This window comes from Janthinobacterium sp. OK676 (genome assembly GCF_900103595.1).
GTDB lineage: Bacteria > Pseudomonadota > Gammaproteobacteria > Burkholderiales > Burkholderiaceae_D > Janthinobacterium.
Genome location: NZ_FNHA01000003.1, coordinates 456,312 through 570,026, shown reverse-complemented (window position 1 = coordinate 570,026; position 113,715 = coordinate 456,312). Strand labels below are relative to the sequence as shown.

The 113,715-nt window shown below is 62.8% G+C and carries 96 protein-coding genes and 1 rRNA gene (1 of these 97 cut by a window edge); 62 read left to right on the top strand and 35 right to left on the bottom strand.

Translation table 11 applies throughout. The features are described from left to right. Window positions 1-12 precede the first annotated feature (12 nt). A 5S ribosomal RNA gene (gene rrf, locus BLU39_RS09400) occupies window positions 13-125 on the top strand. Window positions 126-361: 236 nt separating this feature from the next. On the opposite strand, the gene BLU39_RS09395 is transcribed toward rrf, so the two are convergent. Beyond that, window positions 362-922, bottom strand: a complete 561-nt coding sequence (locus tag BLU39_RS09395) for an acyloxyacyl hydrolase (protein WP_092712177.1) — start codon at window positions 920-922, stop codon at window positions 362-364. Window positions 923-1,041: 119 nt separating this feature from the next. Between BLU39_RS09395 and BLU39_RS09390 the strand changes: the two genes are divergently transcribed. Continuing rightward, window positions 1,042-1,926: an NAD(P)-dependent oxidoreductase gene (locus BLU39_RS09390; RefSeq protein ID WP_302848396.1), complete on the top strand. Its 885-nt coding sequence runs from the start codon at window positions 1,042-1,044 to the stop codon at window positions 1,924-1,926. Between the two features lies 1 nt (window position 1,927). Here BLU39_RS09390 and BLU39_RS09385 read toward each other — a convergent pair whose 3' ends face one another. Further along, window positions 1,928-3,121, bottom strand: a complete 1,194-nt coding sequence (locus BLU39_RS09385; protein ID WP_092712172.1) for a M20 aminoacylase family protein — start codon at window positions 3,119-3,121, stop codon at window positions 1,928-1,930. 206 nt (window positions 3,122-3,327) lie between these two features. Between BLU39_RS09385 and BLU39_RS09380 the strand changes: the two genes are divergently transcribed. From BLU39_RS09380 to BLU39_RS09365, 4 genes are all read left to right on the top strand, one after another. Then, complete coding sequence (locus tag BLU39_RS09380) at window positions 3,328-5,403, top strand: molybdopterin-containing oxidoreductase family protein (protein WP_092712170.1); 2,076 nt, start codon at window positions 3,328-3,330, stop codon at window positions 5,401-5,403. Window positions 5,404-5,405: 2 nt separating this feature from the next. After that, window positions 5,406-6,455: an aminopeptidase gene (locus BLU39_RS09375; RefSeq protein ID WP_092712168.1), complete on the top strand. Its 1,050-nt coding sequence runs from the start codon at window positions 5,406-5,408 to the stop codon at window positions 6,453-6,455. Between the two features lie 276 nt (window positions 6,456-6,731). Then, the gene (locus tag BLU39_RS09370) at window positions 6,732-8,414 is read left to right on the top strand and encodes a long-chain fatty acid--CoA ligase (protein WP_092712166.1); all 1,683 of its coding nucleotides are present in this window, start codon (window positions 6,732-6,734) and stop codon (window positions 8,412-8,414) included. A gap of 60 nt (window positions 8,415-8,474) precedes the next feature. After that, window positions 8,475-10,157, top strand: a complete 1,683-nt coding sequence (locus BLU39_RS09365; protein WP_092712165.1) for a long-chain-fatty-acid--CoA ligase — start codon at window positions 8,475-8,477, stop codon at window positions 10,155-10,157. On the opposite strand, the gene BLU39_RS09360 is transcribed toward BLU39_RS09365, so the two are convergent. Continuing rightward, on the bottom strand, window positions 10,154-11,326 hold the full coding sequence (locus BLU39_RS09360; RefSeq protein WP_092712162.1) for an acyltransferase family protein: 1,173 nt from the start codon (window positions 11,324-11,326) through the stop codon (window positions 10,154-10,156). The genes BLU39_RS09365 and BLU39_RS09360 overlap by 4 nt on opposite strands. A 154-nt stretch (window positions 11,327-11,480) precedes the next feature. Between BLU39_RS09360 and BLU39_RS09355 the strand changes: the two genes are divergently transcribed. After that, entirely contained in the window at window positions 11,481-12,347 is an 867-nt protein-coding gene (locus tag BLU39_RS09355; RefSeq protein WP_092712160.1) for a LytTR family DNA-binding domain-containing protein, read from the top strand. Here BLU39_RS09355 and BLU39_RS09350 read toward each other — a convergent pair. Both BLU39_RS09350 and BLU39_RS09345 read right to left on the bottom strand, forming a co-directional pair. Continuing rightward, window positions 12,344-13,936: an alkaline phosphatase D family protein gene (locus BLU39_RS09350; RefSeq protein ID WP_092712158.1), complete on the bottom strand. Its 1,593-nt coding sequence runs from the start codon at window positions 13,934-13,936 to the stop codon at window positions 12,344-12,346. The two genes, BLU39_RS09355 and BLU39_RS09350, sit on opposite strands and share 4 nt — an antisense overlap. 21 nt (window positions 13,937-13,957) lie before the next feature. After that, window positions 13,958-14,398 carry an acyl-CoA thioesterase gene (locus tag BLU39_RS09345; RefSeq protein ID WP_092712156.1) on the bottom strand — a complete coding sequence of 147 codons (441 nt, stop codon included), beginning with the start codon at window positions 14,396-14,398 and terminating at the stop codon, window positions 13,958-13,960. Window positions 14,399-14,459: 61 nt separating this feature from the next. Between BLU39_RS09345 and BLU39_RS09340 the strand changes: the two genes are divergently transcribed. The 12 genes from BLU39_RS09340 (at window position 14,460) to BLU39_RS09290 (ending at window position 26,407) form a co-directional block, all read left to right on the top strand. Continuing rightward, complete coding sequence (locus BLU39_RS09340) at window positions 14,460-16,310, top strand: ABCB family ABC transporter ATP-binding protein/permease (protein ID WP_092712273.1); 1,851 nt, start codon at window positions 14,460-14,462, stop codon at window positions 16,308-16,310. A 195-nt stretch (window positions 16,311-16,505) separates the two neighbouring features. Then, window positions 16,506-17,462: an amino acid ABC transporter substrate-binding protein gene (locus tag BLU39_RS09335; RefSeq protein WP_092712154.1), complete on the top strand. Its 957-nt coding sequence runs from the start codon at window positions 16,506-16,508 to the stop codon at window positions 17,460-17,462. 98 nt (window positions 17,463-17,560) lie between these two features. Continuing rightward, window positions 17,561-18,310 (top strand): amino acid ABC transporter permease, encoded by a 750-nt coding sequence (locus tag BLU39_RS09330; protein ID WP_092712271.1) that lies wholly within the window; start codon window positions 17,561-17,563, stop codon window positions 18,308-18,310. Between the two features lies 1 nt (window position 18,311). Beyond that, the gene (locus BLU39_RS09325; protein WP_092712152.1) at window positions 18,312-19,004 is read left to right on the top strand and encodes an amino acid ABC transporter permease; all 693 of its coding nucleotides are present in this window, start codon (window positions 18,312-18,314) and stop codon (window positions 19,002-19,004) included. A gap of 19 nt (window positions 19,005-19,023) precedes the next feature. After that, window positions 19,024-19,749, top strand: coding sequence for an amino acid ABC transporter ATP-binding protein (locus BLU39_RS09320; RefSeq protein ID WP_092712150.1), 726 nt, complete (start codon window positions 19,024-19,026; stop codon window positions 19,747-19,749). 37 nt (window positions 19,750-19,786) lie between these two features. After that, window positions 19,787-21,235, top strand: a complete 1,449-nt coding sequence (locus BLU39_RS09315) for an amidohydrolase family protein (RefSeq protein ID WP_254788937.1) — start codon at window positions 19,787-19,789, stop codon at window positions 21,233-21,235. Between the two features lie 151 nt (window positions 21,236-21,386). Then, window positions 21,387-22,451, top strand: a complete 1,065-nt coding sequence (pyrC, locus tag BLU39_RS09310; protein ID WP_035822857.1) for a dihydroorotase — start codon at window positions 21,387-21,389, stop codon at window positions 22,449-22,451. Between the two features lie 6 nt (window positions 22,452-22,457). Further along, window positions 22,458-23,276 carry a DUF3025 domain-containing protein gene (locus BLU39_RS09305; RefSeq protein WP_092712143.1) on the top strand — a complete coding sequence of 273 codons (819 nt, stop codon included), beginning with the start codon at window positions 22,458-22,460 and terminating at the stop codon, window positions 23,274-23,276. Between the two features lies 1 nt (window position 23,277). After that, entirely contained in the window at window positions 23,278-24,267 is a 990-nt protein-coding gene (locus BLU39_RS09300) for a Gfo/Idh/MocA family protein (RefSeq protein WP_092712141.1), read from the top strand. Between the two features lie 11 nt (window positions 24,268-24,278). After that, entirely contained in the window at window positions 24,279-25,493 is a 1,215-nt protein-coding gene (locus BLU39_RS09295; protein ID WP_092712139.1) for an MFS transporter, read from the top strand. Beyond that, window positions 25,493-25,618, top strand: coding sequence for a hypothetical protein (locus BLU39_RS29155; protein WP_257620246.1), 126 nt, complete (start codon window positions 25,493-25,495; stop codon window positions 25,616-25,618). The genes BLU39_RS09295 and BLU39_RS29155 overlap by 1 nt, the downstream gene beginning before the upstream one ends. Before the next feature lie 297 nt (window positions 25,619-25,915). Continuing rightward, a complete protein-coding gene (locus tag BLU39_RS09290; protein ID WP_092712137.1) occupies window positions 25,916-26,407 on the top strand; it encodes an REP-associated tyrosine transposase in 492 nt (163 codons plus the stop codon). Between the two features lie 109 nt (window positions 26,408-26,516). Here the strand turns inward: BLU39_RS09290 and recG are convergent, their stop codons facing one another. Continuing rightward, complete coding sequence (recG, locus tag BLU39_RS09285; RefSeq protein WP_092712135.1) at window positions 26,517-28,619, bottom strand: ATP-dependent DNA helicase RecG; 2,103 nt, start codon at window positions 28,617-28,619, stop codon at window positions 26,517-26,519. A gap of 178 nt (window positions 28,620-28,797) precedes the next feature. Here recG and queA point away from each other — a divergent pair, with 178 nt between their 5' ends. The 9 genes from queA (at window position 28,798) to BLU39_RS28560 (ending at window position 37,175) form a co-directional block, all read left to right on the top strand. After that, the gene (gene queA / locus BLU39_RS09280) at window positions 28,798-29,853 is read left to right on the top strand and encodes a tRNA preQ1(34) S-adenosylmethionine ribosyltransferase-isomerase QueA (protein WP_092712133.1); all 1,056 of its coding nucleotides are present in this window, start codon (window positions 28,798-28,800) and stop codon (window positions 29,851-29,853) included. A 2-nt stretch (window positions 29,854-29,855) separates the two neighbouring features. Next, the gene (gene tgt, locus BLU39_RS09275; protein ID WP_034745502.1) at window positions 29,856-30,995 is read left to right on the top strand and encodes a tRNA guanosine(34) transglycosylase Tgt; all 1,140 of its coding nucleotides are present in this window, start codon (window positions 29,856-29,858) and stop codon (window positions 30,993-30,995) included. A gap of 196 nt (window positions 30,996-31,191) precedes the next feature. Continuing rightward, window positions 31,192-31,524 (top strand): preprotein translocase subunit YajC, encoded by a 333-nt coding sequence (yajC, locus tag BLU39_RS09270; RefSeq protein WP_092712131.1) that lies wholly within the window; start codon window positions 31,192-31,194, stop codon window positions 31,522-31,524. A gap of 95 nt (window positions 31,525-31,619) precedes the next feature. Next, window positions 31,620-33,485: a protein translocase subunit SecD gene (secD, locus tag BLU39_RS09265; RefSeq protein WP_092712129.1), complete on the top strand. Its 1,866-nt coding sequence runs from the start codon at window positions 31,620-31,622 to the stop codon at window positions 33,483-33,485. A gap of 90 nt (window positions 33,486-33,575) precedes the next feature. Continuing rightward, a complete protein-coding gene (secF, locus tag BLU39_RS09260) occupies window positions 33,576-34,598 on the top strand; it encodes a protein translocase subunit SecF (RefSeq protein ID WP_092712127.1) in 1,023 nt (340 codons plus the stop codon). Between the two features lie 77 nt (window positions 34,599-34,675). Beyond that, window positions 34,676-35,425 (top strand): hypothetical protein, encoded by a 750-nt coding sequence (locus tag BLU39_RS09255; RefSeq protein ID WP_139178210.1) that lies wholly within the window; start codon window positions 34,676-34,678, stop codon window positions 35,423-35,425. Beyond that, window positions 35,422-36,123 carry a helix-turn-helix transcriptional regulator gene (locus BLU39_RS09250; protein ID WP_175539248.1) on the top strand — a complete coding sequence of 234 codons (702 nt, stop codon included), beginning with the start codon at window positions 35,422-35,424 and terminating at the stop codon, window positions 36,121-36,123. Before BLU39_RS09255 ends, BLU39_RS09250 begins: the two co-directional genes overlap by 4 nt. 74 nt (window positions 36,124-36,197) lie before the next feature. Next, window positions 36,198-36,824, top strand: coding sequence for a glutathione S-transferase family protein (locus BLU39_RS09245; protein ID WP_092712123.1), 627 nt, complete (start codon window positions 36,198-36,200; stop codon window positions 36,822-36,824). 186 nt (window positions 36,825-37,010) lie between these two features. Then, window positions 37,011-37,175 carry a hypothetical protein gene (locus BLU39_RS28560; RefSeq protein ID WP_175539247.1) on the top strand — a complete coding sequence of 55 codons (165 nt, stop codon included), beginning with the start codon at window positions 37,011-37,013 and terminating at the stop codon, window positions 37,173-37,175. Here BLU39_RS28560 and BLU39_RS09240 read toward each other — a convergent pair. From BLU39_RS09240 to BLU39_RS09230, 3 genes are all read right to left on the bottom strand, one after another. Next, window positions 37,172-38,020: an HDOD domain-containing protein gene (locus tag BLU39_RS09240; protein WP_092712120.1), complete on the bottom strand. Its 849-nt coding sequence runs from the start codon at window positions 38,018-38,020 to the stop codon at window positions 37,172-37,174. The two genes, BLU39_RS28560 and BLU39_RS09240, sit on opposite strands and share 4 nt — an antisense overlap. A gap of 273 nt (window positions 38,021-38,293) precedes the next feature. Continuing rightward, window positions 38,294-38,578: a hypothetical protein gene (locus tag BLU39_RS09235; protein ID WP_034778933.1), complete on the bottom strand. Its 285-nt coding sequence runs from the start codon at window positions 38,576-38,578 to the stop codon at window positions 38,294-38,296. A gap of 45 nt (window positions 38,579-38,623) precedes the next feature. After that, complete coding sequence (locus BLU39_RS09230; RefSeq protein ID WP_175539246.1) at window positions 38,624-39,052, bottom strand: MarR family winged helix-turn-helix transcriptional regulator; 429 nt, start codon at window positions 39,050-39,052, stop codon at window positions 38,624-38,626. A gap of 131 nt (window positions 39,053-39,183) precedes the next feature. On the opposite strand from BLU39_RS09230, the gene BLU39_RS09225 reads away from it, so the two are divergent. The 10 genes from BLU39_RS09225 (at window position 39,184) to BLU39_RS09180 (ending at window position 54,172) form a co-directional block, all read left to right on the top strand. After that, window positions 39,184-40,128: a GlxA family transcriptional regulator gene (locus tag BLU39_RS09225; protein ID WP_092712118.1), complete on the top strand. Its 945-nt coding sequence runs from the start codon at window positions 39,184-39,186 to the stop codon at window positions 40,126-40,128. A gap of 140 nt (window positions 40,129-40,268) precedes the next feature. After that, a complete protein-coding gene (gene astC, locus BLU39_RS09220; protein ID WP_092712116.1) occupies window positions 40,269-41,510 on the top strand; it encodes an acetylornithine/succinylornithine family transaminase in 1,242 nt (413 codons plus the stop codon). Window positions 41,511-41,617: 107 nt separating this feature from the next. Next, entirely contained in the window at window positions 41,618-42,649 is a 1,032-nt protein-coding gene (locus BLU39_RS09215) for an arginine N-succinyltransferase (RefSeq protein WP_092712113.1), read from the top strand. Between the two features lie 13 nt (window positions 42,650-42,662). Then, window positions 42,663-43,727 carry an arginine N-succinyltransferase gene (gene astA / locus BLU39_RS09210; RefSeq protein ID WP_092712111.1) on the top strand — a complete coding sequence of 355 codons (1,065 nt, stop codon included), beginning with the start codon at window positions 42,663-42,665 and terminating at the stop codon, window positions 43,725-43,727. After that, entirely contained in the window at window positions 43,720-45,210 is a 1,491-nt protein-coding gene (gene astD / locus BLU39_RS09205; RefSeq protein WP_092712109.1) for a succinylglutamate-semialdehyde dehydrogenase, read from the top strand. The genes astA and astD overlap by 8 nt, the downstream gene beginning before the upstream one ends. Window positions 45,211-45,232: 22 nt before the next feature. Further along, window positions 45,233-46,573: an N-succinylarginine dihydrolase gene (astB, locus tag BLU39_RS09200; protein WP_092712107.1), complete on the top strand. Its 1,341-nt coding sequence runs from the start codon at window positions 45,233-45,235 to the stop codon at window positions 46,571-46,573. A gap of 153 nt (window positions 46,574-46,726) precedes the next feature. Next, entirely contained in the window at window positions 46,727-51,454 is a 4,728-nt protein-coding gene (locus BLU39_RS09195; protein ID WP_092712105.1) for an NAD-glutamate dehydrogenase domain-containing protein, read from the top strand. Beyond that, the gene (locus BLU39_RS09190; RefSeq protein WP_092712103.1) at window positions 51,454-52,449 is read left to right on the top strand and encodes a succinylglutamate desuccinylase; all 996 of its coding nucleotides are present in this window, start codon (window positions 51,454-51,456) and stop codon (window positions 52,447-52,449) included. Before BLU39_RS09195 ends, BLU39_RS09190 begins: the two co-directional genes overlap by 1 nt. Before the next feature lie 145 nt (window positions 52,450-52,594). Beyond that, complete coding sequence (locus tag BLU39_RS09185; RefSeq protein WP_092712101.1) at window positions 52,595-53,563, top strand: DUF2167 domain-containing protein; 969 nt, start codon at window positions 52,595-52,597, stop codon at window positions 53,561-53,563. A gap of 99 nt (window positions 53,564-53,662) precedes the next feature. After that, on the top strand, window positions 53,663-54,172 hold the full coding sequence (locus BLU39_RS09180; protein WP_175539245.1) for a DUF1993 domain-containing protein: 510 nt from the start codon (window positions 53,663-53,665) through the stop codon (window positions 54,170-54,172). Here the strand turns inward: BLU39_RS09180 and BLU39_RS09175 are convergent. Continuing rightward, complete coding sequence (locus tag BLU39_RS09175; protein ID WP_092712099.1) at window positions 54,169-54,726, bottom strand: glycine zipper 2TM domain-containing protein; 558 nt, start codon at window positions 54,724-54,726, stop codon at window positions 54,169-54,171. The genes BLU39_RS09180 and BLU39_RS09175 overlap by 4 nt on opposite strands. A 161-nt stretch (window positions 54,727-54,887) precedes the next feature. On the opposite strand from BLU39_RS09175, the gene BLU39_RS09170 reads away from it, so the two are divergent. The 6 genes from BLU39_RS09170 (at window position 54,888) to BLU39_RS09145 (ending at window position 63,785) form a co-directional block, all read left to right on the top strand. Continuing rightward, window positions 54,888-56,000: an NADH:flavin oxidoreductase/NADH oxidase gene (locus BLU39_RS09170; RefSeq protein ID WP_092712097.1), complete on the top strand. Its 1,113-nt coding sequence runs from the start codon at window positions 54,888-54,890 to the stop codon at window positions 55,998-56,000. A gap of 152 nt (window positions 56,001-56,152) precedes the next feature. Further along, window positions 56,153-57,772 (top strand): ABC-F family ATP-binding cassette domain-containing protein, encoded by a 1,620-nt coding sequence (locus BLU39_RS09165; RefSeq protein WP_092712095.1) that lies wholly within the window; start codon window positions 56,153-56,155, stop codon window positions 57,770-57,772. Between the two features lie 218 nt (window positions 57,773-57,990). Further along, window positions 57,991-58,449: a RidA family protein gene (locus tag BLU39_RS09160; RefSeq protein WP_034745569.1), complete on the top strand. Its 459-nt coding sequence runs from the start codon at window positions 57,991-57,993 to the stop codon at window positions 58,447-58,449. A gap of 129 nt (window positions 58,450-58,578) precedes the next feature. Further along, window positions 58,579-60,009: an amino acid permease gene (locus BLU39_RS09155; RefSeq protein WP_092712093.1), complete on the top strand. Its 1,431-nt coding sequence runs from the start codon at window positions 58,579-58,581 to the stop codon at window positions 60,007-60,009. 286 nt (window positions 60,010-60,295) lie between these two features. Beyond that, window positions 60,296-61,768 (top strand): amino acid permease, encoded by a 1,473-nt coding sequence (locus BLU39_RS09150; RefSeq protein WP_034745575.1) that lies wholly within the window; start codon window positions 60,296-60,298, stop codon window positions 61,766-61,768. 67 nt (window positions 61,769-61,835) lie between these two features. Beyond that, window positions 61,836-63,785, top strand: coding sequence for a S9 family peptidase (locus BLU39_RS09145; protein WP_254788935.1), 1,950 nt, complete (start codon window positions 61,836-61,838; stop codon window positions 63,783-63,785). Between the two features lie 5 nt (window positions 63,786-63,790). Here the strand turns inward: BLU39_RS09145 and BLU39_RS09140 are convergent, their stop codons facing one another. The 3 genes from BLU39_RS09140 to BLU39_RS09130 form a co-directional block, all read right to left on the bottom strand. After that, a complete protein-coding gene (locus BLU39_RS09140; protein WP_092712049.1) occupies window positions 63,791-65,743 on the bottom strand; it encodes an acid phosphatase in 1,953 nt (650 codons plus the stop codon). A gap of 95 nt (window positions 65,744-65,838) precedes the next feature. Next, window positions 65,839-67,989, bottom strand: coding sequence for an FUSC family protein (locus BLU39_RS09135; protein WP_092712047.1), 2,151 nt, complete (start codon window positions 67,987-67,989; stop codon window positions 65,839-65,841). A 90-nt stretch (window positions 67,990-68,079) separates the two neighbouring features. Beyond that, on the bottom strand, window positions 68,080-69,768 hold the full coding sequence (locus BLU39_RS09130) for a M14 family zinc carboxypeptidase (protein ID WP_092712045.1): 1,689 nt from the start codon (window positions 69,766-69,768) through the stop codon (window positions 68,080-68,082). Window positions 69,769-69,918: 150 nt separating this feature from the next. On the opposite strand from BLU39_RS09130, the gene BLU39_RS09125 reads away from it, so the two are divergent. Next, window positions 69,919-70,500: a hypothetical protein gene (locus tag BLU39_RS09125; protein ID WP_092712043.1), complete on the top strand. Its 582-nt coding sequence runs from the start codon at window positions 69,919-69,921 to the stop codon at window positions 70,498-70,500. Window positions 70,501-70,568: 68 nt separating this feature from the next. On the opposite strand, the gene BLU39_RS09120 is transcribed toward BLU39_RS09125, so the two are convergent. The 7 genes from BLU39_RS09120 to purB form a co-directional block, all read right to left on the bottom strand. Beyond that, the gene (locus tag BLU39_RS09120; protein ID WP_092712040.1) at window positions 70,569-72,722 is read right to left on the bottom strand and encodes a S46 family peptidase; all 2,154 of its coding nucleotides are present in this window, start codon (window positions 72,720-72,722) and stop codon (window positions 70,569-70,571) included. Window positions 72,723-72,824: 102 nt separating this feature from the next. After that, on the bottom strand, window positions 72,825-72,950 hold the full coding sequence (locus BLU39_RS29150; RefSeq protein ID WP_269800029.1) for a hypothetical protein: 126 nt from the start codon (window positions 72,948-72,950) through the stop codon (window positions 72,825-72,827). Between the two features lie 79 nt (window positions 72,951-73,029). Continuing rightward, the gene (locus BLU39_RS09115) at window positions 73,030-73,299 is read right to left on the bottom strand and encodes a GlsB/YeaQ/YmgE family stress response membrane protein (protein WP_034778894.1); all 270 of its coding nucleotides are present in this window, start codon (window positions 73,297-73,299) and stop codon (window positions 73,030-73,032) included. A gap of 166 nt (window positions 73,300-73,465) precedes the next feature. Beyond that, the gene (locus BLU39_RS09110) at window positions 73,466-74,041 is read right to left on the bottom strand and encodes a YceI family protein (RefSeq protein WP_092712038.1); all 576 of its coding nucleotides are present in this window, start codon (window positions 74,039-74,041) and stop codon (window positions 73,466-73,468) included. 138 nt (window positions 74,042-74,179) lie between these two features. Then, window positions 74,180-74,734, bottom strand: coding sequence for a YceI family protein (locus BLU39_RS09105; protein WP_070290826.1), 555 nt, complete (start codon window positions 74,732-74,734; stop codon window positions 74,180-74,182). A 46-nt stretch (window positions 74,735-74,780) separates the two neighbouring features. Next, entirely contained in the window at window positions 74,781-75,305 is a 525-nt protein-coding gene (locus BLU39_RS09100) for a cytochrome b (protein ID WP_092712036.1), read from the bottom strand. A gap of 185 nt (window positions 75,306-75,490) precedes the next feature. Continuing rightward, entirely contained in the window at window positions 75,491-76,870 is a 1,380-nt protein-coding gene (gene purB, locus BLU39_RS09095; protein WP_092712033.1) for an adenylosuccinate lyase, read from the bottom strand. Window positions 76,871-77,146: 276 nt separating this feature from the next. On the opposite strand from purB, the gene BLU39_RS09090 reads away from it, so the two are divergent. The 5 genes from BLU39_RS09090 (at window position 77,147) to BLU39_RS09070 (ending at window position 84,605) form a co-directional block, all read left to right on the top strand. After that, a complete protein-coding gene (locus BLU39_RS09090; RefSeq protein ID WP_092712031.1) occupies window positions 77,147-77,761 on the top strand; it encodes a glutathione S-transferase N-terminal domain-containing protein in 615 nt (204 codons plus the stop codon). 7 nt (window positions 77,762-77,768) lie between these two features. Continuing rightward, the gene (locus BLU39_RS09085; protein WP_254788934.1) at window positions 77,769-78,797 is read left to right on the top strand and encodes a LacI family DNA-binding transcriptional regulator; all 1,029 of its coding nucleotides are present in this window, start codon (window positions 77,769-77,771) and stop codon (window positions 78,795-78,797) included. A 310-nt stretch (window positions 78,798-79,107) separates the two neighbouring features. Further along, window positions 79,108-81,402 carry a TonB-dependent receptor gene (locus tag BLU39_RS09080; RefSeq protein ID WP_092712029.1) on the top strand — a complete coding sequence of 765 codons (2,295 nt, stop codon included), beginning with the start codon at window positions 79,108-79,110 and terminating at the stop codon, window positions 81,400-81,402. A 15-nt stretch (window positions 81,403-81,417) separates the two neighbouring features. Next, entirely contained in the window at window positions 81,418-83,280 is a 1,863-nt protein-coding gene (locus tag BLU39_RS09075) for an alpha-amylase family glycosyl hydrolase (RefSeq protein WP_254788933.1), read from the top strand. Next, window positions 83,277-84,605 carry an MFS transporter gene (locus tag BLU39_RS09070; protein WP_092712027.1) on the top strand — a complete coding sequence of 443 codons (1,329 nt, stop codon included), beginning with the start codon at window positions 83,277-83,279 and terminating at the stop codon, window positions 84,603-84,605. Before BLU39_RS09075 ends, BLU39_RS09070 begins: the two co-directional genes overlap by 4 nt. A 54-nt stretch (window positions 84,606-84,659) precedes the next feature. On the opposite strand, the gene bfr is transcribed toward BLU39_RS09070, so the two are convergent. Beyond that, a complete protein-coding gene (gene bfr, locus BLU39_RS09065) occupies window positions 84,660-85,136 on the bottom strand; it encodes a bacterioferritin (protein ID WP_092712025.1) in 477 nt (158 codons plus the stop codon). Window positions 85,137-85,558: 422 nt separating this feature from the next. On the opposite strand from bfr, the gene BLU39_RS09060 reads away from it, so the two are divergent. Continuing rightward, on the top strand, window positions 85,559-86,239 hold the full coding sequence (locus tag BLU39_RS09060) for a Fe2+-dependent dioxygenase (RefSeq protein WP_092712023.1): 681 nt from the start codon (window positions 85,559-85,561) through the stop codon (window positions 86,237-86,239). Between the two features lie 219 nt (window positions 86,240-86,458). Here BLU39_RS09060 and BLU39_RS09055 read toward each other — a convergent pair whose 3' ends face one another. After that, window positions 86,459-87,160: an energy transducer TonB gene (locus tag BLU39_RS09055; protein ID WP_092712257.1), complete on the bottom strand. Its 702-nt coding sequence runs from the start codon at window positions 87,158-87,160 to the stop codon at window positions 86,459-86,461. A 17-nt stretch (window positions 87,161-87,177) separates the two neighbouring features. Beyond that, entirely contained in the window at window positions 87,178-87,393 is a 216-nt protein-coding gene (locus BLU39_RS09050; RefSeq protein ID WP_034745611.1) for a (2Fe-2S)-binding protein, read from the bottom strand. Window positions 87,394-87,798: 405 nt separating this feature from the next. On the opposite strand from BLU39_RS09050, the gene BLU39_RS09045 reads away from it, so the two are divergent. From BLU39_RS09045 to BLU39_RS28555, 4 genes are all read left to right on the top strand, one after another. Then, window positions 87,799-88,083 carry a FeoA family protein gene (locus BLU39_RS09045; protein ID WP_092712021.1) on the top strand — a complete coding sequence of 95 codons (285 nt, stop codon included), beginning with the start codon at window positions 87,799-87,801 and terminating at the stop codon, window positions 88,081-88,083. A gap of 2 nt (window positions 88,084-88,085) precedes the next feature. Continuing rightward, window positions 88,086-89,987, top strand: coding sequence for a ferrous iron transporter B (locus tag BLU39_RS09040; RefSeq protein ID WP_092712019.1), 1,902 nt, complete (start codon window positions 88,086-88,088; stop codon window positions 89,985-89,987). Window positions 89,988-89,996: 9 nt separating this feature from the next. After that, entirely contained in the window at window positions 89,997-90,269 is a 273-nt protein-coding gene (locus BLU39_RS09035; RefSeq protein ID WP_092712017.1) for a hypothetical protein, read from the top strand. 70 nt (window positions 90,270-90,339) lie between these two features. Then, complete coding sequence (locus BLU39_RS28555) at window positions 90,340-90,501, top strand: hypothetical protein (RefSeq protein WP_157808844.1); 162 nt, start codon at window positions 90,340-90,342, stop codon at window positions 90,499-90,501. Window positions 90,502-90,550: 49 nt separating this feature from the next. On the opposite strand, the gene nagZ is transcribed toward BLU39_RS28555, so the two are convergent. From nagZ to BLU39_RS09015, 4 genes are all read right to left on the bottom strand, one after another. Next, window positions 90,551-92,092, bottom strand: coding sequence for a beta-N-acetylhexosaminidase (gene nagZ, locus BLU39_RS09030; RefSeq protein ID WP_092712015.1), 1,542 nt, complete (start codon window positions 92,090-92,092; stop codon window positions 90,551-90,553). 170 nt (window positions 92,093-92,262) lie between these two features. Next, the gene (locus BLU39_RS09025) at window positions 92,263-93,873 is read right to left on the bottom strand and encodes an FMN-binding glutamate synthase family protein (RefSeq protein ID WP_092712013.1); all 1,611 of its coding nucleotides are present in this window, start codon (window positions 93,871-93,873) and stop codon (window positions 92,263-92,265) included. 100 nt (window positions 93,874-93,973) lie between these two features. Then, window positions 93,974-94,984 (bottom strand): M48 family metallopeptidase, encoded by a 1,011-nt coding sequence (locus tag BLU39_RS09020; protein WP_092712011.1) that lies wholly within the window; start codon window positions 94,982-94,984, stop codon window positions 93,974-93,976. A 3-nt stretch (window positions 94,985-94,987) separates the two neighbouring features. After that, window positions 94,988-96,040 (bottom strand): YjgN family protein, encoded by a 1,053-nt coding sequence (locus BLU39_RS09015; RefSeq protein WP_254788932.1) that lies wholly within the window; start codon window positions 96,038-96,040, stop codon window positions 94,988-94,990. 164 nt (window positions 96,041-96,204) lie between these two features. Between BLU39_RS09015 and BLU39_RS09010 the strand changes: the two genes are divergently transcribed. The 3 genes from BLU39_RS09010 to BLU39_RS09000 all read left to right on the top strand — a co-directional run bounded on the left by BLU39_RS09010 (window position 96,205) and on the right by BLU39_RS09000 (window position 98,169). Continuing rightward, entirely contained in the window at window positions 96,205-96,876 is a 672-nt protein-coding gene (locus BLU39_RS09010; protein ID WP_092712009.1) for a glutathione S-transferase, read from the top strand. A 71-nt stretch (window positions 96,877-96,947) separates the two neighbouring features. Continuing rightward, complete coding sequence (locus BLU39_RS09005) at window positions 96,948-97,721, top strand: 5'-3' exonuclease (protein ID WP_077408804.1); 774 nt, start codon at window positions 96,948-96,950, stop codon at window positions 97,719-97,721. 40 nt (window positions 97,722-97,761) lie between these two features. Then, a complete protein-coding gene (locus BLU39_RS09000; RefSeq protein ID WP_086144753.1) occupies window positions 97,762-98,169 on the top strand; it encodes a response regulator in 408 nt (135 codons plus the stop codon). 155 nt (window positions 98,170-98,324) lie between these two features. Here BLU39_RS09000 and mnmA read toward each other — a convergent pair whose 3' ends face one another. Both mnmA and BLU39_RS08990 read right to left on the bottom strand, forming a co-directional pair. Beyond that, a complete protein-coding gene (gene mnmA, locus BLU39_RS08995; protein WP_092712006.1) occupies window positions 98,325-99,440 on the bottom strand; it encodes a tRNA 2-thiouridine(34) synthase MnmA in 1,116 nt (371 codons plus the stop codon). Between the two features lie 31 nt (window positions 99,441-99,471). After that, complete coding sequence (locus BLU39_RS08990) at window positions 99,472-99,951, bottom strand: NUDIX hydrolase (protein WP_034745637.1); 480 nt, start codon at window positions 99,949-99,951, stop codon at window positions 99,472-99,474. A gap of 412 nt (window positions 99,952-100,363) precedes the next feature. Between BLU39_RS08990 and BLU39_RS08985 the strand changes: the two genes are divergently transcribed. From BLU39_RS08985 to BLU39_RS08975, 3 genes are read left to right on the top strand one after another with little or no spacing between them, the layout of a single operon-like run. Next, entirely contained in the window at window positions 100,364-101,476 is a 1,113-nt protein-coding gene (locus BLU39_RS08985) for a Re/Si-specific NAD(P)(+) transhydrogenase subunit alpha (protein WP_092712004.1), read from the top strand. Window positions 101,477-101,500: 24 nt separating this feature from the next. Then, window positions 101,501-101,815, top strand: coding sequence for an NAD(P) transhydrogenase subunit alpha part 2 (locus tag BLU39_RS08980; RefSeq protein WP_034745644.1), 315 nt, complete (start codon window positions 101,501-101,503; stop codon window positions 101,813-101,815). An 8-nt stretch (window positions 101,816-101,823) separates the two neighbouring features. Further along, the gene (locus tag BLU39_RS08975; RefSeq protein ID WP_092712002.1) at window positions 101,824-103,278 is read left to right on the top strand and encodes an NAD(P)(+) transhydrogenase (Re/Si-specific) subunit beta; all 1,455 of its coding nucleotides are present in this window, start codon (window positions 101,824-101,826) and stop codon (window positions 103,276-103,278) included. Between the two features lie 45 nt (window positions 103,279-103,323). Here the strand turns inward: BLU39_RS08975 and BLU39_RS08970 are convergent, their stop codons facing one another. The 6 genes from BLU39_RS08970 to ltrA form a co-directional block, all read right to left on the bottom strand. Beyond that, window positions 103,324-104,268 carry a GGDEF domain-containing protein gene (locus tag BLU39_RS08970; protein ID WP_092712000.1) on the bottom strand — a complete coding sequence of 315 codons (945 nt, stop codon included), beginning with the start codon at window positions 104,266-104,268 and terminating at the stop codon, window positions 103,324-103,326. 115 nt (window positions 104,269-104,383) lie between these two features. Beyond that, window positions 104,384-105,526, bottom strand: coding sequence for a UbiH/UbiF/VisC/COQ6 family ubiquinone biosynthesis hydroxylase (locus BLU39_RS08965; protein WP_092711998.1), 1,143 nt, complete (start codon window positions 105,524-105,526; stop codon window positions 104,384-104,386). A 9-nt stretch (window positions 105,527-105,535) separates the two neighbouring features. Beyond that, window positions 105,536-106,858, bottom strand: a complete 1,323-nt coding sequence (gene pepP / locus BLU39_RS08960; protein ID WP_175539253.1) for a Xaa-Pro aminopeptidase — start codon at window positions 106,856-106,858, stop codon at window positions 105,536-105,538. After that, the gene (murU, locus tag BLU39_RS08955) at window positions 106,858-107,577 is read right to left on the bottom strand and encodes an N-acetylmuramate alpha-1-phosphate uridylyltransferase MurU (protein ID WP_092711994.1); all 720 of its coding nucleotides are present in this window, start codon (window positions 107,575-107,577) and stop codon (window positions 106,858-106,860) included. The genes pepP and murU overlap by 1 nt, the downstream gene beginning before the upstream one ends. Before the next feature lie 61 nt (window positions 107,578-107,638). Beyond that, entirely contained in the window at window positions 107,639-108,706 is a 1,068-nt protein-coding gene (locus BLU39_RS08950; protein WP_092711992.1) for an aminoglycoside phosphotransferase family protein, read from the bottom strand. 124 nt (window positions 108,707-108,830) lie between these two features. Continuing rightward, window positions 108,831-110,534: a group II intron reverse transcriptase/maturase gene (gene ltrA / locus BLU39_RS08945; RefSeq protein WP_092712253.1), complete on the bottom strand. Its 1,704-nt coding sequence runs from the start codon at window positions 110,532-110,534 to the stop codon at window positions 108,831-108,833. 1,145 nt (window positions 110,535-111,679) lie between these two features. Between ltrA and BLU39_RS08940 the strand changes: the two genes are divergently transcribed. Then, window positions 111,680-113,715 carry the 5' portion of an LPS-assembly protein LptD gene (locus BLU39_RS08940; RefSeq protein ID WP_092711990.1) on the top strand. It continues 205 nt past the right edge of the window, so 2,036 of the gene's 2,241 nt are visible here — the first part of the coding sequence; the start codon lies at window positions 111,680-111,682; its stop codon lies beyond the right edge, outside the window.

Below are 113,715 nucleotides of genomic sequence, written 5' to 3'. Positions count from 1 at the left end.
GTACAAGTTATGCCTGATGACCATAGCAAGTTGGTCCCACCCCTTCCCATCCCGAACAGGACCGTGAAACAACTTTGCGCCGATGATAGTGCTGCAACCAGTGTGAAAGTAGGTTATCGTCAGGCTTGTTATTCGCAGTAGAGAAAAACCCCGCCAGCAATGGTGGGGTTTTTTTTCGTCTGGTGGTTTTGTCGGGCGCCGCGAGTGGTGTCGGCTTACGCGCGTTGCGCTAAGCCGACCTACGGTCATGTAAAGTCCGGTAGGTCGGATTAGCGTAGCGTAATCCGACAAGTTGGCAGTCAATACCCACAGACGAAAAAAAAGCAGCGCTGCGCGCTGCCTTTGTCATTTATCACTCTTATTAAAAGTGATAAGCGACTTTGACGTTCATGTAATTGACGCCGCTATTCGGTTTCTTGTAGCCGCCGTTCGAGAAATGCTGGATCTTCGCAGCGACTTCCCATTTGTTATTGAAAACATAGCCGACGCCGATATGGTCGCCGAACTGGAAGTGGGTCGACAGGCGGTTATCGTCGTTATCGTACAGTTTCGACAGCATGTGCACGCCAATGCCGCCTTCCGCGTAGAAGCCCAGCTTGTTCGTGTTTTCAAAGCGGAAGACCGGGGTAAAGCCCAGGTCCCACAGTTTTTGATGCTGGCCAGGGACGTTGCGATAGCTCTTGCCATCCCAGCCGCCGATACTGGCATCCCAGTAACCGCTCAGCTGCGTGCCATTCGATACGAACCAGGCTTTATCCCAGTTCGAGGTTACGCCAGCACGCAACATCTGTACTTTGACGCCCTTGGCATATTCGCCGTAGACGGAGTCGACCAGTTTGCCGTCGGCGGCAAAGCCGGCATTGGCGGCCATCAGCGCGGTCACGGCGGCGATGGATTTGAGGAGATTCTTCTTGAAGGACATAGAGGCTTTCATCGTAAAATTGGCCGTCAGGCTCGTCTTGTTTGCGCAGACACCTAGTTTTGCATACCGCGCCCACCAGCTGTTTGATCTCAGAGGTTGAATTGACATTTTCTACAAAAATCGCATTTCTCGGTATAGGCCTGATGGGAGGGCCGATGGTCCGGTGCCTGCTGCGCGCTGGATATTCTGTCACAATTTGGAATCGCACGCACAGCAAGGCCGAAGTCCTGCGTACGGCAGGGGCGCAGCCGGCCGTTTCCGTGGCTGAGGCCGTCAGCGGCGCGGACGTGGTCATCTCGATGCTGGAAGCCGGCCCCATCGTGGCACAAGTGCTGCAGGAGGCGTTGCCGGCCTTGTCCACTGGTGCGCTCTGGATCGACATGAGTTCCACCAAGCAATCGGAAGCCCAGCAATTTCACGCCACCTTGCACGCTGCAGGCCATGGCTTCATCGATGCGCCCGTGTCGGGCGGTGTGGGCGGGGCACAGGCGGGCACGCTGGCCATCATGGCTGGCGCCAGCGCCAGCGATTACGCGCGGGTTGAATCGATTCTATCGGCCATGGGACGCCCGACCCTGGTGGGGCCGGCCGGCAGCGGACAGGTGGCCAAGCTGTGCAATCAGCTGATCGTCGGCGCCACCTTGAATATCGTGGCTGAAGCGCTGTTGCTGGCCCAGGCGGCCGGCGCCGATGCGAGTGCCGTGCGGGCGGCCATCCGTGGCGGTTTTGCCGAGAGCAAGATTCTGGAGGTGCATGGCCAGCGCATGCTGGAGCGCAATTTTGTTGCCGGTGGTCAGGTGAAGAGCCAGATCAAGGATATGCACAACATCCTTGCGGCGGCCGAAGCAGCGCACGTCACCTTGCCGGTGACGCAACTTGTGACGCAGCGCTATGAAACCCTCGCCACCAGCCACCCGACGGCTGATCACGCGGCCGCCTTGCTGGCCCTGGAAGCGTTGAATCCGGGCCAGCGCCTGGGCACCGGTCCGGATCAACTGAGCTGATTCAAGCGATGGGCAGGCTCGCTTCGGCCAGCTTGACCCAGAAACTGGCGCCGATCGGCAGCAGATTGTCGTTGAAGTCGTAGCTGCCATTGTGCAAGACGCACGGGCCCAGGCCGTGGCCGCCATCGCGGTGCTCGCCGTCGCCATTGCCGATGAAGATGTAGCAGCCGGCTTTTTCTTGCAGGAAGAAAGAAAAATCTTCGGCGCCCATGGTCGGTTCGACATTCGCGTTGACCTTGTCGGCGCCCACCACGCTTTTCATCACTTCGACGGCAAACGCCGTTTCTTTCGCATGGTTGACCAGCGGCGGATAGTTGCGCTTGAAGTGGAAATCGACTTCCGCGCCGAAGGCGGCGGCCGTGTGCACGGCAATGTCGCGCATGCGCTCTTCGATCAAGTCCAGCACGGGCGTGGTGAATGTACGCACGGTGCCGACCAGGCTGGCGTCATCGGGAATCACATTGGTGGCGCTGCCCGCGTGGATTTGCGTGATGGACAGCACGGCCGTGTCGAGCGGACTCTTGTTGCGAGTGATGACGGTTTGCCAGCTTTGCGCGATCTGCACGGCCACCATGACGGGGTCGATGCCCTTGTGGGGCTGGGCCGCGTGCGCGCCCTTGCCCTTGACGGTGACGTGGAACTCATTGCTGGAGGCCATCATCGGCCCTTCCACCACGCTCAGGGTGCCCGTTTCGGCGCCCGGCCAGTTGTGCATGCCGTAGATGGCATCCATGGGAAAGCGGCTAAACAAGCCGTCTGCTATCATTTCACGCGCGCCGGCGCCGCCTTCTTCCGCAGGCTGGAAGACGAGGTAGACCGTGCCATCGAAGTTCCGGTGCTGCGCCAGGTAATGAGCGGCGCCCAGCAGCATGGCCGTGTGGCCGTCGTGGCCGCAGGCGTGCATCTTGCCCGGGTGGCGCGAAGCATGCTCGAAGGTATTCATTTCCTGCATCGGCAAGGCATCCATGTCGGCACGCAAGCCGATGGCGCGTGTCGAAGTACCATTTTTGATGATGCCGACCACGCCAGTGCGGCCCAGCCCGCGTACCACGGGGATGCCCCACTCCGTCAGCTTGGCGGCGACCACGTCCGAGGTGCGCTGTTCTTCGTAGCACAGCTCGGGATGCGCGTGCAGGTCGCGGCGGATACCTTGCAGCTCGGATTGAAACGCCAAGATCGGATCAACTAGTTTCATGGGACTCTCCTGTGGATGCTGGCACGCAGCAATGTATGGCGCGCCGGACCGCGTTTGTTTGATCAGAAACAGGCGCGGCTAATAGTGCATTGTAGCCCTTGTTTGCAGGGTAAATCCAGCGCACGGACGTGCTTGCCACGGCGCCAACAGCAAGCGCGCGGAATGGTTTACAGTATCGCCTTCCCCCAACGTTTTTGGATTGCCCCATGACCACCACCCAAGTGCGCGCCGCCTGCCCGCTCGATTGCCCCGATACCTGCGCCTTGCTGGTCACCGTGACCGATGGCGTGGCCACGGCCGTCAAGGGCGATCCGGACCACCCGACCACGGCTGGCGTGCTGTGCACGAAGGTGTCGCGCTTCACGGAGCGGACCTACCATGCGGACCGGCTGCTGCATCCGCTGCGCCGCGTGGGCAAGAAGGGCGAAGGCAAGTTCGAGCGCATCAGCTGGGAAGACGCCCTGCAAACCATCGCCGCCCGCTTGAAACCGATCGCCGCGCGCGATCCGCAGGCGATCTTGCCATATAGCTACTGCGGCACCATGGGCCTGGTGCAGGGCGAATCGATGTCCTCGCGTTTCTTCAACCAGCTCGGCGCTTCCTTGCTGGACCGCACCATCTGCGCATCGGCCGGCGCCACCGGCTACCGCTACACGGTGGGCGCCAGCATCGGCACGGACATGGAGCAGTTCCAGAAAGCCAAATTGATCATCATCTGGGGCGGCAACCCGATCGCTTCGAACCTGCACTTCTGGATGCGCGCGCAAGAGGCCAAGCGTAACGGCGCCACCCTGATCGCCATCGACCCCTACCGCTCGCTGACGGCCGAGAAATGCCATCAGCACATCGCCTTGCTGCCGGGGACCGATGCAGCCCTGGCGCTGGGCTTGATGCATGTGCTGATCACGGAAGAGCTGGTCGACCATGACTATATCGCGCAGTACACCATCGGCTATGCGGAACTGAAACAGCGTGCCCTGGAATGGCCACCCGAGCGCGTGGCCGAGGTGTGCGGCATCACGGCCGCCGAAGTGGTGGACCTGGCGCGCCTGTACGGCCAGGCTTGCCGCTCCGGCGAGGGCGCCGCCATCCGTGCCAACTACGGCGTGCAGCGCGTGCACGGCGGCGGCATGGCCGTGCGCAATATCGCTTGCCTGCCGGCGCTGACGGGCGCCTGGCGCCATCCGGCCGGCGGCATGCAGCTGTCGAGCTCGGGTTCCTTCCCCGTCAACCGCAAGGCCCTGCAACGCCCCGACTTATTGAAAGGCGCGCCGCGCACCATCAACATGAGCACCATCGGCGACGATTTGCTGAAAGAAAGTTCCGCCGAGTTCGGTCCGCAAGTGGAAGCCGTGATCGTCTACAACTCGAACCCGCTGGCCGTGGCGCCTGACTCCTCGAAAGTGGCGCAGGGCTTTGCCCGCGAGGATTTGTTTACGGTCGTGCTCGAACACTTCCAGACCGACACCGTCGATTACGCCGACATCGTGTTGCCCGCCACCACGCAGCTCGAACACGTCGACGCGCACTCCACCTACGGCCACCTGTACATGATGGCGAACAACGCGGCCGTGGCGCCGCTGGGCGAAGCGAAGGCGAATACGGAAATCTTCCGTTTGCTGGCGCAGCACATGGGCTTTGATGACCCGTGCTTCCAGGAAAGCGACGATGCGCTGGCAGCCAAGGCGTTCGATACGACGGATGCGCGCGCCGTGCATTTCGACTGGGAATCGCTGAAGCGCACGGGCTGGCAAAAGCTGGCCATGGCCGAGGCGCCATTTGCCCACGGTGGTTTCCCCACGCCATCGGGCAAGTGCGAGTTGTATTCCAGCGCCATGGCGCAGGCGGGGCTCGATCCCTTGCCCACCTATATCGCGCCGCACGAATCGCCAGCCAGCAACCCCGCGCTGGCGGCCCGTTATCCGCTGGCCATGATTTCCCCGCCGGCACGCAATTTCCTCAATTCCACCTTTGTGAACGTGAAAAGCCTGCGCGCGGCCGAGGGCGAGCCGCACCTCGACATTCACCCTGACGACTGCGCCGCGCGCGGCATCGCGGCCGGCGACATGGTGCGCATTTTCAACGACCGCGGCAGCTTTGTGGCCAAGGCCAGGGTCACGGACAAGGCGAGACGCGGCCTGGTGGTGGGCTTGTCCGTGTGGTGGAAGAAACTGGCCAGCGACGGCAAGAACGCCAATGAAGTGACGAGCCAGCGCCTGACGGACATGGGCCGCGCGCCGACCTTCTACGATACGCTGGTCGAAGTGGAAAAGGCTGGCTGACCATGGCGCGCTGGCCGGCCCGCTTGCTTGTCGGTACCTTGTGCGTGGTGCTGGGCGGCTGCACGCAGTTGCGCTATTACACGCAGGCGGCGCAGGGGCAATATGCGCTGTGGTCCGGCGCGCGTCCCATCGGCGACTGGCTCGACGACCCGGCCACCGAGCCGCGACTGAAAGTGCGCCTGGCCAAGGCGCAGCAGATCCGCCGCTTTGCCGTCAGCGAGCTGGATTTACCGGACAATGGCAGCTACAAGAACTACGCCTCCCTGCGGCGCCCCTTCGTGCTGTGGAACGTGGTGGCTACGCCGGAACTGTCGCTGCAGCCCCTGCAATGGTGTTTTCCCATCGCCGGCTGTGTTAATTACCGCGGCTATTACAGCAAGGACGAGGCACTCGCGTATGCGGCCGAACTGCGCGCCCAGCATTACGACGTGCAGGTGGGCGGCGTGCCCGCGTATTCCACGCTGGGCTGGTTCGACGATCCCTTGCTGTCGACCTTTATCAATTACAACGATGCGGAACTGGCGCGCCTGATCTTCCATGAACTGGCGCACCAGGTCGTGTACGTGCCCGGCGATTCTGCCTTCAATGAATCGTTTGCCAGCGCCGTGGAAGAGGCAGGCGTGCAGCGCTGGCTGGCGCGCGAGGGCAATGACGCGATGCGCGCGGCATACGCCCAGTACACGGCGCGGCGTCAGGATTTCCTCGCCTTGCTGCTGCAATACCGTGGCGAGCTGGAAGCCGTGTATGCGAGCGACGCCAGCGATGCGGAGAAACGCGCGCGCAAGGCGCAGGTGTTCGTGGCGCTGAAACAGGCATATCAATTGCTCAAGCAACACTGGGGTGGTTTTGCCGGTTATGACCGCTGGTTCGAGCAGCCATTGAGCAATGCGCACCTGGCTTCCGTGTCCACCTACAATGAATTTTTGCCGGCCTTCAAAAAATTGCTGGAAGAAAAAAAGAACTTTCGTGCTTTTTATGCTGCAGTGCACACAATGTCTCAACTCAGCAAGCCTGAGCGCAGGCATGCGCTGGAACAATTGTCCAGCCCCTGACCCGTAAAGATTGTCTGGTACGCCGAGCCGGACGATCCTGCAACAGCGTATTTATCATGCTGCAGTGCAGCACAAAAGCGTCCTAGAGTTGCCGCTCGAATACTGTTGAAAGCGCTTGCATGGAAGCGCGGCGCCCGATAGCATCGCATTAGTAGCATAGAGCAATTGCTCGTCAGAATGCTCAAACTGACTGCCGGACAACAGAATCCGCAGCAATGATCCGCGCCGGCAAGGTGCGCCGGCTCCCCCACGATTATTCGAGACAAGAGGCACAGGATGGAAAAAATTTGGCTGAAGTCGTATCCTCCCGGCGTCCCCGCCGACATCGATCCTGATCAATATCGTTCGCTGGTGCATTTGCTGGAAGAAGCGTTTCAAAAATATGCGGACCGCAACGCCTATGTCTGCATGGACAAATTTCTCACCTATGCCGAACTCGATACCTACTCGCGCCAGCTGGGTGCCTGGCTGCAAAGCCGCGGCCTGAAAAAGGGCGCGCGAGTGGCCCTGATGATGCCGAACGTGCTGCAGTATCCGATCGCCATTGCCGCCGTCCTGCGCGCCGGCTACACGGTGGTCAACGTCAACCCTTTATATACGCCGCGCGAACTCGAGCATCAGCTCAACGACTCGGGCAGCGAAGCCATCATCGTGCTGGAAAACTTTGCCCATACCTTGGAGCAAGTGCTGGGCAAGACGGCCGTCAAGCACATCATCGTCGCCAGCATGGGCGAGATGCTGGGCGGCTTGAAGGGCATGATCGTCAATTTTGTCGTGCGCAACGTCAAGAAGATGGTGCCCGCGTATTCCTTGCCGAACGCCATGCGCTTCAAGCAGGCGCTGGCGCTGGGCAGCCGCATGAAACTCACGCCCGTCGAGCTGAGCGTCAACGATCCCGCCTTCCTCCAATACACGGGCGGTACGACGGGCGTGTCGAAAGGCGCGACCTTGAGCCACCGCAATGTGATCGCCAATGTGCTGCAAAGCGAAGCGTGGTCGGGCGCGGCGCTCGACCAGAACAGTCAGGAGCAGATGATCGTCGTGTGCGCCTTGCCGCTGTACCATATCTTCGCCCTGACGGCGTGCGCGATGTGGGGTACGCGCGTGGGCGCGCTGAATATCCTGATCCCGAATCCGCGCGATATCCCGGGCCTGATCAAGGAGCTGGGCAAATACAAATTCAATCTGCTGCCTGCGGTCAATACCTTGTATAACGCGCTGGTCAATCACCCCGATTTCGCCAAGCTCGATTTCTCGGGCTTGAAGATCGCCAATGGCGGCGGCATGGCGGTGCAGCAAGCCGTCAACGACAAATGGCTGCAAGTGACGGGCGTGTCCATCATCGAAGGCTATGGCTTGTCGGAAACGTCGCCTGTCGCCACCTGCAACCGCGCCGACAGCACGGCGTTTTCCGGCACCATCGGCTTGCCCGTGCCGTCGACCGAGATCGCCATCCTCGATGATGACGGCAAGGAAGTGCCACTGGGGCAGACGGGCGAAATCGCCATCCGCGGCCCGCAAGTGATGAGCGGCTACTGGAACCGTCCCGATGAAACGGCCAAGGTCATGACGGCCGACGGCTACTTCAAGTCGGGCGACGTGGGCATCATGGACGAGCGCGGCTACGTGAAGATCGTCGACCGCAAGAAAGACATGATCCTCGTCTCCGGCTTCAATGTGTATCCGAACGAAGTCGAGGCCGTCATCGCGGCCCATCCGGGCGTGCTCGAGTGCGCCTGCGTGGGCGTGCCGGACGAGCATTCTGGCGAAGCCGTGAAAGTGTTTGTCGTGCGCAAGGATCCGAACCTGACCCAGGCCGTGCTGGCCGCGTATTGCAAGGAACAATTCACGGGCTACAAGCGGCCGAAATACATCGAGTTCCGCGATGAACTGCCGAAGACCAACGTTGGCAAGATTTTGCGTCGCGCCCTGCGTGACGAAACGAAGATAGCAGCATAAACAGTGCAGGGTGTGCGCATCAGGCTGCACACCCTTTCTACAGATAAAGATGAGGCATAGATGGACAAGATTTGGTTGAAGTCGTACCCGGACAGCGTTCCCGCAGAGATCGACTGTACGCAATACCGTTCCGTCACGCATTTGCTGGAAGAGTCGTTCCAGAAATATGCGGACCGCAACGCTTTCGTGTGCATGGATAAATTCCTCACCTACCGCGAGCTCGACAAGCTGTCGCTGCAGATGGGCGCCTGGCTGCAAAGCAAGGGCCTGAAGACGGGCGCGCGCGTGGCGATCATGCTGCCGAACGTGCTGCAGTATCCGGTGGCCATGGCGGCGATCTTGCGTGCCGGCTACACGGTGGTCAACGTCAACCCGCTGTACACGCCCCGTGAATTGCAGCACCAGCTGATCGACTCGGGCAGCGAAGCGATCATCGTGCTGGAAAACTTCGCCACCACGGTCGAGCAGGTGTTGCCGCATACCCAGGTCAAGCACGTGATCGTTGCCACCATGGGCGACTTGCTGGGCGGACTGAAAGGCACCATCGTCAACTTCGTCGTGCGCAATATCAAGAAAATGGTGCCCGCGTTTTCCTTGCCGAACGCCATCAGTTTCAACAAGATGCTGGCCGAAGGCGCACGCCTGAGCCTGACGCCGGTGCAGCAGGGGCATGACGATATCGTCTTCCTGCAATACACGGGTGGCACGACGGGCGTGTCGAAGGGCGCGATGTTGTTGCACCGTAACGTGATCGCCAACGTGCTGCAAAACGAGGCGTGGATTTCGCCCGTGATGACCAAGGAGATGCGCGCCACCTCGATGGGCTTCATGTGCGCCTTGCCCCTGTATCACATCTATTCGTTGACGGTCAGCGCCCTGATGGGCATGCGCGTGGGCGGCTTGAACGTGCTGATTCCCAATCCGCGCGACATCCCCGGTTTCGTCAAGGAATTGTCCAAGCACAAGATCGTCGTCTTCCCGGCCGTCAATACCTTGTACAACGCGCTGCTGAACAATGCCGATTTTGCCAAGCTCGATTTCTCCAGCTACAAAGTGTGCAATGGCGGCGGCATGGCCTTGCAGCGCAACGTGGCCGAACGCTGGCTGAAACTGACGGGCTGCCCGCTGATCGAAGGCTATGGCATGTCGGAAACGTCGCCCGTGGTGACGGGCAACCGCGTCGACATCACGGAATTTACAGGCACCATCGGCTTGCCGTTCCCGTCGACGGAAGTGGCGATTCTCAACGACGACGGCGTGGAAGTGCCACTGGGCGAGCCGGGCGAGATCGCCGTGCGCGGCCCGCAAGTGATGGCCGGTTACTGGCAGCGTCCGGACGAGACGACCAAGTCGATGACGGCCGACGGTTACTTCAAGACGGGCGACGTGGGTGTCATGGACGAGCGCGGCTACGTGAAGATCGTGGATCGCAAGAAAGACATGATCATCGTGTCCGGCTTCAATGTGTATCCGAACGAGGTGGAAGACGTGGTCGCTTCGTGCCCGGGCGTGCTCGAGTGCGCTTGCATCGGCGTGCCGGACGCCAACGCGGGCGAAGCCGTGAAAGTGTTTGTCGTGCGCAAGGATCCGAACCTGACGGTGGAACAGATCCGCGAGCATTGCAAACATGAATTGACGGCCTACAAGAAACCGAAATACATCGAGTTCCGCGATGAATTGCCGAAGACCAATGTCGGCAAGATCTTGCGCCGTCAATTGCGCGACGAAAAGAAGGTTGCCTAGTTCGCAGCCAAGGCTGTGTCCGCCGCCAGGCGCCGCCCTGGCCGGGCGGGCAAGCCGAAGCAGGGGCGCAGCCAGTTGATCTTGCTGATCAGCAGCGATGTCCCCAGCCAGCAGGTCGCCACCGTCCCGGTGAAGATCAGCAGTGGCTCCAGCACGGGGCCCAGTTTCAGGGGCACGAGCCAGTAGGCCAGCAGCACGATTGCGCTCTGGTGCAATAGGTACCAGGGAAAGACGGCCTGGCGCGCCCATGGCAGCCAGGCAAACGGTTTATTGAGCAAAGTGTGCGACCAGCCCAGGATGGCGCAGATGGCCAGCCACATGTACAGGTTGCGCATCGGCCATGAGCCAAACGAGGCCCAGGTCAGCAGGTTCTCCGAATAAATCTGGTCGAATGCCATGTACACGGCAAACGCGCCCAGACCCAGCCACAGCGTATGCCAGCGCAGGCGCGCCAGTTCCGCCCACAAGCCCTTGTCATTGCCCAGCCACCAGCCATACACGAACAGCGTGAAATAGATGCCGTGCGCATACCAGTCGCGCACTATCGCATGGGTTTCCGGATAGCGCATCTTCAGGAATGCCGTGGCGGCCAGGGCGGGCAGGGCCGGCAAGATCAGCAGGCGCCAGCCGCGCAGGCGCCGGAAGTACGGTTTTATCCGTCCCAGCAGCGGCTGCAGCGCCACGAGCACGATGGTGTAAAGCAGCAAGTACACGAGATACCACAAGTGATTCCACGTAAAGCCAAATTGCCATCCGGCGAAGGCGCCTTCGGGCCAGGCATAACCGCCAAAGTAATGGAGCAGGAACTGTCCGTAGCCAGGCTCGATCAATCCCTTGCTGACGCCTTCGCAATACGGCTGGATGGGGATGATGACGGCCATGCCGAACAGCAGCGGCAAGAGCAGGCGCTTGACCCTGCGCCACAGGAAGGCACTGCGCGAGGCCTGCGTCATCATGGCGCACGACACGCCCGAGATGAGGAAGACGATTTCCATGCGCCAGCGGTTCAGGAAGACCAGCGGCATGTTCAAGGCATCGGTGGCGTAGCTGCTGTGCATGTGAAAGTTCCAGCCATCCATGTAGAGCAGGGCAGTGTGATAGACGATCAGCAGACTGAAGACGAGAAAGCGCAAGGCGTCGATATCGTGGCGGCGGGTGTCATGGCTCATGATCGGAAGGAAGTGGTGAAGGAGGCCCCAGCATAGGCAGCGACGGGGCTGGCAGCCAGCGAAATGGGATCAGCGGACGGCTGGCTGTGACGAATGGATGGCCTGGGACGGGTGTGGGACGTTACAATCGTGCAACTAATTCACCACTGAACCCATGCGCATCGCTTCCCCTGACTTGTTGCAACGTTATCAACGCTGGCGGCGCGTGGCCGAGCCTGGATTCTGGATCGCGCTGTATCTCCTGCAGGCCAGCGTGAACAGCTGGCTGGCGTGGACCGATTTGCAGCGCACCGGCGTTGACACGCCGTTCTGGGCAGTGGCCGTGTGGGAGTGGAGCAGCAATCTGGTGCTGCTGGCGCTGGTGCCCGTGGTGATCCTGGCGGGCCAGTACCGGCCCCTGCACCTCGTGTTCCAGCGCCAGAACCTGCGCTGGCACCTGGCCGCGTCGGTCGTCTACAGCCTCGTGCATGTGGCGGCCATGGTGGCCTTGCGCAAGCTGGCGTACTGGAGCGCCGGCAGCCATTATGATTTTGGCGCCTGGTGGCGCGAGCTGCCGTATGAATACCTGAAAGATGTGCGTGCTTACTTCCTTGTCTTGCTGGCCGTGGGCTTTTACCAGTTGCTGCTGATGCGCTGGCAAGGCGAGGCGACCTTGCTCGGTGAACCGGACGAAGGGCCGGCCGTGGAACCGGTGGAGCAGCCCGAGCGCTTCCTGGTGCGCAAGCTGGGCAAGGATTTTCTGCTGCCCGCAGCGGATATCGAATGGATACAGGCTTGGGGCAACTATGTGAATTTGCACGTGCGCGGCCACGATTACCCGCTGCGCTCGACCATGGCGGCCATCGAGCGCCGCCTCGACGGCAAGCGCTTTGTGCGCGTGCACCGCAGCTATATCGCCAACCTCGATTTCGTGCAGAGTATCGTGCCGCTGGAATCGGGCGATGCCCGTGCCGTGCTGTCCACTGGCGGGGAAGTGCCCGTCAGCCGGCGCTACCGCGATGCCTTGAAAGGGACTTGCTAGCTTGCTTGCAAGCCCGCCTTGCCGTCGCGCACGACAAAGCTGGCCAGTGTCGCGATGGTCGACGCGCTGTCACGCACGTTCTCCAGGCCCCGGAACAGGGTCGTGGTTTTCTCCGGCGTGATCTCCATCAACATATAGCCGCGCTTGTCGCTGCGCCCGTAGCGGATGTGCGGGTTCATCGCCACGTATTGCTCCGTGCGCGCCTGTGGGCGTGAACTCGAGGTGATCGAGGTGCCGCAAAACTCGGTGGCCAGCACGGGATTGTTCTTGCCGGCGGGCCGCATGGCGTTGCGGCTCAGCTCGCTCGCATAGAAAGTGTGCACGTCGCCCGACAGCACCAGCGGGTTGCTCGCCTTGCTGCTTTGCACGGCGTCGAGCAGGTGCTGGCGCGCCATCGGGTAGCCATCCCAGCCATCGGTCCAGACGCGTTCGTCGCCGGGCCGCAATATGGGCACCTGGCTCGATTGCGCCATCAGGGTTTGCTGGGCCACAATATTCCAGCGCGCGGGAGAAGCATCGAGGCCCGCTTGCAGCCAGCGCTGCTGTTCCTCGCCCAGCATCGTGCGCTGCGGCTTCAGCAAGTCGGGGCAGTTGCGCGTGGTGACGGAATTGGAGCCCCCGCGGCCCGGCCTGGCGCACGCGTGATAGGCGCGGTATTGCCGGTCGTCCAGCACGTGAAAGCGCGCCAGCCGGCCCCAGTCGTAGCGCTGGTAGATGCGCATGTCGACAAAGCCCCGTCTGCCCAGCGGCAGCAAACGCAGCGGCATGTGTTCATAGAACGCCTGGTAGGCGGCTGCGCGCCGCTGCAAGAAGGTGGGCGTGAGCAACTCGTCGCGGTCCTTGCCGTAATCGTTGGCCACTTCATGGTCGTCCCAGGTGACGATCCACGGCGCGGCCAGGTGCGCGCCCTGCAAGTCGCGGTCGCTCTTGTATTGCGCGTAGCGGGCGCGGTAATCGTCCAGCGTAAAACTCTCGTGCGTGCGTACGGCCCGGCTTGGATGCTGCAGCTGGTACGGTCCCCACTCATAGATGTAGTCGCCGAGGAAGGCCACCAGGTCGGGCGCGGCCGCCGCGATGTGCCGGTGCGCCCCATACGCGCCGAATTCCCAGTGCTGGCATGAAGCGACGGCCAGTTTCAGCGAGGCAGGCATGGCGCCGGGCTCGGGCGCAGTGCGCGTGCGGCCCACGGGACTGACGGCGTCGCCCAGCATGAAGCGGTACCAGTACCAGCGTCCGGGCGCCAGGCCGCCCGCGTCGACGTGCACGCTGTGCGCGAGGGCGGGCATGGCCGTGGCCTGTCCCTTGGCGGCGATGCGGCGAAACGCCTCGTCTTCGGCCACTTCCCAGCGCACGGTCAGGGCGATGGCGGGCGTGGCCGCTGCGTGCAGCGGGTCGTGGCAGATGCGCGTCCACAGCACGACGGCGTCGGGCAAGGGCGAGCCGGAGGCGACACCGAGCGCAAATGGATAGCCGGCGCCATTCATGCGCGTGGCGGCGCTCGCGCTGGAACCGGACAGCACGCTGCCGGCGGCGGCCAGCGCGGTGATGCGCGCAGCGCTCTGCAGGAAGATGCGGCGCTGGCTATCCATGCTGTGGAATTATTGCGACAATCAAGTCGACAGCAGGGTCTCGATCGGCGGCACCTTGCGCGGCTTGCGGTCCGAGTCCGTCGCCACGTAGATCAGGGTTGCTTCCGTGACTTTCACGATGCAGGCCTGCAGGCGGTTGCGCTCGGCATACACCTCGACATTGACGGTAATCGAGGTATTGCCGACCTTGACGATATCGGCGTAGAACGACAGCAGATCGCCGACGAAGACGGGGTTTTTGAAGACGAAGGAGTTGACGGCGATGGTGGCGACGCGGCCGTTGGCGCGCCGCGTGGCCGGCAGGGAGCCGGCGATATCGACCTGCGCCATGATCCAGCCGCCGAAGACGTCGCCGTACACATTGGCGTCGGACGGCGCGGGCATCATGCGCAATTCCGGCATTTTTCCGGCGGGCAGGCCGGAGGCGAGGCAGTTATCGGGGCGGGCGGAGGAGGTGCTCATCTTTTATTCTCATGAAAGGCTACAATTGCCCCGATTGAACCATAAAAAGCCGACCTTCGCCATGCGCCGCTCCCAGACTCCCCTTCCGCCCCGCTCGCCCGCTTCCGCCAGCCACAGCGATTTCGCCACCATCAAGACCTTGCTGCCGTATTTGTGGGTTTACAAATGGCGGGTGCTGCTGGCGCTGCTCTGCCTGGTAGGCGCCAAGCTGGCCAACGTGGGCGTGCCCCTGATCCTGAAAAAACTCGTCGACGCCATGACGATCACGGCGGCCCATCCGCAAGCGCTGCTGGTGCTGCCCGTCGGCTTGCTGGTGGCTTACGGCTTGCTGCGCCTGTCGACCACCTTGTTTACGGAGCTGCGCGAATTCCTGTTCGCCCGGGTCACGCAGCGGGCCGTGCGCACCATTGCGCTGCAAGTGTTCCGCCACCTGCATGCGCTGTCCCTGCGCTTTCACCTGAACCGGCAGACGGGTGGCATGACGCGCGACATCGAACGGGGCACGCGCAGCGTCGGCTCGCTCATTTCCTATACCCTGTTCAACATCTTGCCGACCCTGGTGGAAATCACCCTCGTGCTCGGCTACCTGGTCTTGCATTACGACATCTGGTTCACCGTGATCACGGCGGTGGCGCTCGTGTCGTACATCGCGTTTACCGTGCTGGTGACGAACTGGCGTACGCATTTCCGCCGCACCATGAATGACCTCGATTCCAAAGCCAATACCAAGGCCATCGATTCGCTGATCAACTATGAAACCGTCAAATATTTCGGCAACGAGGATTACGAGGCGAAGCGCTACGACGAAGGCTTGCAGCGCTATGAATCGGCGGCCGTGAAATCGCAGACCTCGCTGTCCCTGCTCAACACGGGCCAGTCCCTGATCATCGCCACGGCCGTCACCCTGATTTTGTGGCGCGCCACGGTGGGCGTGATCGCCGGCACGATGACCCTGGGCGACCTGGTACTGGTGAACGCCTTCATGATCCAGCTGTATATTCCTCTCAATTTCCTGGGCGTCATCTACCGCGAAATCAAGCAAAGCCTGGCCGACATGGAACGCCTGTTTTCCTTGCTGAACGAAAACCGCGAAATCGCCGATACGCCGGAAGCAAAACCGCTCGTCACGCGGGGCGCGGCCGTGCGCTTTGCGCACGTGGATTTCAGCTATGAAGCCAAGCGGCAAATCCTGTTCGATGTGGATTTCCAGATCCCCGCCGGCACGACGACGGCCGTGGTGGGCCACAGCGGTTCGGGCAAGTCGACCCTGTCGCGCCTGCTGTTCCGCTTCTATGAAGTCGATGGCGGCGGCATCACCATCGATGGCCAGGACTTGCGCGCCGTCACCCAGGATTCCCTGCGCGCGGCCATCGGCATCGTGCCGCAGGACACGGTGCTGTTCAACGACACCATCGAATACAACATCGCCTACGGCAAGCCGGGCGCCAGCAAGGAAGCCATCGTGGCCGCGGCGAAAGCGGCATCGATCCATGATTTTATTGAAAGCTTGCCAGATGGCTACAATTCGATGGTGGGCGAGCGGGGCTTGAAGTTGTCCGGCGGCGAAAAGCAGCGCGTGGCGATTGCCCGCACCTTGCTGAAAGACCCGGCGATATTGATCTTCGACGAGGCCACTTCGGCGCTCGACTCCAAGGCCGAGCAGGCGATCCAGTCGCAGCTGAAGGACATCGCCAAGAACCGCACCACCCTGGTCATCGCGCACCGTTTGTCGACGGTGGCCGACGCCCAGCAAATCCTGGTGCTCGACCATGGCCGCATCGTCGAGCGGGGTACGCATCCGCAATTGCTGGCGCTCGATGGCCTGTACGCGCAGATGTGGCAACGCCAGCAGGCGAACATGGACGATGAGGCGCAAGAGGACGAGTTGGCGGGGCTGGCGCCGGCAAAATAAATCGGAAATGTGAAATCAGTAGGAAAAATGCTACAGCCGCGCTGATTCCAGCGCACGTATAGCGCCTATTTGCGGGCAATCGCAGAAAATGGCTGGTCGGGTGCTGAAAATGAAATAAAATTAATTCCAATGGTGGCGTCTGCACCACAGTTGTTTCGTTCGGAATCTATCCGGTTTGTCCGCCCAGGAGAATTTATGAAATTGACCAAAATCATCGCCACGCTGCTCAGCGTTGGCGTCATCAGCAGCATGTCGCCAGTCCAGGCTCAGGAATTGACCGGCACCTTGGCCAAGATCAAGAAAGCCGGTTCCGTCACCCTCGGTGTACGCGATGGCTCCGTGCCCTTCTCCTATCTCGATGACAAGCAGCAATACCAGGGTTATTCGATCGACCTGTGCATGAAAGTCGTCACGGCCCTGCAAAAGCACCTGGGCATGAGCGAGCTGAAAGTGGTGATGAGCCCCGTCACCTCGGCCAACCGCATCCCGCTGATGGCCAACGGCACCATCGACCTCGAGTGCGGCTCGACGACGAACAACCTGGAGCGCCAGCAGCAGGTGGCATTCGCCCCGACCATGTTCGTCATCGGCAACCGCGTGCTGGCGAAAAAATCCTCGAACATCAAGACCCTGGAAGACTTGCGCGGCAAGACCCTGGTCGCCACGGCCGGCACGTCGACCATCAAGCAGATGACGATTTTGAACAAGGAAAAGAACCTGGGCATGACGATCGCCGTCGGCAAGGATCATCCCGAGTCGTTCCTGATGATGGAAACGGGCCGCGCGGTGGCCGAAGCCAATGACGACATTTTGCTGGCGTCGCAAGTGGCCAATTCGAAAAATCCGAACGACTACGAAATCACCAAGGAAGCGCTGTCGGTCGAGCCGTACGGCATCATGCTGCGCAAGGGCGATCCGGCCTTCAAGAAAGTAGTCGACGATGCGCTGATCCGCCTGTACAAGAGCGATGACATCAACCGCATTTACGCGAAATGGTTTACTTCGCCGATTCCACCGAAAAACATCAACCTGAAGTTCCCCATGCCGCCGCAGTTGAAGGCCGTGTTTGCCAATCCGACCGACTCCGGCGACCCGGCCGCGTATGCGGCCGTGCCCGAAGCGCAGAAGACTTCGGACAAGCGGAAAAAGTAAATATTGCGTAACAAACCGGGGGGCGCAAGCCTCCCGATTTATTTGCGGGACGGGGGGCCGGCTGGCCGCTGTCCTCGGGCTGCATGCGAAGGATGATCATGAATTACAACTGGAATTGGCGCATCTTCTGGGAGATTTCTCCCGATGGCGTGGGCACGTATATGGACACCCTGTGGTCCGGTTTGATCTGGACACTGGCCACGGCCGGTGCGGCCTGGATCATGGCTTTGATGTTGGGCCTGGTGGTCGGCACCATCCGCACCCTGCCGAACAAATGGCTGGTGGGCGTGGCCAATGCCTACGTCGAATTGTTCCGCAACGTGCCGCTGCTGGTGCAGATGTTCCTCTGGTATTTCGTCATGCCGGAACTGCTGCCGCCCGACCTCGGTGCCTGGGTCAAGTCGCTGCCGAACGCGCCCTTCGTCACGGCCGTGCTGTGCCTGGGATTCTTTACCTCCTCGCGCGTGGCCGTGCAGGTGACGACGGGTATCGAGGCACTGCCGCGCGGGCAAAAGCTGGCCGGCACGGCGCTGGGCCTGACCCTGCCGCAAACCTACCGCTTCATTTTGCTGCCGATGGCCGCACGCGTCATCATGCCGCCGCTGACCAGCGAATTTTTGAACATCATCAAGAACAGTTCCGTGGCGCTGACCATCGGCCTGATCGAACTGACGGCCAGCGCGCGCGCCATCCAGGAGTTTTCCTTCCAGGTGTTCGAAGCGTTTTCGGCCGCCACCATCATCTACGTCGTCGTCAACCTGCTGGTGGTGGTGCTGATGCACCTGATCGAGAAAAAAGTCGCCATCCCGGGCTTCATCGTCGCTGGCGCCAAGACGGGAGGACATTGATATGTTCGGTAATTTCGATTTCGACGTCATCTCCCGCTCGTGGGTCTACCTGTTCCAGACCGGCATGGTCTTCACCCTGAAACTGACGGCGCTGGCCATGGTTGGCGGCATCGTGCTGGGCACCGTGCTGGCGCTGATGCGTTTGTCCGGCAACCGCATCGTCTCGGGCGTGGCGTCGAGCTACGTCAACCTGATACGCTCGATCCCGCTGGTGCTGGTGATCTTCTGGTTCTACTTCCTCGTGCCGTATATCGCCGCCTGGATCATCGGCGCCAGCGAGCCCGTGAAAGTGGGCGCGTTTTCTTCCGCGCTGATCACCTTCATCATGTTCGAAGCGGCATATTATTGCGAGATCATGCGCAGCGGCATACAGTCGATCCCGCGCGGCCAGGTGTGGGCCGGCCAGGCGCTGGGCATGAACTACCGTCAAACCATGGGCAACATCGTGCTGCCGCAAGCGTTCCGCAACATGATCCCCGTGCTGCTGACGCAAACCATCGTGCTGTTCCAGGACGTGTCGCTCGTGTACGTGCTGTCGATCCCCGATTTCGTCGGCGCCGCCTCGAAGATCGCGCAGCGCGACGGCCGCCTGGTGGAGATGTACGTGTTTGTCGCCGTCGTGTATTTCGTGCTGTGCTACGCCTTGTCGTTCCTCGTCAAACGCCTGCAGAAACGCGTCGCCATCATTCGCTAACCGTAAAAGAAAGAACAAGATGATTGAACTCAATAACGTCAGCAAATGGTATGGCCAATTCCAGGTACTGACCGACTGCACCACCAATGTCGCCAAGGGCGACGTGATGGTCATTTGCGGCCCGTCCGGTTCCGGCAAGTCGACCCTGATCAAGACCGTCAATGGCCTGGAACCGATCCAGCAAGGGCAGATCATCGTCGACGGCATCACCGTCAACGATCCGAAAACGAATCTGTCGAAACTGCGCGCGCGCATCGGCATGGTGTTCCAGAATTTCGAGCTGTTCCCGCATCTGTCGATCCGTGAAAACCTCACCATCGGCCAGATCAAGGTGCTGAAACGCAGCGCCGACGAAGCCAATGCCAAGGGCCTGAAATACCTGGACCGCGTGGGCCTGCTGTCGCAGCAGGACAAGTTCCCCGGCCAGCTGTCGGGCGGCCAGCAGCAGCGCGTGGCGATCGCTCGCGCGCTGTCGATGGACCCGATCGCCATGCTGTTCGACGAGCCGACATCGGCGCTCGATCCGGAGATGATCAACGAGGTGCTCGACGTGATGGTGGGTCTGGCGCAGGAAGGCATGACGATGATGGTCGTCACGCACGAAATGGGCTTTGCCAAGCGCGTGGCCAACCGCATCGTCTTCATGGATCAGGGCAAGATCATCGAAGATTGCAGCAAGGATGACTTCTTCAACACGACGCGCTCGGACCGCGCGCGCGATTTCCTCGCCAAGATCATCCATTGATTTTCCATCACGTTGAAGTTGAGTACGAATGCCTGACATGAAACAACTAGCCGGCGCCATGCTGGCGCTGGGCCTGCTCGCCCATGCCCACGCGGCCGACAAGATCGCCGTCGATATCGCCCTGCGCGGCGCCACCGTGATCGACGTTGCCGCAGGCAAGGCGGTCAAGGGCAAGACCGTGCTGCTCAAGGGCGACAGCATCGTCGCCGTCGTCGATGACGCGCAGCTGGGCAGCTACGCGCCGAAGCGGACGATTCGCCTGCCCGGCAAATACCTGATGCCGGGCCTGTGGGATACGCACGTGCATTTCGGCGGCGGCCCCGAGCTGATCGACGAGAACAAGCAACTGCTGCCCTTGTACCTGGCGCATGGCATCACCACGGTGCGCGACTGCTCGGGCGACTTGCCCGACACGGTGCTGGCATGGCGCCGGCAGATCAATGCGGGCCAGCTGGAAGGCCCGACGATTTTCACGTCCGGCGCCAAACTCGAAGGCATCAAGCCTCTGTGGAAGGGCACCATCGAAGTGGGCACGCCGCAGGAAGTCACGCGCGCGCTCGATGGCCTGCAGGCGCAGCAAGTGGACTTCGTGAAGATCACGGAAAACACCCTGAAGCCGGAGCTGTACCTGGAAGCGCTGCGCCAGGCGCGCGAACGTGGCATGCGCACGTCGGGCCATATCCCCGTGCAGCTGACCCTGGAGCAGATGGCCGATGCGGGCCTGGGCACGATCGAGCATCAGTCGTATTTGCTGCGCGCTACCACGCCGCGCGAGCAGGAGCTGACGGTCAAGGTGGCCGCCGGCGCGATGACGGGCAAGGAAGCCATGCAGGCCAGCGTGCAAAGCTATGACGAGCCGACGGCGCGCAAGGCCTTCAGCTACCTGGCCGCGCGCGGCACGGCCATCGTGCCGACCTTGTGGGGTTCGCGCGTGACGGCGTACCTGGACCGCGAAGACCACACCCACGACACGGCCCTGCAATACATCGGCAAGGGCTTGCGCGCCACCTACGACTGGCGCGTGCAGCGCGCCGCCAAGGATGGTCCGGAAGCCATCAATCAGCGCCACGCGCAGTTCGAGCAATCGGCCAAGTTGCTGCCGATCTTGCAGCAGCAGGGCATGAGCATCATCGCCGGCACCGATGCGGGCTTCTTGAATTCCTTCGATTATCCGGGCCAGGCCCTGCACGATGAAATCGGCCTGTACGTGCAGTACGGCCTGACGCCGCAGCAAGCCTTGCAGTCGGCCGTCATCAACGGTCCCCGCTTCCTGGGCAAGCTGGACCGTTACGGCAGCGTGGCGGCCGGCAAGGCGGCCGACCTGCTGGTGCTCGACGCGAACCCGCTGCAGGATATCGGCGCCACGCGCCAGATCCGCTTGGTGGTCAGCCGTGGCACCGTGTATGACCGCGCCAAGCTCGACCAGATGCTGGCCGAACTTCGCGCCTGGGTGGCGAAGCAGGAGACGGCGCCGGCCAAGTCCTGATTCCTGTGCGTTCCCGAGATTGAAAACGGCTGGTGCGAACCGGCCGTTTGATCGTCCGGCAGCCAACGGGCAGCGGCTGCCGCAGCCTGCGAGGCTGCCCCGCGGCTGGTAAAATGGCGTTATTCGCAATGACCGCCTGAGAGCAGCCGCCATGTCCACACTCGATCACACCCCAGTCGCCGTTCCATCTTCCATCACCATCACCCGTCCGGATGACTGGCATTTGCACCTGCGCGACGGCGCCGTCATGGCCAGCGTGCTGCCGCACAGCGCACGCCAGTTCGGTCGCGCCATCGTCATGCCGAACCTGAAACCGCCCGTCACCACCACGGCCGATGCCAGCGCCTACCGCGAGCGCATCCTGGCCGCCGTACCGCAAGGCGTGAACTTCGATCCGCTGATGGTGCTGTACCTGACGAACAACACCTCGCCCGACGAAATCCGCCGCGCGCAGGACAGCGGCATCGTGCAAGCCGTGAAACTGTATCCGGCCGGCGCCACGACGAATTCCGACCTGGGCGTGACGGACTTGAAGAATTGCTACAAGGTGCTTGAAGTGATGCAGGAAGTGGGCATGCCCTTCCTCGTGCATGGCGAAGTGACGGATCCGGAAATCGACATTTTCGACCGCGAAGCCGTCTTCATCGAGCGCGTGATGCGCCCGCTGCGCAGCGCCTTCCCGGCCCTGTCCGTCGTGTTCGAGCACATCACCACCAAGGATGCGGCGCAGTACGTGGCCGAAGCGGAAGGCCCGATCGCCGCCACCATCACGGCGCATCATCTGCTGTACAACCGCAACGAGATTTTCAAGGGCGGCATCCGCCCCCATTACTACTGCCTGCCCATCCTGAAACGCGAAGAGCACCGCCTGGCCCTGATGACGGCCGCCGCCAGCGGCGACGAGCGCTTCTTCCTCGGCACGGACTCGGCGCCGCACGCGCAAGGCGCCAAGGAAATGGCTTGCGGCTGCGCCGGTTGCTATACGGCCCTGCACGCGATGGAAATGTATGCGGAAGCGTTTGAACGGGCCGGCGCGCTCGATAAACTGGAAGCGTTCGCCAGCTTCCACGGCCCGGCCTTCTACGGCGTGCCGCGCAACACGGACACCATCACCCTGAAACGCGAAAGCTGGACCTTGCCAGCTTCGCTGCCGCTGGGCGACAGCCATGTCATTCCGCTCAACGCGGGCGAGCAGATCAACTGGAAAATGGTCTAAGCGTTCATGCTGCCATCGATAGACTGGACCCGCCCCTGGTTTGCCACGGTGCTGCCGGCGCGACGGCAGCTGGATCTGCAGCGCGACACGGTGATTGCCGCGCTCAATGGACGGGCGCGGGCGCTGGACTTGCGCAATCCATCGGGCCTGCCGCTGGCCTTCGTGCCGCAAGCGGACCTACCCGAAGGCGTCGCCTACGAAGAGTTCATCGGCGCGACGGGCGGCGTGCCCACGCGCGACAATCTGCATGATTTTTTCAACGCGCTCGTGTGGCTGACCTTCCCCCGCATCAAGCGGCAATTGAATGCGCTGCAGGCCGCGCAGATCGCCCTGTCCGGCGTGGGAAAATCGCGCGGTCCCGCGCGCGATGGCGCGACGATTTTTGACGAAAATTCCGCCTTGCTGGTGCTGCGCGACAGCGACGCGGGGCGCGCGCTGGACGCGGCCTTGCGCGGGCACGACTGGCGCAGCGCGTTCATTGCGCAGCGCGAGAAATTTGGCGCGGACGGCGACGCCGAAGTCTGGCTGTTCGGCCACGCGCTGATGGAAAAACTAGTGGCGCCGCGCAAGGCCATCACGGCGCACACGCGCGTGATCTTTGCCGGCGACGTCTATTTCACCCTGGACGATGCTGCACGCCGCGCCTGGCTCGACGAACGGGTGGCGCAGGACCTGGCGCAGCAAGGCCTGACCACGGCGGACTTCACGCCGCTGCCCGTGCTGGGTTTGCCCGGCTGGTGCGAGAACCAGGACGACGATTTTTACAATGACGCGGCGGTGTTCCGCCCGAAGCGCAAGGTGGCTGGCGCAGAAAGAGATCAATAGCATGGAAAACACGGTCCGCTGGGGCATCCTCGGCACCGGCAAGATCGCCCGCGCGATGGCCAATGGCTTGCGCGATGCGCCCGGTGCGCAACTGGTGGCGGTCGCTTCGCGCAGCAGCGCCGGTGCGCAGGCCTTCGGCGCTGAATTCGGCATCGAGCATTGCCACGGTTCCTACCAGGCGCTGGCCATGGACCCGGATGTGGACGTGATCTACATCGCCACGCCGCACACCCTGCATGCGGAAAATGCCTTGCTGTGCCTGGCCGCCGGCAAGCACGTCGTGTGCGAAAAACCGTTCACCATGAATGCGCGCGAAGCGCAGGCCGTGGTCGACATGGCGCGCGAGAAAAAGCTGTTCCTGATGGAAGCCATGTGGAGCCGTTTCCTGCCCGCCGTGCAGGAAGCGCAGCGTATCATCGCCAGCGGCGAAATCGGCGTGCTGCGGCAGGTGCAGGCCGATATCGGCTTTGTCGCCAATTTCCCGCCCGAGCACCGCATGTTCAATCCGGAACTGGGCGGCGGCGCGCTGCTCGACGTGGGCATCTATCCGCTGTCGATGGCGGCCTTCTTCCTTGGCCCCGTATCGCAGGTGCAGGCGCTGGCCGAGATGGGCGCCACCGGCGTCGACGAACAGGTGGTGTTCTCGCTGCTGCACGCGGGCGGCGGCACTTCGTCCTGCGCCTGCAGCCTGCGCGCGCAGACGCCGACGGAAATGACCATTTCCGGCAGCCTGGGGCGCATCCGTCTGCCCAACCGTTTTTACAAGCCCGACCACCTGATCGTCGAAACGATGGATGGCGAACGCCGCGTCGTCGCCGCACCCCACCTGGGCAATGGCTACGCGCACGAGGCCATCGAAGCGATGCGCTGCATCCGCGCCGGCCTGCCGGAAAGCCCGCTCATGCCGCACGCCGACAGCGTGGCGCTGATGCGCAACCTTGACACCATGCGCGGCCAGATCGGCCTCGTCTACCAAGCCGACCAGGCGTAAACAGGAACTCCATGACATTGCAATCATCGCGCCCCAGCCTGAAAACCGTCCTCATCGCCAGCGGCGTCGTCCTGACCCTGGCAATGGGCGTGCGCCACGGCCTGGGTTTCTGGATGCAGCCGATTTCGCAAGCCAATGGCTGGACGCGCGAAACGTATTCGCTGGCGCTGGCCATGCAAAACCTGATGTGGGGCGTCTTCGGTCCGTTCGCCGGCATGGCGGCCGACCGCTTCGGCACCATGCGCGTCGTCATCGTCGGCGCCATCAGCTACATGGCGGGCCTCGTGTGGATGGCGCTCGTCACGCAGCCGACCCTGTTCATCGTCGGCTCCGGCATCTTCATCGGCCTGGCGCTTGCCTGCACGGCGTTCGGCGCCATCAGCGGCATCATCGGCCGCAGCGCGCCGCCCGAGCAGCGCTCGTGGGCCTTCGGCATCTCGTCGGCGGCAGGTTCGTTCGGCCAGTTCCTCATGATGCCCGTGGAACAGCAGCTGATCTCCGCCGTGGGCTGGCAAAACGCCTTTTACGTGCTGGCCGCGCTGGTGCTGCTGGCGATGATCCCGATGGCTTTCTACCTGCGCGAGCCGCCCGTTTCGCACGCCGGCGGCCCGCAGCAAAGCGTGGGCGCCGCCTTCAGCGAAGCCATCGCCAGCCGTTCGTTCTGGCTGCTGCTGGCCGGTTATTTTGTCTGCGGTTTTCAGCTCGTCTTCATCGGCGTGCACTTGCCGGCTTACCTGAAGGACCAGGGCCTGATGAACCCGAACGTCGCCGTCACGGCGCTGGCCCTGATCGGGCTGTTCAACATCGTCGGTTCCTACTATGCGGGTAAACTCGGTGGCAAGATCGCCAAGCGCTACCTGCTGTCGGCCATCTACGTGACGCGCGCCGTGGTCATCACCGCGTTCCTGCTGGCGCCATTGTCGGCGTGGTCCGTGTACCTGTTCGCCGCCGGCATGGGCGTGCTGTGGCTGTCGACCGTGCCGCTGACGAACGGCATCATCGCCGGCATCTTCGGCGTGAAGCATCTGTCGATGCTGGCCGGGATGGTGTTCTTCTCGCACCAGGTGGGCAGTTTCCTCGGTGCGTGGCTGGGCGGCTATCTGTACGAGCACCAGGGCAGCTACCACATCGTGTGGATGATCACCATCGGCCTGGGTCTGCTGGCCGCGCTGATCAACCTGCCGATCGACGAGCGCGCCGTCAAGCGCGTGGCGGTGGCCGCGTAATGGCCAGCTGGCGCACATGGCTGTGGCGCCTGGCCGGCGCCGCCCTGCTGGCCATCGTCTTCCTGGCCTATCTGCGCCCCGATTTCATGCTGGACCTGGCGAACCGCTTCTGGATGTGCATGTAGGCTGCGTGGGCGCAAGGCGGTTTGCGAAAAGTCGGATTACGCTACGCTAATCCGACCTACCCGGCCTGCTGCCGCGTATATCGCGTAGGTCGGATTAGGCCGAAGGCCGTAATCCGACAACACCCGAAAATAAACAATATCAACGGCGCTTAGGCCGAAGGCCGTAATCCGACAACACCCGAAAATAAACAATACCAACGGCGCTTAGGCCGAAGGCCGTAATCCGACAACACCCGAAAATAAACAATACCAACGGCGTTTAGGCCGAAGGCCGTAATCCGACAACACCCCGAAACCATGCGATACCGACGCGCATTCCAGCCAGGCGGCAGCTTTTTCTTCACGGTGGTGACGGCCCATCGCCGGCCCGTGTTTGCCACCGCCAATGCTGTGGATTTGCTGCGTGATTCTTTCCGCGCCGTGCGGCATCAACGGCCGTTCGCTATCGACGCCATCGTCATCCTGCCCGATCACCTGCACTGCATCTGGACCTTGCCTGAAGGCGATGCCGATTTCATGACGCGCTGGAGGCTGATCAAGACGTGGTTCAGCAAGCATGCAGAATTTAAAGACGTTTGGCAGCACCGCTTCTGGGAGCATGTGCTGCGTGACGAGAGCGACTTCGCAAACCACGTCGATTACATCCACTACAACCCCGTCAAGCATGGTCTTGTGAGCAAAGTCATCGATTGGCCGTATTCCAGTTTTCACCGGTATGTAAGGCAGGGATGGTGTGCTGCGGATTGGGGTGGGGACGTTGTGGATATGACGGGTGTCGGGCGGGAGTGAGCAGCGCTAACAATGTTGTCGGATTACGCTACGCCAATCCGAGCTACCGTTTGCGTTGTGGGTAGGTCGGATTAGCGCAAAGCGCGTAATCCGACATGCAATGTAAGACCTACACTTTTAAAAATTCTTCTTTCCCACCCAGCCAGCGCGCCAGGTGCGCTTCCACAGTGGCGGCGGCGGCGGCCGTAGTGGCGTGCAGCAAATCGTGCGCCACGTCGCGGGCCTGATCCACCAGCCATTGATCCGTTTCCAGGTCGGCAAAGCGCAGCATGGCCTGGCCGGACTGGCGCGCGCCAAGAAACTCCCCGGGGCCACGGATTTCCAGGTCGCGGCGGGCGATTTCAAAACCGTCCGTCGTCTCGCGCATCGTCATCAAGCGCTGGCGCGCCACGCCGCCAAGGGGGCCCTGGTACAGCAGCAGGCAGACGCTGGCCGCCGAGCCCCGGCCCACGCGCCCGCGCAGCTGGTGCAGCTGCGACAGGCCGAAGCGCTCGGCGTGCTCGATCACCATCAGCGAAGCGTTCGGCACGTCGACGCCCACCTCGATGACGGTGGTGGCCACCAGCACGTGGATATGGCCGGCGATGAAGGCGTCCATCACTTCCTGCTTTTCCGCCGGTTTCAAACGGCCGTGCACGAGGCCCACCTGCAGCGCGGGCAGGGCTTCGGCCAGCATCATGTAGGTGTCGGTGGCCGTCTGCAGCTGCAGCGCTTCCGATTCCTCGATCAGCGGGCAGACCCAGTACACTTGCCGGCCTTCCAGCGCGGCAGCATACACGCGGGCGATGACTTCGTCGCGCCGGTTCTGGTCGATGGCGCGCGTGACGATGGGGCTGCGCCCTGGCGGCAATTCATCGATCACGGACACTTCCAGGTCGGCGTAATAGGTCATGGCCAGGGTGCGCGGAATGGGCGTGGCCGACATCATCAGCTGGTGCGGCACGGCCGCGCTGTCACCCTTGTTGCGCAGGGTCAGGCGCTGGCCCACGCCGAAACGGTGCTGCTCGTCGACGATCACCAGGCCCAGTTTGGCAAACAGCACGTTATCCTGGATCAGCGCATGCGTGCCGATCACCAGCTGCGCTTCGCCCGATTCGATCAGGGCCAGCGCGGCCGTCTTTTCCTTTTTCTTCAGGCTGCCCGTCAGCCACGCCACCTTCACGCCCAGCGGCTCCATCCAGGCGGCGATCTTGCGGAAGTGCTGCTCGGCCAAAATTTCCGTGGGGGCCATCAGCGCGGCCTGGTAGCCGCTGTCGATGGCCTGCGTGGCCGACAGGGCGGCGACCACCGTTTTGCCGCTGCCGACGTCGCCCTGCAGCAGGCGCTGCATCGGGTAGGGCTGGCGCAGGTCGGCGCGGATTTCCTCGAGCACGCGCGCCTGCGCGCCCGTCAGCTTGAAGGGCAGGGCGGCGCCGAAAGCGTTCGACAGGGGGCCGACGATGGGCAGCGATGCCGCGCCCTTCGAGCGGCGCGCGCGCTGGGCACGTTTCAGCGACAGCTGCTGCGCCAGCAGTTCATCGAACTTCATGCGCACCCAGGCCGGGTGCGAGCGGTCCATCAGCGCGCTTTCATCGATGTCCTGCGGCGGGTAGTGCAGCAGGTGCACGGCGGCGCGGAACGGCGACAGCTGCATCTCGCGCAGCAGGGATTCCGGCAAGGTGTCCTGCCAGTCGATGCGGCGCATGGCGTCGGCGATCTCGCGCCGCAAGACATGCTGCGACAGGCCCTCGCCGGACGGATACACGGGCGTGAGCGCCGTGGGCAGGGGCGCGCCCTCGTTGACCACTTTATACGTCGGGTGCACCATCTCGGCGCCGAAAAAACCGTGTTTGAGTTCGGCGCGCGCGCGCACGCGCGTGCCTTCGGCCAGCTGCTTGACCTGGCTGCCGTAGAAATTCATGAAGCGCAGCAGCAAATTGCCCGTTTCGTCGGCGATCGTCACCAGCAGCTGCTTGCGCGGCTTGAAATTGACTTCGCACTTGGTGACGATGCCCTCGACCTGCCACGACTCGCCGCCGCGCAAACAGGCGTCGCGTATCGTGTAGACCTTGGTTTCGTCCTCGTAGCGCATCGGCAGGTGCAGCACCAGGTCCATATCCGTGCGCAAGCCCAGTTTGGCCAGCCGGCTCTCCGTGCTGACCACTTTTTTGACGGCTTTCGGCTTCGCGGCCGGCTTGGCTGCGGGAGGAAGATCGGGCTTGGGTTCGGACATATCGGAGATTTTTGTGCCGCTAGCGTAAAATAGAGGGTTGTCCGGCACACCCTGTGCGTACCGCGGTTGTAAATTGTTGCGGCGGATTATTGTAATGCCTGTATAGGCGCACAGTATAGTGCCAGATGTTCCATTGCGCACTCCTAATCATTTTTGACGTACTTTTGAAGCAAAACGCATGTATTCGCTTTCCGATTTCGATTTTAATTTGCCGCAAGAAAACATTGCGCAAACTCCGCTGGCCGAGCGCAGCGCCTCGCGCCTGTTGCATCTGGACGGCGACGCCCTGGTCGACCGCCAGTTCGCCGACATCGTCGGGCTGTTGCAGGCGGGCGACCTGCTGGTGATGAACGATACGCGCGTGCTCAAAGCACGCTTCTTTGGCGTCAAGGAAAGCGGCGGCAAGATCGAGGCGCTGGTCGAGCGCGTGCTCGATGACCGCACCGTGCTGGCCCAGGTGCGCGCCTCGAAGTCGCCGCCGCCCGGTTGCCGCATCCGCCTGGCCGACGCCTTCGACGTGACGGTCGGCCAGCGCGCCGGCGAATTCTTCACTCTGCATTTCGAGGCCGACGTGTTCGAACTGATCGAGGCGCATGGCCGCTTGCCGCTGCCGCCGTACATCGAGCACGATGCGGACGAATTCGACGAGACGCGCTATCAGACCGTGTTCAACAAGGTGCCGGGCGCCGTCGCCGCGCCGACGGCCGGCCTGCATTTCGACCAGGCCCTGCTCGACCAGTTGAAGGCCAAGGGCGTTAACTTCGCCTATGTGACCCTGCACGTGGGCGCGGGCACCTTCCAGCCCGTGCGCACGGAAGTGCTGAGCGAGCACAAGATGCATACCGAGTGGTACACCATGCCGCAGGAAACCGTCGACGCCGTGCGCGCCGCCCAGCTTGCCGGGCGCGACGTGGTCGCCGTCGGCACGACCAGCCTGCGCGCGCTGGAATCGGCCTCGCAAAGCGGCCGGCTGGTGGCGGGCAGCGCCGATACGGCCCTGTTCATCACGCCCGGCTATGCGTTCAAGACCGTGACGCGTTTGATCACCAACTTCCATTTGCCGAAGTCGACCCTGCTGATGCTGGTGTCGGCCTTTGCCGGCTATACGCCGATTCGCAGCGCCTACGCGCATGCGATCGCGCAGAACTACCGTTTCTTCAGCTATGGCGATGCGATGCTGCTCACCACGCAATCGCGCGCTGCGCTGAACCTTGATACTCCCGTGAAAGACTGACCATGCTGGAATTTACATTACTCAAGACCGACACGAGCGGCCTGACCAAGGCACGCCGCGGCACCTTGAAACTCAACCATGGTGTCGTGCAGACGCCGATCTTCATGCCAGTGGGCACTTACGGCTCCGTGAAAGCCATGTCGCCGCTGGAACTCAACGAGATCGATGCGCAGATTATCCTGGGCAACACGTTTCACCTGTGGTTGCGTCCTGGCAACACCGTCATGGAGAAATTCGGCGGCTTGCATGGCTTCATGGGCTGGAACAAGCCGATCTTGACGGATTCCGGTGGCTTCCAAGTGTTTTCGCTGGGCGCCATGCGCAAGATCACGGAAGAGGGCGTGCATTTCAATTCGCCCATCAACGGCGATAAATTGTTCCTGTCGCCGGAAGTGTCGATGCAGGTACAGCGCGTCTTGAATTCCGACATCGTCATGCAGTTCGACGAATGCACGCCGTACGAGATTCAAGGCCGTCCGGCCACCATCGAGGAAGCGGCCAAGTCCATGCGCATGTCCTTGCGCTGGGCGCAGCGCTCGAAGGACGAGTTCCACCGCGGCGAAAACCCGAATGCGCTGTTCGGCATCGTGCAGGGCGGCATGTTTGAAATGCTGCGCGACGAGTCGCTGGCCAAGCTGGAAGAGATCGATTTCCCCGGCATCGCCATCGGCGGCCTGTCCGTCGGCGAGCCGAAGGAAGACATGATGCGCATGCTGGCTCACGTGGGCCCGCGCTTGCCGGCCAACAAGCCCCATTACCTGATGGGCGTGGGTACGCCGGAAGACCTGGTGGCGGGCGTATCGAACGGCATCGACATGTTCGATTGCGTCATGCCGACGCGCAATGCCCGCAACGGCTGGCTGTTTACCCGTTTTGGCGACATCAAGATCAAGAACGCCAAGTACAAGGAAGACCAGGCGCCGCTGGACGAAACGTGCAGCTGCTACGCCTGCCGCAATTTCTCGCGCGCCTACCTGCACCATTTGCACCGTTCCAAGGAAATCCTCGGCGCGCGCCTGAACACCATCCACAACCTGCATTACTACCTGGACCTGATGCGCCAGATGCGCGAAGCGCTGGACGAAGACCGTTTCCACGCGTTTACCCTGCAATTCCACGCCGAACGCGCACGCGGAACTTAAGAAAACCTTATCTGGCGCCCTGGCTGCGGCATGGCCGGAAGTTTTGTGTATTGGTGCTTGGACTGAGGCGATAAAGCATTGCATAATGCCTTTTTAGCCCCATTTGAAGCTGCCATGCCTGCAATTGGAGGCTTGGCGGATTGCCAATGCTAGAATACAGCGCTATTTTTTCAAACTGATTAGAACTGGAGTCACCGTGTTTTTCATTTCCAACGCTTATGCGCAAGTCCCAACCGACGCCCTGGGCCTCGGCGGCAACCTGACCAGCTTCCTGCCGCTGGTATTGATGTTCGTGGTCATGTATTTCCTGATGATCCGCCCACAGCAAAAACGCGCCAAAGAACAGCGGGCGATGATGGACGCGCTGGCCAAGGGTGACGAAGTCGTCACCGCCGGTGGCATGCTGGGCCGTGTTTCCAAGGTAGTGGACGCTTACGTCACCATCGAAGTGGCGACCGGCACCGAAATCACGGTGCAAAAGAGTTCCATCACTACCTTGCTGCCTAAAGGCACCCTGAAGGCGCTGTAATTTCTCGCTGTCATTGCCAACGCAATGATGACCGGGGCGGCTATCCGCCGCCCCTCGCGACGCCTCCGACGCTCAACACTGAACGCTGAATCAATATGAATCGCTACCCTGCCTGGAAATACATCATCATTGCCGTCGCCTTATTGCTGGGCGCACTTTATACGGCGCCCAATTATTTCGGTGAGTCACCGGCGCTGCAAGTAACCAGCGGCAAGTCGACTGTCAAAGTGACGGGCGATCTGATGACGCAAGTCGATCAAATATTGACGAAAGAGAACGTCAAGTCGGAAGGTGTCACCATGGATGGCGCCGGCAACCTCGCCTCCGTGCGCGTGCGTTTCGCCGATCCCGATACCCAGTTCAAGGCGAAACTGGTGCTGGAAAAAGACCTCAATCCCGATGCGAGCGATCCCGCCTACATCGTGACGGTCAACCTGCAAGCCAATACCCCGATGTGGATGCAAAAGCTGCATGCCTTGCCCATGTTCCTGGGCCTGGACTTGCGCGGTGGCGTGCACTTCCTGATGCAGGTCGATGCGAAAGCCGTACTGAACAAGAAAGTCCAGGGCGTCCAGTCCGCCGCGCGCAGCGTGCTGCGTGACAAGAATATCCGCCACGCCGGCATCGAGCGCGTGGGCGACAGCGTGCAGATCAACTTCCGCGACGCGGAAACGCGCCTGAAGGCAAAAAATGTCTTGTCCGACCAGATGAGCGAACTGGCGTTCGCCGATGCGGGCGAAGGCAGCGATTTGAAACTGAACATCACCCTGAAGCCGGCGGCCCTGAAGGCAACCATCGATGAAGGCGTGAAACAGAATATCTCCACCCTGTCCAAGCGCGTCAACGAGCTGGGCGTGGCCGAGCCGCTGATCCAGCAGCAAGGTCCTGACCGCATCGTGGTGCAACTGCCTGGCGTGCAGGACGTGGCCCGCGCGAAAGCCATCATCGGCCGCACGGCGACCCTGGAAGTGCGCCTCGTCGACGAAAGCATCGTGCCTGGCACCGAACTGTCGAGCGCCATTCCATTCAACTCGGAACTGTTCACCGTCGGCAAGGGCGTACCTGTCGTGCTGGCGAAAGACGTGATCCTGACGGGCGACTATATTTCCAGCGCCACGGCCAGCTTCGACCAGAACCAGCAGGCGGCCGTATCGATCGACCTGAACGGCGACGGCGGCCGCAAGATGCGCGAAGCGACGCGCGAACGCGTAGGCAAGCGCATGGCCATCGTGCTGTTTGAAAAGGGCAAGCCGGAAGTGCTGTCGGTTGCCACCATCCAGCAGGAACTCGGCTCGCGCTTCCAGATCACCGGCATGGGCGGCGCGGAAAACGCGAATGAACTGGCGCTGCTGTTGCGCTCGGGTGCCCTGTCCGCACCGATGACCGTCATCGAAGAACGCACGATCGGACCGCAGCTGGGCGCGGAAAACATCGCCAAGGGCTTCCACTCGACCCTGTACGGCTTCATCGCCATCGCCGTCTTCATGATCGCCTACTACATGCTGTTCGGCGCCTTCAGCGTGCTGGCCCTGGCCACCAACCTGCTGTTGCTGGTCGGCTTGCTGTCGATGATACAGGTGACGTTGACCTTGCCCGGTATCGCCGCTATCGCGCTGGCCCTGGGTATGGCGATTGACGCCAACGTGCTGATCAATGAACGTATCCGTGAAGAGCTGCGCGCCGGCAATACGCCGCAAGCGGCGATCGCCGCCGGCTTCGACCGCGCCTGGGCCACGATTCTCGACTCGAACGTGACCACCCTGATCGTCGGCCTGGCGCTGCTGGCCTTCGGCAGCGGCCCCGTGCGCGGCTTTGCCGTCGTGCATTGCCTGGGTATTCTGACCTCGATGTTCTCCTCCGTGTTCGTGTCGCGCGGCGTGGTCAACCTCTGGTATGGCCGCAAGAAAAAGCTGACGACCTTGTCGATCGGCACGGTGTGGGTGCCGGGCACCAGCAAATAAGCGGCGTCCCAGACTCACTCCATAGCGACAACAGCGATCGCGTCCGGTGGCATAGCCGCCGGATGCACAGAATAGAACTCAGAGGATTTCATGGAATTTTTCCGGATCAAAAAAGATATTCCCTTCATGCGCCATGCGTTGATTTTCAACGTGATTTCGGCCGTGACCTTCCTTGCCGCCGTCTTCTTCCTGGTGCACAAGGGCTTGCACCTGTCCGTCGAATTCAAGGGCGGCACCCTGATGGAGGTGAAATACCCGAAGGCGGCCAATCTTGAAGGCATACGCGGCACCCTGATCAAGATGGGCTATGAAGAGCCGGGCGTGACCAGTTTCGATACGGCGCGCGACGTGATGATACGCCTGCCGGTGGAAAATGGCGTCAGCGCCGCCAACACGTCGCAGCGCGTGTTCGAAGCCCTGTGCAAGGCCGAGCAAGGCTCGACCAAGGGCATCGATACCGTCACCGAAAAAGGCGAGCACGTCATCAAGAGCGCTTGCATGGACGCTGCCGGCAGCGAAGCGGTCGTCTTGCAGAAAGTTGAATTCGTCGGCCCGCAAGTGGGCGAGGAACTGGCGCAGAACGGCTTGAACGCGCTCGTGATGGTGATTCTGGGCGTGATGATCTACTTGGCCATCCGCTTCGAGTGGAAATACGCTGTCTCGGCCATCATCGCCAACTTGCATGACGTGGTGATCATCCTGGGCTTCTTTGCCTTCTTCGAATGGGAATTCTCGCTGACGGTGCTGGCGGCCATCCTGGCGGTGCTCGGTTATTCCGTCAACGAATCGGTGGTGATCTTTGACCGTATCCGCGAAAACTTCCGCAAGCAGCGCAAGGCAAGCGTGCATGAAGTGATCGACAGCGCGATCACCAGCACCATTTCGCGTACCATCATCACCCACGGTTCCACCCAGATGATGGTGCTGTCGATGCTGATCTTCGGCGGCCAGACCCTGCACCACTTCGCACTGGCGCTGACCATCGGTATCTGCTTCGGTATTTACTCGTCCGTGTTCGTCGCGGCCTCGATCGCCATGTGGCTGGGCGTCAAGCGCGAAGACTTGATCAAGCCGGTCAAGGAAAAAGACGAAACCGACGGCGCCGTGGTGTAAGCGCAGGTTTTTTTTGCAGGTCGAATGGAAAAACGATCACCGTTTGCGGTGGTCGTTTTTTTTTGTAACGGATGATGATGAAGCGTATTTTATTGATGGGCATGATGGCGGGCGTGACGGCGCTGGCCGGCGCCGCCGATTTCAGCCGTGCCGATGCCGCCAGCATCGCCATGCGCGGCCCGATTGCCGAGGGCGACGTGGACAAGCTGCGGCTGCTGGCCACGCCGGGCACTACGCTGCTGCGCGTCAATAGCGACGCAGGCGATCCGCAGGCGGCGATGCAGCTGGGCCGCTATCTGCGCCAGCAGCAATGGCGTCTCGCCATCGACACCGTGTGCGCCGGCAGCTGCGCCCTGTATGTGTTCCCGGCCGCGCGGCACAAAAGCATACCCGACGGCGCCGTGCTGGCGCTGCAGGAATCGGCGTTCTTGCGCGCGCAGGTCGACCGGGCGCAGATGCGCCGCATCCTGGTTGATGCGGGTGTGGCGGCCGAGGATCTGGACAGCGAAACGGTGGCGCTGGCGGCCCAATTGACGGAGGCGGCGGCGCAGGAAGCGGTATTTGCCGCGGAGCTGGGCATCGCCCCCGCCTTTTACCGCGATTTCCGGCTGGTGGCGGCGCAGGCCGAGCGCGTGCGCCAGCGCTTTCCCGACCAGGAAGCGGCCGTTTACTGGTGGCCGGCCGCCGCCCGCCTGCAGCGCTGCTACGGCATCGGCGGTGTGCAAGAGCAGACGCGCGCGGCGCGCCTGGCGCCCGACGGCTATCTGTACGTGCCGGCCCTGTCGGCCCTCGTCATGGGCGACCAGGCCTTGCAGGCCTGCCCATGAGCCGCAGCGGCCGTTTGTTCCTGCTGATGGACGCCATGCGCGCCAGGCGCGTGCCCGTCACGGCGGCCCAGCTGGCGCAGCAGCTCGGCGTTTCCGAGCGTACGATTTACCGCGATATCCAGACCCTGGCCGAACTGGGCGCGCCCCTGCAGGGCGAAGCCGGCATCGGCTATGTGCTGCGCCGCGGCGCCTTCCTGCCGCCGCTGATGTTCGGTCCCGATGAACTGGAAGCGCTGGTGCTGGGCGCGCGCTGGGTGCGCCGGCAGGGCGATGCGGGCCTGGCGCAGGCGGCCAGCAATGCCCTGGCCAAGATCGCGGCCGCTTCGCCGCGCGACCTGCGCGACTGCATGGCCGAGACCAGCTTGTGGGTGCCGCTGGGGCGTCCCGCCGATGGCGCGCAGCCGGCCGACCGTTACGTGCAGCCCGTGCGCGAGGCGATCCGCTACGAACAGAAGCTCACGCTCGCCTATCAGGACGAGCATGGCAGCGCCAGCTCGCGCACGGTGTGGCCGTTCGCCCTGGCTTTTTTCGAAGGCAAGCGCCTGCTGGCCGCCTGGTGCGAGCTGCGCGGCGATTACCGGCATTTCCGCATCGACCGCATCGCCAGCGTGCAGCAGCATGCGGAGCGCTACCCCACGCGGCGCCATGTACTGCTCGACGCCTGGCGCAAGGCGCACGAGATTGACCCGGAATCCTGATATTCGCTCCTGACAAAAACTGTCAGTGACGGCGACTACGATGGTGGCTTCCTCACTCACCGGAGTTATGCACCATGCGCCTGTACCACCACCCCATGTCTTCGAATGCCCGCCGTGCCCTGATGACGGCGATCCACCTCGGCCTGCCGCTGGAGCTGGCCGAAGTCGACCTGATGAATGCGGACGACCGCCGCCGCCTGCTCGAACTGAACCCGAACGGCAAGGTGCCCGTGCTGGCCGATGGCGATTTCCTGCTGTGGGAATCGTGCGCCATCATGCAATACCTGGCTGATCAAGTACCTGGCCAGACGATTTATCCGCAGGCGCCGCAAGCGCGCGCCGACGTCAACCGCTGGCTGTTCTGGGCCGCGCAGCACTTCGCGCCCGCCGTCAGCGTGCTGGCCTGGGAACGCGCCTGGAAAGGCATGACGGGCAATGGTCCTGCGGATCCGCTGGAAGAGGCGCGCGGCGAGCATGAACTGCATGAATGCGCCGTGGTGCTGGACGCGCACCTGGCGCAGCGTGAGTGGCTCTGCGGCGATGCCCTGACCCTGGCCGAGTTCGCCGTCGCCGCGCCGTTGATGTACAGCGAGGCCGTGCGCTTGCCGCTGGCGCAGTACCCGCACATCCAGGCGTGGTTTGCCCGCGTGCGGCAACTGCGCGCCTGGCAGGAAACGGACGTGGAATTGGTGCCGGGATAATCTGCGCGCTAAGTGAACCAGCGCACGGAGCCGGCGCGGCGCACCGCATAAGATAGGGCTGTCTCTTTCAGGACATCCCTAGCTTTGGACTTTACCCGCTTTCGAGCGGGTTTTTTTTGAATAGCGGCTTGATAAATTGATAATCGCTGCACAGATGGGGCAGATCCCACTTCCAGCAGGTACGCCATGTTCACGCCACGCCATCCGAAACCCCTGTTGAGTACCAGGGCGGTCGCCACACAAGTTGTCGAGCAAAAGCAGGGAACGCAGGCCATGGACAAGCATGTGCTGATTGTCGATACGCCCAAGCCGGCGGCACCGCCGCCGGTCGTCAAGAAGCCGGCAGGCTAGTGCACGAGCACCTTCAGCAGCGACTGCACTTCATCGCCCGATTCTTCCATGATGCTCGACAAGGTTGCATCGTCGCCGATCAGGCAATCGATGCTGCGCGCGGCGCGGGCGGCCCGCACGGCGATGGCGGCCGGGCTTTCGTTGAGCGGTGACGAGACGGGCGCCAGGTCATTTGCCAGCAGCAGGGTGTCGCCCAGCGATTCGGGCGGAATGGCGCGCAAGCCTTCCCACAGCGCATCGATGGCGCCTCTCACGGCTTCCGGCACCTTCAGTTTGGCCAGGACGCCGTGGCCGATGGCCTGTTCGCCATGTTCGACCCAATCCTCCGGTTCGCCGTCGAGGATGCCGGGGAATTCGGCCGCGCGCGACAGCAGATAAAAGCCGCCCACTTCATGCATGATGCCGGCAAACAAGGCCGTATCGGGGTCCACTTTGGTGACGCGGCGGGCCAGTACCTGCGACAGGGCCGCCACGTGGGCCGTATGCTCCCACAGCTGGTTGGCCTTCGCCTGCAGCACGGGATCGGTGATGGTGCTGCCCAGCTGGCGCACGATCAGCGACGCCACCACCGACTGCAGGGTGCGCACGCCGAGCCGCTGCACGGCGTTGCGCACGCTGGTGATTTCATTGCCGGAACGGTTGAACGCCACGGAATTGGCGATGGCCACCGTGCGCGCGGCCAGCAGCGGGTCGGCCTGCACCAGCTTGGCGGCAGCCTCGATATGGCAGTCGGGATCGGCCAGCGCCTCTTGCAGCTTGAGCGAAGCGTCCACATTGGCAGGAAAGGTCAGCTCGCCACGAGCGGCTTGTGCGGCGATGCTTTTAAAGGCGTCGAGTCTGTTCATTGAAAAAATTATACTCGCAATATTTCCGTACGGAACTTTTTAAGCATGATCTTTTCGCAAACAGCTTGGCAAAAGGCAAGCAAAGCCCCGTAAACGGAAAAAGGCATGCCTATATCGGTGGCATGCCTTTTTTTAACCACAGCGATCGTCACAGCGCTGGACAGGACCATTGCGAGCGGATGGGATTTGTGGCCGAGAAGCGCAACCGTACTTTAGTACGGTGAGCATCGCCGGCCGCAAAGCGCACCGCGCAGCAGGTCCTGTTCAGCGCTACTACAGAGACTCGCTGAAGATCGCATCGCAGCCCTCGACGAGTTCATCGCTGTCTTCCAGTTCATCGGTCAAGCCCAGGTCGAACAGTTCCTCGACGGCATTCATGAAGCTGTTGTGCTTGGTGGCGCCGATCAGGCGGTAGATTTCGCCGTCTTCGTTGCGCACGCCGATGATCAGTTTTTCCTGGCGCACCAGTTCCGGCGTGCTGGCGTTGAGCAGCAGGTTGCCGATGATGTGTTTATCGAAATGAGCAGGCTTTTTGCCTTCGAGCAGTGAGGTTTTCAACTTGGTTTCCTTTGTCTTGTTTGAATGTCGGTGCCTGGTGTCTGGTCAGCCGTTGGCGATGGCCTGTTTCAAGCCCGCCAGGGTGCTTTCCAGACGTATGAAATCGTCTTCGGTATAGCCGTCGAACAGGCGCTGGCCCTGCGTTGTCAGCTTGGGGAACACGTCATGGAACACCTGTTCGCCCTCGCAGCTCAGGCGCACGTAATAGGAACGCTTGTCGCGTGGACAACGTTCGCGTTTCACCAGCCCCTTTTGTTCCAGCCGCTCCACCACGCCCGTCAAAGTACCCTTGGTAATCAGGGTTTTCTGACCCAGTTCCTTGTAGGACATGCCGCAGGTGTTGCCGAGCGTGGCAATGATGTCGAATTGCGCATGCGTCAAGCCGTACTGGCGCACGAAGTCGCCAGAAAACCGCTCGAAGCCTTGCATGCATTCGGCCAGCAGCCGGATACTTTTTAAATATCGTTCACCCATGGGGGTGATTATATCCTTCCGCTCCGCTTTTTTCCGCCGCGCCGGGATGCGCCCTTGCATGAGGGGCGCGACGGGGCGGAAGTCCGGTATCATGTGGGCAACTCAGCCCTTGCCTTTGGTCCGCCTCGCCGATGTCCTTCGCTAATCTTTCCCGTATCGGCCTCGACAAACCGCTGCGTTTGCTGCTGGTCCATGCCGGCGATGCCGAGTCGATCACCTGGGCCGGCCTGGTGCAGCCGCTGCGTCTGTGCGCGCGGGCGCTGGGACCCGGTGCCTTGCAACTGGACGTGCGCACGCCGGAACAGGTGGCCGCGCAGGGCGGTAACTGGCATATTGCGCTGCTGGTGGCCGACGAGACGGAGGCGCCGCTGCGCGCCGAGCTGTGCCGGGCCGTGATCGAACGCTGCCGTTCGGCGCCGTTCTGGGGCGGCGTGGGCGCGGCCGTGCTGTGGTTGGCCGGCGCGGGCGTCATGGATGGCGTGCGCATCGCCTTGCCGTGGGCCCTGTACGCCGATGCGGAAGCGAAGGCGGAACGGGCCATCCTGACGCCGCATTTGTTCGACATCGACGGCCCGCACATCACCTGCTGCGGCGGCGCGGCCAGCATCGACTTTTCGCTGACCCTGATCGAGACCATCTTTGGCGCCGACGTGCAGGCCCTCGTCAAGGAAGCGCTGTGCGTGGACAAGGTGCGCGGCAAGGAAGAGCGACAGAGGGTGGCCCTGCAGGCGCGCTTCGGCGTGCTGCAGCCGAAATTATCCGAAGCGGTGACCTTAATGGAAGCCAATATCGAGGAGCCGCTGTCGACGGACGACATCGCCAGCCTGGTGGGCCTGTCGCGGCGCCAGCTCGAACGGCTGTTCAAGCAATACCTGGGCAGCCTGCCGTCGCGCTACTATCTGGAGCTGCGCCTGCAACGCTCACGGCAACTATTGCTCGATACACATTATTCCATCGTGCAAGTTGGCCTGATGTGCGGCTTTTCCTCCGGTTCGCACTTTTCCACGGCGTTTGGCACCCTGTTTGGCAATACGCCCCGAGAAGAGCGGCAAAGAAAGCTCATGCCGCCTGCGTGATTAAAGCAAGCCCGGCTGTGATGAATTGTGAAAATCCTTGTCGCAGATTCAAAAGAGTTTTAGCATCCCGCTTTTTATAATGCAGTACACACGTAGCTGTCGTAGCTGCGGAGTACCTAACATATTGATGGGGAAATGCTATGAATGCCAAGCTTGATTCGACCGTAACGGCTCGTCCAGTCACCCGGGAAACCTTTGACCAGGTCCTCGTTCCTACCTACGCCCCTGCAGCCATGGTGCCCGTGCGCGGTTCCGGTCTGGACCTGTGGGACCAGTCAGGCAAGCATTACCTCGATTTCACCTCCGGCATCGCCGTCAACAGCCTGGGCCACTGCCATCCGGCCCTGGTCGATGTGCTGACCAAGCAAATCAATAATTTGTGGCATTTGGGCAACGGCTACACCAATGAGCCTGTGCTGCGCCTGGCGCTGGCCCTGACGGAAGCGACCTTCGCCGACCGCGCCTTCTTCTGCAACTCGGGCGCGGAAGCCAACGAAGCGGCCCTGAAGCTGGCGCGCAAGTATGCGCACACCAAGTTCGGCGCGCACAAGTCGCGCATCATCTCGTGCTTCAGCTCCTTCCACGGCCGCACCCTGTTTACGGTGTCCGTCGGCGGCCAGGCTAAGTACACGGAAGGCTTCGAGCCGCTGCCGCCATCGATCGACCACATCGCCTACAACGACATCGAAGCGGCGCGCGCCGCCATCGGCGATGACGTGTGCGCCGTGATCGTCGAGCCGGTACAAGGCGAAGGCGGCGTGGTGCCGGGCAATCCGGAATTCCTCAAGGAGCTGCGCGCCCTGTGCGACAAGACGGGCGCTTTGCTGATTTTCGACGAAGTCCAGAGCGGCATGGGCCGCACCGGCGCCTTGTTCGCCTACATGGGCTACGGCGTCACGCCGGACATCCTGACGGCCGCCAAGGCCCTGGGCAACGGCTACCCGATCGGCGCCATGCTGACCACGAATGAACTGGCGCAAACCCTGGCCGTCGGCACGCACGGCACCACCTACGGCGGCAACCCGCTGGCCGCCACCGTGGCCCTGACCGTGCTGGACACGATCAACACGCCGGCATTCCTGGCGCGCGTGAAAGAAGCGAGCGTCAACACCATCGCCATGCTGCAAGGCCTGATCACGGATTATCCGCAAGTGTTCTCCATCGTGCGCGGCAGCGGTTTGCTGCTGGGTCTGGTAGTCAGCGATGCCTGGAAAGGCCGCGCGAAGGACATCCAGAAAGCGGCCGAAGCGCAAGGCTTGATGGTGCTGATCGCCGGCATGGACGTGGTGCGCCTGGCGCCGGCCCTGATCGTCTCGGACGAGCAGATCGCCGAAGCAGGCCGTTTGCTGCGCGCCGCCATCGACGGCATGCTGAAAGCCTGAAGCTAGCCCCGCTCCCTGTTTGATCACCGGCCCGCCGCTTTGCTGCGGGCCGGCTTGGTTCTACCCGGGTATTCAGCCCAAGTATCGTCAGCATTGAAGGAGTACCCATGTATGTTGTCCGTCCGGTAGAAATTGCGGATATTGCAGCCCTCGAAGCGCTGGCCGCAGTCACCATGCCGGGTGTCCATACCCTGCCGAAGACGCGCGAAAAGATCGCCGCCTCCGTCGAGCGCTCCATCGCCTCGTTTGCCGCCCATGTCGACATCCCCAGCGAAGAGTCGTATCTCTTCGTGCTTGAATCCCTGCTCGACAAGAGCATTGCCGGTACGGCCGCCATCTTCGCCTCGGCCGGCTCGAACGGCACCTATTTTTCCTTCCGCAACGACGTCATCCAGCAAGTCTCGCGCGACCTGAACATCAGCCACAGCGTGCATGCGCTGACCCTGTGCTCGGAGCTGACGGCGTACTCGCAGCTGTCCGGCTTCTACGTGCGCAACATGGAGCAGGCGGGCCTGGAAGCGGCTTTGCTGTCGCGCGCGCGGCTGCTGTTCGCCGTGCTGGCGCCGCACCGCTTCGGCGACCGCTTCTTCGTGCCGCTGGCAGGCATCACGGACGCCGATGGCCAGTCGCCATTCTGGGATGCGCTGGGCCGCAAATTCTTCCAGATGGATTTCCTCGATGCCGAAAAAGTCATCGGCGGGGCGCGCAATCGCACCCTGATCGTCGAACTGATGCCGCACTACCCCGTGTACGTGCCGCTGTTGCCCGGCGACGCGCAGGCTGCCATGGGCCAGATTCACCCGAGCGGCGAACTTGCGTTCAATCTGCTGACGGAAGAAGGATTTGAAGCCGACGATTACATCGACATCTTCGATGGCGGCCCGATCCTGCAGGCGCACAAGCATGCGCTGCGTTCGTTTACGGGTTCGCTCACGCGCCGCGTCGTCGCGGGCGTCACGCCCAGCCGCACGGGCATGAAAGTCAATTATGCCGTCGCTTCCGGCGCCGAGCGCAATTTCCGCGCCGTGACCTTTGCCTGCGATGCGCTCGAAGCGCAGGACACCATCGGTTTGCCGGCCGACCTGCTCGAGGCGCTGGCCGTGGCCGAAGGCGACAGCGTCATTTGCGTGCGTATCTAAGGGAGTCAATTTTATGCTAGTAGTACGCGCCATCAACGCCAATGATCTCAATGCCCTGTATGGCCTGGCCAGCCAGGTCGGCACCGGCATGACCACGCTCAAGCCGGACATGAAAATGCTGGGCGACCGCCTGGCCATCGCCTGCGCCTCGTTCGCCGAAACCATCCCGCCCGAAAAGCGCGACTACATGTTCGTCATGGAGGATACCGACACGGGCCGCCTGGCCGGCGTGTGCGCCATCAAGGGCGCCGTGGGCCTGGACGAACCGTTCTATAACTACCGCATCGGCACCCTCGTCCATTCCAGCCGCGAGCTCGATGTGTTTACGCGCATGGAAACCCTGTACCTGTCGAACGACCTGACGGGCAGCACGGAACTGTGCTCGCTGTTTTTGCACCCCGATTACCGCAGCGGCAACAACGGCAAGCTGCTGTCGAAAAGCCGTTTTCTCTTCATCGCCCAGTTCCCGCAGCTGTTCACGGAAAAGCTGATCGCCGAAATGCGCGGCTACCAGGCGCCGGACGGCAGCTCGCCGTTTTATGAAGGCCTGGGCCGCCACTTCTTCAAGATGGATTTCCACCACGTCGACGACTTGACGAGCCTCGGTAAAAAATCGTTCATCGCCGAGCTGATGCCGCGCCAGCCCATGTATGTGGCCTACCTGCCCGACGAAGCGCAGGAAGTCATCGGCAAGGTGCATCTGAGCACGGCGCCCGCGCGCCGTCTGCTGGAACAGGAAGGCTTGCACTTCGAAGGCTATGTCGACATTTTCGACGCCGGCCCCGTGCTGCAGGCGCGCGTCTCCGAACTGCGCGCCATGCGCGACAGCATGCCGGCCGTGCTCGACGCCGCGACTGTGCCAGTGCCTGCGCCGGAAGCGTGCGGCGACGCGGCCCAGGCCGAGCCTTACCTGGTGTCGAACACCGACCTGAAAGATTTCCGCATGATCGTCACCAGCGCCAATCCGCACGGCGGCAAGATCACGCTCGACGACGATGAACTGCATCTGCTGCGCTGCCATCACGGCGACACCGTGCGCACCTTGTCACTCAACCCGAGGAAGCATCCCCATGTCTAACGTATTGAATCCATCTACCGCAGCATCGAACTTCATCAACGGCGCCTGGCTGCCAGGCACGGGCCGTGAACTGGTCACTATCGATCCGTCGAACGGCAAGCAGACCTGGGCCAGCCTGGAAGCGACGGAAAACGAAGTCGAGCAGGCGTGCCAGGCCGCCCGCGCCGCCTTTGAAGCGTGGGCCGATACGCCCGTCGACGAGCGCATCGCCATCTGCGTGCGCTTCCGCGAACTGCTGAAGGAACATGCGGAAGCGCTGGCGCTGCTGATCTCGGAAGAAGTGGGCAAGCCGCTGTGGGAGTCGCGCACGGAAGTGGCCACCATGGCCAACAAGATCGATATCTCGGTGCAGTCGTACAACGCGCGCACGGGTATCACGCAAAGCAAGATCGCCGATGGCGACGCCGTGCTGCGCCACCGACCGCATGGCGTGTTCGGCGTCTTCGGACCATACAATTTCCCCGGCCACCTGCCGAACGGCCATATCGTGCCGGCCCTGATCGCCGGTAACACCATCGTCTTCAAGCCGAGCGAATATGCGCCCCGCACGGCCATCAAAACCGTGCAGCTGTGGCAGCAGGCCGGTTTGCCGGATGGCGTCGTCAACCTCGTCAACGGCGGGCGCGACACGGGCGTGGCCCTGGGCGCCAATCCACACCTCGACGGCGTATTGTTTACGGGTTCGTGCCAGACGGGCATCAGCCTGCACCGCCAGTTCGGCGGCCAGCCGGGCAAGATGCTGGCGCTGGAAATGGGCGGCAACAACGCCCTCGTCGTATGGGACGTCAAGGATGTGGATGCGGCCGTGCACCACGCGATCTTCTCCGCCTTCGTGTCGGCCGGCCAGCGCTGCACGTGCGCGCGCCGCCTGGTGGTGCAGGATAACGCCTTTGGTGCCGCCTTCGTTGCGCGCCTCGTGGAAGTGGCCGCGAAACTGGGCATCGGCGCGTCCGATGCCCAGCCGCAGCCATTCATGGGCCCCGTGGTATCGAGCGCCGTGGCCGCGCGCCTGGTGCAGGCGCAGGCGGACATGGTCGCCAGGGGCGGCACCACCTTGCTGCAGATGCGCCAGTTGAATCCCGAGGCGGGCTTTGTCACGGCCGGCATCGTTGACGTCACTGATGCTGTCGGCATTCCCGACGAAGAATGGTTCGGCCCGCTGCTGCAAGTGGTCCGCGTAGCCGATTTCGACGCGGCCCTGAAGGTTGCCAACGCCACCGAATTCGGCCTGGCAGCGGCGCTGCTGTCCGACGATCCGGCCCTGTGGCAAACGTTCCAGACGCGCGCGCGCGCCGGTATCGTCAACTGGAACCGTCCGACCACGGGCGCGGCCAGCACGGCGCCGTTCGGCGGCATCGGCAAGTCGGGCAACCACCGTCCGAGCGCCTACTACGCGGCCGATTACTGCGCCTACCCGGTCGCCTCGATCGAGAACGGCGTATTGGAAATGCCGGCCAAGCTGTCGCCCGGCCTGAATTTTTAAGAAGGTTTCATAAGGAATACCCATGCACAGCACGCGCGAATACAACTTTGACGGCCTGGTCGGCCCATCGCATAACTATGCGGGACTCTCGTTCGGCAACGTGGCCTCGTTCAGCAATGTGAAAAGCGCCTCGAATCCGAAGCAGGCCGCCTTGCAGGGCCTGGCCAAGATGCGTGCCCTGGCCGTGCGCGGCTTTGCGCAAGCCCTGCTGCCGCCGCAGGACCGGCCCAATTTCCGCCTGCTGCGCTCCATCGGCTTCACGGGCACGGATGCCGAGGTGCTGGCGCGCGTCTACAAGGAATCCCCGGTGATCCTGGCATGCGCGTATTCCGCTTCGCCCATGTGGACGGCCAACGCGGCCACGGTCAGCCCGTCGGCGGACACGCAGGACGGCCGCGTGCACTTCACGGCCGCCAACCTGAATAACAAGCTGCACCGGGCCTTCGAGCACGCGCAGTCGGCGCGCAGCCTGCGCGCCATTTTCAGCGACGACAAACACTTCGCCGTGCACGACGCGCTGCCGTCGACGCCGGCCTTCGGCGACGAGGGTGCGGCCAACCACACGCGTTTGGGCGCCGGCCACGGCGCGTCATCCGTTGAATTGTTCGTGTATGGCCGGGTGGAGTTCGATCCGTCGGCACCGTCGCCGAAGCGCTACCCGGCGCGCCAGACCCTGGAAGCGTCGCAAGCCGTCGCGCGTCTGCATGGCCTGGATGCGAAACGCACCGTGTACGTGCAGCAGAATCCGGACGTGATCGACCAGGGCGTGTTCCATAACGACGTCATCGCCGTCGGCAACGGCAATGTGCTGTTCTATCACGAGCAGGCGTTTGCCGATGAAGAAGCAAGCTTGTCGCAGCTGCGCCGCGCCGTCGCCGCCACGGGCGCGCAACTGGATGCGCTGCGCGTGGACACGGGCCAGGTGCCGATCGCGGATGCGGTGAGCAGCTATCTGTTCAACAGCCAGTTGCTGACGAAAGAGGGCGGCAAGATGGCGCTGGTGATCCCGCAGGAGTGCCAGGAAAACCGCGCCGTGTCGCGTTACCTGGAAGGCCTGGTGGCCAGCGGTGGACCGATTGACGAACTGATACATTTCGACCTGCGCCAGAGCATGCGCAACGGCGGCGGGCCCGCCTGCCTGCGTTTGCGCGTGGCCCTGACGGAAACCGAGGCGCGCGCGATGCACCAGGGCGTGGTCATGACGGAAACGCTGTACCATCGGCTGGTGCAGTGGGTGGAAAAACACTACCGCGACCATCTGGAGCCGGGCGACCTGGCCGACCCGCAGCTGGCGCTGGAAGTGCATGCGGCGCTTGAAGAATTGACGATCATCCTCAACTTACCGGGATTGTACGACTTGTAGGCGATAGAAAACACACAGAAAAAATCCGAGACAGACTATCCGTAGCACAGACAGAATTGGACGGGCGACCCCCGTCTCTTGACACCGCTGCCGCCCAGCCACAAGCCCGAACGACAGCGTTGGACATTCACATTACCGTAATGGAGATGCAAGATGAATCACACGCCACAAGATTTGCGTACACAAACGCTGGAGTTGATTAACGCGGCAGGCAAGGCAGGCAAGGCGGCAGCGCCGGTCGTGCAGCTGGTGCAGGCCTGGCTCGATTCGCTCGACGCCGAAGACCTGGCCGATATCGCGCCCGACAGCCTGGCGCCCGTGCTGGTCGACGGCTTCACGCAAGCGGCCAAGCGCACCGGCAACGGCTGCCAGATCGCCACCCTGCGCTATGCGGATGGACGTGGCGGCATGGCGAGCGCCTTGCTGATCCTGAACGAAGACATGCCTTACCTGGTCGACTCCATCGTCATGGCCATGCGCCGCCAGCACCTGGCCGTGCGCGGCGTGATGAACACCGTGCTGCCCGTGCGCCGCGCTCTTGATGGCAGCGTCGAAGCGGTGCGCCAGCCGGGCGACCCGCTCGAATCGTATGTGCTGGTACTGCTCGACGAAGAGCTGGCGCCACAAGCCCAGGCCGCGCTGGTCGCCGCCCTGGAGACGGTCGCGCGTGACGCGGCCATCGTGCGCCGCGATAGCGCCGCCATGAGCGAGCGCCTGGCCACTGTGGCCACGGCGGCATCGCAGCATGGCGAAGAAGGCGCGGAAGTGGCCGCCTTCCTGGAATGGGCCCGCAGCGGCGGCTTTGAAGTCTTCGGCTACGCCTACTACCGCGTCAAGCCGGGCGTGCGCGAACTGGAACGCGACATCCCTAGCCGTGTCGGCGTGCTGCAGGATACGGCGCACCCCGTCTACGGTACCTGCCTGGCGAATATCCCGGGCGACTTCGATACCCTGGCCAAGCGCGAATCGGCGCTGTCCATCGTCAAGGCCGACGTGGCGGGCACCTTGCACCGCGATCAGCAGCTCGACTTCATCGGCGTGCGCGACATGGATGCGCAAGGCGCGATCCTGGGCGAGCATTGCTTCGTCGGCCTGTTCACCCGTGCCGGCAATTCCACCCCGCTGGCGGCGCTGCCGTTTGCGCGCGGCCGCGTAGCCAAGGTTTTGAGCCTGGCCGGCGTGCGCCAGCAAGGCTTCCGTGCCGAGAAATTCCGCGAAATCCTTGAGTCCTTGCCGCGCACGGAAGCGCTGGAAGCGGATCTCGACTGGCTGGCGCAAGTGTGCGGTTCCGTCGTTTCGCTGTACAAGCAGCCGCGCACCAAGGTTTTTGCGCGCCGCGACGTGTACGCGCGCCACCTGAACGTGCTGGTCTACCTGCCGCGCGAGCGCTACAGCGCCAGCGTCGCATCGAGCCTGGCAAAAGCCCTGCAAGCCAGTTCCGGCGCCACGCATGTGAGCATGCAAACCCTGGTGGCCGACGGCCCCCTGGCGCGCGTCTACCTGATCGCCCACGCCGCGCGCTACCCGCTGGACCTGGAAACGGATATCGAACAGCCCTTGCTGGGCGTGCTCGATGGCTGGCATAACGGCTTTGCCGCCGTGGCCGACGCCGTGCCCGACGTGGGCCTGCGCACCAGCCTGCGCAAACTGTGCGCCACCCTGCCGCTCGATTACGTGGCCGCCACCGCGCCGGCCGTCGCCTTCCGCGACCTCGACACCATCTTGCGCAATACGGATCCGGCGCACGTGGCCGTGCGCATCGAGACGGGTGCCGTCACCACGATCCGCCTGTACTCGGCCAACAAAGTGCCATCGCTGTCGACCATCCTGCCGGCCCTGCACAATGCGGGCGTGGCCATCGACCGCGAACAGGCGTACTCGGTGTCGCTGGCCGACGGCACGCGCTATTTCATCACCAGCCTGACGGTCGATGCCGCCAGCGCGGCGAAACTGGCGCAGCCATCCGTCGTCGCCGTGGCGCAGGAACTGTTTGCCGCCCTGTTCAACGACACGGCCGAAGATGGCCGCCTGAATGGCCTCGTCATCGAAGGCGGCCTGTCGACGCGCGAAGTGCAGCTGGTGCGCGCCTACACCAGCTACTGGCGCCAGACGGGCAGCCGCTTCTCGGTGCGCTACATCGCCGAAAGCCTGCGCAAGCAGCCGGCCCAGGTCAAAGCACTGGTCGAAGCCTTCCTGCAGCGCTTCGATCCTTCGCTGTCCGGCGCGCAGCATGCGCAAGCCCTGGAAAGCATCGCCGCCATCAAGGCCGGCCTGCCTTCCGTGAACCACGCTGACACCGAGGAAATCCTCGGCGCGCTGGCCGACCTGATGGCCGCCACCTTGCGCACCAGCTACTTCCAGAACAATCAGCAAGGCGACAAGATCATCTTCAAGTTCGACACCAGCAGCCTGGCGCTGGTGCCGGAACCGCGCCCTTACCGCGAGATTTTCGTCTTCTCGCGCCGCTTCGAAGGCGTGCACCTGCGCGGCGGCCCGGTCGCCCGCGGCGGCCTGCGCTGGTCGGACCGCATGGAAGACTACCGCACGGAAGTGCTGGGCCTGGTGAAAGCCCAGATGGTCAAGAATGCCGTCATCGTGCCGGCCGGCGCGAAGGGCGGTTTTGTCTGCAAGATGATGCCGAAGGACGCCGTGCGTGAAACCATCGCGGCCGAAGGCGAAGCCGTCTACCGCCTGTTCATTTCCAGCCTGCTGGAAGTGACGGACAACCGTTCGCTGGGCAATATCGTCCCGCCAGTCGACACCGTGTGCTTCGATGAAGCCGATCCTTACCTGGTGGTGGCCGCCGACAAGGGCACGGCCACGTTCTCGGACATCGCCAACGGCATCGCCGTGCAGCGCGGTTTCTGGCTCGGCGACGCGTTCGCCTCGGGCGGCTCGAACGGCTACGACCACAAGAAACTGGGCATCACCGCCAAGGGCGCGTTCGAAGCCGTGAAGCGCCACTTCTATGAAATGGACCACGACCTCAATACCACCCCGATCACCATGGTCGGCGTGGGCGACATGTCGGGCGACGTGTTCGGCAACGGCGTATTGCTGTCGCGCCAGCTGAAACTGGTGGCCGCGTTCGACCACCGCCACATCTTCCTCGACCCGACACCGGACGTCGCCGTCTCGTTCGAGGAACGCGCGCGCCTGTTCGCCTTGCCGCGTTCTTCGTGGGACGACTACAACAAGGACTTGATCTCGGCAGGCGGCGGCGTGTATCCGCGCACCGCCCGCACGATCGAGCTGTCGCCGCAAATCCGCGCCGCGCTCGATATCGCCGAGACCTCGCTGCCGCCGGAAGAACTGATGCACCGCATCCTGAAGTCGCCCGTGGACCTGTTCTATAACGGCGGTATCGGCACCTACATCAAGGCGTCGACGGAAACGCACGCGCAAGTGAAGGACCGCGCGAATGACCACATCCGCGTCAACGGCAATGAGCTGCGCGTGAAAGTCGTGGCCGAAGGCGGCAACCTCGGTGCGACGCAGGCGGGCCGCATCGAATTCGCGCTGGCCGGTGGCCGCATCTTCACCGATGCGATCGACAATTCTGCCGGCGTGGATTGCTCGGACCATGAAGTGAACGTGAAAATCTGGCTGGACGTGGAAGTCAACGCGGGCAAGCTGACGGAAGAAGAACGCAACCGCGAGCTGTATGCGATGACGGACGACGTCGAACGCCTGGTCTTGCGCGACAACACGCAGCAGACGCATTTGCTGGTGCGCGAGTTGCAGGCGCAAAGCGAAAGCGCCGTGCAGGATGGCTATGCGGCCCTGATCGCCAGCCTGGAAGAAGAGGGCGCCCTGTCGCGCGATCTCGAGCAGCTGCCATCGGTGGCCGAACTGGCACGCCGCAAGCTGGACAACCGCGGCCTGACGACGCCGGAACTGGCGGTGGTGATCGCCAACGTGAAGAACCGTTTCAAGCGCATCCTCTCCGCCCTGCCTTTGACGGGCGAAACGTGGGCCGAGCCGGTGCTGAAACCCTACTTCCCGTCCCTGCTGGTGGAAACCCGTTCGGCGCTCGACCACCCGCTGGCCAACGCCATCCTGGCGACCGTGCTGGCCAATGAAGTGATCAACCGCTGCGGCCCGCTGATGATCCGCAACCTGGCGGCCGAACACGGCGTGGACGAATCAAGCGTGATCCTGGCCTGGGGCCAGGCATGGGTGGCCTTGAACCTGGCGCCCGTGTTCGACGCGCTCGATGCGGACGCCTTGACGATTCCGCGCGACGTGTCGATCAAGGTCGATGCGCAAACGCGCGTGCTGCAGCAGACGATGATCGCCGGTGTCTTGTCGGTGCCGGCCGAGCAATTGCGCGGCGCCGGCCTGGCCGAACTGACCAATTTGTTCGGCGCGGAATCGAAGCGCGAGCTGCTCAAAGCCGTCGGCATCAAGTCGGAAGCGGCGCTGGTGCCGGGCTTGACGCCGGCCTTCGTGCAGGCCTGGGATGCGATCGATGCGCTGGAAGTCGTCGCCGGCTTCCTGTTCCCGGCCCTGTCCGTGCCGCGTCCTGCCTCGATGGACCTGGCTTCCTTCCTGCAAGTGGGCCTGGCCCTGCGCAGCCAGGCAGGCATCGACACCCTGGAGCGTGGCCTGAAGCTGGCCGCGCAAGGCAAGTCGCAGGAGCAGTTGCGCAACTACGCGCAGCAAGCGCTGCGCCGCACGCAACAGCGTCTGCTGACGCAGGTGCTGGCGCGTGCCGAGCAAGGCAATGCGGGCCAGGCAGTCGACGCCGTGACGGGTGCGCTGGGCCTGTCGGCCTATGTGGCGGCGACGGAACTGGAGCAAGCCATGCTGGACGTATGGACCTTGTCGGAAGCCGTGAATAAAATCACGGCGAAAACCCCAGCGGAAGCGGCGGTGTAATGACGCAAGAAGTAACCCAGGTAGTAACACCTGTAGTGCAGGCGCTGGCGCAGGCCGATTTCAGCGGCGTGGCCCAGTTGTTTTCGGACGCCGGCTTCACGGTGGCCTTGCCGGCGCCCGGCATGCTGCAAGTGGTCAAGCCGGGAGCCGGCCGCGCCAGCGTGGCCGTCTCGGTGGGCGTGCATGGCGACGAGACGGGGCCGATCGAAGTGCTGGCGCATCTGCTCGACGCCTTGTCGCGCGATGCGTCCTCACTGGCCGTCGACCTGCTCGTCTGCGTGGGCAATGTCGATGCGATCCGGGCCGGCAAGCGTTTCATCGACGCCGACCTCAATCGCATGTTCCGTCCCGTGCGGGGCAGCCTGGCGCAAGCGGCGGAAAGCGCGCGCGCCGATGAAATGATCGCCGCGACAACCGCGTTCTTTGCGGCGGCCGGTCCCGTGCGCTGGCACCTGGATTTGCACACGGCCATCCGGCCTTCCGTGTATCCCACGTTTGCCATCGTGCCGGACCTGGTGGCCGACGACGCCAAGGCACAGCTGATCGATTGGCTGGGCCAGGCGGCCATCGGCGCCATCATCATGAACCCGCAGTCGGCCGGCACGTACAGCTATTATTCGGCCGAGCATTTCGGTGCGGCCGCCAGCACGGTGGAACTGGGCCGCGTGGGCACCCTGGGACAGAACGATCTGTCCCTGTTCGACGACGTGTCGCGGGCGCTCGACGGCCTGCTGCGCGGCATGCCTGCGCAACCCGTCAAGGCGCAACCGCACGTGTTCAAGGTGGCGCAGGAAATCATCAAGCACAGCGATGAATTCCGCATGGCGTTTGACCGCAGCACACAGAATTTCACCTCGTTGCCGCAGCACGCCGTGATCGCCAGCGATGGCGACCATGTGTACACGGTGCAGCACGCGGAAGAGCTGGTGGTGTTCCCGAATCCGGATGTGCGCGTGGGCTTGCGCGCCGGTCTGATGGTGGTGCGCGTGTCCTGAGATTCACGCCATGCACGGCCACAGGCGCCAGCCGGGGAAACCCGCCTGGCGCTTTTTCATGTCAAAAATGCTGCACAGAAATAATTATCCATTAAGCAATCAATTGATTTAAAATATTTACCCTTTGCAATTTTTTGGACCGATCATGTTGAAACGCCTGCTGACAGCCTTGCTGTGCCTGACCCTCTCCGGCCTGACGGCTGCCGCCCCTGCCGAAGACAAGGCTGCCGTACCGGAAATGACGGCCGAGCAATTCCTTGCCCAGCTGCACCTGCAGCGCGGCAAGATCACTTTGCCGGGCGGCATCGCTACCCTGGATTTGCCCGCCAACTTCCGTTATTTGTCGCCAGCGGACGCCGAGCGCGTGCTGGTCGAGGCCTGGGGCAATCCGCCGGGCATGGAATCGCTGGGCATGATCGTGCCCGCCAAGACCAGCGTGCTCGAGCGTGACAGCTGGGGCGTCATTGTCACGTATGAAAAGGAAGGGCATATCAAGGATGACGATGCGGACAGCATCAAATACGACGAATTGCTCAAGGATATGCAGGCGTCCGTGCTGGAAAACAATGCGGAGCGCAAGAAGCAGGGCTATCCCGGCATCCATCTGATGGGCTGGGCGGAAAAACCCAGCTATGCCAAGGATACGCACAAGCTGTACTGGGCCAAGGATCTGATGGTCGATGGCGGCGAGCACTCGTTGAACTACAACGTGCGCGTGCTGGGTCGCGAAGGCGTGCTGAACCTGAATGCGATCGCCAGCATGCAGCAGATCGAGGCGATCAAGAAAGAGATGCAGCAAGTGACGGCGTTCACGGAATTTACCGACGGTAACCGCTACACGGATTTCGACAGCAAGACGGACAAGGTGGCCGAGTATGGCCTGGCGGCGCTGGTGGCCGGCGGCGTGGCCAGCAAGCTGGGCCTGTTTGGCAAACTGCTGGCGCTGCTGCTGGCCTTCAAGAAAGTGCTGCTCCTGGCCGTCGTGGGCGGCGGCGCTGCCATCGTCAAGTTTTTCACTGGCAAGCGCAAGGACCAGCCGGCGCCGGTACCGCCGCAGGAGTCCGTTGAGCAGCCGGCGCATTTACCGGACGGCAAGGTCAACCTGGACAAGTAAAAGCAACTGGGCCGCTCGGTGCGCTGACGCACACGGGCGCGCTGCCGGAAAACAGCGCCTCGGGTACACTGGCTCATCGTTCACTATCAGGAGTCCGCCATGTCCGTGTCCATGTATCAGGCAACCATCCCCGTCTTCATCCGCGGCTTGCGGGTCGTCTCGGCCCTGCTGGAAAAAGCGCAAGCCCATGTGGAGGAAGATGGCATCGTGCCCGAGATTTTACTGGGCGCGCAGCTGGCGCCCGACATGCTGGACTTGACGGCGCAGGTGCAGCGCGCCAGCGATACGTCGAAGTTGTCGGTCGAGCGCCTGAGCGGCGTGCCGGCGCCGAAGTTCGAGGATAACGAAGCGTCGTTCGAGCAGCTGCAGGAACGCATCGCCAACACCATCGCCTACATCGACGGCGTGAATGCCGGGCAGATGGCGGGCAGCGCGCAGAAGGAAGTCGTGCTGAACTGGACGGACGAGGGGACGAAATTCTCGGGCGACAATTACCTGCTCAGCTTTGCCTTGCCGAACTTCTATTTCCACGTTTCCATGGTCCACGCCATCCTGAGAAACAATGGCGTGGCCGTGGGCAAACTCGACTATCTTGGTCCTTACGATTAACGTTGCGGTTGCTGCTCGACCTGGTTCTGCACCGCATTGCCCAGCATGCCACCGCCGATCACGCCGGCCACCGTTGCCAGCGCCTTGCCGCGGCCGCCACCTACCTGATTACCGATCAAGCCGCCGATGACGGCGCCCGTGCCGATGCCCACGTAGTTGGGCTGTGACGGTGCCGGCGCAGGCACCGGCTGCTGCTGGCGCGCCGGTTCGCGGTAGCCATCATTGTTGTCATTGTAGGCAGGGCGCGCTTGCGCCACTTGCGTGTGGTGCACGACGCGCTTGTGCACGACGGGTGCGGGGGCTGGCGCAGGAGCCGCTTGTGCGACGACAGGCGCGGCGACCGGTGCAGTCAAGGGCGCTGCCAGGGCAGCGGCGCCGGCCGGCGTCATGGCGGCCACGTCGGCAGGCACGGCCGCCGTGGCAGGCACATTCGCCCGCGAATTGGGCAGGATGCCGGCGATGGACGCCGCGCCGACCAGGCACAGGACCGTCACGGAAATGGCGGCGCCGGCCATCAAAGGGTGGATGCGGTTGGCGGTAGTCGTCGTGTTCATGTGTTCTCCTGGGGTGGTACTGCGGGTGTTATTGATGTGTCCAGATTAGCGGCCCCGCCCGGGCAAGGCTAGCCCTTGCGCTGTATCAAACGTAAGCAGGTGTAAGCCGCGCTTTTCAAAGCACAGTAGAATCGGTGCTTCCCCTTTTTCCGGAGTCCGCCATGAGCCAGCTATTCACGCCGTATGCCCTGGGGCCGCTGCACGTGGCCAACCGCATCGCCATCGCGCCCATGTGCCAGTACTCGGCCGACAACGGCAACGCCACCGACTGGCACATGATCCACCTGGGCCATCTGGCCCTGTCCGGCGCGGGCTTGCTGATGACGGAGGCGACGGCCGTCTCGCCCGAGGGACGCATCTCGGCCGAAGACCTGGGTCTGTGGTCGGATGCGAATCAGACTGCGCTGTCCAACGTGGTGCAGGCGATCCGCCGCCACGCTCCGATTCCCCTAGTGGTGCAGCTGGGCCATGCGGGACGCAAGGCCTCGAGCCGCGCGCCCTGGCAGGGTGGTTCCTGCGTGCACCTGGCCGAGGGCGGCTGGCAAACGGTGGCGCCGTCCGCCATCGCCCATGCACCGGGCGAAACCGTGCCGATCGCCCTGGACGAGATGGGCTTGCTGCAAGTGAAGGGCGCCTTTGTCGCGGCCGCCCAGCGCGTGCATGCGCTGGGCATCGAGGGCATCGAACTGCATGCGGCGCACGGTTATCTGCTGCACCAGTTCCTCTCGCCGCTGTCCAATCACCGCACGGATGCGTATGGCGGCAGCCTGGAAAACCGCATGCGCTTTCCGCTGGAGGTGTATGAGGCCGTACGCGCCGCCGTGCCGGCCAGCGTGGCCGTGGGCGTGCGCATTTCCGCCACCGACTGGGTCGAAGGCGGCTGGGAAATCGAGCAAAGCGTGCGCTTCGCGCAGGAACTCAAGCAGCTGGGCGCCGACTTCATCCACGTCTCCAGTGGCGGTATTTCGCCGCAGCAGCAGATTCCCGTAGGCCCGGGCTATCAGGTGGCGTTTGCCGAACGCATCAAGCGCGACAGCGGCTTGCCCACCATCAGCGTGGGCTTGATCACGCAAGCGCAGCAGGCGGAAGACATCATCGCCAACGGCCAGTCCGACATGGTGGCGCTGGCGCGCGCCATCCTGTTCGACCCGCGCTGGCCCTGGCATGCGGCGGCCCAGCTGGGCGCGCAAGTGCAGGCGCCGCCGCAGTACTGGCGCTCGCAGCCGCGTGAATTCAAGAACCTGTTCGGCGACACGACGCTGGGGCAGCGCTAAGGGAACGGCTCTGCTACACTGACGCTTCTTCCCCATTTCTCCAGGACGCTTCGACATGCGCCATTGATACTGCCGTGCTGTGCACGGCCTCGCCCATCCCGCCACAGCGCATAGCGCCGCGCGGGTTCGCCAGCCTTGCTCAAGGAGTATCCATGCCCGCATTACTACAACTCGACCGTCTGTCCTTCGTGCTGCCCGATGGCCGCGCCCTGTTTTCCGATTTGCAATTTGGCTTTGCCCCGCAACGTATCGGCCTCGTCGGCGATAACGGTGTGGGCAAGAGCGTGCTGGCGCGCCTGCTGGCGGGCCAGGCGCAACCGTCTTCCGGCGCCGTGCGCTGCGACGGCAGCGTGCATTACGTGGCGCAGGAACTCGATCCTGAGCGCTATCCCAGCGTGGCGGCGCTCGCCGGCATGGACGACTTGCTGGCCGCGCTGGCGCGCATTGCCGAAGGCAGCGTTGACGAAGCTGATTACGCGCTCGTGGGAGAGCGCTGGGATGCCCACGCCCGTTTGCGCCAGGCGCTCAATGCGCTCGATTTGCGCCATGTCGATGCCGCTACGCCAACGGCCAGCCTGAGCGGCGGCGAACGGCAGCGCATCGCCCTGCAAGGGGCCTGGCTGGCGCAGGCGGACTGGCTGGTGCTCGATGAACCGAGCAACCATCTTGATGCGCAGCAGCGCGCCCGCCTCGTGGCGCAGATGGCGCGCTGGCCGGGCGGCTTGCTGCTGGTCAGCCATGACCGCGGCTTGCTCGAGCACGTCGATGCAATCGTCGAGCTGTCGAGCCAGGGCTTGCGCAGCTATGGCGGCAATTACACGATGTATGCGCAGCAGCGCGCGCTGGAACAGGCTGGCTTTGCGGCCGCCTTGCAGGCGGAAAAGGCGGGCGCCAGACGCGAACAGCGCGAAGCGCAGCAGCAGGCCGAACGCCAGCAGAAACGGGTGGTGCGTGGCGAGCGCGAGGGCCGTGAAGGCAACCAAAGCAAGCTGCTGCTCGACGCGCGCAAGGAGAAAAGCCAGGATAGCCAGGGCAAGCTGCGCGTGCGCGCGCAAGAGGCGCAGCAGGCGCGCCAGCACAGGGTGATGGATGCCAGCGCCCGCTGCGCGCCCGAGATGGAGCGCCTGCTGCTGGCGCCCGACAGTGCCGTGCCGAACGGCAAGCTGATCCTGGAATTGCGCGAGCTGGTCTTGCCCTATGGCCAGGCGCAGACTGTGGACCTGGTCATCAGCGGTCCGCGCCGCCTGGCCGTGACGGGCAATAATGGCAGCGGCAAGTCGACCCTGCTGCGCGTGATCGCCGGCCAGCTGGCGCCTGCCGGCGGCGAGGTACTGTGCCACGCACGGGTAGCGTGGCTGGACCAGCATGCGGGGCTGCAAGACGGCGAACGGAGCGCCGTGCAGCGCTTGCAGGAACGCAACAGCACCATGGCGGAAGGGGAGTTACGCACGCGGCTGGCGCTGCTGGGCATCGCCGGCGCGCGCGCCACCCTGCCCAGCCGTTTGCTCAGCGGCGGCGAGCGCATGAAGGTGGCGCTGGCGGCCGAACTGTATGCGCAGGCGCCGCCGCAACTGCTGCTGTTAGACGAACCCGACAATCATCTGGACCTGGCCAGCCTGCAGGCGCTGGAACAGATGCTGGTGCAATACCACGGCGCGTTACTTGTGGTATCGCATGACCAGGCATTTCTGGAAGCGATAAACCTTGACCCCGAGGGCTTGACATTGCACAAGTGGCAATTTAATGAAAAAAGTCACGGTCGATGCCTGTAGAGCATGCTTCATGAACTGATGCTGAATTTTGTTTGATTGTCGGTATAATCCACTGAATAACCGGGCCTATTTGTGAACTAAAACTGCTGGTTCACCAATATGATGACGTTTAATCTGGCACTGTTGTCGGTCACTACCGCGCTGCCAGGGCGTCATCCTCCGTGCCCTGCCGTGCATGAATTCTGGTTTCGCTTATATTGTTTTCTTGGAGAAATAGCATGTCGTTTTACGAAAAACTCAAAGCCCTCAACATTGAATTGCCAGTCGTTGCAGCGCCAGCTGCCGCCTACGTGATGCATGCGCGCACGGGCAACACCGTCTTCCTGTCCGGCCACCTGGCCAAGAAGGATGGCAAGGTCTGGGTTGGCCAACTGGGCAAGGATGTGACGACGGAAGAAGGCAAGATCGCCGCGCGCGGCATCGCCATCGAACTGATCGCCACCCTGCAAGACGCGTGCGGCGGCGACTTGAACAAGGTCAAGCGCATCGTCAAGGTCATGAGCCTGGTCAATTCCACCTCCGAATTCACGGAACAGCACCTGGTCACCAATGGCGCCTCGGAACTGTTCGTCGAAGTCTTCGGCGACAGCGGCAAGCACGCGCGCTCCGCCTTCGGCGTGGCGCAAATTCCGCTGGGCGCTTGCGTCGAGATCGAGCTGATCGCCGAACTGGCCTGACGGAGTAGCCTGACCACATGAGCATGCCGGCGCTTCTCGCCGGCGCGCCTTTTCCTCCTTTCCAGCAAGAGCGGAACCGCCATTGGGGTGGAGGGATCGGTGTATTCAAGAAAAAAACGGAGACACGTAATGAAAACGAGTGAACAAGGCTTGCACCGCGGCCTGGGCGAGCGGCAGATCCGCCTGATGGCGCTGGGCGCCGCGATTGGCGTGGGCCTCTTTTTGGGTTCGGGTAATGCGATCAAGATGGCCGGTCCCGGCATCATGCTGTCGTACATCATCGGTGGCGCGGTCATCTTCATGATCATGCGCGCACTGGGCGAAATGGCCGTGCACGACCCCGTCGCCGGCTCCTTCAGCCGCTATGCCCAGGATTACCTGGGGCCTTTGCAAGGCTATCTGACGGGCTGGAACTACTGGTTCCTGTGGCTGGTCACGTGCGTGGCGGAAATTACCGCCGTCGCCATCTACATGGGCATCTGGTTCCCCGACGTGCCGCGCTGGATCTGGGCCCTGGCGGCCCTGGGTTCCATGGGCGCCATCAACCTGCTGGCCGTGAAAGCCTACGGCGAGTTCGAGTTCTGGTTCGCCCTGATCAAGGTGGTCACCATCATCCTGATGATCGTCGGCGGCACGGGCATGATCATCTTCGGTCTCGGCAACGGCGGCGTGGCCATCGGTATCTCGAACCTGTGGACGCATGGCGGCTTCTTCCCGAATGGCGCGCAGGGCGTGCTGATGTCGCTGCAGATGGTGATGTTTGCCTACCTGGGCGTGGAAATGATTGGCCTGACGGCTGGCGAAGCGGCCAACCCGAAGAAATCGATTCCCGACGCTATCAATTCCGTGTTCTGGCGCATTTTGATTTTCTATGTCGGCGCCTTGTTCGTCATCCTGTCGATCTACCCATGGAATGAAATCGGCACCACCGGCAGCCCGTTCGTGATGACGTTCGAACGCCTGGGCATCAAGACGGCGGCCGGCATCATCAACTTCGTCGTGCTGACGGCGGCCCTGTCGTCGTGCAATGGCGGCATCTTCAGCACGGGCCGCATGCTGTACAACCTGGCGCTGCAAGGCCAGGCGCCAAAGGCGTTTGCGGAAACGACGGCCAGCGGCGTGCCGCGCCGCGCCATCCTCGTGTCTGTCTTCGCGCTGCTGCTGGGCGTGCTGCTGAACTACCTGGTGCCGGAAAAAGTGTTTATCTGGGTCACCTCGATTTCCACCTTCGGCGCCGTCTGGACCTGGGGCGTGATCCTCGTCACGCAGATCCAGTTCCGCAAGACCCTGACGCCGCTGGAAATCAAGAACCTGGCTTTCCGCATGCCGTTCGCGCCCTACGGTTCCTGGATTTCGCTCGCTTTCCTGGCACTGGTGATCGGCCTGATGGCGTATTTCCCCGATACGCGCATCGCCCTGATGGTGGGGCCAGCCTGGCTGATCCTGCTGACGGTGCTGTACTACGCGCTGGGCCTGGCACCGAAAGAGCGCCGCGATGACGTGCCGCAAGGCTATGAAGCGGGCTGGCCGCAGGCTGATGCGCCACACGGCAAGAAGTAATTCAGCTGAACTGAGCTGAACCAGAAGCGCGTCGCTGCCCCTGCAGCGGCGCGCTTTTTATTTCATATCGGCAATCTTGCACTCGGCTACGCCTATGCGCGTTTGGCGGCGCACGCCTGGCGTTGTTTCCATGCATCAAAGTTCTGTTTAGCTGAGCCGGTGAAAGCCCTATAATCGCTTAGTTTTGAAAATGGACGCGATCTTTCCGGTTTTTTACCAGGTAGGGCCGGAGCGCTATTTGTTTTTACCCGTCATACGAATATGTGTGCCTCATAAAGGAATATTAGTGAGCCAAACCCTGGTCCAGAAAATTTGCCGCACCAAGCCGATCGATACCACGGTCGAATATGGTGAAGGCCTCAGCAGCAGCGGCTTGAGCCGGTCCATCGGCCTGTTTTCCCTCACCATGATCGGCGTCGGCGCCACCATCGGCACGGGCATTTTCTTTACCATGGTCGAAGCCGTGCCCAAGGCGGGCCCATCGGTCGTCCTGTCCTTCCTGATCGCCGCCATCACGGCCGGCCTGACGGCCTTGTGCTATGCGGAGCTGTCGTTCCGCATCCCCGCCTCCGGCTCCTCGTATTCGTTTGCCTACGCCACCGTGGGCGAGTTTCTTGCCTTCATCATGGCCGCCTGCTTGCTGCTCGAATACGGCTTGGCGGGCAGTGCCGTGGCCATCGGCTGGTCGTCCTACCTGAACAATTTCCTGGAAAATGCGTTTGGCTGGCATATTCCCGAGATGCTGCGCACGCCGATGATCGTTTCCGGCCCGCATGGCATGGAGTTTCACGCCGGCCACATCAACCTGCCGCCGATCTTTTTGATCTGCATGTGCGGTTTCCTGCTGCTGCGCGGCGCCAAGGAATCGGCCCTGATGAATGCCATCATGGTCATCATCAAGCTGTCCATCCTCGTATTCTTCATTGCCATCGCCTTCTCCGGTTTTAACGCCGACAACTTCGTGCCCTTCTTCAATACCGACAATAGCAAGGGCTTTGCCGGCATGACGGGCGTGACGGCCGCGGCCGGCACCGTCTTCTTCTCCTTCATCGGCCTCGATACGGTGGCCACGGCGGGCGACGAAGTGAAAGACCCGAAGCGCAATGTGCCGCGCGGCATCCTGTATGGCTTGCTGATCGTCACCGTGTTTTATCTGCTGGTGGCCGTGGCCGCCCTCGGCGCGCAACAGGCGAAACTGTTCGAAGGCCAGGAAGCGGGCCTGGCGGTGATCCTGCAAAACGTGACGGGCAAGACCTGGCCCGCGCTGGTGCTGTCGGCCGGCGCCGTCATTTCCGTCTTCAGCGTGACCCTCGTGACGATCTATGGCCAGACGCGCATCCTGTTTGCCGTCAGCCGCGACGGCCTGATCCCGAAATCGTTCCAGAAGATCCACCCGCGCACCCTGGTGCCGGTCAGCAATACCATCATCGTCTGCCTCGTGGTGGCCGTGGTGGCCGGATCCATCGATGCGACTTACCTGTGGGACATGGTCAGCATCGGCACCCTGACGGCCTTCATGGTGGTGTCGATCGCCGTGCCCGTGCTGCGCCACAAACAGGGCGCGAACCGCATCGAAGGCTTCAGCGTGCCGTTCGGTCCATACGTGATTCCCGGCCTGAGCGTACTCGCTTGCCTGTACATCATGCGCGATTTGCCGCATACGACGTTTGTCGTGTTTAGTATCTGGATGACGGTGACGGTGGCCATTTACTTCCTGTACAGCATGCGGCATTCGCACCTGGGCAAGAAGGCCCGCTGATGCAGTCTGTTCCATCCAAAACCGCCGCGCTTGCCGGCGGTTTTTTTTATTTCTAACCGGAATTTACATGATGAAAATAACTGATCTGGCCGCCTGCGGCGTGCTGGCAAGCAGCCTTCTGGGCACCACGGCATACGCCGCAGCTGCAACCGGGCCGGCATTGCGCGATTACCGCGCCGTGGCCCTGTCGGCCGATGGCCGGCGCATCGCCGCCATCGAGTCGAGCAAGGCGGGCGAGCAAGCGCAGCGCCCGCATGCGGCCATCGTCGTGCGCGACGCCGCCAACGGCGCCATCGTGCAGCAATTCGATCCATGTGCCGTGTGTTCCTACGACAAGCCCAGCTGGTCGCCCGATGGCCGGCAACTGGCCTTTGTCGGCTACGACGCGAAGGCGGGCACGGCGCAGCTGTACCTGGCCACCCTGGCGCAGGCCCAAGCTCGCATGTTGACCAGCATCAAGGGCGTGGCCAGCACGGCGCGCTGGTCGCCGGATGGCAAGCAGGTCGCCATGCTCGCGACGGTCGGCGCGCGCAAGCTGGCCGGCGCCGTCGAGGCGGGCGCGCGCCAGGTGGGCGAAGTGGGCAGCGAAGACGATGCCCAGCGCATCGGCGTCGTGCCGGCCAGCGGCGGCGAGCTGCGCTTGCTGTCGCCCGCCGACACCTATGTGTATGAATACAACTGGACGCCCGATGGCCGCGGCTTCGTTGCCACCAGCGCGCAAGGCAATGGCGACAGCAACTGGTGGGTCGCCAAGCTCAGCCATATCGATGCGGCCACGGGTGCCCTGCGCGTGATCGCGTCACCGGCCATGCAGCTGAACCTGCCTTCGGTCTCGCCCGATGGCAAGACGGTGGCCTTCATCGGCGGGCTGATGAGCGATTTCGGCTCCATCGGCGGCGACCTCTACACGGTGCCCCTGGCCGGCGGCACGCCGCGCAATGTGACGCCTGATTATCGCGGCACCTTCAATGGCGTCGTCTGGCGTGGCGCCCGCTTGCTGGCGACGGCCCTGATCGACTCGCAGCTGGCGCTGGTGCCCGTCGACGCGCAGACCGGCCCCAGCCAACCTGTGCTGCTCGGTGAGCTCAGCAGCAGCGGCAGCGATGGCCGCTTGTCGTTCAGCGCCGATGGCTCGCATGCGGCGGCCGCACAGGAAGACTTTACGCACGCCAGTTACCTGGTGGCGGGACCGGTGGCCCAGCTGAAAAAGATTACGCACGACAATGACGGCTTCGCGCCGCAGCTGGCGGTGCGGAACGTGGGCTGGAACAACGAGCAATACAAGGTGCAGGGCTGGCTGCTGGGGCCGCTGAAGACGGACGCCGGCAAGCGCTATCCGATGGTCGTCAACGTGCATGGCGGGCCCGGCGCGGCCGCCTCGCCCCGCTACGTGGGCGCGGGCACCCTGATCCACGAATTGACGCAAAAAGGCTATTTCGTCTTCCTGCCCAATCCGCGCGGCAGCTTTGGCCAGGGCCAGGCTTTTACGCGCGCCAACATGGCCGACTTTGGCGGCGGCGACTGGCGCGACATTCTCGCCGGCATCGACGCCGTGCAAACAGTGGCGCCTGTCGATGGCCAGCGCCTGGGCCTGATCGGCCATTCGTATGGCGGCTTCATGACTATGTGGGGCGTCACCCACAGCGACCGTTTCAAGGCGGCCGTGGCGGGCGCGGGCGTGTCGAACTGGATCAGCTATTACGGCCAGAACGGCATCAACCAGTGGATGATCCCGTTCTTTGGCGCCTCCGCGTATGACGACCCGGCCGTCTACCGCAAGGCGTCGCCCATCGAATCGATCAAGGTGGCCAAGACGCCGACCCTGATCTACGTGGGCGAGCGCGACGTGGAAACGCCGGCCGCCCAGTCGCTGGAATTCTGGCACGGCTTGCGTGCCATGGGCGTGCCGTCCAGCCTGTTCATCTACGACGGCGAAGGCCATTCCTTCCGCAAGCCCGAGCACCAGCGCGACTTGCAGAAGCGCACCGTCGGCTGGTTCGAGCGTTACCTCAAGTAGGTCGCTTATACATCCAGGCGCAGCTGCAAGCCCGTTGCCGTGTACGTCGGCGTCACCTTGAAACCATCGACGGTGATGCTGTCGAACTTGCCTTTCAGGCTGGCGGCCTGCAGCACGTTCAGCGTGTCGCCGGCGGCCGGCTTGTAGCCGTTCTGGAACGTCACTTTCAGGCTGCCGCCCGCCACCGTCATCTGGCCCGCCACGCTCAGGCGGCCTTGCTGCCCGCCGCCCAGCTTCAATTCCAGATTGCCGGTGGTCAGCTGCGTGTACTTGCCGGCCAGCGCCAGGCCGGACTGGGCATTGCTGACCAGGGTGCCGCCGCTGACATACACGTCGCCCTTGCCGAAGGCCGTGGCCGACAAGCCTTCCAGGCGTCCCCCTTCCAGCTGCGTGCCGCCGCTCCAGCTATTGTTGCCGCCCAGCTTCAGGGTGCCCGTGCCTTGCTTGTTCAGCTTGCCCGTGCCGCCGATGTCGTTGCGCCAACGGTCGACGGCGTAGAAGCCGCCTTTGGCCGCATCCATGCTGATGCTCACATTGCCCGTGAAGACGGCATAGCCATCGGCGGCGGCAAACAGGTTCAAGCGGCCCCAGCCTTCTGCATCGTCCATCACCGGGTAGCCCGATGGCAAGGCCGTTGTTTTCAGCACCACGCGGCGCTGCGCGTCGGACAGATACGGCAAACGCGTTTCCAGCAGTACTTCCGCGCCTTTCGGCACGACGGCCGGCGCATTGGCGGCGCCCGTCTGCGCGAAACCGAAGGTCAGGCGACGGATATAGGCGGCCTTGATGCTGGCGTAGTCCGAAAAGCGGTCGTTGGCGCTGCTGCCCGAATGGGCGTAGTCGTAGAAGGTGTCGGCCGTGGTGCCGGTTTTCGCCATCAGGGTCGTGTGCGCCTGCGTCACGGCGGCGGCCTTGGTGGCGGCCGTGGCCGGGTCGAGCAGGTTGGCGGCGACGATGGCTTGCGCCTGCACGCGGCCGCTGATCACGTCGAGCGGCGAATGCATGCCGGCGATGATGCGGTTTTCACCGAGTTCCAGTCCGCGCGCCACCATTTCCTGGTAGCGCTCGGGCAAGGCATACGCCATGCCCAGCGCGCCGCGCACGGCTTCGGCCGAGTGGCCGCTGGTAAAGCCGCCATCGGTGGCGGGCGTGGCGCTTCGGGCCGGCATCAGGGCCGGGATCACGGCCACGTTGCTGCTCCAGCGGAACGGCCGCGCATATTTGTAGAAGCGCTTGGCCGGTTCCGTCGAGCCATTGTTGCCCATGGCGTTGACGAGGCCCACGACGTTGCCGAACTCGGCGTTGGCGCTGCCCGCCACGCCCGTGTTGCTGCCGCTGTCGTTGTAGAGCTTGCTTGTCGCATCCGGCGCGATGTCGGTGATGCTGGTGGTCTGGCGTGCCGCGCTGCGCCAGGCGTCCGTCAGCGGACCCATGCCGTCGGTGATGCTGTAGCCCTTGCCGCGGCGGTCGTCCAGGTAGGCGGCCAGTTCCTGCGCCGGGGTGCGGCTGATCGTGGCCTTGACGACGAAATCGATGTTGGCATTGTGCACGCTGGCATTGACGATGGTGCCGCCCGGCGTGCCATCGTTGGGCACGCCCGTCCAGGCGGAAGGCACGACGGCGGGGAAGCCGTCCACGGCCGGCGCCGAGACGCCGGCATCGACGATTTCCGTCAACGGTTTCCAGATGTCGAGCATGCCGATCAGCACGCGCACGCCCGCATTCGTGGCGGCCGTGGCGTAGCGTGCATCGCCGCGCTGGTTGCTGGCGATATTGTCGACAAAGGGAATGGCCGTGGCCGATGGCGGCGCCGTGTCGGGCGCGCCTTGGTCGGCGGGCGCGGCGGGAACGACGAGCGCCGTGTCCTGGTGATCGGAACCGCCGCAGGCGGCAAGGGCGAGGGCGGCGCTGATGGCCAGCGCCAGCGGCAGGCGCCGGCTCAGAGGAAATGCGTGCATGGATGACCTTGGCTGGAAGTGGAAAAACCATGGCAGCATAGAGAGGCCAGATGACCTCCTGATGACACCACTTGCGCCAGGGCGTCCCCAAAAAATTATCTGGGGGCCACGATATGCACGATCGCCGCGCTATGCACCACGATCTTGTCCGCATCGGCCTGCAACAGGCGAATGCGTCTTTTGACCAGCGGCCAGCCCGACCAGTCCACTTCGCTCACGGGCGGGGCGGCAGGGGCCGTCAGCGGGGCGCTGATGGCGGCCTTGTTGTCGAGCTGGTCCAGCGCGCGCGACAGGGTCAGACACACTTGCGTGTGGCTATGGCCAAGCAGGGCGTTGACGGGCGTGACGGGCAACTGGCTCGCGTGGCGCCCCAGGATGGAGCGCAGCGCCGCCACGTGGGCCACCAGCAAGTAGTTTTGCACGATGAACAGGTTGATGTCTTCCACTGCCCGCTGCTTGCTGGCCGGTTCATCGAGCATGCGCACGAGTGCCGAGCTGAGCGCGGCCAGGCTGTCCATCAATCGCTTGCGCTCGATACGGTAGGCGAAATCATCGAAACATTTTCCCTGCAGCAGCGCGAAGCTGGCCTGCATGTATGACAGGTTCACATTCAGCACCTGGCGCACGAGGCGCGGCAGGCTCTGGTATTCCCAGTTGGCCAGCACGAAGCTGAATACGGTGGCCACCGCCGCGCCGATCAGGGTATCGATCAGGCGTTCGCTGACGAGGTTCGGGTTGCTGGGCGCCACCAGGTGCATTTGCAGCAGAATCATCAGGCTCACGGCAATGGCCGTGTAGCGGTAGCGCAAATAGATGAAGGTGGGCGTGGCCACGATGGAGAGGAATAAAATGGCCATCAGCACGATATTGCTGTGCACGAAGCGGATCACGATGGCCGTGATCACGCAGCCGATGATGGTGCCGATGATGCGGTCGGCGCGGCGCTGGCGCGTCATGCTGAAGGTAGGGCGCAGGATGATGACGATGGTGAGCACGATCCAGTAGCTGTGCGCCGCATACGGCAGCCAGTGGCCGATCAGCAATCCGACGGAAATGGCCATCGACACGCGCAGGGCGAAGCGGAACACGGGCGAATCCAGGCGCAGGTTGGCCAGCAGGGTCTTCAGTTCATATTTCTGCTGCGACAGGAATGGCGCCATGTCCGCGCCGCTCCAGAACGGGACGTTGTCATACACTTTCTGGCTGGCCAGATGCAGCTCCGCGATCATCTTCAGAATGGCGCGTATCTTGTTGCGCTGCGCGCGCAGGGTCGCCAGCGCTTCTTGCGCGCTGTCGCCCTTGGCTTGCAGACGGACGATTTCCGCCTCGATGTCGGCCCATTCCTTGTCGTAGCTGATCTGCGCATACGAGGCGCGCTTGCGCGTGACGGCGTAGGCGACGGATTCGATGTCGCGCGCCGCCTTGTAGGCCAGGTCGTGCAGGGATTTCAGCACGTCGGAGTCGGCCAGGTGCTGGCGCAGCAGCGCGTAATCCGTGTGCGTGGAAAGGATCAGTTCATACAGATCGAGCATGCACACGTGCACTTGCACGACGATGGCGTCCTTGCTGTTCTTGTGGCTGCGCAAAATCAAGTCGCGCGACGCCTGCTGGCGGTCGGCCAGGATGCTTTGATGGCGCACCAGCTTGTTGAACTGTTCCGTCAGATTGAAGCGCGTGTCGTAGAAATCGGCCTTGATGTCGATGTAGGCGGCCAGTTCGAACAGGGCTTCGGCCAGCACTTGCTGCTTGATGCGGTGGCGCAAGACCCAGGCGATGGCCATGGCGTAGGCCAGATAGATCAGGCCGCCCAGCATGAACAGGCCCGCGTGGTGGAATGATTGCTGCCACGTCATCTGATGCTCCATCGACATGGTCATGATGAACAGGGCGGCCAGTTGCAAGGGCATGGATTTCTTGCCGTACACCACCATCATGCTGGCCAGGAAACTGACGAGCACGAGCACCGTCATCAACAGCCACTGCACGGGGCCGCACAGGCTGATCAATAAGGTCACGGCGCTGCACAGCAGCACGGAAGCGAGCATTTCGTTGAACTTGTGGCGCAGCGGGCTGGGCATGTCCATCAGGGTCGTGCACAGGGCGCCGATGCACACCGTCATGGCGGTGGTGCTGTCGCTGATTTCCAGGGTCAGCAAGGTCAGGCCGACCAGGCCGACGGCCACGCGCAAGCCCAGGTAAAAATAATGGCTGTAAATAAAGGTGCGCAGGTTCAGTGCGTAGTGCATGGGATTACCTTGTGGGCAGGGCACAGAAAGAGGCGCCGCACCGGGGTCTCCGATGCGGCGCCAGGATGTTGCATTCGCTACAGCCCGGATTTACATCAGGGCAATGACGGGATATCTCCGCCACTCTGGTTCGGCAAAGCGCTGGCAGTGCGCAAAGATGAAATCGAGCACGGCTTCCTGATTGCTCAGCAAGGCCGGGTTGGCCGCTTTCCATTCGGCAAACTTGGCCGCCAGCGCCGGCTCGTCGCGCAGCAATTCGGACGCCATGTCTTCGAACACGTAATCGGAAAACGCTTCTTTCTTTTCCAGCACGCTGTTGAAGAAGCCCCAGCGGAAGAAACTGTCGTGCGCCTGCGGTTCCAGGGTTTCCACGGCATAGCGGGCATTATCCTGCTCCAGGCTGACCACGTAATCGCCCGCCTGCACGGTGAACTGGCCCGTGCGCGCTTCCAGTTCCACCGTGTCGTGGAACATGTGGCCTTCGTAGGCCGTGGCGCGCGTGCCGACGTTGGTGATGTGGTAGTAGCGCGCCGTTACCGTCTGTTCGGCGGTGATGCGGCTCATTTCGACGCCATTCCAGCGCAGGCGCTCGATGACTTCGCGCCACGCTTGGGGCACGACATAGGCTTTCGGCGCGGCCACGGTGACGTCCGCATCGAAGCGGTTGTAGTAGGCGATATCGCGTTCCCACGGCTGCGAGCGGTCATACGACAGGCGCTGGTAGTCGCCCAGGAGACTCGGCGTGTATGTTGCCGCATAGCCCTTGAAGGGAAAGGTCGACGGCTGCTCTTCGTTCATGGCCCAGTGGATGGGCCACTGGGCTTGCGTGCGGCCCGCCGCCTTGGCTTGCGCGCGCAGTTGCTTGATCTGTTCGCCGTGTTGCACCGTGAAGGCCATGGTGATGTCGAGCAGGGCGCGCATGGAAGCGTAGCGGTCGGCAAACGGTTTCAGCATGTGCGTTTCCGGCATGAAACCGATGACGTGGTGCAAGGCCGCAAAACCGGTCGAGAAACGCGGTACTTCGAGGAACTCGGCGATGCCGTGGTCGGGGCTGTCCTTGACGGGATTGACGTACGGGCAGGTGGGCCAGCCGGCGCTTTCCATCTGCGCAAAGATGTGCGGCAGCATGGTGTCTTGCAGGAAGGGGCCGAGGCCATTGCCCAGCTTGTCCGTCTGCGTGTGGATCAGGGTCATCGTGTACGGGTAGTCGGCGCCGTTCGACGTGTGCGTGTCGACCATCACGTCCGGGTCCCAGCTGGCCAGCAGGCGGTTGAACACTTGCGCGTTGAGGCTGTCGCACTTGATGAAATCGCGGTTCAAGTCCAGGTGGCGGCTATTGCCGCGGAAGCCGAATTGCTCCGGGCCATCCTGGTTCACGCGCGACGTGTTGGCGCGGTTCAGGCTGCCATCGACGTTGTAGATCGGAATGAACAGCAGCACGGTGCTGCCCAGCGCCGCCAGGCGTTCCTGCTGCGTGCACAGGTCGCGCACGATGGCCATGCAGGCGTCGATGCCTTCCGGTTCACCCGGGTGGATACCGTTGTTGTTGAAGAAGACGGTGCGGCCTTCACGCTTGATCTGTTCGCGGTCGAACACGCCGTCCGCGCTGACGACGCCAGCGTGGATGGGCACGCCCGAGTCGGACAGGCCGATCTGTTCGAAATGCAGCACTTGCGGGTAGCGTGCGGCGAGATCTTGATAGAAGGTGATGCATTCCAGCCAGGTCGTGGTCTGGTTGTGGTTACCGAGTTCGTAGGTCGTGCGCAAGTCTGGTGGCATAGCGGTCTGAGTCTGGGAGGGGGAAGGCGCGCTGGGTAAGTACGCCCGCTAGGGGCCAATTGTAGCACCGGCGTTGGCGCCTTGAGGCGCGGCAAAGGAGCCGGAGCGAACTTGTGTTATGAATACGTTTCACGCGCGAGGGGAGGCGGCATGGCGAAGACGGTGACTGCGACGGCGATGGCGGTGCTGCTGTGGTGGGCTTGCCTGGCAGCACAGGCGGCGCCATTGCGTTTGCCCGCAGGCAAGGGGCCGGTGGCGCCGGGCGGGTCCGTCACGCCTGCCGCGCACGGTGCGCTAATACGCTACCGGGGCTGGCTGCTGGCCGTCGATGGGGCCGTATCGGCGGAGCGGCCCGACGTCGTGCTGGCACCGCCGCAGGCGGGCCAGGCGTGGCGGCTGCAGACCGGGGCCGCGCAGCGCCCCTTGCCCTTGTGGTCGGCCTTCGAACTCGTCAAGGGTAGCGCGCGCCTGCGCATCACGGCGCTGCCGGGGCCCGATGAGCTGCCCGCGCTGCTGCTCGATTTTGGCGATGGCGACTACCGCATCGTGATCCCCGCCGCCCCCATCGCGCGGCAAGCGTATCCGCTGCTGGCGCAGCGCTTTCCCGGCGCGGACCTGGCCTTGCTGCTGCAGGAGGGCCGGCGGGTCATGCTGCCGCTGGGAAGTGGCAGGGTGCAAGTGTTTGGCGAGGAGCAAGCCGTGCCCTACCGCTTCACCAAAGTAAAACGCTAGGCGAAAAAAAGCCACTCCCGCAGGAGTGGCTCAGGCTAAAGCGCCCGTTGCCGGGTTATTGCTTCTTGTTATTCAGCGCCCATTTCTTTCAGCAGGTTGTCTGCGTGGTCGACGTGTTTCATGTTCCACAGCATGTAGCGCAGGTCGACCTGGATCGAACGGGTATTGGCCTTGTTGTAGTCCCAATCGGAAATGATCGAATCCAGGGTGCCGTCGAATGCCAGGCCGATGAATTCGCCTTTCGAGTTCAGGGCAGCCGAACCGGAGTTGCCGCCCGTGATGTCCAGGGTCGCCAGGTAGTCGACCGGCACGGTTTTCAGCTTCGGATCGACGAATTTACCGAAGTCCTTGGCTTTGATCGCGGCCAGTTGATTTGCCGGTGCATTGAATTCGCCCTGGCCCGTGGCTTTGGCAACGACGCCATTGACGGTGGTGAAGGCGGTCCAGGTGGTGCCGTCGGCGCCATGGTCGCGGCCGGCCACTTTGCCGAACGTGACGCGCAGGGTGCTGTTGGCGTCAGGATAGACGGCTTGGCCCTTGCTCTTCATGAAGGCGATTTTGGCTTTCATGTAGTTGGCGTAGGCTTGCTGGATCTTGCCGGCCAGTTCTTCGTCTTCCGCTTCGTTTTTCAGCGAATCCGGGTACATGGCGACGGCTGCCTGGATGAAGCTGTCCTTGCTGGCCTGGAATTCGGCTGGCGTGCGTTTCAGCCATGCCGCGCGCTCGGCCTTGTCGGCCAGCTTGCTGCCTGCATACAGTTTGTCCAGGGCGGCGGACAGGTCGGCTGGCGACATGCCGTCCTTGATGCCGATGGCGGCGTCGAAGCTGGCGCGGCGTTGTGCTGCCGGTTGCGCGGCGTACTTGGTCAGGCTGTTCAGTACCAGCGCCTTGTCGACTTTTTCATCGTAGGTGCGCTCGACCGAAGTGATGCCCGCTTCCAGGCGCGGCAAGTCGCGCGACTGGTAGCCGGACTTGCGTTCCGTGTCGGCCTTGGTGCCTTCGTTGGCCAGGCGGTACAGGCTGCGTGCCGTATTGAGCAGGCGTGGCTGTGCGTAGCTGAGGAAGAAATCGCGCTTGGTGTCGGCATCGCGCTCGGCGATCAGCTTTTCCACTTGCTCGATGTCGCCGGCAAATTCCGCCTTGCGGGCAGGATTGGCGTTGACCCAGGTTTTCAGCGCTTCGTGTTCCGCCGTCTTGCGCGCCAGGAAGTCGCTGCCCGCGTACGAGTCCAGCATGCCTTGGCGGTTCTTGTAGTAATTGTTCACGCCGGCAACTTGACCTGCGTATTTCAGGGCAACATCCTTGTTGTCCTTGGTTTCGCGCGCGATGATGGCCAGGGTTTCGCCCGACGCTTTCACGAAGGCCGGGTAGTTCCAGTCAAACGTGAACGCCACTTCCGATGGCAGGCGGTGACGGTTGGTGCGGCCAGGGTAGCCCAGCGCCATGACGAAATCGCCTTCCTTCAAGCCATCCTTGGCCAGTTTCAGCACGTGTTTTGGCTGGTATGGCACGTTGTCCTTGCTGAAGTCGGCAGCTTTGCCGTCTTTGCTGACGTAGGCGCGGTAGAAACCGTAGTCGCCCGTGTGGCGTGGCCACATCCAGTTGTCGGTGTCGCCGCCGAATTTGCCCACGCCCGCTGGAGGCGCGTGCACCAGGCGCACGTCGCGGATTTCCAGTTGCTTGATCAGGTAGAACTCCAGGCCGCCGTAGTAGCTCGACACGGTGCAACGGAAACCGGCTTCTTTCTCGCATTCGGCGACCAGTTTTTTCTGGTTTTTCTCGATCGCGTCGATGCGTGCCTTACCTTGCAGCTTGGCCACGTCGGCGGTGATGATCTTGTCGCTGACGTTGGTCACGGCCGAGGTGACGAAGATGCGGCTGCCTGGGGCGGCCGGCAATTCTTCAGCGAAGGTCTTGGCCAGGAAACCGTTGGCCAGCAAATCGCGCTCCTTGGTCGAGTTGACCGCCACGCTGTTGTAGACGCAATGGTGGTTGGTGGCAACCAGGCCTTGCGGCGAGACGAACGAGGCCGAGCAGCCGCCCAGGCTGACGATGGCGCCCATCGGGAATTCGGTCAGTTTGGTCAGGGTGGTCGGGTCCAGTTTCAGGCCGGCCGCTTTCAGTTCCTTGGCTACTTGTGGCAGCTGTTGGGGCATCCACATGCCTTCGTCGGCGTGTGCGAAATTGCTCAGGATGGCGAGCGCGATGAGAGATTTTTTCATTCGAGTTCTGTTCTTTTACATTGTAGGGAAGTCGGAATCAGCGGAGTACCCGCTGATTTGTGCAGCGGGCGACATAGAGTATCCGTATCGAACTCGCACTAGTCAATCACATTTTCCGGGTGGCATGTCCGCATGTGCTTGCTTGAATGGCATGATTTTTGATGATGTCGGGGCGGGAATGGCCTGCCAGAGCGCATTTTTCCGTGCGGCGGCTGTGGTATTGTCCATACAATTATCCTGGCAGCAATGAAAAATGGCCGGGCGCTTGCGCGGCCCGGCCACTTGCCGAGTGCTGCTGTTTGTCTGCTCAGCGTATTTTGCCGCGGCGCAAAAGATTCACGATGCCCAGCAGGATGACGGCGCCCAGGAACGAGACCAGCAGCGAAGCCAGGCTGAAATTGTCGCTGTTGATGGTGCCCGTGCCGAACAGGGGCGCCAGCAGCCAGCCACCCAGGAAGGCGCCGACGATGCCGACGACGATATTGAGGAAGATGCCCTGTTGTGCATTCGTTTTCATGACCATGCTGGCCAGCCAGCCGATGACGCCGCCAATAACGATCCAGATAATGAAATTCATGTAATCCTCCGCGCGATGGATAAGTGGTTGAGCCATGTCAGAACAACATCATGCCAATGGATAGTGATGCCGCACGATAGAAAAGTCCAGCGGATTCGCATGGCGCATGCAAAAGCCCGCCTGGCTGCGGGCAGCGAGGCGGGCTTGTCGCGCGGCAAGGCCGTGTTTAGTCGGCCTTGATCGCTTCCACCTGGATGGCCAGTTTGACTTCCGGCGAGAACGCCGGCATGCCGTAGTTCAGGCCAAAGTCGCTGCGCTTGAATTCGGCCGTGGCGTCGGCGCCGCACACTTCACGCTTGTAGCGCGGGTGCATGATGCACTTGAACTTGCTCACGTTCAGCTTGACGGGCTTGGTCACGCCCAGCAGGGTCAGTTCGCCATCGACTTCCACCAGCTGCTCGCCGTTGAACTTGAGCGACGTGCTCTTGTAGGTGATGGCCGGGAATTTCTCGACATTGAACATGTCCGCTTTTTTCGCGTGCGTGTTCATGGCGTCCAGGCCGAAGTCGATCGAATCGGCATCGATGACCAGGTCCAGGCTGCCCGTCTTGGCGGCGCGGTCCAGGGTGACCGTCCCCTTGGTCTTGTTGAACTTGCCGCGCCACACCGACATGCCCATGTGATCGGCTTCAAAGCTGGGGAAAGTGTGCGTCGGGTCGAGGTTGTAGGTGTCGGTGGCGGCCATGGCCGAACCCGCGCCGGCGGCTGCCAGCACGGCGATCATCAAGTGCGAAAATTTCATGCAGATCCTATAGTTGAACAGGTTTTGAGAGTGTTTTTGGTAACGCCTGAAAAACGTTCAGGGCAAGGCGCCTTGCCGAAGGCAGTGCGAATGTACGACGAGGCAAGAGCAACGCAGCCATGGACGTTTTCTCAGGTGTTATTGAGCGGCAACGTGGAATTTGATGGTGACCTCATCCGCGACCATGCTCGTGTCTTTCCACTCGCCTTCGCCGATGTTGTAGGTCAGGCGCTTGATCGGCAGGGCGCCGTCGAACGCGTATTTGCCGCCGTCGGCTTTGACCGCCAGGGGGAAGGTCACGTCGGTGGTCTTGCCTTTGATGCTCAGCTTGCCCGTCACCGTCAGCTTGCCCGCGCCGGCGGCCTTGATGCTGCTCGAGACAAAGGTGGCTTTCGGGAACTGGGCCGAGTTGAACCATTCTTTCTTGGCCACTTCCTTGTTGTACTCGGGGTCGCCGATATCGATGCTGGCCGTTTCGATTTCCACCGACGCCTTCGAGGCGTCCGGCGTGGCCGGGTTGTAATCGATGGCGATATTGAATTTCTTGAATTTCGCTTCCACCGGCACGTTCATTTGCTTGAACACGGCCGACACGCTGGTCTTGGCGGGATCGACTTTCAGCAGGGTGGCGGCGGTGGCGGCCACGGACAGGCCCAGCAGGGAAGCGAGGACGATGCGTTGGGTGGTTTTCATCTTGTTTTTTTCCTGTAGTTTTTCAGTGAGCAAGGGGAAGTCGGTGTTACGGCAACATGCGCTTGAGGACGCCGTCACGGTCGATGAACTGGTGCTTCAGCGCGGCCAGTACATGGGCGGCCACGGCGGCGGCCATCGTCATGTTCAGAACATAATGAATTTCTTTTAAAAGCGGCTTAAGTTCCGGGTTCGGCGCCATGATGACGGGCAGCTGGAACAGGCCCAGGTAGACCACGGGCACGCCGGCGGCCAGCGTGTACAGGTAGCCGGAAACGGGCACGGCGAAGATCAGGATATACAGCAGCACGTGCATGGCGTCGGCCGCCTTCTTTTGCCAGGCAACCATGCTGGCCGGGTGCGGCGGCGGCACGTTGGCCTTGCGCCACAGCAGGCGGATGGCGGCGATGGCCAGCACGGTCACGCCCAGCCATTTATGCCAGGAGAAATATTTGAGTTTGGTGGGCGTCAGGCCGGGAATGTCCGTCATGACCAGGCCCATGACGAAGGCGCTGATGATCAACAGGGCGGTCAGCCAGTGCAGGATGATGGCGGTGGTGGTGTAGCGTTGCATCGATGGCTTTCTTGAAAGTAGTACGTGTTAGGACTAATTAATCCTAATATACCAAAGAAAAGCAAATTGCGCTGCGTGCTGGAGATTCTACAAGAAAGATTGCCGGAAAAACCGCGGGGCGGCCAGCATTTGTATGCTGGCCGCCCCGCGGGAGTGGGATAGCAGGATCCCCATGTGGAAACTGCTTAGATGGCTTTGGCCAATTGTGCAGCGATACCGATGTAGTTGCCCGGCGTCATGGTCAGCAGCACGTCCTTGGCATCTTGCGGGATGGCCAGGCCGTTGACGAAGGTTTGCAGTGCTTCTTTCGAGATGCCCTTGCCGCGCGTCAGCTCTTTCAGCTGCTCGTACGGGTTTTCGATGCCATAGCGGCGCATCACGGTTTGCACGGGCTCGGCCAGCACTTCCCACGTTGCGTCCAGGTCTTGCGCCAGGCGCGCGTGGTTCACTTCCAGCTTGTTCAGGCCGCGCAGGCAGCTGTCATACGCCAGCAGGGTGTAGCCCAGGCCCACGCCGATGTTGCGCAGCACGGTCGAGTCGGTCAGGTCGCGCTGCATGCGCGAGACGGGCAGTTTTTCCGACAGGTGTTTCAGCACGGCGTTGGCCAGGCCCAGGTTGCCTTCCGAGTTTTCGAAGTCGATCGGGTTGACCTTGTGCGGCATGGTCGACGAACCGATTTCGCCCGCTTTCAGCTTCTGCTTGAAGTAGCCCAGCGAGACGTACGTCCAGATGTCGCGGTTCAGGTCCAGCAGGATCGTGTTGGCGCGCGCGAAGGCGTCGAACAGTTCGGCCATGTAGTCGTGCGGTTCGATCTGGATGGTGTACGGGTTGAAGACCAGGCCCAGGCGCTGTTCGATGACGGCCTGCGAGAATGCCGGCCAGTCGAAGCCCGGGTAGGCCGACAGGTGGGCATTGTAGTTGCCGACGGCGCCATTCATCTTGCCGAGGATTTCCACTTGTTCGATGCGTTTCACGGCGCGCTGCAAGCGGGCCACGACGTTGGCGAATTCCTTGCCCAGGGTGGTCGGGCTGGCCGTCTGGCCGTGCGTGCGCGACAGCATCGGCACGTCGGCATTGTCGTGCGCGATCTGCGTCAGCTTGGCCACCAGGCCGTTCAATGCGGGCAGCATCACGCCATCACGCGCGGCTTTGAGCATCATGCCGTGCGATGTGTTGTTGATGTCTTCCGAGGTGCAGGCGAAATGGATGAATTCCGACGCCGCCACCAGTTCCGGCACGTCCGCTACTTGTTCCTTCAGCCAGTACTCGACAGCCTTGACGTCGTGGTTGGTGACCGCTTCGATGGCCTTGATGCGGGCCGCGTCGGCTTCCGAGAAATCGGCTGCCATCTTGTCGAGCAGGGCATTCGCTTGCGCCGAGAATGGCTTGATTTCAGCGAAACCGGCTTGCGACAGCGCTTGCAGCCAGGAGATTTCCACTTTCACGCGGTGGTGCATGAAACCGGCTTCGGACAGGATCGGGCGCAGCAGATCGGTCTTGCTGGCGTAGCGGCCATCGAGCGGAGACAGGGCCGACAGCGTGGAATACGGAGTAGTAGAAGTCATGAGAGCGGACGCAAGTTAAAGAAACGGTTGGCGTGTGGCGCGCGGGGAAGGGTAGGAATTGCGATACAGCAACACTGACGGCGCCACAGTAAAGGGCGATTTTACCACCGCTGGCCGCTGGCCAGCCGTCCGTCGGCTGCGGATGGCGCTCATTTTGGCCGAATCCGGCCCCGATGCGGCATGCCTGCCACACCCTGGGGCGCGCCGGGCGCGTGCTGCCAAACACCGCTGCCGCCGATGCTATACTGCCTGCTGCTCCCTTACCTTAAAGTACCTATGAAACTGATCGGTTCCCTCGCCAGCCCGTATGTCCGCAAAGCCCGTATCGTGCTGGCGGAAAAAAAGCTCGACTATGTCTTCGAGCTGGAAAACGTGTGGGTGCCGGAAACCCGCATCGCCCAGGCCAACCCGCTGGGCAAGGTGCCTTGCCTGGTGATGGAAGATGGCAGCACGCTGATCGATTCGAAAGTCATCGTCGAATACCTCGACACGCTCACGCCCGTCTGCAAACTGCTGCCGGCCGGCGGCAACGGCCGCGAGCGGGCCGATATCAAGAACTGGGAAGCGCTGGCCGACGGCATCCTCGACGCGGGCGTGCTGGTACGCCTGGAGCGCACGCAGCGCCCGCCCGAGCAGCAAAGCGCCGCCTGGATCGCGCGCCAGCTCGATAAAGTCACGCTGGGCCTGGCGGCTTTGGCATCGCGCCTGGGCGAGAGCGCGTATTGCGCCGGCAAGAACTACTCCTTGGCCGACGTGGCCGTGGGCTGCACCCTGGGCTGGCTCAGCTTCCGCTTCCCGGAAATCGACTGGCGCGCGGATCACCCGGCGCTGGCGCGCCTGTTCGACAAACTGTCCGAGCGGCAGTCGTTCAAGGACACCGTGCCGCAGTGAGCGCACGATGACCGGCAACGATTCGAAGGCGCAGCAGCGCTTGCAGATGGCCGATATCGCGCGCCTGGCCGGCGTGTCCACGTCGACCGTGTCGCGCGCGCTGAGCGGCAGTTCGCTGGTCAATGAAGAGACGCGCGAGCGCGTCATCGCGCTGGCCCGTTCGCTCAAGTATTCCATCAATATCGGCGCGCAAAACCTGCGCCTGAAGCAGAACCGCACGGTCGGCGTGGTGGTGCCGTACGACGCGGCCACGCGCCAGCACCTGTCAGACCCTTTTTTCCTCAGCATGCTGGGCAGCCTGGCCGATGCGCTGACGGAGCAGGGCTTTGACATGCTCATTTCGCGCGTGGATGCCGAAACGCTCGATGCGGCCGCCCAGTCCTTCGACAGCGGCCGCGTGATCGGCATCATCCTGATCGGCCAGTGGCGCCACCATGAACAATTGAACCAGCTGGCCGCGCGCCAGGTACCCATCGTCGTGTGGGGCGCGCAATTGCCGCAGCAGCTGTATTGCACCGTCGGCGGCGATAACGTCGCCGGCGGCAGGCTGGCCACGGAGCACCTGCTGGCGGCGGGGCGCCGGCGCATCGCCTTCTTTGGCGATACGCGGCTGCCCGAAGTGGCGCAGCGCCACGAGGGCTATGCGCAGGCGCTGGCCGCGCAGGGACTGGCGCCCGATCCGCAACTGTACGTGGCCGGCTCCTTCCTGCCGCAGGGCGGCGCGACGGACGTGCAGGAACTGCTGGACCGCCAGCTGCCGTTCGACGCCATCTTTGCCTGCAGCGACTTGCTGGCCATGAGCGCCATCAGCGCCCTGCGCGCGCGCAGCGTGGCCGTGCCGGAGCAGGTGGCCGTCGTCGGCTACGACGATATCGAACTGGCCGCGTATTTCCACCCGCCGCTGACCACCGTGCGCCAGCCGATCCGCGCCGCCGGGCGCGCGCTGGTGGCCTCGCTGCTGGCGCTGGTCGATGGCGCGTCCGCGCCATCGCGGCAATTGCCAACCGAGCTGATCATGCGCGCCTCTAGCCGCTAAGCCGTGTTTGTAAGGTTATGCAACCGATTGCAATAATTTCAAATTAACCGCCTTATTTTCGTGCTGCACAGCAGCATGAAAAATCCTGCGCCCGCGTCAAACATCGCATTTTTTCCTCTGCGACGCCCGAAAAATTCCCTTAAAAACAACATAATTTTCATGTTGCAGTGTTCGATTGCAATCGATTGCAATAAATTCTTATTCGTTCAATAATGGCGTACCGGCTCAGCCAGCGCGCCACGGCATGCGGCGGCCAGTACTCATAACAAGGCGATACCTCGATGTATCGGCATACAACACTGGAGACAAGATGAAGACACGTACTGCTCAACGCGGCTGCATGGCTGCCGCCGTCGCCCTGGCCATGCTGCAACTGGGCGCCGCCCACGCGCAATCGGCAAGCGACACCGCCAGCGCTGCCCCCGCCGATGGCCTGAATCTGGAACGCATCGTGGTCACGGGCACCGCCGGCGGCACGTCCAAAATGAAATCGAGCAATTCCGTCAGCAGCATGGAACTCGACACCATCCTGCACAACGCACCGACCAGCGCCGCCGAAGTCCTGCGCTCGGTACCGGGCTTGCGGGCCGAATCCTCGGGCGGCGAAGGCAATGCCAACATCACCGTGCGCGGCCTGCCCATTTCCGCCGGCGGCGCGCGCTATGTGCAGATCCAGGAAGACGGCTTGCCCGTGCTGCAGTTCGGCGACTTCAACTTCACCACGCCCGACAGCTTCGTCAAGATCGATTCCACGCTCGACCACCTGGAAGTGGTGCGCGGCGGTGCGGCCTCCACCCTGGCCACCAACTCGCCGGGCGGCATCATCAATTTCATCAGCAAGAATGGCCAGGAGAAGGGCGGCAGCGTGGCCATCAGCCGTGGCCTGGGCTACGACCAGACGAGGGTCGATTTCGATTATGGCGCGCCAATTTCCGAACGCACGCGCTTCTTCATCGGCGGTTCCTGGCGCACCGGCGAAGGCATACGCCACAGTGGCGTGAACAGCGAAAAGGGTGGCCAGCTGCGCGGCAATGTCACGCATGAATTCGACAGCGGCTTCGTGCGCCTGTCGTTCAAGCACCTCGACGACCAGTCGCCCACGGCCTTGCCCGTACCGGTCAGCGTGCGCAATGGCCGCATCGGGGAAATCGCCGGCATCGATCCGCGCAAGGCCAGCTTCTATTCGCCGTACTGGGTGCCCGACATGGTGCTGAACAAGGATAACCAGCGCGTGGCCACCCGCGTCAACGACGGCTTGCACGTGAAAAGCGATACCGTGGGGCTGGAAGCATCGTTCAAGCTGGGGCAGGGCTGGAGCGTGAGCGAAAACTTCCGCTACGCCGACAATTCCGGCCGCTTCATCGGTGTCTTCCCCTCGAATAACGGCAGCGACGGCAGTCATGTGTTTGCCAGTGGCCCGAACCAGGGCAAGCCCTATATCGGCCGCGCGTTTTCCGCCGTGGTGTTCAATACCTCGATCGACGACGCCAGCAATACCCTGAGCGACACCAAGCTGGCCAAGACGTTTACTCTCGACAGCGGCAAGCTGACCACCACGGCCGGCCTGTATTTGTCGCAGCAAAAGCTGGGCCTGACCTGGAACTTCAATGAATACCTGATGCAGGCCACGGGCGACCAGCCGGCGCTGCTGCAGACGGCGAGCGGCACGCCAGGCTACATCGGCCCGGCCTTCGGCGCCTGCTGCTCGCGCGCCGTCGACATGGAATACCGCACGACGTCGCCGTACCTGAACCTGGCCTGGGAAAGCGGCGCGCTGAATCTCGACGGCGGCTTGCGGCGCGACCGCCAGCATGCGAGCGGCACGGCCAACCAGGCGACCGGCGCGCAAACCTATCTGCCGTCGACGGTGCAGCAGGTCGACTACACCCTGGGCCACACCTCGTATTCGCTGGGCGCGAACTACAAGCTGCAAGCCAATCTGGCCGTGTTTGCCCGCGTCAGCGAAGGCGTGGCCTTCAATGCCGACCGCATCCTGTTCGGCACGCCCCTCGATGGCAGCGTGCCCGTGGCGATCAACACCGTGCGCCAGATCGAAGGCGGCGTGAAATGGCGGCGCGGTTCCCTGAGCACCTTCGTCACCTTGTTCCAGGCCAAGACCAAGGAAAGCAATTACGAAGCGACCACCCAGCTGCGCACGGCCAACAGCTATGAAGCGAAGGGCGTGGAACTGGAAGCGGCCTACAGCGCCGGCGACTTCCGCATCAATGGCGGCCTGACGTTCACGGATGCCGAAATCACGGGCACGGCGGCGGCCGACGTGGCGCTGATCGGCAATACGCCGCGGCGCCAGGCGCGGGTCGTCTACCAGATCGCGCCCACCTATGAATGGGGACCGGCCACCCTGGGCGCCAGCCTGGTCGGCACGGGCAAGTCCTGGGGCGACGATGCGCACACGATCACCTTGCCCGCCTACCAGGTGCTCAACGCCTTCGTCAATTACCAGCTCACGCCGCAAGTGCAGGTGGCGCTGACGGCGAACAATTTGCTCGACAAGATCGGCTACACGGAAGTCGAGGGCGATGGCCATGCGGCCCGCTCGATCACGGGGCGCGCCGTCAAGGTCAGCCTGAAATACGCATTCTAAGCAAGGATAGGATTCATGATGTCGATACGCAGCCCCCTGGCGCGCCTGCTCGCGCCGCTCCCCACGCACTTGCGCGACGATGCGGCGCGCCGCTATGCGCACCAGGAGGCGGTCTTGCTCGACCGCCTGGGCAGCCTGTATGGCCAGCGGCCGGACTTCCTGCCCTGGCTGGGCGACCTGATGGAAAGCGTGGGCCGGCTGTACGCGGCGCGCGCGCCCGAGCTGCTGCGGCAGGATGCGCAGCGCGAAGCGCAGCCGGACTGGTTTGCCAGCCAGTCCATGCTCGGTTACAGCGCCTACGTGCAGCGCTTCGGCGGCAGCCTGCAGGGCGTGGCGGCGCGCATTGCCCACCTGCGCGAACTGGGCGTGACGTATCTGCACCTGCTGCCGTTCTTGCGTCCGCGCGCCGGTGAAAGCGATGGCGGCTTTGCCGTCGCCAGCTTCGAGGAAGTCGATCCCGCGCTGGGCAGCAATGCCGACTTGCTGGCACTGACGGCGCAGTTGCGCACGGCCGGCATCAGCCTGTGCTCGGACCTGATCCTCAACCACGTGGCCGACGACCATGCGTGGGCGCTGGGTGCCAAGGCGGGCGATCCGCTGCTGCGCGATTTTTTCCATACCTATCCCGACCGCGCGCAGCCGGACCGCTACGAGCGCACCCTGGGCCAGGTCTTCCCGCAGGCGGCGCCCGGCAATTTCACGTTCGTGCCGGAGCTCGGGCGCTGGGTCTGGACGACGTTCTATCCGTATCAATGGGATTTGAATTACGCCAATCCGGCCGTCTTCGCGGCCATGGCCGGCGCCATGCTGGGCCTGGCGAACAAGGGCATCGAGGTGTTCCGTCTCGATTCGACGGCCTTCCTGTGGAAGCGCGAAGGCAGCGATTGCATGAACCAGCCCGAAGCCCACAGCCTGCTGCAAGCCTTGCGGGCGATTGCCGCCATCGTCGCGCCGGGCGTGCTGCTCAAGGCCGAAGCCATCGTGCCCACGCCCAAGCTGCCCGCTTATTTCGGCAGCGATAGCGCGCCCGAATGCCATATCGCCTATCACAGCAGCCTGATGGCCGCCGGCTGGGGCGCGCTGGCCGAGGAAAGCACGGACTTGCTGCAGCAGGTGATCGCCGCCACGCCGCCGCTGCCGCCATCCGCCAGCTGGCTCAGTTACGTGCGCTGCCACGACGACATCGGCTGGAACGTGCTGCTCAACGAAGCGGGCGCGAACGGGCCGGCGCGCCTGGCGCGCATCGCGCGATTCTTTGCCGGCGCCTCCGGCAGCTATGCGCGCGGCGCCGCCTTCCAGAGCAGCAGCGCCGACAAGGCGCATGGCAGCAACGGCATGGCCGCCTCGCTGGCCGGCCTGGAAAGCGCCGCCACGGTGCAGGAGCAGGAATACGCATTGCGGCGCCTGCTGCTGCTGCATGGCCTGGCCTTGAGCTTTGGCGCCTTGCCGGTGCTGTACATGGGCGATGAACTGGGCATGACCAACGATCACAGCTACACGCAGCGCGCCGACCGGGCGATGGACAGCCGCTGGCTGCAGCGCCCCGCGTTCGACGACAGCCTGCTGGCCTGGCGCCACGACGGCGTGAGCGCCAGCGGCCGGCTGTATCCGGCGCTGCGCCAGCTGATCGACGTGCGCCGGCGCTTGCCGGCCCTGGCCGCCGCCGCGCCACGCAGCGTGCTGCCCGCCGACACGCCTGCCGTGCTGGCGCTGTCGCGCGGCGACGCGTTTCTCAGCTTGAGCAACTTCAGCGGCGCCAGCCAGCGTTTCACTTTACCGGCAGGCGAATGGCGCAACAGCCTCGATGGCAGCGTGCTGTCCGGCGCGGTGGGCTTGCAGCCCTGGCATATGCTGTGGCTGGAAAGGGAACAATCATGAGCGACGCCGGCGCGCACCGTCCGCATCTGTCGTTCTGGCAGATCGTCAACATGAATGTCGGATTTTTCGGCATCCAGTTCAGCTTTGGGCTGCAGCAAAGCAGCATGAGCCCCATCTACAAATACCTGGGCGCCGACGAGGCGAGCCTGCCCTACCTGTGGCTGGCCGGTCCCATGACGGGACTGCTCGTGCAGCCCTTGATCGGTGCCATGAGCGACCGCACGGTGACGCGCTGGGGCCGCCGCACGCCGTACTTCCTGATCGGCGCCATCCTGTGCAGCCTGGGCCTGCTGGCCATGCCGTTCAGTCCGACTTTATGGATGGCGGCCAGCCTGCTGTGGATACTCGACGCGGCCAACAACGTGACGATGGAGCCGTACCGCGCCTTCGTCAGCGACAAGCTCGACAAGAAGCAGCATTCGCTGGGTTTTCTCACGCAAAGCGCGTTTACGGGACTGGGGCAGACGCTGGCCTACCTGACGCCGTCGCTGCTCGTCATGCTGGGCATGAACAAGGATGCCGTCAACGGCAGCCATATCCCGCACATCGTCATCGCCGCCTTCCTGATCGGTGCCGTGTTCTCGCTCGCCTCGGTGCTGTGGACCCTGAAGACGACGCCGGAAAATCCGCTCACGGCGGCCGAACTGGCGGCCATCCGCAGCCGTCCGCCGGGCTGGCGCCATACGCTGGCCGACATCGGCGCGGCCCTGCGCGACATGCCGCCGACGATGAAGCAGCTGGCCCTCGTCAACCTGTTCCAGTGGTACGCCATGTTCTGCTACTGGCAATACATCGTGCTGTCGCTGTCGGCCACCCTGTTTCACACGACGGACCCCGCGTCGCAAGGCTTTCGCGACGCGGGCCTGCTGAACGGGCAGGTGGGTGCCTTCTACAATTTCGTCGCCTTTGTCGCCGCCTTCGCGCTGGTGCCGTTCACGCGCCGCTTCGGTCCCAAGCGCATGCACAGCCTGTGCCTGTGCGCGGCCGGCGTGGGCATGCTGGGCATCCCGCTGATCCACAGCCCGGCGCTGCTGTTGCTGCCGATGCTGGGCGTGGGCCTGGCCTGGGCCAGCATCATGGGCAATCCCTACATCATGCTGGCCGGCTGCATTCCAGCCGAGCGCACGGGCGTCTACATGGGCATTTTTAACATGTTCATCGTCATTCCGATGATCATCCAGATCTTCACCTTGCCCCTGTATTACCGCAGCTGGCTGGGCGGCAATCCGGAGAACGTCATCCGCCTGGCCGGCGCCCTGTTGCTGTGCGCGGCGGTGGCGGTGCTGTTCGTCAAGCTGCGTCCGCCGCAGACCGGCAAGGCTTGACGGCAGGCGTAAAAAAACCGGCAAGCCTGCCGGTTTTTTGTTGGGTGCTGAAGATTATTCTTCCACGGCCATTTGGCTCTGGAGATAATTCTGCAGGCCGATTTTGGCGATCAGGTCGATCTGCGTTTCGAGCCAGTCGATATGCTCTTCCGTGTCTTCCAGGATCATCAGGAACAGGTCGCGCGAGACGTAGTCGCCCGCTTTTTCGCTGATGGAGATGCCTTCCTTGACGGTGGCGTGCGCGGCGCGTTCCAGCTTCAAATCGCATTCCAGCATTTCCGGCGTGTTCTCGCCGATCAGCAGCTTGTGCAGCGCTTGCAGGTTAGGCAGGCCGTCGAGCATCAGGATGCGGTCGATCAGCTTGTCGGCGTGTTTCATTTCGCCGATCGATTCTTCGTATTCCTTCTTGCCCAGCTTTTCCAGGCCCCAGTGCTTGTACATGCGCGCATGCAGGAAGTACTGGTTGATGGCCGACAGTTCGTTGGTGAGCTGTGCGTTGAGCATGCGGATGACTTCTTTATCGCCCTTCATGGGATTTCCTTTGTTCGGTGTCGCGTTCGATGATGAAACCGCAGGCTGCTGGCGTTCACTGCCGGGTGGCGCAAGGCTGCCTGGTGGCGCGCAGGTTGCCGGTTTCGCTATGCCCGCATGATAGCGCAAAATGCAGGCGATTTCCGGTGCTAAACGGCATTATTCCGTCTTTTTAACGTAAATATCGTGCGAATAAAACCCATTCTCAAGTGGATTTCGTGATTGCGCCGTTTTTTATTTGTTAAGGAAAATGAAGGCCATTCTCATTCGCGTTCCTGGCGCCATTTTGCCGCCGCAGGCGCGCATGCATGGCCTTGCTGAAAAGGCGGGAAATGTTGGTCCGTTCTTGCCTTTGTGCCTACTTGGCCGCCGCCGGCGATGCGATAATCGGGCAGCGATATTTACTGAAAAAGGATAGCAAGATGATGCTGCACATACCCGGCGTGCTGACGCCGGAACAGGTCACGCATTTCCGCCAGCGCCTGGCGCAGACGGACTGGGTCGACGGGCGCGCCAGCGTCGGCGCGCAAGGCGCGCAAGTCAAGCGCAACCGCCAGCTGGCCGAGGGTTCGCCGCTGGCGCTGGAGCTGGGCGAGATCGTCAGCCGCGCGCTGATGGCCAATCCGCTGTTCTTTGCCGCCGTGCTGCCGCTGCGCATCCTGCCGCCCTTCTTTAACAGCTATGCGGGCGGCGAGCACTATGGCCTGCACATCGACGGCGCCATCCGAACGCCGAAAAACGGCATGCAGTCGATGCGCGCCGACGTCTCGTCAACCGTGTTCCTGAGCGAGCCGGACGAGTACGAAGGCGGCGAGCTGGTCGTGGTCGATTCCTACGGCACGCATGAAGTGAAACTGCCGGCCGGCGACGTGATCGTGTACCCGTCGAGCAGCGTGCACCAGGTGCTGCCCGTCACCAGCGGCGAGCGCATCTGCTCCTTCCTGTGGACGCAAAGCATGGTGCGCGAGGACTGGAAACGCAGCATGCTGTTCGAGCTCGATCAGAACATCCAGAGCGTGCGCGTGGAGCATGGCGATTCGCCGGCGACGGTGGGGCTGACGGGGCATTATCACAATCTGCTCAGAATGTGGGCGGAGATGTAAGGCTGGGGTCAGACCCCCGGCGACGTTGGCGCTGAACTGGGCGTTGGCGGTGTTGAGGGTCTGACCCCATAGCAGGCAAAAAAAAGTCTGCCTGGCCCGGGGATGTAGGCTGGCAGACTGAAACAAGCAAATCGCTTGACTAAAACGGGCGCAAAAAAGCAAGCAGGGCACGGGGTGCGATGCTTGCGGGCTGGCAGCGGCGCCATGGCCGCCGGAAGGCTAGCTCAGTTGGAAGGTCAGCGGTACTAAAACGTAGACGGGGACGGGCTTGCCGTTTTCGATCATCGGCTTGAACAGCGCGCGCTGCGCGGCCTGGCGGCCCGCTTCATCGAGGTTGGTGTAGCCGGTCGATTTCTGGATCAGGATTTGCTCGGGCAAGCCTTTTTCGTTGATCAGGATGCGCAGCACCACGGTGCCGCTCTCGCCCAGGCGGCGCGACAAATTCGGGTAGATCAGTTGCGGCGCCTTGATGTACTCCACGCTGCTGACGGTGCGCGGCGTCGCTGGGGCCGGTGGCGTCGGCGACGGTGCCGCTGGCGCCGTCGGTGCGGCGGTGGCGACTGGCGCCGCTTCGGCGCGCGTCGGCTGTGGCGGCGTGATCGTCGGTTCGGTCGGCGCGACGGCGATCATCGGCAGCGGCGGGATCACGGCGCGCGGCACGGGCGCGCTCAGTTCCACGGTTTTCGGTACGGATGGCGCGGGCGGCTTCGGCGGCGCCGGCGGGGCGATGATGCTGATGGTCGTGATGGTCGGCATGGCCGCCGTGACGACGCGGCTCAGCAGGCCACTCTGGATGGCGTAAAAGCCGGCGATATGCAGGACGACGATGGCCATCAGCGGCGCGAATTTGTTGCGCTTCTTGTCGAAGTCGGCAAATTGCTGCACGGCCTGCACCGTTACGGGCGGGGGCATCATCGTCATGGCGTTCATCGCTTTCTTTAGTTGGTCAGTACGGCTCGCATCAATACGGTTTCTTGCAGCGCCACGGTGGCGTTCAGGTGATCGTTCAGCACTTCCCGCGCGCAGGTGTGGCATTTGCCGCAGCAGGTGGCCACGCCCAGGTCGCGGCGCAGTTCGGCCATGCTGGACAGGCCAAGATCGACGGCTTGACGGATTTCACGATCAGATATGTTGTTGCAGACACATACAATCATTGATGCACCTTCTGGCTGGAGGATGGAAATGCACTAGTGCCGCGAAGCATTGTTGCTAGTGTTTTAATGAGAATCATTATCATTACGTTTCATTGTCGCGCAAAGTGCGGGACAATGCAAGCGATTTTGATCAAGTGTGCGGCGCCTGGCGGCCTGGCGCGGCGCTTGGATATGTCGTTTTTTTGGATGGCGCAGCCCTTGACGGGGGCGGCTCTCCGGGCTAAATAAAAACTATTCGCATTCATGTTTATAATGCTGGTATTGTCTCGGACGGTCGCCGTCCGGACAGTTTGAAAGACCGCTTGTCGGTAATGCGCAACAGTTGCGTTTTACCTCACAACATCAGGGCATGCGCCACGCGCAGCAGTCTGTCCCTGGTGTTCTTAATTTGAACGGAATTTGCTCATGACTCTAGTTCCACCCTTGATGACGCTCGACGCGCTGGCAGTCGGCCAGAGCGGCACGGTGTTGCATATCACGCCCCACGCGGCAGGACAGACGGAAGATGGCGTCGACCTCGTCCGCCGCCTGATGGAGCTGGGATTCGTTCCCGGCGAGCGCATCCGCATGCTCAAGCGCGGCATTCCCGGCGGCGATCCGCTGGCCATCAAGGTGGGCAATGCCACGTTCGCACTACGCCGCTTCGAAGCGGCGCTGATTACGATTCAACCGCTGATTCAACCGGAATGACCATGGGTGCTGTCGAAACGATCATCGATGCGGGTGTGCACAAGCCGCCGCATCAGCCACAAATTGCCTTGCTGGGCAATCCCAACTGCGGCAAGACCGCCCTGTTCAACCGTTTGACGGGCGCGCGCCAGAAAGTGGCGAACTACGCCGGCGTGACCATCGAGCGCAAGGAAGGCCATTTCACGTCGCCCGCCGGCAAGCCCGTGCGCGTGCTCGATTTGCCGGGCGCCTACAGCCTGTCGGCCACCACGCCCGATGAAGCCATCACGCGCGACGTGGTGGGCGGGCTGCGCAAGGGCGACCCGCGTCCCGACGCCATCATCTGCGTCGTCGACGCCACCAATTTGCGCCTGAACTTGCGCCTGGTGCTGGAAGTCAAGCGCCTGGGCCTGCCCATGCTGCTGGCGCTGAACATGACGGACGTGGCGCGCAAGCGCGGCATGGTCATCGACACGGCCAGGCTGTCGGCCGAATTGGGCATGCCCGTGGTGGAAACCATCGCGGTGCAGCACGATGGCGAAAAAGCCCTGCTCGACGCCATCGATGCCATGCTGCCGCTGCCGGCCGTGGACGCGAAACCGCTGGCGGCCATCGATGCCGTCACCGTCGAAGAAACCCAGCGCGAAGTGCGCCGCATCCTGGCCGCCGTCAGCAACGACACGCAAGACAGCGGCAACCTGACGGAAAAGATCGACGACGTGGTGCTGCACCCCGTGTTCGGCCCCCTCATCCTGGCCGTGCTGATGTTCCTGATCTTCCAGGCCGTGTTTGCGTGGGCGGCCACGCCGATGGAAATGATCACCGATGGCGTGGGCCACCTGGGCGCCGTGCTGACGGCGAACATGCCCGACGGCCACCTGAAAAGCTTGCTGGTGGAAGGCATCATCGGCGGCGTCGGCAGCGTGCTGGTCTTCCTGCCGCAGATCCTGATTTTGTTCTTCTTCATCCTGAGCCTGGAAGACTGCGGCTACCTGCCGCGCGCGGCCTTTTTGCTGGACCGCCTGATGGGCGGCGTGGGCCTGTCCGGCCGCGCCTTCATCCCGCTGCTGTCGAGCTTTGCCTGCGCCATTCCCGGCGTGATGGCGGCGCGCACCATCCAGAATCCGCGCGACCGCCTCGTCACCATCATGATCGCGCCGCTGATGACGTGCTCGGCGCGCCTGCCCGTGTATGCGCTGATCATCGCCGCCTTCATCCCGCAGCGCCAGGTGTGGGGCTACCTGAGCCTGCAAGGCCTGGTGCTGTTCGTCCTGTACTTTGCCGGCATCATCTCGGCCATGGCCGTGGCCTGGGTCATGAAGCGCAGCATGGGCGTGCGCGGCAACCAGCCGCTGCTGCTGGAACTGCCGGCCTATCACTGGCCGCATCTGCGCAACCTGGCCGTCAGCCTGTGGGAGCGCGCGAAGATCTTCCTCACGCGCGTCGGTACCATCATCCTGAGCCTGATGATCATCCTGTGGTTCCTCAGCACCTTCCCCGGTGCGCCGGACAATGCGATCCATCCGCCGATCTACTACAGCCTGGCCGGTATCCTGGGCCGCGGCCTGGAAGTGATCTTCGCGCCGATCGGTTTCAACTGGCAGATCTGCATCGCGCTGGTGCCGGGCATGGCGGCGCGCGAAGTGGCCGTCGGCGCGCTGGGCACCGTGTATGCGCTGTCGCAAACGGGCGACGCGCTGGCCTCGACCCTGGAACCGCTGATCGCCCATTCGTGGTCGATGGCCACCGCGCTGTCCCTGCTGGCCTGGTACGTGTTCGCGCCGCAGTGCCTGTCGACCCTCTCCGTGGTGAAACGCGAGACGGGCGGCTGGCGCTATCCGCTGCTGATGGCCGGCTATATGTTCGCGCTGGCCTACGCCGCCTCGTTCATCACGTACCGCGTCGCCCTGCTGTTCGGCGCCTAGGAGAAAACCATGTGGCAAACTCTCATCGTCGCCCTGATCGTCGCAGCCGCGCTGCTGCATTTCTCGACCAAATACCTGCCGGCCGGCGTGCGCCGCGCCATCGTGCGTGGCCTCGTGCGCTGCGGCCTCGATGAGGCGAAGATGTCGGCCTTCTTCAAGGTGGCGCCCGGTTGCGGCAGCGGCTGCGGTTCCTGCGGCTCCTGCGACAGCCCGCCGCCGTCAGCCACGCCACCGGCCGACGGCAGCAGCAAGCGCGTGATCCTGATGCAGGTGCGGCGCTAGGGTCAACGCCGGAGTAGCCACGGGTGCGCCCGTGGGCTACACTGGGCTTTCCGCATGGCAAGGAGTGGCAATGGCGATACTGTTGATCTTCATGTTTCTGTTTGCGGTCGCCACCTGGCTGCTGGCCAGCCGGCGCGGCCGCCACGGGGGACTCTGGTTCGGCATCGGCCTGCTGCTCGGGCCGTTTGCCTTGCTGGCGGTGGCGGCGCTGCCGCCCGTTGCGCCAAGCTGAATGAAAAAAACCCGCACATGCGGGTTTTTTTACGTCGCTAGCGCTGCGCCTACGCCTTGCCGGCCAGCTTGTCGACGACCGGCGCCAGCGCGGCCGGGCGGCAGCCGAAGGCGGCCAGGCGGCCTTGCGCGTCGGGCGCCAGGTCCAGGTCATACGGCAAACGGCCCGCCACCAGCCACAGTCTGTCGTGCGGCAGGGCTTCGACCAGGCGGCGCTGGCCGTCGACGAACATGGCGTTATACGTTTGCAGCACGATCTGCCGCGCGCCCTGGGCAAAGGCGATCGCCTCGTTGACCTCTTCTTCCAGCGCCTCGGCCGACAAGGCGTACTCGCGCACGTCCAGGCCCGCTTCGAGCAGCGCCGGCAGCATCGAGCTGCGCGCTTCCTTGTTGCGGCCCAGCGCCACTTCGTCGATCTCGCTGCGCGAGCGCACTTCCACCGTCAGCAGGGTCACGGGCAGGCTGGCGTCGAGCGGGCGGTAGTCGCCCTGCACGCGCAAGGCCGCTTTTTGCAGCAGCTGCGACAGGGCCATCGCGGCCGGCTGCATCAGCGCCGGCGGATGGACCGGGCGTTCGCGCCAGTCGCGCACGGCGCGGTTACGCTTGAGTTCAGCCACGCGCGCACAAGCCGCGTCGATGCGGGCGATGGAGATGTCGCCGCGCTCCACGGCGGCGATGACGGCGTCGATGGCGGCCGTCTGCTGCGCTTCGCGGTGCGAAATGAGGACGATGTCGGCGCCGGCCTGCAAGGTGGCGATGGCGCCTTGGGCGATGCCGATACCGTCGGCGATCGCCGCCATTTCCAGGCAGTCGGTAATGACGACGCCCTGGTATTTCAACTCGCCGCGCAGCAGGTCCGTCAGCACGCCTTTCGACAGGGTGGCCGGTACGCTGGTGTCGGCCTCGAAGGCGGGAAAGACCACGTGCGCCGTCATGATGGCGTCCACGCCGCCGGCAATGGCCGCGCGGAAGGGCGCCAGTTCCACGGCGTGCAGGCGTTCCTTGTCGTGCGGGACAAGCGCCATGGCGTAATGCGTATCGGTGGCCGTGTCGCCGTGGCCGGGGAAGTGCTTGGCGGTGACGGCCACGCCGCTGGCGCGCTGGCCGCGCATGGCCGCCATGCCGTAGGCTATGACGGTGGCGGCATCCTCGCCATACGCGCGCACGCCGATGACGGGGTTGTTGCGGTTGTTGTTCACGTCCAGCACGGGGGCGAGCAGCATATTGATGCCCACCTGGCGCATTTCATCGCCGCTGATCTGGTTCATGCGTTCGCAGTCGTCGATGGAGCCGGCCGCCTGGAAGGCCATCGCCGCAGGGATCGGCGTGACGCCCTGTTCGATGCGCATCACCATGCCGCCTTCCTGGTCGATGGAGATCAAGAGCGGCGTGTCGGATACTTCCGCGTTGATCTCCTGCAGTTCGCGGCACAGCGCGGACACTTGCGCGGGCGTGTGCACATTGCGGCGGAACAGGATCACGCCGCCCACCTTCTTTTCGCGTATCAAGGTCTTGATATGCTCGTCCGCCTGCAGGGCGTCGAAGCCCACCATGAACAACTGTCCTATTTTCTCGCGCAAACCCTGTTCCATGCTGCAACTCCTCCGGTATTCATTCTGATGACGACAAGTCCGTATTCTGGCCCCTGGTGACGCATCGGGACAATCACCGGAAAAGCTGCCTTTTTTTGGTATTGTATTGGATTTAGATATTTGCGCAAGTGGTTATTAAGTGGTATTGCTCCACTTGCGCAATGCCCGCATCAATCGAGGCGCTGGAACGAGGCCGCTTGCGCCTTCGGCCAGTACAGGCCGAACACGGGCGGCAGTTGCGGCAGCTGGCTCGGGTCGAGCAGCTGGCCCGCTTCCAGGAAGGGCAGCAGGGCCGAGGCCAGTTTCACCTGGTTCGGCGAAATGCGCCGCACCAGGTGGTGCGGGCGCAGTTCCTGCGGATGCGCCAGGCCGGCGGCGGCGATCAGCTCGGCCAGCGCCTTCATGGTGTTCTGGTGGAAGTGCGCCACGCGGGCGATCTTGTCGGGCACCACGAGCGCGCGCTGGCGCTGCGGGTCTTGCGTGGCCACGCCCGTGGGACAGCGGTCCGTGTGGCAGCTTTGCGACTGGATGCAGCCCAGCGCGAACATGAAGCCGCGCGCCGAGTTGCACCAGTCGGCGCCCAGCGCCAGCAGGCGGGCGATGTCGAAAGCCGTGATGATCTTGCCCGAGCAGCCGATCTTGATCTTGCTTCGCAGGTTGGCGCCCACGAGCGTGTTATGCACGAGCACCAGCGCTTCCTGCAGCGGCGTGCCCACGTGGTCCGTGAATTCCAGAGGCGCGGCGCCCGTGCCCCCTTCGCTGCCGTCGACGACGATGAAGTCGGGCGTGATGCCCGTTTCCAGCATGGCTTTGACGATGGCGAAGAATTCCCACGGATGGCCGATGGCCAGCTTGAAGCCGGTCGGCTTGCCGCCGGAGAGCGTGCGCAGGCGGTCGATAAAGTGCAGCATTTCCAGTGGCGTGGAAAAGGCGCTGTGCGCGGCCGGCGAGACGCAATCCTCGCCCACCATCACGCCGCGCGTGGTGGCGATCTCGATCGTGACTTTCGGCCCGGGCAGCACGCCGCCGTGGCCCGGCTTGGCGCCCTGCGACATTTTCAGCTCGATCATTTTGACCTGTTCCGAGCTGGCGTTGGCGATGAAGCGTTCCTCGGAAAACGTGCCATCCTGGTTGCGGCAGCCGAAGTAGCCGGAACCGATTTCCCACACCAGGTCGCCGCCGTTTTCGCGGTGATAGGGGCTGATGCTGCCTTCGCCCGTATCGTGCATGAAGCCGCCGCTGCGCGCGCCGCCGTTCAGGGCCAGGATGGCGTTGGCCGACAGGGCGCCAAAGCTCATCGCCGAGATATTGAAGACGCTGGCCGAATACGGCTTTTCACGTGGGCAGTCCGGATGGTTGCCGATCTCGATACGAAAATCGTGGCCCGTCACCTTGGCGGGAGCGATGGAATGGTTGATCCATTCATAGCCCGCTTCATAGACGTCGAGCTGGGTGCCGAACGGACGCTTGTCCGTCTGCTCCTTGGCGCGCTGGTAGACGATGCTGCGCTGGCTGCGCGAGAACGGCGTCGCCTCGCTGTCGCTTTCCAGGAAATACTGGCGGATCTCGGGGCGGATGCTCTCGAAGAAAAAACGGAAATGCGCGAGGATGGGGTAGTTGCGGCGCAGGGCGCGCTTCGTTTGCAGCAGGTCGCTGATGCCGACCAGGGTCAGGGCACCGGCCAGCACGGGCAGCCAGTAGTGATCGTAGTAAAACAGGGACAGGACAAAGATGGCTGCCGTCGCAATGAAGGTCAGGTAGCGAAATGGTACTAGGTGCATGGGCACTCCGGTGAAGTCAGGCTGATATTGCTGAGTCTACCTTCGATTCGCGGAACGTGCTGGGGGAAAGAACGCGGCGCCCGGTGGACGCCGCGCGGGATTACCGCTGTGCTGCGCGGATGCGTTCGACACGCTCGGCGCTGGCCGGATGGCTCGACAGGTAGGGCGTGCCCTGGTCCAGCTTGCCCAGGGCGACGAACACTTGCGCCAGGTGTTCCAGCGCGATGCCGTTCTGGCGCAGCATGGCGATCGCGTAGTCGTCCGCCTCGCGCTCGACGTCGCGCGAATACTTCAAGTCCAGCAGCAGCGGCGGCAGGGTCGCCACCACGGTCGACACGTCGCCGAACAGCAGCGCCGCGCCGGCGCCCACGGCCGAGGTCTGGATCAGGCGGCGCGTCAGGTGGCGTTGCTGCAAATGGCCCAGTTCATGGGCCAGCACGCCCATGATGGCCTCGTCGTCCGGCATCAGTGCCACCATTTCATCGGTGAGCACGATGTCGCCGGACGGCAGGGCGAACGCATTCGGACCGATCTTGCTCTTGCGGAAGACGATGCGGTGCTCGGGCGTGCTGTTGCCGGGCGTGGCCAGGCGCGCGAACTGCTGGCGCAAGGCTTGCTGGCGCGCGCCAGCGAGCTTGCTTGCCTCAAACACGTGCTTGTCGAGGAAATCGAGCACGCCCTGGCCCAGCTGGCGCTCAACGGATTGGGGAATCGCATACGCGACGCCCTTCGCCACTACCGGCAGCAGGTACTGATAGCTGAGCCACAGTGCCAGCACGGTGGCGACCGTGGCCAGCAGGGCGCCGCGCCAGCTTTGCTGCAGCCGCACCACCCAGCCGTCGCGGTGGCCCGTGTCGTGCAGCAAGTCGTTGAAGGCCGCCTGGTCGGCGATCTCCAGGTAGGCGCCGTCGGGAAAGCTGACCTTGCGCACGGCGTGGCTGCTGCGTTCGGACACGTGCAGCTCGCCCAGCGGGCAGCTGCGCTCGATGTCGCCGGCCAGCACGGCCATGCCATCGCGCACGCTGAGCGTGACGTGGTACAGGCGCGAGGTCTGGCCGTCGAAATAGCGGGCGGCCAGGGTAGCGCGGTCTTCTTGCTTGTCGGCGTGCATTGCTTACATCGACAGGTCGAAGTCCAGCAGGTCGGCCATGCCTTCGCCCGTGGCCGAGACTTGCTGGCCCGTGGCGGCGACAAACTCGTCCAGGCTGCCGTGCACCAGCATCGACGTCGCTTCCAGGCGGTACTTCAGCCAGCGCACGTGGGCGAATGGCGAAAACAGGCCCAGGGTGACGACGATGCCCAGCAGGTTGGTCAGCATGATGAAGGTGGTGCGGCCCCAGGTCAGCTGCGACTGGAACTGGTGCTGCTGCAGGCGCGTGTGGTTCCAGATCAGGTTCTGGATCATGGTCAGGAACAGCGGCAGCACGGTAAACATCCACAGGTACAAGGCACCGATGGCAAACAGCAGGCTGCCGACCTTGGTGGCATCGTTGGCGTGGGCCGCAAACGAGGCAAACACGCTGCCGAAGACGACGAAAATGAGCACCAGCAGGCCGCCCAGCAACAGTGCGAAGAACAGCAGGTAAGTCTTGTAGAAGCTGCCGACCGTGGCATCAAAGCTGAAGTTGCTGCTGCCGAAACGGCTCTGCGTGTGCTGGAAGCGCTTCAGGCGCTGGTGCAGGAACGGCGTCATCAGGCCAGCCGTGAAGGTATTGAGGATGGGCAGCCACAGGAAATACTTGTAGGCTTCCTTGGCGCTGCCGCCGAATCCGAAGCGGATGCCACGGTAGCTGGTGTTGTACAGCTTGAATTGCAGGCTTTTCCATACCAGCCAGGGCAGGATGGCGGCCAGCAGCACGAACATCAGCAGGCCGACGATGGGCGAGACACGCAGGGCGATGTTGTAGCCGCCGATCAGCACGACTGCCGCGATGCGGCCCTTCAGGATGGCGACGGCATTGCCATGGTATTCGAAGCTGCTGCCAGCCAGGTGGGTGCTGGAATAGAAATAGCGGTTGCGGCGCACCTTGGCCCAGGCGGAATAAATGCCCAGGGTGACAATGCTCAGCAGCAGGTTGACGATCCAGATACGGAAGTATTCGCTGCCCGTGGCGCTGAAGGTGATGGCTTCGCGCCGGGGAGTCATGTTGTTTGCTTCGAAATCCACAGGGGGTTTCCTTACTTATTGGAAACAAAACAAGATAAGGGAAGATTGAAAAGTTATCAATTGAAAATACTGTTTTTCGCAATTTTTTTTGCCGCTCCGCTTGCGCTGCCCGATCCGGCCGTCCCGGCTATACTGGAACTCAACCATCGCCTAACGGGAAAACCATGATCGTCGTCCACCATCTGAATAATTCGCGCTCGCAGCGCGTGCTCTGGCTGCTCGAGGAACTGGGCCTCGACTACGAGGTCAAGCGTTACCAGCGCGACCCGAAAACCATGCTGGCGCCCGCCGCGCTGAAAGCCGTCCATCCGCTGGGCAAGTCGCCCGTGATCACGGATGGCGCCAACACCATCGCCGAATCGGGCGCCATCATCGAGTACCTGGTCGAGCGCTACGGCAATGGCCGCTTGATACCGGCGGCGGGTACGCCGGACAAGCTGCGCTGGACCTACTGGCTACATTTCGCGGAAGGCTCGGCCATGCCGCCGCTGCTGATGAAGCTGGTGTTCGACAAGGTCGAAGCGTCGCCGATGCCGTTTTTCGTCAAACCGATCGCGCGCGGCATCGCCGGCAAGGTCAAGAGCAGCTTCATCCTGCCCAATATCGACAGCCAGCTGGCCTACATGGAAGCGGAGCTGGAGAAAAGCAAATGGTTTGCCGGCAATGAATTCACTGCGGCGGACATCCAGATGAGCTTTCCGCTGGAAGCGGCCGCCATGCGCGGCGGACTCGACGAGCGCCAGCCGAAGCTGACGGCCTTCCTGCAGCGCATCCATGCGCGGCCCGCCTACCAGCGGGCGCTGGAGCGGGGCGGGCCCTACGATTTCGCCAAATGAAGGGCATTCAAGGGCTATGTGCGGGGAACCATACGGTAAAATGATCGATTCAACCAGTATCCACTTACCGCATGGCCAGACTCCTCGCTATCGACGGCTTGAATATCGTACGCCGCGTCTACGAAGCCAGTCCTGAACCCGATTCCGACCTGAAGGCGGAGATCGCGCTGCGCCATGCGCTGTCGTCGTTCCGCACCCTCATCAACGATCACGAGCCGACGCATATCCTGCCGGCCTTCGATTTCGGCGGCCCCACGTGGCGCCACGCCCTGTATGCCGGTTACCGCGAGGGGCGCCAGCCCATGCCGCAGGTGCTGCGCGACGCCTTGCCCGGCTTTTATGCCACCCTGGCCAGCTTCGGCATGCACGTGGTCAGCATTCCCGAGGTCGAGGCCGACGACGTGATCGGCACGGCCGTCATGCGCTGGCTGCACGAGGGCCGCGGCGCGGCCGTCATCGCCACCACCGACAAGGATTTGCACGGCCTGATCGCGCACGGCGCGCTGGTGTGGGACCACTTCAAGGGCATCTGGCACGACCACGCCTGGGTCGAGAAAAAGTTCGGCGTGCCGCCGGAACTGCTGCCCGACCTGCTGGCGCTGATGGGCGACGTCACCGACAGCATCCCCGGCGTGTCGAAGATCGGCCTGAAGACTGGCGCGAAACTGTTGCGCGCCTACGGCAATATCGACGCCGTCATGGCCGGCGCGGGCATTTTGCCCGGTGCGCTGGGCGAAAGCCTGCGAAAAGAGCGGGAAATACTGTATCTTTCAAGAAAGTTAGTTGCGCTGAAAACGGATGTCACGTTGGGCGTGACCTGGAACAAGCTGGTGTGGGAAAAGTAAGCGCCAGGCAAGAACAATCAAGCAAGGGAAGTAAATCATGATGTTAAAGACAGTCCTGATCGATAGCAGCGCCGTGGCGCGCGGCCTGCTGAACACGGTCCTGACCGATGGCGGCTACGATGTCTGCGGGCAGACGCATACGAGCGCGCTGGGGCTGGCGCTGCTGGTCAAGCACCATCCGCATTTCGTGTGCATCGCGCGCGAGCAGGTGGAAGACGGGACGAATGTGGTGCAAACCATCCGCGCCCAGTATCCGAAGACGCTCATATTCATGGTTTCGGGCGGCATCGACGCCGCCTCGCTGCAGGCGGCCCACGCCATGGGCGTGTCGGGCTTCATCGTGAAACCGTTCATGGCCGACACGGTCCTGAAAACCGTGCGCAATACGGTCATTGCCATGGTGCGCAAGCAGCAGCAGGCGCTTGCCGCCGCTGCGAAAGACACCTGATAAAATCTACTGCGCGTCGCGATTTGCGGCCGGCGATGCTCACTATACTAAAGTACAGTTGCGCTTCTCGGCCACAACTCACTGCCGCTCGCTACGATTTTCTCAGGTGTTGTTATTGAGTTGGATTAGTAAAAATCAACTTAACCAAGCTAACTTTAGGCCAGGCCCGTCGCGCTGGCGATGATGCCGCCACCGAGGCACACGTCGCCGTCGTACAGCACGGCCGACTGGCCTGGCGTGACGGCCCATTGCGCCTGGTCGAAGGCCAGGCTGAAATGCTCTGCGCCATCGGGCAGCAGCTGGCACGCCACGTCGGCCTGGCGATAGCGCGTCTTGGCGCTCAAGGCGCCCGCCTGCGGCGCCACACCGGCGACCCAGCTGGCCTGGTCGGCCGTCAAGGCCGGCGACAGCAGCCATGGATGGTCATGGCCCTGCACCACCCACAGGGTATTGTTGGCGATATCCTTGCGCGCCACGTACCAGGCGTCGCTGCTGCCATCGGCGTTCTGGTACGACTTCACGCCGCCGATGCCGATGCCCTTGCGCTGGCCCAGGGTATAAAAACTCAGTCCCACGTGTTCGCCCACCGTCTTGCCGTCCGCCGTTTTCATCGGCCCCGGCTTGTACGACAGGTAGCGGTTCAAAAATTCGCGGAACGGGCGCTCGCCGATAAAGCAGATGCCCGTCGAATCCTTCTTCTGCGCGTTCGGCAGCGCCAGTTTTTCGGCGATCTGGCGCACTTCCGTTTTCGGGATTTCACCGAGGGGAAATAAAGTTTTAGACAGTTGAGCCTGGTTCAACCGGTGCAGGAAGTAGCTCTGGTCCTTGCTGGCGTCGACGGCCTTGAGCAGTTCATAGCGGCCCGCATCGGTGGGCGCCTGGCGCACGCGCGCGTAGTGGCCGGTGGCGATCAGGTCGGCGCCCAGGGTCATGGCATGGTCGAGAAAGGCCTTGAACTTGATTTCGGCGTTGCACAGCACGTCCGGATTCGGCGTGCGGCCGGCCTGGTATTCACGCAGGAAATCGGCGAACACGCGGTCCTTGTATTCGGAGGCGAAATTGACGGCTTCGATATCGACGCCGATGACGTCGGCCACGCTGGCCGCGTCGATCCAGTCCTGGCGCGTGGAGCAGTATTCCGAATCGTCGTCATCTTCCCAGTTTTTCATGAACAGGCCGATGACTTCATAGCCTTGTTCCTTCAGCATCCATGCCGCGACCGAGGAATCGACCCCACCCGACATGCCGATAACGACTTTCTTCTTGCTCATCTTGCTTTCCAGTGTACTTTAGATAATTTTGCTATGCGCTATTGAAAACGGACGCATGCGTGTGCAGCAGGGCCAGCGGCGCGCGCCGGCCAGCCAGGTATTCGTCCACGCACTGCAGCACCAGCGGGCTGCGGTGGCGTTCCTGGCACGCCGCCAGCTCGTCGCGCGTCATCCACAAGGTGCGGATGATGCCTTCGTCCAGCGGGCGGTCATGCTCGGCACCGGCCGTGCCGCAAAAGGTGAAGCGCAGATAGGTCACGTCCTCGCCCGTGCGCAAGGACTGATAGCGCGACATGTACATGCCGACCAGTGCCGTGGGGATGAAATCGTAGGCCGCTTCTTCCAGCGTTTCGCGGATCACCGCCTGCTCCAGCGACTCGAACGGGTCGAGGTGGCCGGCCGGCTGGTTGATCTTGATGCCTTCGCTGGTCTCTTCTTCAATCAGTAAAAACAGGCCGTCGCGCTCGACGATGGCGGCAACGGTGACAGAGGGTTTCCAGATTCTCGGCATGATTCCATCCTTGAAAGAGCCGACATTTTATCTTGTTCTGCGCGCGCGGTTTGAAGCCGGCCTTTTGTTGCGCGGACATATTGATAAATGACAACGTTTTAGCAAATAGCGGTGGGAGGTACTTACGTCTTTCCCGGGGAGCGCACTAGCATGGGGGCTTGGTCGGCAAGAGGGTAGCAAGCGCCCGCTAATATAGGCTTTCCTTGTGGTCAAAACAAGCGCGTACGCGTGCTCGACTGTGGTGAGATTGACACACCTTTCCCACAATACGGTCGCCATACCGCATGGCGGAACAAGGATTGGTATTACGGGTAAATTAGTGTCGTACAACTAAAAGTTGCTGCTTCACAAACGTTTAACGCGCTGCTTTCCGTGTTAGATTCTAGTCAGTTTATCAATTAGCGGAGGCATCATGAGGATAGGCATACCGGCCGAAACACGGCCTGGTGAAACGCGGGTGGCGGCAACGCCCGAGACAGTCAAGAAGCTGGCAGCCAAGCATCAAGTCGTCGTGCAGTCCGGAGCGGGCCTGCAAGCCTCGATTCCCGATGACGCCTATGCCGCCGCCGGCGCGCAGATCGGCAGCGCCCAGGAAGCCTATGGCTGCGCCATCGTGCTCAAGGTGCGCGCGCCCGATGCCGAAGAGCGGGCCCTGATGGCCAGCGGCACGGTGCTGATCGGCATGTTGAACCCGTTTGACGCGGACAATATCGCCGCCATGGCCACGGCGGGCCTGTCCGCCTTCGCGCTGGAAGCCGTGCCGCGCATCACGCGCGCGCAGTCGATGGACGTGCTGTCCTCGCAGGCGAACATCGCCGGCTACAAGGCCGTGCTGGTGGCGGCGAATACCTACCAGCGCTTCATGCCGATGCTGATGACGGCGGCCGGCACCGTCAAGGCGGCCCGCGTGCTGATCATGGGCGTGGGCGTGGCAGGGCTGCAGGCGATCGCCACGGCCAAGCGCCTGGGCGCCGTCATCGAGGCGTCCGACGTGCGCCCGCCCGTCAAGGAACAAGTGGAGTCGCTGGGCGCCAAATTCCTCGACGTGCCTTTCCTCACCGATGAAGAAAAAGAGATCGCCAAGGGTTCGGGCGGCTATGCGCGCGCCATGCCGGCCGACTGGATGCGCCGCCAGGCTGAACTCGTGCACGAACGGGCGAAACTGGCCGACATCATCATCACCACCGCGCTGATTCCCGGCCGCGCCGCGCCCGTGCTGATTTCCGAAGAGACGGTGAAAGCCATGAAGCCGGGTTCCGTCATCGTCGACCTGGCCGTCGAGCAGGGCGGCAACTGCCCGCTGTCGGAGCTGGGCAAGACGGTGGTCAAGCACGGCGTCTACATCGTGGGCGAGCCGAACCTGGCGACCCTGGTGGCGGCCGACGCCTCGGCCCTGTATGCGCGCAACGTGCTGGACTTCTTGAAGCTCATCATCGACAAGGAAGATCAACTGCTGATCGACCGCGAGGATGAAATCATCAAGGCCAGCCTGGTTTGCGCAGGCAATGACATCCTCAGAAAATAACGCGGCGCCGGAGAGAACAACATCATGGAAATCAGTCACACCATCACCAACCTGATCATCTTCGTGCTGGCCATTTATGTCGGCTACCACGTCGTCTGGACCGTCACGCCGGCGCTGCATACGCCGCTGATGGCCGTTACCAATGCCATTTCCGCCATCATCATCGTCGGCGCCATGCTGGCGGCCGGCCTGACCGACGGCCCGCTGGCGCAAGTGGCCGGCACCCTGGCCGTGGCGCTGGCCGCCGTCAACGTGTTCGGCGGCTTCCTCGTCACGCAGCGCATGCTCGAGATGTTCCGTAAAAAAGAACCGAAGGCCAAGCAAGGAGCAAAAGAATGAGTCACGCCATGAGCTTCGTCACCATGAACCTGGTGACGATGATGTACCTGATCGCCTCGGTGTGCTTCATCCAGGCCCTGAAAGGCCTGTCGTCGCCATCGACGGCGCGCCGCGGCAATGCCTTCGGCATGAGCGGCATGGCCATTGCCGCCGTCACCACCGTGGCGCTGATCCTGAAACTGAAGGAACAGCAGACGGGCGGCATGGGCCTGACCCTCGTCATCATCGGCATCGTCACGGGCGGCGCCATCGGCGCCTACCTGGCGAAAACCGTGGAAATGACGAAGATGCCGGAACTGGTGGCGGCCATGCACTCGCTGATCGGCCTGGCGGCCGTCTGCATCGCCGTGGCCGCCGTGTCCGAACCGTGGGCCTTCAATATCGCCAAGCATGGCGAGGCGCTGCCCATCGGTAACCGCTTCGAGCTGTTCATCGGCACCTTCGTCGGCGCCATCACGTTCTCCGGTTCGGTGATCGCCTTCGGCAAGCTGTCGGGCAAATACAAGTTCCGCCTGTTCCAGGGCGCGCCCGTCAGTTTCAAGGGCCAGCACATGCTCAACCTCGTGCTGGCGCTGGTGATGGTGGGCCTGGGCCTGGCGTTCTGCTTCGCCGATGGCGTCGAGCCCGCATGGACGCCGTTCATCGTCATGACCCTGATCGCCTTTGCGCTGGGCGTGCTGATCATCATCCCCATCGGCGGCGCCGACATGCCGGTGGTGGTGTCGATGCTCAACAGCTACTCGGGCTGGGCCGCGGCCGGCATCGGCTTTTCGCTGAACAACTCGATGCTGATCATCGCCGGTTCGCTCGTGGGATCCTCTGGCGCGATCCTGTCGTACATCATGTGCAAGGCCATGAACCGCTCGTTCTTCAACGTCATCCTCGGCGGCTTCGGCGGTGATGCGCCGGCGGCCGGCGCGGCGGGCGCGCAGGAACAGCGCCCCGTGAAATCGGGTTCGGCCGACGATGCCGCCTTCATCATGAGCAATGCGGAAACCGTCATCATCGTGCCCGGCTACGGCCTGGCCGTGGCGCGCGCGCAGCACTCGCTCAAGGAACTGGTGGAAAAGCTCACGCACAAGGGCATCACCGTCAAATATGCGATCCACCCCGTGGCGGGGCGCATGCCGGGCCACATGAACGTGCTGCTGGCCGAGGCGGAAGTGCCGTACGACCAGGTCTTCGAGATGGAAGACATCAACGGCGAATTCGGCCAGACGGACGTGGTGCTGGTGCTGGGCGCGAACGATGTCGTCAACCCGGCGGCGAAAGACCCGAAATCGCCGATCGCCGGCATGCCTATCCTGGAAGCCTATAAAGCCAAGAGCATCATCGTCAACAAGCGTTCGATGGCGTCCGGCTATGCGGGCCTGGACAACGACCTGTTCTACCAGCCGAACACGATGATGGTGTTTGGCGATGCGAAGAAGGTGATCGAGGATATGCTCAAAGCCGTCGAATAAGGACGGCATGCAGCGACCGGACGGCCCGCCTTGCGCGGGCCGTTCTTATTCGGCTGCCACTACCTTGTTGCGTCCCTGGTGCTTGGCCGCATACAGGGCCTTGTCGGCATCGGACATGGCCGCGTCCAGGGTGGCGCCGGCCGTCAGGGAGGCCACGCCGATGCTGATGGTCACCTGCAGCTGGCCGCCATCGGGCAGGGGGGTGATGGCGGCGGCCACGGCGGCGCGGATGCGTTCGGCCACCCTATGCGCCTGCTGCAGGCCGGCGTCGGGGAACAGCAGGCCGAATTCCTCGCCGCCGAGGCGCGCCGCCACGTCGGTGATGCGTCCCGTGTCGCGCAGCGCCTGTGCCACCGTGCGCAGCACGGCGTCGCCCACGGCATGGCCGTAGCGGTCGTTGATCTTCTTGAAATGGTCGAGGTCGGCCACGCCCACGGTCAGGGCGGCGCCGCTGCGCGCCGCGCGCGCCATCGCCTGCTCGGCTTGCGCTTCATAGGCGCGCCGGTTCGGCAGCGACGTCAGCGCATCGTGCAGCGCCTGCTGTTCCAGCTGCGCCAGCAGGCTGGCGTTCTTTGCCGCCAGTTCGCGCCGTTCGCGCACGTCGAGCAGGAAGGCGCCGAAATAGCGGATGCCGTCGACCACGCCCAGGTCCATCGCCTTCATTTCGATGGGAATCATCTGCGTGTCGCGATGGCGGATGGCGAATTCGCGTATCTTGCCCAGCACGCTGGACGTGCGCGAGCTGCGGATGTAATTGATCACGTGATTGTCGTGCTGCGCGCCGACGGCGTCGGGCAGCAGGCCGTTCAGGGTCTGGCCCAGCAATTCCCCGCTCGCATAGCCGGACAGTGCCTGCATGGCGCCATTGATATAGCGGATGCGGCAAAGCTCATCAATGATGATGACGGCGTCGAGCGCGTCTTCCAGCAGGCGGGAAAAGAGCACTTCGGGAAGAGCGGCAGGCGGTGCTGCGGGCAATGCATCTGTCATGGAACGGTCGCCAAAAGCCAGGTGACAGCCATTGTCGCATCCGCCGGCCGTTTATTCCATGCCGGATATGTTCCCTGTTTCTTTTTCGCCCCAGCTCTTTCCTTATTGTCAATCCTTAGCGGCGGCCGTACATCATCAGTCCAGCCAGTGCCTTGCGTGCTGGGGGCAATGCATCCAGCAGACCCAGCGACAGGCCCAGCAAGCCTTGCGTGGGCGCGCTGCCCGTGAAGATGCGCGCCATGGTGTCGGTGACGCGCACGGCCAGTCCCCGGTCTGTCTGGCGCAGGCTGGCGTAGCGTTCCAGTCCGGCCGGGCTGCCGTCCTGCGCCAGCACGCGGGCGAGCACGGCGGCGTCGCGCAAGCCCAGGTTCAGGCCCTGTCCCGCCACCGGATGCAGGGTTTGCGCCGCATTGCCGATGGCGACCGTGCGCGCCGTGCCGTTCGCCTGCGCGTTCAAGCCCAGCGGATAGGCCAGGCGTGGCGTCGTGTGGGTAAAACGCCCCAGGCGGCTGCCGAAGGCGACGCCCAGGCGGGCCAGGAAGGCCGCGTCGTCCAGCGCCAGCAATTGCTCGGCGCGCGTGGGCGGCACGCACCACACGAGCGCATAACCGTCGTCCTGCGGCAGCAGCGCCAGCGGGCCTTCGTCGGTGAAGCGCTCATACGCGCGGTGGGCGATGGGGCTGCTTGTGCGTACATGGGCGATGATGGCGCTCTGGCCATAGTCGCGGCTGACGGCGCGTTCCGGCTGCTGGCCGAACAGGCCGCCCTCGGCCTGCACCAGCAGGCTGGCGCGCAAGCTCGACGCGGCGCCCGCCTGGTCGATCTGCACGCTGACGCCATCGGCGTCTTCCGCGCTGCCCGTCACCAGCGCCGGGCGCAGGCTGGCCACGCCCAGGCGCTCGCAGACGTCGGCCAGCGCGCTGACGACGGCGCCGTAACGGGCCACATAGCCGAGCGCCTCGACGCCATGCTCGCTGCGGTCCATCAGGCTGCGCCCGAACCGGCCGCGGCGCGAGACGTGGATTTGATGGATGGGCGTCGCTGCCACGGGCCAGGCGCCCGCTTCCTCGAGAATCTGGCGGCTGCCGTGCGACAGGGCGATGGTGCGCGGGTCGCGCCTCGCCTGTTCGATGGATTTGGCGTCGAGCAGGACGATGCCGGCGGCGCGGCTGCCCCGCTGCACGAGCAGGGCGGCCAGCGCCATGCCGACGGGGCCGGCGCCGCAGATGGCGAGATCGAAAGTGGGCGGTGTATGCATGCGGCGGCGTTAATCCTGTGACATCAGTTGTTCGATTTCAGCGACGCTCTTCGGCGCCGTGCTGAAGATTTCATGGCCTTGCGGCGTGACCAGCACGTCGTCCTCGATGCGGATGCCCGTATGCCAGAACTGCTCCGGCACACCCGCGCCGGGGCGCACATAGATGCCCGGTTCCACCGTCAGCACCATGCCCGCTTCGAGCGCGCGCCACGGCTTGCCGGGGGCATCCGTGTCGCGGTAGGCGCCCACGTCGTGCACGTCCATGCCCAGCCAGTGGCTGGTGCCGTGCATGTAGAAGGGCACATAGGCCTTGTCGGCGATGACGTCCTGCGCGCCGCCGCTTTTCTGCCGGTCCAGCAAACCCAGGTCCAGCATGCCCTGCGCCAGCACTTGCACTGCCGCTTCGTGGATGGCGCTGTGCGGCAGGCCGGGGCGCACCATGTCCAGCGACGCCTGCTGCGCCGCCAGCACCAGCTCGTACAGCGCCCGCTGCGGGCCGCTGAAACGGCCGTTGACGGGCCAGGTGCGCGTGATGTCCGAGGCGTAGCCATCGAGTTCGCAGCCGGCGTCGATCAATACCAGCTCGCCGTCTTGCAAGACCGCGTTGTTGGCGCTGTAATGCAGGATGCAGGCATTGCCGCCGCCGGCCACGATGGACGAGTACGCGGGGAACTGCGCGCCGCTGCGCCGGAATTCGTACAACAGCTCCGCTTCGAGCGCATATTCGTGCATGCCGGGACGCGTGGCGCGCATGGCGCGCACGTGGGCGGCGCTGGAAATGGCGGCCGCGCGGCGCATCAGGTTTTGTTCTTCCGTGTCTTTCAGCAGGCGCATGGCGTCGAGCATGCCATGGATGTCATGCGCGATGGCGGGCGCCGTGACGCCGCTGCGGGCCTTTTGCCGCACATTGTTTCGCCACACCTTGACCTGTGCATCGAGGCTGCCGCCCAGCGCATGGTAGATGGCGGGGGCGTCGGCCAGCAGGCGTGTCATTTCCACGTCGAGTTCCTCGATGGGGAAGGCGCTGTCAAAACCGAAGCTGGCGCGGGCCGCTTCGGGGCCGTGGCGGAAACCGTCCCAGATTTCGCGCTCCGTGTTCTTGGCGCGGCAAAACAGGATGGCGCGCGCGGGCGCCGTGGCGCTGGCGGCCACCAGGGCCACGGCGCTGTCGGGTTCCGTGAAACCGCTCAGGTAATAGAAATAGCTGTCGTGGCGATATGGATAATCGCAATCGCTGTTGCGCGGCACTTCGGGCGCCGTGGCGAGGATGGCGACGCTGCCCGGCAGCATCTGCGCCAGCAGCGCCGCGCGCCGTGCCGCGTAATTGGCCATCATGCCGCAGGCGCCTTCGCTGCCACGCCATTGAGCACATCGAGTTGCGCTGGCGTACCCACATTGGTCCACTCGCCGGTATAGACTTCACCGCCCACGCGGCCCTGGTCCGCATACCGGCGCAGCAAATCGCCGAGTTTGGCATGGCTGCCAGGCGTGATGCCGTCGAACATTTCAGGACGGTACACGCCGATATTGGCGAAGGTCCACCTGGTGTCGTCCGTATTGTTGATCGCGAACAAGGTCAGGCCGAAGTCGCCCTTCGGGTGGAAGTCGGGATTGGGCACCAGGTAGGCCCAGGCGATATCGCGCTGGTCGGCCGGGTACGGCGTGCCCAGCACGTCCTTGTCGGCCAGCACGTCGAGCACCTGCTTGAAATCGAAATACGGGCAATAGATGTCGCCGGAAATGGCGAGGAACGGTTCCTCTCCCAGCAGGTGGCGCGCCTGGGCGATGCCGCCCGCCGTTTCCAGCGGCGTGGTCTCGGGCGAATATGCGATGCGCGCGCCGTACGCGCTGCCGTCGCCCAGGGTTTCCTCGATCAGATGGCCCAGGTGCGAATGGTTGATGACGATGTCCGTGATGCCGGTGCGCACCAGATTCAGCACATGCCAGACGATCAGCGGACGGCCGCGCACTTTCAGCAGCGGTTTGGGACAGGTATCGGTAAGCGGACGCATCCGTTCACCGCGGCCTGCGGCAAAGATCATGGCTTTCATGGATAGTCTTTTCTGATTCGGTAAGTCGGCTGCGCGGTCAGGCCGCGCAGCGGGAAAGTGCCTAGAAGGTATAACCGACTTGCGGAGTCTTGTTTTCCAGGGCGTCCAATAAGCGCACCAGCGGCTTGAGTTCCGTGTAGCGGTTGGCCGTCTTGCGCACGTAGTCGAGCACGGTTGGCAGGTCGCCCATGTACAGATCCTTGCCGTCGCGGTAATTCAGGCGCGCGAACAGGCCGAGGATTTTCAGGTGGCGCTGCAGGGCCGTGAATTCGAAATCGCGGTAGAAGGCGTCGATGTCGGGATTGACCGGCAAGCCCAGCTGCTTGGCGCGCTGCCAGTAGCGGATCACCCAGTCGAGCACCAGTTCCTCGTCCCACTGGATATACGCGTCGCGCAGCAGCGAGGCGATGTCGTAGGTGACGGGGCCGAAGACGGCGTCCTGGAAGTCGAGGATGCCGGGATTGGGGAGGGAACCATCGTTGATGTGCATCAGATTGCGCGAATGGTAGTCGCGGTGCATGAATACTTGCTGCTGCGACAAGATGTTCGCCGTGATGGCTTCGAATACCTTGTCCAGCTGGTTTTGTTGCACATCCGTCAAGGTGGCGCCCAGGTGCTTGCCGATAAACCATTCCGGGAACAGATTCATTTCGCGCAGGATGAAGGCACGGTCGAATTCGGGCAAGACGTCCGGCTGGCTGGCCAGCTGGATTTTCATCAACGATTCCAGCGCTTCGGCGTACAGCACGCTGGCGTTGTCGTGGTTCAGGGCGTCGAGATACGTGGTCGTGCCCAGGTCAGAAAGCAGCAGGAAGCCCTGCTCCAGGTCTTGCGCGATGATGTCGGGCACGGACACGCCAGCACCTTTCAGCAAGCCGGCCACCTTGACAAAGGCGGGCACGTTTTCGCGTTCGGGCGGCGCATCCATGGCGATCAGTGTCTTTCCTGGCAATGTTGCATTGCCTGGCAGCACGTCGAGACGGTAGTAGCGGCGGAAGCTCGCATCGCTGGAAGCGGGGCGGGCGGAATCGGGTGAAACGAGGTTAAGCGGGGCCAACCAGGCTTTCAACAGGGTCAGGCGAGCGTCGGCGGAGGCCGGCGCGGCAGGGGAATTGGGGGTGAATGACATTAAGCGGCCTGTGGAATCGGGTTGATGGTGCGGAGGGTAGGAGAACCCCATTGCTGGAAGCTCTCCCCCCTAAGAACCGTGCGTGCGATTTTCACCGCACACGGCTCAAGCATAATAAAAGTCCCTATGCAGGGACCGGCTTCGCAACGTGTAAATCGTTTGCGTGCACATTTATATGGCAATTTGGGTGCAATAATACGCGATTTCCAAGGGCGTCGGAACCACCTGCCACACGGTGTTCTATGTGGTGGTCATGCCATCCGGTTTCCATGTTCATCTCATATCCACACAGAGCGCACAAGCCACGTTGGTCGAGGTAGAGCTTGGCCCACTCGCGCCGGTAAGACATGTTTTTCAACATGCGTTCCTGCCGAAGGGTTTCGCCGTACAGTTCCCATTGCGGATCGTAGGGGTGATAGCCGCCCTTGATCTTCGTGTGACGCTGAATCGCTGTACCTGGTAACGAGTACAGTTCCTTCATGGCCTTATTGCCATTCTTTGTGACAACGTCCGCTGCAAACATCCGATTTCCACTCTCGGTTGGGCGCCAGTATCGGTCGCGTATCCAACTGTCGGTTTTCTTCGGATGCCTGCGCATTGCCCAGCGACGAAGCCGCCAGTACAGCAGCGACTCCATCGTCGAAAACGCCTCCTTGGCAACGACAGGGCTGTGATATTGCGCCCAGCCCCGCAGCATGGGGTTCAGCAATCGAATGAGATTCTCCTGCTTCGCCCCGATGTTTTCGCTGATCGTCTTCCTCAGCTTTTCATAGAACGCTTTCATGTTCTTCTTACTTGGCTTGATGAGTAGTGTCCCGGAATATTTTCGGAAGTTCCACCCCAGGAAATCGAAGCCCTCATCGATGTGCACGATCTTGGTTTTGGCACTGGACAGTCGCAATCCTCTGACTGCAAGAAATGCTTCGATCCAAGGCCTGATTTCCGTCTCCAGCAATTCCTTCGATCCACTGGTAACGACAAAATCGTCCGCGTATCGCACGACACCGACTTTGAGCTTGCCTGCCTTTGACTTGCCGAATTTCGCACCGAGGTGCGCAATCAGTTCAGTCTCCAGCCCGTTCAACGTCCAATTCGCAAGGGCAGGGCTGATGATGCCGCCCTGTGGCGTTCCAGCTGTGGTTGCCATTAATTGCTTCCGGTCAATTACCCCGGATTTCAGCCATTTAGACAGGATCGACTTATCCATGAAGACATTGTCGACCAGCCATTGATGGTTGATATTGTCGAAAAAACCTTCGATATCCGCATCCAACACCCAGGTTGCCGAGACTTTCCGGCAGGTCTGGAGAAAAATTTGCGACATCGCATCGGCCGTTGAGCGATTTTTGCGAAACCCGTATGAGTTGGGATCACTCAGCGTTTCCAAGACCGGATCCAAGGCCAGCAGGTGAAGCGCCTGCATCGCCCGGTCCCGCATGGTAGGGATGCCCAGTGGGCGCATCTTTCCATTTGACTTGGGAATAAAGACCCTCCGTAATGGCAGGGGCCGATAGCCTTGTTTCTTCAACTGCGCAATGGCAGCGAACTTCTGCGTTGCTGAGTCCCACAACTGCTGGTCCACGCCTGCGGTTCGTTTGCCTTGATTCTCTGTCACTCGTTTGACTGCCAGCGCCTTCGCGCTGAACGAGTGGGTTAGCCACCTTTGCAGCGCTTTCGCCCTGCGCCAGTCGCCTTCCTGTGTAGCCTTCGTTAATCGATGCTGCATGGCTCTCACGTTGCGTTGTACGAGCCGCCAGTTGATGGCGACCCATTCGGTTGGCACGTGCGAGGACGCAGAACCGGCAAGACTGCTGGCGGTTACTTTCATGCTGAACCTCGTGTAGTTGCTCCGACGAGACACAGCGCATCCCCGAAGGGTGAGCTGCATCCCTTCGGGGCGGTTGAAAATGATGACTGCCTGGAGCCAGTACAGTCGTATGACGACTATTACACCAGATGGAAGTGGGCACCCTTTCAGGCCGGGACAAATCTTGAATCCCTATCCGGACCATTACAGCCCGGCATTCGCTTTCTCCATCCTCCTCTACCCGCTGCCCCAAGGGCGTGCCTTGCGGTTTGCTTGCCGCTATCTCGGTTCTTTGATCGAGCGGCAGGGAATCGGGCTTACCACGTTCCCAACGATATCGACGCGACAGCTACATCGCGACTGGCTGTTTAGGGCCCATCTTTCCCCCGGTGGCTGAATGACGACGTATCCCCAGAATCCACGGAGATAGCCAGCCACGTACCGTTTGGTTTAGGCCTGTCAGCAGCTTTTGCCTATTAATATTTACGAGGGTTCAAACGATGGTTCACATAACATTGCCCTTGCAGCACTCACCTAGCCCCTGGACCGCATCGCTGCTCGCAGTCTCCAGCCAAGCGTTCGCACGCCGGGCTGCCGAAAAAGAATGGGGGTACGTTGTCCCTGAGGCTTTGCACCCCGCCGTTACCGGCGACGCACACTCAAGTAGGTGACAGATGGTCGTACATCCGGTCATGGCAGCAGTTGCAACACTGAAGCATGACAAGATATCGAAGAGTTTCACTCGGGTATGACTCGGCTGAGAGAAAACCGAGTCTTGCAGAAAACTGTTGAAATATAGAAAATTGTAAGCAAATGTAAAATATCTACAAGCTTTGCAAATAAACTACAGTTTCAATGTTTTGTGTAATCAAAAACAGGCAAAGGGATAGCTACTCGCCGGTGATGCGGCGGGCGTATAAGACTGACAAGCCACGTTCTCGCAGCGTGTCTTGTCTTGCCAAGAATGGGTACTCCGGGGAGCCCCTCACTGTTTTATCACTGGTAAACCAGTGATTTGCCTGCGCAGTTCCTGCGCTGCTAGTCGTTACTGCCACGTTGCGACCGGGGCCAGCTACCCGAGCTTTAAGGCGTGTCGCACAGATTCCCATATAATAAGGGATTCAAATCAAAAAATCGCCTGTCATGGTGCTTGCCCCTTCCAATTCATGAGCTGGTTTTCGGCCTCCCCCCCTTCGCAGCGCTGGGCTTTCGCCATCAGCGCGCTCGTCGCCGCCACGACGGTGCCTGTCCACGCCCAGAAAGCACCGCGTCCGGTGCATGTGGAAGATCCCGACGCGCCCACCGTCATGACGGCGAACAGCATGAACGGTCGCCCCGAAAGGGAGGTCAATCTCGACCAGAATGTCGTGATTGAGCGCGGAAAAACCACAAAAATGACGGCCGATACAGCTTGTTACAAACAAGTTGAAGATCAGTTCGACGCCGAGGGCCATATCAAGATGTGGCGTTTCGGCGATTACTACACGGGCGACGTCTTGAAGCTGAACATGGATACCGGCAAGGGTTTCCTGCTCAACCCGACGTACCGCTTCGCAGTGGGCGGCGGCCAGGGCAAGGCCGAGCGCGTCGACTTCATCAATCCCGACGAAGCCAATGTCATCGACGGCACGTACAGCACTTGCGAAGGGCCGAATCCGGACTGGTACCTGAAATCGAGCACCTTGAACCTCGATACGGGCCGCGACGTGGGCACCGGCAGCAAGACCATCATCTATTTCAAGGACGTGCCGATCCTGGGCACGCCCGGTATCTCGTTCTCGCTGTCGGGCGCGCGCCGCTCGGGCTGGCTGGCGCCCACGCCGGGCTTTGCCTCGAAGAACGGTTTCGAGTTGCTGATGCCGTACTACGTGAACATCGCACCGAACCGCGACCTGACGCTGTTCCCCCGCTACATCCAGCGGCGCGGCATCCAGCTCGGTGCGACGGGCCGCTACATGGGCGAGACGGATGCCGGCCTGTACCAGGGCGAAACGTCGTTTGAGTTCTTGCCTAACGACAAGCAGACCAAGACCAACCGCTACATGATCAAGTCCAAGCATGAGCAGGTGCTGGCCAAGGGCTGGAGTTACAGCTGGGACTTGCGCGAGGCGTCCGACAATAATTACCCGAACGATTTTTCGAAAACCGTTGCCACCGCCACCGAGCGCCAGTTGCTGCGCGAATTGCGCACCGATTACCGCACCGAGGACTGGAGCCTGACGGCGCGCGTGCAGAATTACCAGGTGCTGCAGGATCCCGATCCCAACGTGGTCGTGCCGCGCCCGTATGACCGCTTGCCGGCGGTGAACTTCCACGCTGGCAAATACGACGTCTGGGGCGGCTTCGACTGGACCTTCGACGCGGAAGCGACGCGCTTCGCGCATCCGACCCTGGTGCAAGGCTCGCGCCTCGTGGCCGTGCCGCAGGTGAGTTTTCCCATCATGCGCCCTGGCTACTTCATCACGCCCAAGCTGATGCTCAATGCCAGCGCGTATCAGCTCGACAATGACGCCCGGACCAAGGCGCTGCTGTTCAAGACGACCTCGTTTACGCGCGCCGTGCCGACGCTCTCGGTCGACAGCGGCCTGGTGTTTGAACGCGACACGAATCTGTTCGGCGCCAAGGGCGGCACGCAAACCCTGGAGCCGCGCCTGTTCTATGTCTACACGCCGTACCGCGACCAGTCGCAGTTTCCGAACTTCGATACGGCCGAGGGCACGTTCAACCTGACGCAGATCTTCACGGAAAACCGTTTTGTCGGCAGCGACCGTATCGGTGACGCCAACCAGGTCACGGCCGCCGTCGTCTCGCGCTTCCTGCAGTCGGACGGCACGGAGCGCATGCGCCTGACCTTCGGCCAGCGTTTCTATTTTGCCGATCAGCGCGTGCAGCTCAATTCGACGACGCCCGTCAACCAGTCGCGTTCGGATATCCTGCTGGCGGCGACGGGCCGCGTGTCCGAGACTTGGACCGCCGACAGTCTGGTGCAGTACAATCCCAGCGATCGCAGGCTGATGAGCTACAACTACACCTTGCAATATCAGCCCGGTGCCAAGAAAGTATTGAATTTCAGTAACCGTTTTCAGCGTGATGTCCTGCGCAACGCGGAAGTATCGACGCAATGGCCGTTGACGGACCGCTTGTATGGCGTGGGCCGCATCAGTTACTCCATCAAGGATCGCAGCATGCTGGAAAGCCTGGT

Coding starts and splice junctions, on each gene's coding strand:
- BLU39_RS09325 (WP_092712152.1), top strand. CDS start 18,312: ATGTTCGGTAATTTCGATTTCGACGTCATCTCCCGCTCGTGGGTCTAC.
- BLU39_RS08990 (WP_034745637.1), bottom strand. CDS start 99,951: ATGCCGAGAATCTGGAAACCCTCTGTCACCGTTGCCGCCATCGTCGAG.
- BLU39_RS09335 (WP_092712154.1), top strand. CDS start 16,506: ATGAAATTGACCAAAATCATCGCCACGCTGCTCAGCGTTGGCGTCATC.
- BLU39_RS09330 (WP_092712271.1), top strand. CDS start 17,561: ATGAATTACAACTGGAATTGGCGCATCTTCTGGGAGATTTCTCCCGAT.
- BLU39_RS09180 (WP_175539245.1), top strand. CDS start 53,663: ATGTCCGTGTCCATGTATCAGGCAACCATCCCCGTCTTCATCCGCGGC.
- tgt (WP_034745502.1), top strand. CDS start 29,856: ATGCTGGAATTTACATTACTCAAGACCGACACGAGCGGCCTGACCAAG.
- BLU39_RS09100 (WP_092712036.1), bottom strand. CDS start 75,305: ATGCAACGCTACACCACCACCGCCATCATCCTGCACTGGCTGACCGCC.
- BLU39_RS09195 (WP_092712105.1), top strand. CDS start 46,727: ATGAATCACACGCCACAAGATTTGCGTACACAAACGCTGGAGTTGATT.
- astB (WP_092712107.1), top strand. CDS start 45,233: ATGCACAGCACGCGCGAATACAACTTTGACGGCCTGGTCGGCCCATCG.
- BLU39_RS09055 (WP_092712257.1), bottom strand. CDS start 87,160: ATGACGATGATGCCCCCGCCCGTAACGGTGCAGGCCGTGCAGCAATTT.
- BLU39_RS08975 (WP_092712002.1), top strand. CDS start 101,824: ATGAGCTTCGTCACCATGAACCTGGTGACGATGATGTACCTGATCGCC.
- BLU39_RS09190 (WP_092712103.1), top strand. CDS start 51,454: ATGACGCAAGAAGTAACCCAGGTAGTAACACCTGTAGTGCAGGCGCTG.
- BLU39_RS09395 (WP_092712177.1), bottom strand. CDS start 922: ATGTCCTTCAAGAAGAATCTCCTCAAATCCATCGCCGCCGTGACCGCG.
- BLU39_RS09115 (WP_034778894.1), bottom strand. CDS start 73,299: ATGAATTTCATTATCTGGATCGTTATTGGCGGCGTCATCGGCTGGCTG.
- BLU39_RS09320 (WP_092712150.1), top strand. CDS start 19,024: ATGATTGAACTCAATAACGTCAGCAAATGGTATGGCCAATTCCAGGTA.
- BLU39_RS08950 (WP_092711992.1), bottom strand. CDS start 108,706: ATGTCATTCACCCCCAATTCCCCTGCCGCGCCGGCCTCCGCCGACGCT.
- BLU39_RS09165 (WP_092712095.1), top strand. CDS start 56,153: ATGCCCGCATTACTACAACTCGACCGTCTGTCCTTCGTGCTGCCCGAT.
- BLU39_RS09090 (WP_092712031.1), top strand. CDS start 77,147: ATGAAACTGATCGGTTCCCTCGCCAGCCCGTATGTCCGCAAAGCCCGT.
- purB (WP_092712033.1), bottom strand. CDS start 76,870: ATGACTTCTACTACTCCGTATTCCACGCTGTCGGCCCTGTCTCCGCTC.
- BLU39_RS09375 (WP_092712168.1), top strand. CDS start 5,406: ATGGCGCGCTGGCCGGCCCGCTTGCTTGTCGGTACCTTGTGCGTGGTG.
- BLU39_RS09255 (WP_139178210.1), top strand. CDS start 34,676: ATGAAGCGTATTTTATTGATGGGCATGATGGCGGGCGTGACGGCGCTG.
- queA (WP_092712133.1), top strand. CDS start 28,798: ATGTATTCGCTTTCCGATTTCGATTTTAATTTGCCGCAAGAAAACATT.
- BLU39_RS28560 (WP_175539247.1), top strand. CDS start 37,011: ATGTTCACGCCACGCCATCCGAAACCCCTGTTGAGTACCAGGGCGGTC.
- BLU39_RS09355 (WP_092712160.1), top strand. CDS start 11,481: ATGCGCATCGCTTCCCCTGACTTGTTGCAACGTTATCAACGCTGGCGG.
- BLU39_RS09105 (WP_070290826.1), bottom strand. CDS start 74,734: ATGAAAACCACCCAACGCATCGTCCTCGCTTCCCTGCTGGGCCTGTCC.
- BLU39_RS09245 (WP_092712123.1), top strand. CDS start 36,198: ATGCGCCTGTACCACCACCCCATGTCTTCGAATGCCCGCCGTGCCCTG.
- BLU39_RS09240 (WP_092712120.1), bottom strand. CDS start 38,020: ATGAACAGACTCGACGCCTTTAAAAGCATCGCCGCACAAGCCGCTCGT.
- pepP (WP_175539253.1), bottom strand. CDS start 106,858: ATGGCCAATTACGCGGCACGGCGCGCGGCGCTGCTGGCGCAGATGCTG.
- BLU39_RS09370 (WP_092712166.1), top strand. CDS start 6,732: ATGGAAAAAATTTGGCTGAAGTCGTATCCTCCCGGCGTCCCCGCCGAC.
- BLU39_RS09305 (WP_092712143.1), top strand. CDS start 22,458: ATGCTGCCATCGATAGACTGGACCCGCCCCTGGTTTGCCACGGTGCTG.
- BLU39_RS09135 (WP_092712047.1), bottom strand. CDS start 67,989: ATGCACTACGCACTGAACCTGCGCACCTTTATTTACAGCCATTATTTT.
- BLU39_RS09080 (WP_092712029.1), top strand. CDS start 79,108: ATGAAGACACGTACTGCTCAACGCGGCTGCATGGCTGCCGCCGTCGCC.
- nagZ (WP_092712015.1), bottom strand. CDS start 92,092: ATGGAACAGGGTTTGCGCGAGAAAATAGGACAGTTGTTCATGGTGGGC.
- BLU39_RS09185 (WP_092712101.1), top strand. CDS start 52,595: ATGTTGAAACGCCTGCTGACAGCCTTGCTGTGCCTGACCCTCTCCGGC.
- BLU39_RS29155 (WP_257620246.1), top strand. CDS start 25,493: ATGGCCAGCTGGCGCACATGGCTGTGGCGCCTGGCCGGCGCCGCCCTG.
- BLU39_RS09225 (WP_092712118.1), top strand. CDS start 39,184: ATGTCCTTCGCTAATCTTTCCCGTATCGGCCTCGACAAACCGCTGCGT.
- BLU39_RS09295 (WP_092712139.1), top strand. CDS start 24,279: ATGACATTGCAATCATCGCGCCCCAGCCTGAAAACCGTCCTCATCGCC.
- BLU39_RS09175 (WP_092712099.1), bottom strand. CDS start 54,726: ATGAACACGACGACTACCGCCAACCGCATCCACCCTTTGATGGCCGGC.
- murU (WP_092711994.1), bottom strand. CDS start 107,577: ATGAAAGCCATGATCTTTGCCGCAGGCCGCGGTGAACGGATGCGTCCG.
- BLU39_RS09365 (WP_092712165.1), top strand. CDS start 8,475: ATGGACAAGATTTGGTTGAAGTCGTACCCGGACAGCGTTCCCGCAGAG.
- BLU39_RS09345 (WP_092712156.1), bottom strand. CDS start 14,398: ATGAGCACCTCCTCCGCCCGCCCCGATAACTGCCTCGCCTCCGGCCTG.
- BLU39_RS09075 (WP_254788933.1), top strand. CDS start 81,418: ATGATGTCGATACGCAGCCCCCTGGCGCGCCTGCTCGCGCCGCTCCCC.
- pyrC (WP_035822857.1), top strand. CDS start 21,387: ATGTCCACACTCGATCACACCCCAGTCGCCGTTCCATCTTCCATCACC.
- mnmA (WP_092712006.1), bottom strand. CDS start 99,440: ATGAGCAAGAAGAAAGTCGTTATCGGCATGTCGGGTGGGGTCGATTCC.
- BLU39_RS09170 (WP_092712097.1), top strand. CDS start 54,888: ATGAGCCAGCTATTCACGCCGTATGCCCTGGGGCCGCTGCACGTGGCC.
- secD (WP_092712129.1), top strand. CDS start 31,620: ATGAATCGCTACCCTGCCTGGAAATACATCATCATTGCCGTCGCCTTA.
- BLU39_RS09070 (WP_092712027.1), top strand. CDS start 83,277: ATGAGCGACGCCGGCGCGCACCGTCCGCATCTGTCGTTCTGGCAGATC.
- BLU39_RS08985 (WP_092712004.1), top strand. CDS start 100,364: ATGAGGATAGGCATACCGGCCGAAACACGGCCTGGTGAAACGCGGGTG.
- BLU39_RS09140 (WP_092712049.1), bottom strand. CDS start 65,743: ATGCACGCATTTCCTCTGAGCCGGCGCCTGCCGCTGGCGCTGGCCATC.
- BLU39_RS09350 (WP_092712158.1), bottom strand. CDS start 13,936: ATGGATAGCCAGCGCCGCATCTTCCTGCAGAGCGCTGCGCGCATCACC.
- BLU39_RS09120 (WP_092712040.1), bottom strand. CDS start 72,722: ATGAAAAAATCTCTCATCGCGCTCGCCATCCTGAGCAATTTCGCACAC.
- BLU39_RS09085 (WP_254788934.1), top strand. CDS start 77,769: ATGACCGGCAACGATTCGAAGGCGCAGCAGCGCTTGCAGATGGCCGAT.
- ltrA (WP_092712253.1), bottom strand. CDS start 110,534: ATGAAAGTAACCGCCAGCAGTCTTGCCGGTTCTGCGTCCTCGCACGTG.
- BLU39_RS09035 (WP_092712017.1), top strand. CDS start 89,997: ATGTGGCAAACTCTCATCGTCGCCCTGATCGTCGCAGCCGCGCTGCTG.
- BLU39_RS09230 (WP_175539246.1), bottom strand. CDS start 39,052: ATGGGTGAACGATATTTAAAAAGTATCCGGCTGCTGGCCGAATGCATG.
- BLU39_RS09250 (WP_175539248.1), top strand. CDS start 35,422: ATGAGCCGCAGCGGCCGTTTGTTCCTGCTGATGGACGCCATGCGCGCC.
- astC (WP_092712116.1), top strand. CDS start 40,269: ATGAATGCCAAGCTTGATTCGACCGTAACGGCTCGTCCAGTCACCCGG.
- BLU39_RS09380 (WP_092712170.1), top strand. CDS start 3,328: ATGACCACCACCCAAGTGCGCGCCGCCTGCCCGCTCGATTGCCCCGAT.
- astD (WP_092712109.1), top strand. CDS start 43,720: ATGTCTAACGTATTGAATCCATCTACCGCAGCATCGAACTTCATCAAC.
- BLU39_RS09125 (WP_092712043.1), top strand. CDS start 69,919: ATGGCGAAGACGGTGACTGCGACGGCGATGGCGGTGCTGCTGTGGTGG.
- recG (WP_092712135.1), bottom strand. CDS start 28,619: ATGTCCGAACCCAAGCCCGATCTTCCTCCCGCAGCCAAGCCGGCCGCG.
- BLU39_RS09130 (WP_092712045.1), bottom strand. CDS start 69,768: ATGCCACCAGACTTGCGCACGACCTACGAACTCGGTAACCACAACCAG.
- BLU39_RS08965 (WP_092711998.1), bottom strand. CDS start 105,526: ATGCATACACCGCCCACTTTCGATCTCGCCATCTGCGGCGCCGGCCCC.
- BLU39_RS09010 (WP_092712009.1), top strand. CDS start 96,205: ATGATCGTCGTCCACCATCTGAATAATTCGCGCTCGCAGCGCGTGCTC.
- BLU39_RS09025 (WP_092712013.1), bottom strand. CDS start 93,873: ATGCACCTAGTACCATTTCGCTACCTGACCTTCATTGCGACGGCAGCC.
- BLU39_RS09215 (WP_092712113.1), top strand. CDS start 41,618: ATGTATGTTGTCCGTCCGGTAGAAATTGCGGATATTGCAGCCCTCGAA.
- BLU39_RS29150 (WP_269800029.1), bottom strand. CDS start 72,950: ATGGACAATACCACAGCCGCCGCACGGAAAAATGCGCTCTGGCAGGCC.
- BLU39_RS09160 (WP_034745569.1), top strand. CDS start 57,991: ATGTCGTTTTACGAAAAACTCAAAGCCCTCAACATTGAATTGCCAGTC.
- BLU39_RS09300 (WP_092712141.1), top strand. CDS start 23,278: ATGGAAAACACGGTCCGCTGGGGCATCCTCGGCACCGGCAAGATCGCC.
- astA (WP_092712111.1), top strand. CDS start 42,663: ATGCTAGTAGTACGCGCCATCAACGCCAATGATCTCAATGCCCTGTAT.
- BLU39_RS09315 (WP_254788937.1), top strand. CDS start 19,787: ATGAAACAACTAGCCGGCGCCATGCTGGCGCTGGGCCTGCTCGCCCAT.
- BLU39_RS09290 (WP_092712137.1), top strand. CDS start 25,916: ATGCGATACCGACGCGCATTCCAGCCAGGCGGCAGCTTTTTCTTCACG.
- BLU39_RS09050 (WP_034745611.1), bottom strand. CDS start 87,393: ATGATTGTATGTGTCTGCAACAACATATCTGATCGTGAAATCCGTCAA.
- BLU39_RS09145 (WP_254788935.1), top strand. CDS start 61,836: ATGATGAAAATAACTGATCTGGCCGCCTGCGGCGTGCTGGCAAGCAGC.
- BLU39_RS09360 (WP_092712162.1), bottom strand. CDS start 11,326: ATGAGCCATGACACCCGCCGCCACGATATCGACGCCTTGCGCTTTCTC.
- BLU39_RS08980 (WP_034745644.1), top strand. CDS start 101,501: ATGGAAATCAGTCACACCATCACCAACCTGATCATCTTCGTGCTGGCC.
- BLU39_RS09155 (WP_092712093.1), top strand. CDS start 58,579: ATGAAAACGAGTGAACAAGGCTTGCACCGCGGCCTGGGCGAGCGGCAG.
- BLU39_RS09005 (WP_077408804.1), top strand. CDS start 96,948: ATGGCCAGACTCCTCGCTATCGACGGCTTGAATATCGTACGCCGCGTC.
- BLU39_RS28555 (WP_157808844.1), top strand. CDS start 90,340: ATGGCGATACTGTTGATCTTCATGTTTCTGTTTGCGGTCGCCACCTGG.
- BLU39_RS09020 (WP_092712011.1), bottom strand. CDS start 94,984: ATGCACGCCGACAAGCAAGAAGACCGCGCTACCCTGGCCGCCCGCTAT.
- BLU39_RS08970 (WP_092712000.1), bottom strand. CDS start 104,268: ATGACAGATGCATTGCCCGCAGCACCGCCTGCCGCTCTTCCCGAAGTG.
- BLU39_RS09045 (WP_092712021.1), top strand. CDS start 87,799: ATGACTCTAGTTCCACCCTTGATGACGCTCGACGCGCTGGCAGTCGGC.
- secF (WP_092712127.1), top strand. CDS start 33,576: ATGGAATTTTTCCGGATCAAAAAAGATATTCCCTTCATGCGCCATGCG.
- BLU39_RS09060 (WP_092712023.1), top strand. CDS start 85,559: ATGATGCTGCACATACCCGGCGTGCTGACGCCGGAACAGGTCACGCAT.
- BLU39_RS09110 (WP_092712038.1), bottom strand. CDS start 74,041: ATGAAATTTTCGCACTTGATGATCGCCGTGCTGGCAGCCGCCGGCGCG.
- BLU39_RS09000 (WP_086144753.1), top strand. CDS start 97,762: ATGTTAAAGACAGTCCTGATCGATAGCAGCGCCGTGGCGCGCGGCCTG.
- BLU39_RS09340 (WP_092712273.1), top strand. CDS start 14,460: ATGCGCCGCTCCCAGACTCCCCTTCCGCCCCGCTCGCCCGCTTCCGCC.
- bfr (WP_092712025.1), bottom strand. CDS start 85,136: ATGAAGGGCGATAAAGAAGTCATCCGCATGCTCAACGCACAGCTCACC.
- BLU39_RS09040 (WP_092712019.1), top strand. CDS start 88,086: ATGGGTGCTGTCGAAACGATCATCGATGCGGGTGTGCACAAGCCGCCG.
- BLU39_RS09385 (WP_092712172.1), bottom strand. CDS start 3,121: ATGAAACTAGTTGATCCGATCTTGGCGTTTCAATCCGAGCTGCAAGGT.